This is a genomic window from Silvimonas sp. (assembly GCF_031291215.1).
GTDB classification, from domain to species: domain Bacteria; phylum Pseudomonadota; class Gammaproteobacteria; order Burkholderiales; family Chitinibacteraceae; genus Silvimonas; species Silvimonas soli.
In genome coordinates, this window is sequence record NZ_JARLJK010000009.1 from 56996 (window position 1) to 170310 (window position 113315).

Sequence of the window (113315 nt, forward strand, 5' to 3'; positions counted from 1 at the left end):
CGGGCGTAAAAATGGTGGCCGTCACCAGTCACCTCGGTCGCGGTGGCGTCCAGGCGGGTAACCAGCAGGGTTTGAACTTGTTCGGGAGTCATCAGAATCGTTGCTTTCTAGTCTAGTGCCTTAATTTATAACCGGATTTTATCAGTTGCCAGGCCAATGTGGCGAGTACCAGCAATGTAGCGCCGCCAACGGTCAAACTGAGCCATGGCGAAACATCGGCAACCCCGAAAAATCCGAAGCGAAAGCCATCGATCACATAGAACACAGGGTTCCAGTTGGAAACGCCTTGCCAGAACGGTGGCAGGCTGTGAATCGAGTAAAACACGCCAGACAGGAAAGTCAGCGGCATGATCAAAAAGTTCTGGAAAGCCGCCAACTGGTCAAATTTGTCGGCCCATATCCCCGCGATCAAACCCAGAATGGCCATGATCGAGGTACCCAGTAGCGCAAACACCAGAATCCACAAGGGGTGCTGGATTGGCGGAATGGCAAAAAACAGCGTTACCAGCAATACGCCCGCGCCTACAATCACGCCGCGCAAGACAGCTGCCAGCACGTAAGCGGCAAAGAATTCAAAGTGCGACAGCGGCGGCAGCAAAATAAAGATCAGATTTCCGGTGATCTTGGACTGAATGAGACTGGAACTGGTGTTGGAAAACGCGTTCTGCAGCATCGACATCATCGCCAGACCCGGAATCAGAAACGCGGTATAGCGCACGCCTGGATAAGGTTCTACATGTGAGTCGAGCACATGGGCAAAGATCAGCAAATACAACAGCGCTGTCAGAATCGGCGCGAGTACGGTCTGAAAACTGACCTTCCAGAAGCGCAGCAGTTCTTTGTAGAAAAGGGTGGAAAAACCTTGCATGTATGTGGGTTCCGTCGGGCGTCTGTGCGGGCTTAGCCTTGCGCAGTACGGCCTTGCATCATTTCGACAAAGATGTCTTCCAGATCGGGTTTGGCGATCTCGATATCGCGCACGATTGCGCCATGCTGGCGGAGTTCGCCCAGAATCTGTTCCAGTCCGGCCACGTCAGCAAGGCGCAAATCATACAGACCGTCTTTCTCGGCGATGACCTGATCGGCCAGGCTTAATGGCAAATTGCCTTCAGACAATTTGATGCGCAGCGTGCGGGCTTTGCCGCGATTGAGCAGCTTTTGTTTGTCTTCCAGCGCAATCAGCTTGCCTTGCTTGAGCATGGCGATGCGATTGCATAATTCTTCAGCCTCTTCCAGATAGTGCGTGGTCAGCACAATGGTGTGGCCCTGATTGTTCAAGCGGCGCACGAACTCCCACAGTGTCTGGCGCAGTTCCACATCCACCCCGGCCGTGGGCTCATCCAGCACAATGACCGGGGGCCGATGCACCAGCGCCTGAGCCACCATCACCCGGCGTTTCATACCGCCAGACAGGGAGCGCATATTGGCATTGGCTTTATTGGTCAGGCCAAGGTTTTCGAGGATCTCATCGATCCAGGCGTCGTTTTGTTTGAGGCCGAAATACCCCGACTGAAAACGCAGCGTTTCGCGCACGCTGAAGAACGGATCAAACACCAATTCTTGCGGCACGATGCCGACGGCGCGACGGGCATTACGGTAATCGGTGACCACGTCGCGGCCCATGATCGAAATCTGGCCGCTGGTGGCGCGGGCCAGACCGCCCAGGATGGATATCAGCGTGGTTTTACCTGCGCCATTTGGACCCAGCAGTGCAAAGAAATCGCCTTCTTCTACGCTAAAGCTGACATCGTTGAGCGCCTGGAAGTCGCCATAACGTTTGACGACCTGGTTGAACTGGATAGCGCTCACTGACTGGCCTTTGCTTCTGCCGACGCAGCAGTGGCTGCGGGCGCTTCGATTACTGCTGCGGCTGGCGTGGCCGAGGCAACTGCAGAAGCATCTACTGGGGCAACGGGCTTGTCAGCAGCGGCAGGCGCACTGGCGGCGCCAGGTGCCGGTGCTGCGTCATCAGCCGCGTCGTCATCGTCAGTTGGACCCAACTGCAAGGCGTGTGGCGGCTGACCATCGTAAACCTTGTACCAGCGGCGCTGCAGATAGGCGTCACGGATATAGGCGTACGGGTCAGGTTGGGATTCGATCAGTGCATCCAGCGGCAGAACCTGAGCCCGCATATTGATGCCATCAACAGACGCCCAGAGGATTTCTTCGCCGGTGGTGTTCAGATAACTGCCCGGGCCATAGAAAGTGCGCACAACCGGATCAACCGAATCACGCAAGGTGGTTGGTCCCAGCAGCGGCAGCATCAGATAAGGGCCGCTGCCGATTCCCCAATGTCCCAATGCCAGACCTAAATCCTGATCCGGCTTTGGCAATTTCATGTCTGTGGCCCAGTCAAAAATGCCAAACATGCCAATGGTAGTGTTGACGGCGACGCGGCTGATACTGGTGCCTGCTTCTTTGAAATGCCCTTCCAGCAATGAGCCAAAGCTGGAGAACAAGTCGTCGATATTGCCAAAGAAGTTGCTGGTGCCTTGCTTGACCGGGCCAGGGGCGTAATTGGCGTAGACCGTTGCCATCGGTTTGACCACGGCTTGATCGACCACGTTGTTCACAAAGAAAACGCCACGATTGACCGGTTCAAGCGGATCGTAATTGTTTTTGGGGCTGGCACAGGCCGTCAGCAACAGCGCGGCAATGGGGACAAGTCGTCGCATGGTCAGGATTGGCATTTTTTTGATTCGGGACAGACCCGTATTGTAAGCGGTTTCGGGCAAGCTATCAGCCTGAATTGAAAAGTGAATTTACAGCGGTCACAAAAGCAAAAACCCCGCGTGGGGCGGGGTTTACCGATCCGTTCAGGCCCCGGTGGGCAGCAGGTCTTCTACACCATACAGCCGCACCAGCTCACGTAGCGCCGGAGGCACGCCGGTAATCAGGAAGTTGGCTTGTTGGGTTTTTGCCTGGCGTTGCCAATGCAACAGCACTGAAACGGCCGACGAATCGACTTCCTGCACCTGGCTCAAGTCCAGCGTCAGTTCATTTGCCGCTACTGGCCACGAGAATGCCGCCAGCTGCGCGCCGGCGGTGTCCATCGTTAACTTGCCGGTAATGGCATGAACGCTCATTTGGCAGCGCTACCGGTTTTTGCAGTGGAGCCCGCATTGCTGGCCGCGAGCTGCTTGATCAGGCCATCAATACCGTCTTTGCGGATAACGGTGCCAAACTGGTTGCGGTGGCTGTTGATGAAGCTGATCCCTTCAACCGAGATATCAAACACCTTCCAGCCTGCGTCGGTTTTCTCGAAGTTGAAATCCAGGCCAATTGGCTTCTGGCCTGGCAGGTTGACTTCGGTCTGTACAGTTTGCTCGTCTGGTGTGTCGCCCGGGCGTGAACCCTTCACGTCAACCTGCGCGTTCTTGTAGATAGTCAACGCCGACAGATAGGTGCGAACCAGCATGGTGCGGAATTCTTTGGTCAGCGCTTGTTGCTGGTCAGGCGTGGCGCTTTTCCAGTAGCGGCCCACGGCCAGCGCGGTCATGCGGTTGAAGTCGGCCAGTGGCACCAGACGGGTTTCAACCTGACTGCGGATGGTACTGGTGTCTTTGTCGTTTTTCTTGAGGATGTCCAGCACGTCCTTGCTGACACTACGCACGATCTGTTCAGGTGAATCAGTGGCGGCAGGCGCTGCAAATGCAGCACCAGGAAGCAACGCTGCCACACAGATCGCAGCCAGCCAGTTTTTAAACACAGTCATTTATTGATTTCCCGCTGAAGATTTGTCGCTACCGTCTTCCGCCTTGGAAAACAGGAAACGACTGATAAGTTGTTCAAGCACGATGGCCGACGATGTCAGTTTGAAGGTGCTGCCCGCGGCGAGCATCTTGTCGTCAGCCCCCGGCGTAATGCCGATGTATTGTTCGCCCAGCAAACCGGAGGTCAGAATCTCGGCCGATGAATCCCGGCTGAAATGATAGTGGTTATCCAGCGCCATGGTGACTTTGGCGACGTAACGGGACGTATCCAGTTCGATATTGGTGACGCGGCCCACGACTACGCCGGCACTTTTCACCGGTGCCCGCACTTTCAACCCGCCAATATTGTCGAAGTTGGCCGTCACCGTATAAGTTGAGCGCGCCGGCAGGCCGCTCTGGCTGCTCACGCGCAGCGACAAGAACAAAATGGCAACTACACCAGCGGCGATAAACAGTCCGACCCAAAAGTCGATCATGCCTCGTTTCATCAGATTCCCCGGAACATGAATGCGGTCAGGATCACGTCCAGACCAAGAATAACCAGTGCAGAAGTTACGACAGTACGCGTTGTGGCCCCCGAGACGCCTTCGGCGGTAGGTGCTGCGTCGTAACCTTCGAATACCGCGATCAGCGAAACGGCAATCCCGAACACCACGCTTTTGATGATGCCGTTCATGACATCAAATCGCATATCTACCGAGCTTTGCATTTGCGACCAGAAGATGCCGGAATCAAGCCCCAACAAATGCACGCCAATGAGATAACCACCAATAATGCCCATGGCGCTGAACATGGCCGTGAGCAAAGGCATCGAAATCACACCGCCCCAGAATTTGGGCGCGACGACACGGGCGATCGGGTTGACCGCCATCATTTCCATGGCCGACAACTGTTCGGTGGCCTTCATCAAGCCAATTTCGGCGGTGATGGCAGAACCCGCACGGCTGGCGAAGAGTAGTGCACCGACCACTGGTCCCAGTTCGCGCACCAACGACAGCGCCACCATGATGCCCAAGGCGGATGAAGCACCAAAACGACTGAGCGTGTCATAGCCCTGCAGCGCCAGCACCATGCCGACAAACAAGCCAGACACCACAATAATCAGTACCGACAACACGCCAGCGAACCAGATCTCGCGGATGGTCAGGCGTAAGCGCAGTAACGATGTCGGCGAGTGCCGCAGTATCGCCACAAAAAAACGCGCGGCAAACCCGACCTTGATAAAGGTATTGGTAAATGGCCGACCAATACTCGAAAAAAAGCGTACGAGAACATTATCCACGGTTGTTCTCCAGTCCCAGATCCAGTGCATAAGGCGGGGCCGGCTTGTGGAATGGCACCGGGCCGTCACGTTCGCCGTTGATGAACTGCTTGATAAACGGCACTTCCGAGGCACGGATCTGGTCTGGTGTGCCGTGGCCCACAACGCTGCCGCCCGACAAGAAATAAACGTAGTCGACGATATCCAGCGATTCAGAAACATCGTGTGTCACGATGATCGACGCCGCACCCAAAGCATCGTTGAGTTCACGTACCAGTTGCCCGATTGTCGATAGAGAAATCGGATCAAGCCCGGTGAATGGCTCGTCGTACATCATGATCAGCGGGTCCAGCGCCGTGGCGCGGGCCAAGGCCACGCGGCGTGCCATGCCGCCGGAAAGCTCGAATGGCATCAGATCAATGGCGCCACGCAATCCGACCGCTTGCAGCTTCATCAAAACCAGATCGCGAATAACCGACTCGGGTAAAGAAGTGCGTTCGCGCAAGGGGAAGGCCACGTTGTCGTAGACCGACAAATCGGTAAACAGCGCGCCAAACTGGAACAGCATGCCGAGCTTGCGCCGCATGCCATACAGGGCGCTTTCACCCAATGAACCTACTTCGTCACCATCAACCTTGACTGAGCCGCCTTGCGCCTTGATCTGGCCGCCGATCAGTCGCAGGAGCGTGGTTTTACCTGAGCCCGAACCGCCCATAATGGCAACCACTTGGCCGCGCGCGACTGTAAGCGATACATCACTGAGGATGTCTCGCTCTGAATAGCCGAAGCGAACCCGATCGATCTGGACAAGCGGGGAGGTCATGCGAACCCGGTTAGACTGGTGAGTACAAAGGACGTCCATTTTAGGGATAAAGCGGCGTTGCCGCCAGCCCTATGAATATGTCATGAAAATACATGCAACCAAATGTTGTTCTGTCAGAAAGAATTGAGAAAGGCAATTATCGTAATAATTGCCAATGACTAACATCAAAATTTCAATTTTTGCCGAAGTGTAGTTTTTAGCGCTCATTCTTCGTCATGGGTCGCTGGCCTGATGCTGTGTCGGGCCGATACAAAATGGGCAAAACGGTAAGATTCACATTGTTCGGGATGTTGCTGATTTGTTGCGTACTGGTCGGCTGCGGCACGACCGGTCGTCCAAGCCCACTTCCAATGGGCCATTTGTCGGATACACCCCTGCCAGTTCATGCAGACGCAGCTGTCCCCACGTCTGTTCCTCCCGCCATCCCCACCCCGAACCGTCCCAAATTGTTTTCCGTCGTGGCCTATAAGCTGCCGGTGGCATCGTTGTTGTTTACCCTGGCGCGTGACGCCAAGGTAAACCTCGACGTGCATCCCGCAATTGGCGGCGAAGTCACCCTGAATGCATTGAATCAGACCTTGCCGCAGATTCTTGAGCGGGTGGCCAGGCAGGTACCGCTGCGCTGGACGTTGGAAAGTGGGGTGTTAACTGTCATGCCCGATGAACCTTATTGGGCGAACTACCATATCGACTATTTCAACCTGTCGCGCAAAGTGCGTTCCTCGGTCAGCCTGGCCAACTCGGTTTCAGGGACTGGGGGTAGCGTCAGCAATGAACGAACAGGCAGTGCAATCAATAGCTCCACCACCGAGATCGAATCCACCGCCGACAATATGTTCTGGGAGCGTCTGGAGGCCCATCTAAAAGCCATGCTGCAAGTGACTGAGCGGCCAGTGGCTGCAGCGGTCCAGGTCTCTTCGCCAACCGGGTTGCCGCTTCTGGCTGGCACTTCGACTGCAGGCAAAACGACCTCGGCGATCGACGTGGCCGAAAAACTGTCGCGTATCGAAAAAAATCTAGCCGAGGCAGGCCGGGCGCGGGCAGAGAGCAAAACTGGTGAGCACATCGCCGTACCGGCCACGACCGAATCGCACAAACCTGGCAGACTGGTGCTGGTGCACCCCGAAACCGGGGTTATCGGCGTTTATGCCACTGCGACAGAACAGTTGCAGGTCGCCAGCTTTATCAACTCTCTGGGTGCCAATGCCCAACGCCAGGTGCTGATAGAAGCCACGATTGTGGAAGTGGCTTTATCGGATCACTACCAGGCGGGTATCGACTGGGGCTGGCTCGCGGCTTCCGATAAAGGCTGGCAGGTTTCGCAGCAAACCACAGGCAACAACTTGGGTGACGTGCCGCTGGCCCTGATCAGCAAAGGCAATCCACTGTTGAGTGGTTTCAATCTCACCGTAAAACTACTCGAACAATTTGGCCGCACCCGGGTTTTATCCAGCCCCAAAATCGTTGCGATCAATAATCAGCCCGCCGTGATGAAGGTGGTGGATGAACAGGTTTATTTCACGCTGGATCTAACTGAAGACCAGAACAGCAATGGCGATATCACGCGCCGCCACTACGCCAGCAAACTGCACACAGTGCCGGTGGGGCTGGTACTGCAGGTACTCACACAGGTATCGGCCACGGGTGAAATCGCGCTGAATGTGCGGCCGACCATCACCAATATCCGCTCCTGGGTTGAAGACCCAGCCGTGGCGCTGATGTCGCGAGACATGCAAAAGCCGGTGGTTAGCCAGGTGCCGGTATTACAGGTGCGTGAGTTCGACTCCACGCTGCATGTGCCGTCAGGCCAGTTGGCCATGTTGGGCGGACTGATCCAGGATGCCAGTACCAATGCGCGCACCGGATTGCCCGGGTTGTCCCGTGTTGCTGGCCTGGGTGACTTGTTCAGCTATCGCGACGACCAGACCAGACGGATCGAACTGGTGATTTTCCTGCGCCCACGGGTGATTGATGGTTCGACTCCGAATTCCACCTTGGCACAAACCGGCATCCAGCCTCCTGGTGATACCTTCTTTTCTGCTGCGGCCGGTAACGACCTTTCAGCATTTGCCAACGGCAGCGTGCAAGCTCCGGAAGTAACGCCATGATGCCGCCACGTCTGGTCGTTGCCGCGATCTTTCTTCTGCTCGCCATAGTGTCCGGCCTGCGTTGGCCGACAGCACCAGCAGCCCCGCAAATATCGATATCTGCGACAGAAACCTCCGCCCAGCACCAAGCGAGATATACCGCTTGGTTACAGCGCCACAACGCGCTGCGGGCAAGTGCCTCCACCCTCGGCGCCAGGGCAGACAAGCAATGACCACACATCGCATGCAAGTGGGGCAATTCGGCCGTTATTTGCTGGAGCGCCAATGGGTGGCTGCGGATCAGATGCAAATCGCGCTGGCGGAACAGCGGCGCACCGGTTTGCTGATTGGACAGCAACTCTTGCTGCTCGGATTCTTGTCTGAACAGCAACTGGATACGGCGTTGGCTGAGCAACACGTTAACGCGATGCCAGCACCTGAACATTTTGTTGCGGACGATATTGCCATTGGTCTTGTGCCAGAAGCGGTGGCCCGGCAGTACGGTTTTTATCCAATCGCTTGGGAGCCCATTGAGGCGGCGTTATTGATTGGTCTGGTTGACCCAAACCAACCGATGCTGCTGGATCGGTTGCGCTGGCTGGTGCCACAGGCGCGCCGGGTCGAGGCAAGGCTGATTAGCGAATCTCGCCTGGCCTTGCGCCTGGATGCTTGTTATCCACGTGAGTTGGGCATTGAGGCTTTACTCGACCAAATTGACGCGCTTGCAGACCAGGCCCAAACCGGTCATGGGCGGGTGGGCTCGCTCGTACAGGCATTTATTGAGGATGCGGCCAGACAAAGCGCATCTGATATCCACTTTGAGCCAGAACTTGCGTTTGTGCGCGTCCGGTATCGGGTCGATGGCGTCATGCGCGCGGTGCGTGTGGTGCATGAGAGGTTCTGGGGCATGATGCTGGTCCGGCTCAAGGGGCTGGCCGGGATGGATATTGCGGAAAATAGGGCAGCGCAAGATGGGCGCTTCAGCGTGGATTGCGGCCATCGCCAACTGGATATTCGCGCCGCCTGCATGCCGACGGTAACGGGTGAGAACCTGGTGTTGCGCATACTCGAGCGCAATCGCGGCTTGCTGGCGTTAGACCAGTTGGGTTTGCCACCCAAAGCGTTGAAAGGACTGCTGCAACTGATCCAGCGCCCGGCTGGGCTGATCTTGATGACTGGCCCGACCGGCTCTGGCAAAACCACCACCTTGTATTCAATTCTGGCTCATCTCAAAAGCGAGCGCGTCAATATCATGGCGCTGGAGGACCCGGTCGAATACAAGCTCGACGGGGTCCGGCAGAGTTCAATGGGTGAAGGCTCGCGTCTGGATTTCGATGAGGGTGTCCGTGCGCTGCTGCGTCAGGACCCGGACATTATCCTGATCGGTGAAATCCGGGATGCTCAGACTGCCGCCGTGGCTTTACGGGCCGCCATGACAGGGCATCTGGTGTTTGCGACATTGCATGCCAATTCGGCGCTCGGGGCAGTTCCGCGCCTGCTGGATCTGGGGGTAAGCCCTGCGTTGCTGGCCGAAAATTTGCTGGGAGTCATAGCCCAGCGTCTGGTGCGCAAGTTATGCGTAGCCTGCCGCGAACCAGTAGCAGCAGACGCTATCTTGGCGAGAATTGTGGAAAGCGCGCCTGAGAGCCCGGTATATCGTGCGGTGGGATGCCCACGATGTGGCGACAGTGGGTATCGCGGCCGTCTTGCAGTCATGGAGCAATTGTTTGTGGTGCCGGAACTGGCCGCATTGCTGCTCCAGCCTGCGAAACGCATGCAGGCTTTGGATATGGCTCGCCAACTTGGCTTTCAGCCCTTGCAGGAGCAATTGATTAACCGGGTGTTGTCCGGCCAGACGGACACGGCTGAAGCCTGTCGGGTGGCCGACTTTTCAGCCCAGTTTTTGCGGTGATTGCCCATGCGCTACCGCTATCACGCCATCGACAAGCAAGGCCGGCCTAGCCGGGGTGAACGCAATGTTGCTTCACACGTCGAGCTGGAAAAAGAGTTGCAGGCCAGCGGTCTGACGCTGCTGCAGGCACAACGGCAGGGCAACGCTTTGGGCGTGTTCCGCCGCAAAACTGCGCGCTGGCGTGATCTGGCTGATTTCTGCTTTCATTTGAGCCAGATGCTGCAGGCCGGAATTCCATTACTCGATAGCCTGACTCAATTGCGCAATGCATTGGCTGCGGGTGTTCTGGCAGATGCAGTACCTCTTGTGCTGCAGCAAATTCACGAGGGCTCAACGTTTTCCCAAGCACTGGAGACGCACGCAACGTGTTTCGGGCCACTGCTGCTTAATGGGGTGAGGGCGGGCGAAGCCAGCGGACAACTGGTGGAAGTGCTGGCTGATTTGCATGGCTATTTCCTGTGGCGCGATGAAGTCGCCGAGCAAACTGGCAAGGCTTTCTACTACCCGGTTTTTGCCGCCACGGTGATGCTGGCGGCCACGTTATTTTTGCTAACCAGCGTGATGCCGCAAGTACAGGATTTTGTCGCGGACACTGGTGGGAAATTACCGTTGGCCACGCGGGCACTGCTGCTCGCAACAGGATTACTTAGTCACTACGGCTGGGCCATCTTGTCACTTGCGCTGACGAGCCTTGCGGGTCTGATCTGGGCAATCAAAACGAGCTCCCGAGTTGCGGCTGGCTGTGACCGGTTTTTACTCGATTTGCCACTTCTTGGCACGCTCAGACTCAAGAGCGCATTGGGGCAGTACGCCCAGAGCCTGGGACTGCTTTACGACGCCGGAGTGCCGCTACTGGATGCTTTGAGAATTGCCCAATCGGCAGTGACCAGCATCCAGTTACGCGCGCTCCTGCAGCAAGCCCGCTTGCGCATCGAAGAAGGAGCCAGCTTGGGGCAGGCATTTGCGAGTACCTCTTTGCTGCCTGACTTACTGATGGCAATGCTGCGAACCGGCGAGCAAACCGGCCATTTGGGCGCAGCACTGCGCCAGGTCGCCCACTACTACCAGCGCGACGTAAAGCTGATTGCCCAGCGTATCCATAGTCTGATCGAACCCTGCATAACCGTCGTTCTGGGTGGTTTGCTTGGCTGGATCATGCTCGCCGTGTTGGGCCCGGTGTTCGATAACCTGGGTCGATTACGATGAGAACAAAAACAGTGGTGATGGTTGGCGCTGCATTTGTTCGTACGGGTCACTGTGCCGGCGCCCGTTGGCAGTGGCATGCGCAAATACCGCTGCAGGCCGACATGCTGGCTCAAGTCCTGTCCTGCCTACCGCTAAAAGCTGAGCCGGTAACAATCGTGCTTGATTTGCCTGAGCAGGATTATCTGATCGAACCGTTGCCGGTGCTGAAAAAAAGGGACTACTCGTCTTATCTGCAGAGTCGGGCCCGACAGATATTCCCTGGTTGTCCAGGAGGTTCGGGCCGGAGTATGCCAAGCGTAACACCCACAATGGCAGTCTTCGGTGGCATGGCGCAGTCGACACTGATAGCAGACCTGCTGGATGGCTTGGTCGCCGCTGGGCACGTGATCGACTGCGTATGTTTTTACGCTGACCTCGTAGCCACTATCCGTTACAAAGCGGTGGGGCCACAGTTATGGGTGCTTCCTGGTCTCGGTGGTGGCGTGCGCCACGTACTCGCCCGAGATGGGCTGGCGTTGTTTACCCGGCTTTGCCAGGAGACGGACGAGCAATCACCACACGGCTTGGCGCAGGATATTGCCAATACCTGTGCTCATCTGGAGAGCCGGATGTTGCTGGGCACTGAGCAGCAGTTGGTGATCCGCCTCTCTCACAATATTGCGGAACAACTGACGGAAGTGCCCGCCGCATCGCTGCCCGTGTTTCCGGGGATGCCGCCCCACCAACTGGTGGTCGAGTCAGAACCAAAAAATAGCAGGTCCAGACTTTTGCAGCGAAGGGCCTTGGTTCGCAATGCTTTGCCACTCCCTGCACATTTGTTGGTGGTGCAACGGCGATACCAGTTAGCGCGACGGTTTGCCGTGGCCAGTTGGGGAATAGCGGTACTCAGCGGTATTTATTGCGGGCTCCTGCTTGCTTACTCAATACAGGTGCGCGCTGAAATGAAAGGCCTGCTGATGCCAACCCAGCCGCCCCGAGCGCTGATTGCAGAGTCTGACGCCCATATTGATCAGGCAGTTGTGCAACTGTTCCGCAAATATCCCGCCGATATTCCGGATATGCAGTCGGCTTTGCAGTCGCTCAGTACGGTGTTACTGGCATTCCCCCAATTGCAGCTTGACGCGGTGGATTGGGAGCCCGTTGACGAGGCTGATGTCGTTGCTGCGGGGATAAAGCGGCAATTGCGCCTCGTGCTGCTTGCCGATGACGGCTCCAGTGAGACCTCAACGTTTAACACTTTCAAAAAAAGCATGCTGGAACAAGGTGCGGCAGCAGTGTCCAGAACAGCTCCTGCAGTAGCAGATGCCAGGCCTGAGTCCAATCGGCACTGGCACTGGTTGATTGCCTTTGCGTCATTACATCCCGCAGGTGCACGGTAATGCAAAGGCATTTAGTGCGATCTTATCTGGCGAGTAGCGCACTAGTGCTGGCCTCCCTGATTCTGGCTGGAGTAGCCACATGGCGTTTGCTTGCGCTGCAACATGCGCAGGACGAATGGATTGAATATCGCCAGCAGAGCCAGCAGCAACCCAAACCGGTCTGGTTAAGTGCCGAGGACCGCGCGCGGCTCAAACAACTGGCTGAACGAGGCGCCTTGCAACCTGCAGATGCCAAAGTAATAGAGGACTGGGTGGCAGGGGCGGTTGATGGGCAATTCGAAATCATCCATTCACAATTTGCCAAACCCCTGCCTGCAGGGCCAGTTCAAGGGGCGTGGCGTTTGGTGGCAGTGGCGCTGGAGTTCGATGTCTGGCTCATGCATGAGCAAGCACTCTCCAGGTTCTGGTCTCGTCTCGAAACCCTCCCGGGCTGGCTGGATGTGCCGACGTGTCACCTTACTCGAAGCACTACCACAGACCATCCGTCCGGCATTGTTATGCATTGCTCCGGCGAAGTGATCGGTTTTGGCCCGAACGTGCCTGGCGGGGCGTTGCAGCCATGAAATCTGTCGTGATTCTGCTCTTGTGTATCGCATTGCCAGCCGTGGCTGCCGAGTGGGGCCGGTTGTTTTATTCGCAGCAAGAACGCGCGGCCATGACCATCGCATCTATGCCCGCCGTAAGCGTTATTCATGTTTTGAGTGCGCAAACAATTGCTGACGGACACATTCGGCATTGGGTCGATGCGGCATCACAACCTGTGATATCTGTCCCTGCGCATGTGCGGGTCGGTGATGAATGGCAGGAGGGGCCATGAACCGCTACCGGCGTTCAGCCCCACGGTCATTGCGATGCCAGCGCGGCGTTACTGCACTGCTGATGCTGACGTTGCTGTGCGGCGTGTTTCTCTGGCAGATCCAAAGTCTTCTGGCACAAGTAAGCCCGGTAGAACGGCGCGAGGAAGTAACCCGCCGGGCCTTGGCGGATGCGCGCAGCGCATTGCTGGCGTGGTCAGTGCAAAACGGTGGGCTGAGTGGTTCGGGTTCCACCAATCTGGCGCGTCCCGGCGCTTTTCCGTGCCCGGACAGCAAAGACCCCGCTAGTGACCGTGCGGGTTATCAGGGCGATGCGGCGGGAACATGCACGAAAGCCGCTTTGCGCTTGGGGCGTATTGCCCACCGGACAATGTTGCACGCCCCTTTTCTGGACGGCAGCGGCGAGCGCTTGTGGATGGCTGTCGTGGAAGGCTTTGAAGAAAGTAACTCAAGCATTCTTAATCCGGATTTCGTTCCCAAATCCGCCTGGTTTCAGGCGTGGGATGCCTCTGCGCACAGCGCGTTAACTGCCCAGACTGATCCTGCAGTCGTCGTCATTTTTGCACCGGGTGTGGCGCTGCCTAACCAAAAACGTGGCACTGCGGCAGACAAAGTCAACGCATCTAACTATCTCGAAAGTGCCAGTACAACAGACGGTAGTTTCAGCAATCTGGATATGAGCAAAGGCGCGTTTGTCGGCGGCGATATTCGCGACGCCAGGCAAAAATTGATCCTCAATGACCGGGTGGCGGTGATCCGGCGTAGCGAATTGATGCAGGCGGTTTCGCTGCGTGCATTGCGGGATTATCAACGCTTGCTGGAATGGTGGCGGCTGTACAAAGGAGCCGGAAAACTGCCACATCCAGCCAGGTTTGATGACCCGGCCTGCGTCGATATTGCTACAAAAACCAACGCCAATGATTGCGTGCCAGATCCGGCGGTTTGCCGTGGGCGCTTGCCCAAATCGATCTGGCTGATTAATGAGGTGAGCAAGCAGGTGGGCGCCAACGCGACCGAGCGCTTCAAATGGCTGTATCGCAATCGCTGGGAACAGCAGTTTTATTACAGCGTGAACGCCGATGCAATTGCGCCACCGGCAATGGGTTGCAGTGTGTCATCGACAATTGTTACCACCAGCGGGACAGTGCGCGCTGACGCGATCATGGTCAGCCCCGGCTGGCCGCTGTCTGGCCAGGCTCGGAGCACCTCCACGGATAAATCCAATCTCGCCAATTATCTGGAGGCTGTGACGGGGTTTGTCGATCCGCGAACCGGCGCATTGAATAGCGCGATCAATCAGCAAGGATGGCAAACGCAGACTGGCGAAACAGAAATGCTGGCGGTTCCCGCGCTGTCCAGCAATGACCGGATTTACCGCTGGCTAAAACCTGGATCAGACAATGGCTTCACCGCGCCACAATGGTTTCTCGCTCGTTGAAATGGCGGTGGTATTGGCCGTGCTGGGGCTACTGATGGCCGGTGCTCTGGGGGCGATCCGCTTGTCACAAGAGGTGCAACGCGTACGTTCCACGCAAGATCAACTCGCGGCAATCAAGCAAACCTTGCTCGGGTATGCGGTGCGCAATGGCCGCTTGCCCTGTGCCGCGCAAGTTGGCGCGGAGGCGACCGGGCTGGAAATGCGTGAAGCAACCACCGGTAGATGTGCCTATCTGCAGGGTTACTTGCCATGGGCGACGCTGGGATTGGGGCACGTGGACGCTTGGGGCAGGCCGTTTACCTATCGGGTTAGCGAGGCATTTGCCGGGCCGAATACCAACAAGTCTGAAGAAGTCCTGCTGGCGCCGGGAATGGTATTTCATCTGCTCACGCTGGGGGACCTGGAAATCTACCCCAGCGCCAATAGCCAGGACTACCTCGCAAGCGCGGTTGCCGTGGTGATTGTGTCGCACGGCGCCCATGGCCCCGGGCCGCTTGAAGGCAAAGGGAATCCAGATGAGTTGGTAAATGCCAGCGACAGCAAAATGTTTATCAGCAAGCCGCGCGTTGATGAGCCCGCCACCAACGCCTATGACGATTTGACTGAGTGGATCAACCCCAGTCAATTGATTGCCGAGGCAATTAGTGCGGGCAGATTGCCGTAACTCGGCTCGCCGCCAATCTAACCAATAACTACAAGCAACGTTTCCACAGAAATACGCCAGCACTCCTTGCATTTTCAGGTAGTTACAACCGCACAAATGAAAATGAGGAGTTAGATTTTATGAGGTACTCTACGTATCGAGGCCACTCGCGCCAGGCCGGTTTTACCTTGGTGGAGATGGCAACCGTACTGGTTATTGTCGGTTTGTTGTTGGGCATGGCGTTTAAGGGTAAAGACCTGATTGATGGTGCGCGGGTCAAAAGCATTTACGCCAGTTCCAGCAAAATTCAGACTGCCATGCAGGTCTTCTTTGAACGTTATCAGGCATACCCGGGAGATGGCTGCAGCAGCACGGCGAAGACTCCGGCCGAGTGCGTTGGCGACGCCAGCAATCCCAAAGATGGTTTGATACTTGGTGAAGCAGAAGCCTCGCAATTCTGGAGCATGCTGATCCAGAACAGCAGACTGTTAGCTGCTGCTGACCAGAAGATGCCTGGTGGTGTTTTGTGGGCGGTGGCTAAAGGCGAAGACGGCAAAGGTGGCACAGCAGCAGGTTCTAGCTGGCTGGTTGCGCAAGGGTTGGACGAAAAAGTGGTCGATATTCGTTACGCATGCGCACTCGATCAGCAGTTTGACGATGGTGATCCCACCACGGGCGAAATCCGTAGCAGCGCGACGGGAACCAAGGATAGTCCCACGGGCTATAGCGCTGATGCCGATTGCTGGAGTAAATCCGGTTCCGCCGCATTATCGATTCGGCTTCTGCCTTGAGCGGTAGGCGCTCGCCATTAAAAAGGCCGCATAAAGCGGCCTTTTTTTGTGTAAACCAGGTTCACTCTACAGGCTAACCATGCAGCGCATTGCCGTGCTGCCGTAACCACTGTCGCTGGGTTTTCCAGTCGGGCACGATTTTTTCGACTTCGGCCCAGAAGCGGGGAGAGTGGTTCATCTCTCGCAAGTGCGCCAGCTCATGCACGATGACGTAGTCCACTACGGCTGGCGGCGCTTGCATCAGGCGCCAATGGATACGCACATCGCCGGCTGCAGTACATGATCCCCAACGCGTCCCGGCGGAGGTCAACAAGACCCGCTTGGGGCTGACCCGCATCAATGGCGCAAAGAAGGCGGCGCGCTGGGCAAAATAGACGCGCGCTGCGGCTTGGCTGAAGCGTACAAATGCAGCCAGTACGGCTGCAGGCTCACCGGTTTTACTGGCCAGTGCCAGAGTTTGATCGGAGAGTCTGCTGCGTGGGGCAGGGGCGATGATCTGGCAGGGCTGGCCTAGCCACTGGACGGTGGCGCCAGCCTGCAAAGGGTTCGGCGTAACCTGCGGCAGGTTTTGCAATTTGCTCAGGTGCCCGCGTATCCACGCCAGCTTGGCGCGGATGGCCCGCTCGGCGTCGGCCAAGGTGGCGCGAGTGGGGATCACCAGCGTGAGCCCGGAGCGGTCTACTTTGAGGCCGATTGATCGACGACGGGCGCTGCGAGTCAGTTCGTACTCCAGCATCTCGCCGTTCTGCAACTCAAGCTTTTGCTTGCTCATTTCCGGGAAAGCATGGGCCGGCACCTTCGATGCGGCTTTGTTCGGTTTCGATCCAGGTTTCCGCTGCGGCCATGAGTTCGTCGGGCGTGCGTCCGGTCGTTTCAATAACCGGGCCAATGGCCATGGTGATTACGCCTGGATATTTGAGGAACGAGTTGCGCGGCCAGAATTCACCAGCGTTGACCGCCACGGGAACGATCGGGATATCCAGGCTACTAGCGAGTCGGGCGCCGCCTTGTTTGTACTTGCCTCGCTGGCCCGGCGCAATACGCGTGCCTTCCGGGAAAATGGCGATCCACAAACCAGCCGCAACCCGGTCACGGCCTTGTTCCATCAACAAACGTTGGGCTTCGGCGCGGGCAGAGCGGTCAATGGCAATCGGCGCGGCAGCGCGCAAGCCCCAGCCAAAAAACGGAATCTTGAACAGTTCGCGCTTCACCACAAACACCATCGGCGGGAACACCAATTGCAAGCCCAGGGTTTCCCAAGCGGATTGGTGTTTGCACATGATCATTGCCGGGCCTGGCGGGATATTCTCGCGGCCGGTTACCTGGTATTTCAGGCCGCAAATGCGCTCCAGCAACCACAGCAGAGTCACGCACCAAGTCGAGATGATCTTGACGCGGGTTCTGGGCGGCAGCGGCAAAATCAGAAAGCACAGCAGGGCGTACAGCGGGGTAACGATGCTGAAGAACAGCCAGTAAATGAGAGAGCGCAACAACACCATGACTTGGGTACTTCCTTGCTGATTCGCGTGCGCGAACGGATTAATCAGTTGCTCGTGAGCAGATGCCGCGCCACGGCGGCGAGATCGTTGAACACCAGTGTGCCTGCTGGCATTTTGCCTGCGGCTTCGGTTTTGGCGCCGTTGCCGGTGCGTACCAGAATGGCTTTGCCGCCTGCGTTGGCAATGCACTCCAGGTCGCGCAGACTGTCGCCCACCATGATGCATTCGGCAGGCTGGATGTTATAGCGCCGTACGATATCCAGGATCATGCCGGGCAGTGGCTTGCGACAGGTGCATTGATCTTCAGGTGCGTGCGGACAGAAAAATACTGCGTCGATATGCCCACCGGCCTCGTTCACTGCTTTGTACATGGCGGCGTGGATGCGGTTAAGCATCTCCACGTTGTAATAGCCACGAGCCACGCCGGATTGATTGGTGGCGACCACCAGCGACCAGCCCGCCCGTGTCAGCTCGCCAATGGCTTCCAGGCTGCCAGGGATGGGAATCCACTCAGCGGGTGATTTGATGTAGTTGGGGTCGTCTTCATTGATGACCCCGTCACGATCAAGAATCAGCAGTTTAAGTTGCATATGGGCCATGACCATTCAGGTTGGCCGCGCCAGCTGGATTGGCTGAGCGCGGTTCGCATTACACAGCTTATTCGGCCAGCAGCGACAGCTCTGCCACACGGTTCATCAACTCAGCCAGACCTGCCAGCAGTGCCAGACGGTTACCACGCACAGCGGCATCTTCTGCCATGACCATAACGCCATCAAAGAACGCATCGACCGGCGCTTTGAGCGCGGCCAATTGCTTGAGCGCGCCAGTAAAGTCTTGCGTCGCCAGTGCATTGTTGACCGGGCCGGTAATGGTTTGGGCGGCGGCATGCAAAGCGCTTTCTGCGGGCTCGGCAAACAAGGCCGGATTCAATGCCGGAATCTCGCCTTCCACTTTTTTCAGGATATTGCGGATACGCTTGTTGGCTGCTGCCAATGCTGCGGCTTCTGGCAGCGCTTTGAACTCGGCCACTGCCGCCAGGCGTTTCTGGATGTCGTCAAGGCGGGCCGGTTTGAACGCCAGCACGGCTTCGATATCGGCCGCCGGGTAATCGGCCGCCAGATAGTTCTTCAGGCGTTCCTGCATGAAATCAAACACGCCATCAGGCACATTGGCGCTAACCACGCCCGCCGGGAAGGTGGCCGCAGTACTGACCAGCAACGCTTTCAGATTCAAAGGCAAGGTGAGCAACATGCGCAGCACGCCTAAGGCGGCGCGGCGCAGGCCGAACGGGTCTTTGTCGCCGGTCGGGATCAAACCAATGCCATAGATTCCGACGATGGATTCGAGCTTGTCGGCCAGAGCGGCGGCCAGAGCAATCGGGCCTTCCGGCAGCGTGTCGCCGGCAAAACGAGGGTGGTAGTGGCCTTCGATAGCGCGCGCGACTTGTTCGTCTTCGCCGTCGATGCGGGCGTAGTACATGCCCATGATGCCTTGCAGTTCCGGGAACTCGCCGACCATATCGGATACCAGATCGGCCTTGGCCAGGTAGGCGGCCCGTTCGGCCAGTTTGCGGTCTGCACCCAAAGCGGCGGCGATTTCACCGGCCAGCTTGGTCAGGCGTTCCACGCGCTCAAACTGGCTACCAATCTTGTTGTGGTAAACCACTTGATGCAGCTTGCCCACGCGGCCTTCCAGCTTGATTTTCTGGTCTTGCTGGAAGAAGAACTGCGCATCAGACAGCCGTGCGCGCAACACGCGCTCGTTGCCGTGGATGATGTTGGATGGGTCGGCGGTTTCGAGGTTGGATACCACCAGAAATTTCGGCAGCAGCTTGCCGTTGGCGTCGAGAAGCGGGAAGTATTTCTGATGTTGCTGCATCGACAGAATCAGGCATTCCTGCGGTACTTTCAGGAAGTCCGCACTGAATTCGCCGGTGTAGACAACAGGCCATTCAACCAGCGCGGTGACTTCGTCGAGCAAACCGTCGGACGGGGCGATGGTGGCATCAATGGCGTGCGCGGCGCTGGTCAGACGATCTTCGATCAAATGGCGGCGTGCGGCAAAACTGGCGACCACTTTGCCGCTTTCGTACAGGGTTCTGGCGTAACCGTCGGCACTGCTCAGGCTGATTTCGCCTGTCGACAAGAAACGATGTCCACGCGTCACCCGGCCTGCATCCAGATGCAGAGCTTTAGCCGGGATCACGTCGTTGCCATGCAGAGCGATCAGGCCGTGAATCGGGCGGATAAACTGACCATCGCGATTGCCCCAACGCATCATTTTGGGCGCGGGCAGTTTTTTGAGTGCCAGTTCGACCAGAGCAGACAATACACCAGACAATGGCTCGCCCGGCTTGGTGGCGCGGAAAACAAAAATATCCTGCTTGCCGTCGTGGGTTTTTTCCAGTTGCTCGGGCGTTACGCCGCAAGAACGGGCAAAGCCGGCCAGCGCTGGCGTAGGCTGACCATCCTTGAAGCCCGCAGCAACGGCTGGGCCTTTCTTTTCGATTTGCTGTTCCGGTTGCACTGCCAGCACGTTGGGGATCGATACCGCCAGACGGCGCGGGCTGGCGAAAGGGTGGAACTCCACGTCTTTGTCCACGAAGCCCAGTTTGCTCAGTTCGTCAAACAGCGTTTGCGCGAACGAAGCGCCCAGGCGCGGGAGTGCCTTAGGCGGCAGTTCTTCGGTGAAAAGTTCGATCAGCAGGGTTTGCGACATCGTGATTTACTCGTTCGATTTTTCAGCTTGTTGGTCCTGGTGCTTCTCGATCAGGCAGACCTGACGCACGAAGTCCGAACCATAAGTATCGGGAGCGGGAGTTTCAAACTCCCACTGATAACCGGGGACGTCATACCGGGCGACGATTTCGTCGTCTTCGGTACGCAATTCAACGGCAATACCGGCCATGCGCCCGCTCGGGCAGTGTATGGCCTGGCGCATGTACTTTTTGCGGTACTCGCCTTTGGACGTGCCATCGACTTGGGTTTGTTTGAAGTGCTGGAGCATCCACACATAGGTGTATTGCGAATCGGCGTCGCGCTCGTTGTGCGAGATCGATTTGATATCGGCCAGCACTTCAAAGTCTTCCATTTCGCCGTAGGAGCGCCAGTCTCCGTGCGTGGGCACGGGTTGCGGACCAGTGGTGCCATCGTCAAATTTGCCACACGCCGCCAGCATGACCAGCAGAGGTATGGCAAAGACAAGACGGCGCACGACGCTCATCGGCGTCGGCCTCAGACCGGCGTTTTGCACATGGGGAAACCCAGTGCTTCACGCGAGTCGTAATAGGCTTGCGCCACCATGCGCGCCAGCGTGCGGATACGGCCGATGTAGGCTGCGCGTTCGGTCACCGAAATCGCGCCGCGTGCATCCAGCAGGTTGAAGGTGTGCGCGGCTTTCAGGATCATCTCGTAGCCTGGCAGCGGCAAACCGGCTTCCAGCAGGGTGCGGGCTTCACCTTCAAAACTGTTGAACAGACTCAACAACAATTCGACGTTGGAGTATTCAAAGTTGTAAGTGGATTGCTCCACTTCATTCTGGTGATAGATGTCGCCATAGGTGACTTCCTGACCATCGGGATAACGCGTCCAGATCAGGTCATAGACGTTTTCTACACCTTGCAGGTACATCGCAAGACGCTCGGTGCCATAGGTAATTTCGCCCAACACCGGCTTGCAATCCAGACCGCCCACTTGCTGGAAGTAGGTGAACTGGGTGACTTCCATGCCGTTCAGCCAGACTTCCCAGCCCATGCCCCAGGCGCCCAGTGTCGGGTTTTCCCAGTCGTCTTCTACAAAACGGATGTCATGTATGGTCGGGTCAACGCCCAGTTCGCGCAGCGAACCCAGGTACAAGTCCTGGATGTTGTCTGGCGAAGGCTTGAGCACCACCTGGAACTGATAGTAGTGCTGCAGGCGGTTGGGGTTCTCGCCATAGCGGCCGTCTTTGGGGCGACGCGAGGGTTGCACGTACGCGGCATTCCACGGCTCTGGGCCGATGGAGCGCAAGAACGTGGCGGTATGCGAAGTACCGGCACCCATTTCCATATCGTAAGGCTGCAATAGCGCGCAGCCCTGGCGGGCCCAATAGCTTTGCAGCGTAAGCAGTATTTCCTGAAAGGTCAGCATTGCGTAGTTCTCGGCCCGGTGGGCGTGGTGACTCTAAACCCGCTGATTCTACTTGTATTTGGCGGTTTTCGGCTATTTTGCCGCGCTCGCTGTACCAGGAGATTCCTCGGCAAGTAGCGCCATGCACCAGGCGTGAAAGCGCTGCATGCCTTGCGTGGGGATTTTATCGCGGGCGCGGATCAGATAAAAATGGCGGGTTAAATCCAGCTCTGGCGTGGCCAGCGCAATCAGCTCGCCGCGAGCCAATTCGCCTGAAACAGTCCGGTGTGACAAACAAGCCAGGCCCAATCCTGCGCGCACTGCGCCCTTGATGGCTTCACTGGTGCCTAATTCCAGCGCCACCTCCAGACTGCCCGCCAGCGGTAATAATGCCCCGCTTAATACCTCACGCGTGCCTGATCCCGGTTCGCGCAATAACCAGCGCGCCGTGGCCAGCTGGGTGGGCGACACGGATTGACCGGCCCAGGTATGGTCCGGTGGCGCCACTACGACCAGTTCATCGCGTAACCACGGTTCCACTGTGATACGCCCGTCATCGCTGATTCCCTCGATCAGCCCGAGGTCTGCACGATATTCCGCCACGGCCTGCACGGCATCGGCAGTGTTGCCAATGGCCAGCTCAATGCGGTTGTCCGGTGCCTGTTGCAAGAAACGGGCGACCAATTCTGGCAATACGCGGTTGCCGATGGTGGAACTGGCATATAGACGCAATCGTGCCGGCGCATCGGTGCGAAATCGTTCTTCAATCACGCGGGCCTGTGCGAGCAAGGCTTCGGCTTGGGGCAACAACCAGCGTCCGTGTTCGTTAAGCTCTACCCTGCGGCCGACCCGATCAAACAATTGCACGCCAAGGCGGCGTTCCAGTTCGCCCAAGGCGCTGCTGGCTGCGGACTGCGACAACCCTACCTGCTCCGCTGCAACGGTGACCCCGCCAGCGCGCGCGGTAGCCAGGAAAATTTCCAGTTCACGCAAGGTCAGTTTGATCATCGATTTTTCCGATCAGTCTCAATGAAACTATTGGTTATTAATATATAACCAAACTGAATAACATGGGTTTGTCTTTTCTGTAGCCAGGTGGCAAACCGTGGATTCCCTTAGCAAAACAGCTAATCCAGCACTTAACCAGCATGCGTTGGCCGATGCGAGTCTTTTTTACGCCAACTGGGGCATGGCGCTGTTACAGCATGCGCCCGGGTTGTTGCTGACGTTGCTATTCGCTGCGGTGGCCAGCTGGTTGGCTGGCCTGCCAGCAATGCAATCCACCGGCTTGTCCGCACTCACACTAGCCATCGTCGGTGGCATGGTGCTGGGCAATACGTTTTATCCCGCCATGGGTGAGCGTTGCGGGCCGGGGGTGAAATTTTCCAAGCAAAAACTGCTGCGGCTGGGGATCATTCTGTATGGCTTTCGTCTGACATTTCAGCAAATTGGCGCGGTCGGTATTTCCGCTGTGCTGATCGACGGCTTGGTGCTCTCCAGTACGCTGGTGCTGGCTTATCAGGCTGGTACGCGGATTTTTGGGCTGGATCGGCAAACCGCGCTGTTGATCGGCTCCGGTAGCGCGATCTGTGGTGCCGCCGCCGTGCTGGCGACTGAACCTGTGCTGCGGGCCAAACCTTCGACTGTCACCATCGCCGTTTCGACCGTGGTGGTGTTTGGTACTGCGGCCATGTTTCTGTATCCGGCGCTTTACCCGCTGGCCCAGCACCTGGGTTTGCTGGCTACGCCGCAGGCATTTGGTATCTATACCGGCTCGACCATCCATGAAGTGGCGCAAGTTGTGGCGGCAGCCAGCCAGGTCAGTCCGGCCACGGCGGACACGGCCGTGATTGCCAAAATGATCCGGGTCATGATGCTGGCTCCGTTCCTGGTCTTTGTTTCCTGGTGGGTGGCGCGGGCTCCGCAAGCGGGTGAAGAGAAAGCCAGCGGCGGCATTACCATTCCGTGGTTCGCACTGATCTTCATTGTCATGGCGGGCGTGCATTCGCTGGGCTGGGTGCCCAAGCCGATGGTCAACGCTTTGCTGCAACTGGATACCGTTTTGCTGGCCATGGCCATGGCCGCTCTGGGGCTGGATACCCGCATCACCGCCATCCGGGCGGCGGGGGTAAAACCACTGTTACTGGCGACGACGCTGTTTGTCTGGCTGATTGCTGGTGGTGCCGGGATCAACCTCGCGGTGCGTGCACTACTGCAGTAGCAATTTGCAGGACGGCACTTACAAGAATGGAATGGTGTGTCGTTCAGGATGGGGAACGTGTGATCGAGTGGTTTGTCTAGCCTGAACCTCGTACTTGCTGACACAAAAATGACCTGTGACACGGTGCGGGGCATGCCCTATGCTTCGGCAAAGCCAGTGCTGTATTCAAATCTGCACTTTCGCGCCATCCCATTCCGTTGAGTCGCCGGTTTCATGAAACTTCCCGTATTCCTTTGCCTGTTGGTTGCCAGCATCGGCGCCCATGCCCAGATTGATCTCTCCGCGCTGCGTGAAGCCGCCCGCAGTCGCGATATTCCGGCGCTCAGTCGCATGGCTGACAACGCGCAGAACGACCCGCTGGAGATGTACCCGCGTTATTACTTGCTCAGTACCCAACTGAATACCGTGGCACAAGAAGACGTGGACGCTTTTTTTGCCCGGTTTGACGGCACGCCGCTGGCCGAACGGCTGCGTCAGGATTGGCTAAAAGAATTGGGTCGGCGCCAGGACTGGGCGCATTACGTGGTCGAGTTTCCCAAGCTGGATTCACCGTCGCTTGATTTGCAGTGCCTGAATGCCCAAGCCCGTATCGCGGCTACCGGCAGCGCAGATTTGAGCAAATTGCGCGGCTTCTGGTTTGCCGATAAAGGTCAGCCGGAAAGTTGTGGCCCCATCTTCGAGAGTCTGTTTTCTGCCGGGCAGCTAACGCAAGAAGATGCCTGGCTACGCATCCGTATGGCTTTGTCGGCTGGGCGCAACGACTTTGCCACCCAGCTGGCTCCGCGAGTCGGGTTTCCGTCCGAATTGACCGGGCGCGTGTTGGGGCAGGCCAATTCGCAACCGCAAAAAGCCTTGGGCAAGCTGGATTACAGTCACCGTGCGGGTCGCGAAGTGGCGCTGTTTGCAGTTCAGCGCATTGCTCGTACCGACCCGGATGCCGCAGCACAAGCGCTGGATAGCCTGAAAGAAAAATTGCCGGAAGCAGATCGCCGGTATGGCTGGCAGCAAATTGCCGAAATCGCTGCCAAAAAACAGTATCCAGAAGCCAGCGGCTGGTTTAGCCGTGGCGGACTGGATGGCCTGGATGCCGATGGTCGGGCATGGTCCGTGCGCGCCGCTTTGCGCGTGGGTGACATGACCGCCGTGCTCGATCGCATTGCCGCCATGCCGGCAGATCAAGCCGCCGAAAACGCTTGGCGTTACTGGTATGCGCAGGCTCTCAAACGTGCCAATCGGGCGCAGGAGGCCGCACCTATCCTGCTGAAATTGTCTGACGGCGATGATTTCTATGCCTTGCTCGCCCGTGAAGAAGCCGGTCCGGCGCTGGAAGCCACGCCATCGCCCTATTTGCCGACGGACACTGAAATCAAAACCGTAGGCGCCAAGCCGGGCGTGGTGCGAGCCCTGGCGCTGTTCGGCCAGAACTGGCGGGTTGAGGGCAATCGCGAGTGGAACTGGGCCATGCGTGATCTGAGCCCGCAAGAACTGGTCGCCGCTTCTACCTTGGCCGCACGCAACAAAATTTATGATCGCTCGATCTATTCGGCTGAACGCGCCAAACCGCTATCGGGTCTGGTGATGCGTTTCCCGACGCCTTATCGCGAGCAGATCGAACGCGAAGCGCGGGCGCAGAATCTTGATCCGGCCTGGGTATACGGCTTGATTCGGCAGGAAAGCCGCTTTGTGGCGGACATCCGCTCGGGCGCAGGGGCCAGCGGTTTGATGCAATTGATGCCTTCCACTGCGCAGTGGGTGGGCAAGAAAAACGGCCAGAAAAAACTGGATATCAGCAGCCTGACCGATCCGGACACCAACGTGGCTTATGGCGCGTTTTATCTGCGCTATATTCTGGACCGCCTCGGTGGCCAGGCCATTCTGGCTACCGCAGGTTACAACGCCGGGCCAGGGCGGGCGAAAGCCTGGCAGGATGACACGCGGCAGCTGGACCCGATTGTCTATATTGAAACGATTCCGTTTGAAGAAACCCGCGACTACGTAAAGAAGGTGATGGCCAACGCCCAGTTGTACGGCGCATCGTTTGGCGAGTCCGAATCTTTCCACACGCGGCTGGCGCCGATTCCGGGCAAAAACGTAGATGCGGCGACCATCGACGCCCCCTGATTGCAGGGGTAAAGCGGGCAAGGAGTGCGCATGGTTCAGAGTCTGGTACTGCACCCGGTACTGTTGATTGGTGGCAGCGGCTTTATCGGCCGCGCTCTGGCCGCACGGTTGTGTCGTGTTGGTTATCCGGTAACCATTCCCACCCGGGATCGCGAACGCGCCCGGGAGCATCTGCTGACGCTGCCACGGGTTGAGCTGATCGAAGCCGACGTACACGACCCGCTTGTGCTCAAGCGCCTGGTTCGCGAAGCGCGAGTGGTGGTCAATCTGGTTGGCTTGTTACAAGGCAGCCAGCGACAGTTTGAGCTGGCTCATGTCGAACTGACGCGGCATATCATTGCGGCCTGCCAGGCCAATGGCGGCCGACGCTACCTGCACATGAGCGCGTTGGGCGCGGACCCGGCCGGGGCATCAATGTATCAACGCAGCAAGGGCGCGGCTGAGGCATTGGTGCGGCAAAGCGAACTGGACTGGACCATCTTTCGGCCATCGGTGGTATTTGGTGAAGAGGATCGCTTCCTCAATTTGTTTGCTGAACTGCAAAAGCTGGCACCGTTGCTGCCTTTAGCCGGTGCGCATGCCCGCTTTCAGCCGGTATGGGTGCAGGATGTGGTGCGGGTGTTTGAGACTGCCCTGCATCGGCGCGACTGGATCGGGCAAAGTTTCGATCTGGCTGGCCCCAAGGTCTACACGCTGGCCGAACTGGTGCGCTATGCCGGTCGCTTGAGTGGGAATGCGCGCCCGGTATTGCCATTGCCGGATTGGGCGGCGCGGTTGCAGGCGGCGGCGATGTCCTTGCTGCCTAATCCACCGCTGAGTCGTGACAATCTGGATTCGATGCGCGTCGATAATGTGACTGATCAGCCTTTCCCGGATATTCCAGGTTTCAAGCCTACCGCGCTGGAAGCGGTGGCACCAGGCTGGATGGCCCATGCCGCACGCGGCAGCAAGTATGCGCACTTTCGCAGCAAGGCCGGCCGCAAGCCTTAGCCAGCCCACGCGGGCGGGCTCCACCAATCAAAATGCATTTTCCGCGTTTCGCTAGCCCGACAATCCGCCTACACTGGTTTTCGACTATCAATTTTCTTCTATCAAGGAGTGTTTCCCATGGCTCAAATCATGCTCGGCAACCTGCCGCCAGACGTTACCGTGGATGAAGTGCGTACCATGTTGGCCGACCTGGGTGTGCCCGACATGGGTGAAATCACGCTGGCAGAAGGCTTGGGGGAACGCACCGCAGCATTGGTAACAATTGATCGATCGGATACCGATGTCGGTGCCATTGCACGCCAACTGGAAGGCCACCTCTGGCGTGAGCGCACCTTGCAGTGCGCCCATACTTCGCTGGGCTGGGGCAATTAGGTCGGGCGCTGCCCTGAGGATAAGTGGATGCGCATCGCTGTTTTTGATACCAAACGTTATGACCGGGCGGGGCTGGAAGCCGCCAACAAGAAATTTGGCTACGAGCTGGCCTTCTTTGAAGATCGGCTCAATGGCACCACAGTGCCGCTGGTGGCTGGGTTTGATGTGGTATGTCCGTTCGTTAACGACCGGCTGGATCGTGCCGTGTTGCAGGAAATGGCCCGTTTGAACGTACGGCATGTGGCATTGCGTTGCGCCGGTTTCAATGGCGTCGATCTTGCCGCCGCTGCCGAGTTTGGTGTCACGGTGACGCGTGTGCCCGCATATTCGCCTGAAGCGGTGGCCGAACACGTGTTCGCCTTGCTGCTGACGCTGGTACGCAAGACGCATCGCGCCTACCAACGTATTCGCGAAGGCAATTTTTCGCTGGATGGCCTGGTTGGCTTCAACCTGCATGGCCGCACTTTTGGCGTGATTGGCGCTGGCAAGATCGGCGTGGCAGCGATGAAGATCGCCAAGGGTTTTGGCTGCCGGGTGCTGGCGTATGACCGCTTTCCGTCAGCCGAGCGTGCTGCCGAGATCGGCTGCGAATTTGTGGATATGGATACCTTGCTCGGGCAGAGCGATATCGTGTCATTGCACGCGCCGCTGACCCCGGAAACCCAGCATCTGATCAACGCCACTACGCTGAAAAAGATGAAGCAGGGCTCGGTCATCATCAACACCAGTCGCGGCGGATTGATTGATACCAAAGCATTGATCAAGGCGTTGAAGACCGGCCAGTTGTTTGGCGTCGGGCTGGATGTGTACGAGTACGAAGAAGGCGTGTTCTTTGAGGACCTGTCGCATGAGGCGCTCAAAGACGACATGCTGGCGCGGCTGACCACCTTTCCCAATGTGATGATCACCTCGCACCAGGGTTTTCTGACGGATGAGGCGCTGGCCGCCATCGCGCATACCGTACTGGAAAACATCACTGCATATCAAAATGGACAGCCGTTGGTGAATGCAGTAAAACCCGGTGCATGAGTTCACCCCATCGCTTCGCGCGCTGGCTTCCACTGATTCCCGGGCTGCTGGCCGGCGTGTTTACGCTGGCTTTCGCAGCCTGGCTTTTGCAATCGCGTGACGAAGCAACCAGTCAGCGCTCTACCTTGCTGGAACAGGATCTGCTGTGGCAAAAACAAGCCATCGAACAGCAGATCACGTTCGATTTGCAATCGCTGGCCGGGCTGGCCGCCACGCTCAATATCACCGATCTAAGCGAGCCGATATTCCAGGCCCGCGTGCAGTCGCTGATTCAGTCCAGTCCGGAGATTGCCAGTTTCTCCGTGCAGAACGGGCATGGTTTGGTGCTATGGCATGCCGCGACCCAGAACAACTGGTCGGTACCCTATGAGGGCGCTGGAGGCTGGGGTGAGGTGTCGGTGTCGCATGGCGAACCCAAAGTCACTTACGCCATCGCCACGCCAGATCGGCGGCGCTTTATTGTTGCGGTGTTTGCGCTTGATACGCTGCTGCAGCAACAGGTGCCGTGGTGGATTGCCCAGCGCTACCAGATATCGCTGATCGACGCGAACGGTCATCCGCTCGCTGCCAAGTTCCAGCGGCAACTGGACACCACCGGCATTAGCCACACCATTCAGCTCACCGCGCCGCCGCTGGAGATGAAGCTCAAGGGCGATCTCTACGCCGGGTCGGTTTCCGCCACCGGTGACATCCTGCCTGCATTGATGCTGGTGTTGGCCATCGCCATGCTGGCTTCCACCGCCGCGCTCAATCGCATGATCAAGGTGCGTGCGCAGGCGGAAGAACAACTCAAGGCCGAGGTCGCATTTCGCCATGCGGTGGACACTTCGCTGGTGTCCGGCATGATCGCGTTCGATCGCCGTGGCCGCATCATTTACACCAATCGCGCTTTTGGCGAGATGGTGGGCTACAGCGCCGAAGAACTGCGCGAAACCCGGCCGCCGATGCCATATTGGCCGCCCGAAGAAATCGAGCGCTGCCAGGCCACTTACGATGCCATTGTTGCGGGACATGTCGAACCATCCGGTTTTATGGTGCGACTGATGCGCCGTAATGGCGAACGCTTTGACGTGCGTATCCACGCCTCACGCCTGGTCGATGGCGATGGTCACCACATCGGCTGGATGGGCTCGCTGCATGACGTAACTGAAATCCGCCGCGAGCGCGAAGCGCTGCAAGCCTCGCACGAACGTTTTGTGGCGGTGCTGAATGGCCTGGATGCGTCGGTGGCGGTCACCGATGCTGAAACCGGCGAATTGTTGATGTCCAATCTGCAGTTCGATCGCGCCTTTCAGTTGCCGGATCTGCGCGGACGCTGCTGTATTGTGCCGCTGGTAGTGCGCCGGGCCGAGCCTCCGGTGGATGCCGAGTGGTACGACACTTATCGCGATCACTGGTATCAGGTAAAAAGTCGCCAGAGCACTTGGGTGGATGGTTCTGCGGTATGGCTGGAGATTGCCACCGACATCACCGCACTCAAGAGCGCCAGCGAGCGCGAGCGCCAACAAAACGAAGCGCTGCAACAAACCGGCCGCCTGATCAGCATGGGTGAAATGGCTTCCAGCCTGGCGCACGAACTGAATCAACCGCTCGGTGCCATTGCCAGTTATGTCTCGGGTTGCCGCAATCTGCTATCCAGCACTGCGCCAAATTTGCCGCAGCTGGGCCAGGCGCTGGACAAAATGGGCGAACAAGCCAAACGCGCTGGCCACATCATTCGCGGCATTCGCGAGTTCGTACAACGTCGCGCGCCGCGGCGGCAGCGCTGTGACATCAACACCTTGCTGGAAACCGTGCTCGGTCTGCTGGGGCATGAGATCGTGCGGCGTGGTGTGGAAATTTCCATTGCCCAGAACGAAGGCATGCCGCCCATCTATGCCGATGCGGTGATGCTGGAACAAGTATTGTTCAATCTGATCAAGAACGCGCTGGAAGCCATGGATGCCACCCCGCGTGACCGGCGTACCCTGGCCATTGGCCTGTCGCGTGATGACGAGATGCTACGGGTGACGATTGCCGACCGTGGCGTGGGGATTGCGCCAGAACAACGCGAACAATTGTTCAAGCCATTTTTCTCGACCAAAGACACCGGTATGGGCATTGGCCTGAATATTTGCCGATCCATTATCGAACATCATCACGGCCGGATGTGGGTGGAAGAAAATCCTGGTGGTGGTACGCGTTTCATCTTTACGGTACCGTTCCCAACAACGGACGAAGGGTTGGTTGAGCAAGATTTGTAGTCGAAAAACGGAAACTACTTTTTTGGTCGTCACAAACGCGTTATAAAGGCGCACCTCACGGAACGTGCATTGATCATGACTCAAGGAGCAAACCCATGAAAGCCAACAACTTCGGCCGCATCGCGATCGTGGACGACGACGACGCCCTGCGTGACGCACTGGCCTGGCTTTTTTCTACCCGCGATCACGAGGTACAAGCTTTTGCCTCAGCGGAATCGTTCCTTGCTGACTACGCGCCCGAGCGCTTTAGCTGCCTGATTCTGGATGTGCGCATGCCCGGCATGAGCGGCACCGAATTGTTTGAACGCCTGAAAGAGTATGCCTATACCCCGCCAGTCGTGTTTCTGACTGGTCACGGTGACGTACCGATGGCGGTTGCCGCGCTGAAAGGTGGCGCGGCCGATTTCGTAGAAAAACCCTTCAGCGATAACGAAATTGTTGATCTGGTCGAAAGCTGTCTGCGCGCCGACACCACGCGCCGCAATCAGTGGCAAGCCAAACACGCCGTAGAAATTCGCTTGTCCACGCTGACGCCGCGTGAACGCGAAGTGATGAAGCTGATCCTGACTGGCCGCCTGAACAAACAAATTGCCGATGATCTTTCGATCAGCATGAAAACGGTGGAAGTACACCGAGCGCGTATTCTGGAAAAAATGCACGTCAAAACAGCAATGGAACTCGCCGCCTTGCTGCGCGATGCGCAAATCAATACCCAACAGCCGGAATAACCCCCGGTTTAGCAACAAGAGCAACAGTAATGAACCAACCGTTGACCGCGCCATTGGCGGCCACTCCTCGCAAAACCCGCCAGCGCGCGGGTTTTCTGATGGTGATCTCGCCCGCCAAAACGCTCGATTTCACCTCGCCGCTCGTAACCAGGCGGCATACTCAACCCGCTTTCCTGGATCGCTCCGCCGAACTGGTCGATATCCTCAAGCAAATGACGCCAGCGGATATGGGCAAACTGATGGATATCTCGGACGAGTTATCCGTACTGAACGCAGGTCGCTACCAAAGCTGGAAGCGCCCGTTCACCGCCCGCAATTCACGGGCTGCGGTGTTGGCGTTTATGGGTGACGTTTACGAAGGGCTGGGTGCTGCGCACTTGAGCGAGCCGGATTTCGATTATCTGGAATCTCACCTGCGCATCCTCTCCGGCCTTTATGGCTTGCTCAAGCCGTTTGACCTGATCCAGCCCTATCGTCTGGAAATGGGGAAGTCGCTGGCTAACCCGGCGGGTAAAAATCTGTATGCCTGGTGGGGCGATACGCTGACACAAACACTCAACGCGCAAAAGCCAAAAGTGCTGGTGAATCTGGCCTCGGACGAATACTTCAAATCGATCAAGCCCAAATTGCTGAACTGCCCGGTAATTACCCCGGTGTTTGAAGACTTCAAGAATGGCCAGTACAAGATCATCAGCTTCTACGCCAAACGCGCCCGCGGCCTGATGGTGCGCTACGCGGCATTGAATCAGCTGGACGATCCGCAGCAGCTTAAACATTTTGATCTGGAAGGCTATGCATTTGTGGCGGACGGCAGCGACGAGCAGCGATGGTTGTTTCGGCGACGACTGGCGGAATAAATTTGCGCGAATGCGATACGCAAAAAAGGCCGCCCGTAGTTGAACGGGCGGCCTTTTATTTTCTGCCAATACTGGTTTATTCACTTAGCTGGCGTAGATACCAATCGCCGCGCGCTTCCTGATCCTGCCCGGAGTTGGCCGGAGCACTCACACTGAGCAGTTCAAATTGCCAGCGCACCCCCTGCGCATCTTTCAGAATGACGGGCTGCGCCAGATGGATAAGGCGTATTGAACCGTCACCCGCGTTGAGCGAATAGCGGCCTGCAGGCTCTATCTTCAAGCGCCAGGGCGCGATGATTTCGCTGCCAGAGCGACCTCGGGAAACCAGCACCAGCCAAGGCGTTGGCACTCCCGCACGCGTAAATCGTGCAAAAGTTACTGGCCCAGCCGGATTGGGCAGGCTCATCAGCGAGATATTCTGCTGGCCGAGCTTGCGGGGCAGCGAAGCTGGCCAACCTGAAATCGTCACTGGCTGATCCAGCCGAAAGCGCAAAACCTGCTGTCGATCCACCGCGGGCAATGCGACCTTGGCCTCTTGGGGCTGAAAAGTGGCGCCCTGGATCTGCAATGGGGTTGCTGCGTTCGCATGAGTGAGCGCAAACGCCAGCAATCCGTGGCAAACCCAGAGCAGGTTTTTCATGGTTTTCATGCTCACCATTATGGATTGAGCGCGCGCAGGTGCTTGATCAACAAGGCGGGTGGCGCATCTTCTCGTGCTAGCGGGCGCCGGGTATTGAATACCGGATCATATGGCGTGCTCGGCAATGCAGAGGAAGCAGATTTGATGCTGGCGCCATTAAAATGCGCCACACCGTACTTATTGATTGCCAGTACGAGGTTGGCCCAGTCATTGTAATCGTGCATCTGGGTGAAGCTAGTATCCATGCCCTCGTCCACAATATGAAAACGATAGGTGCCAGTCGTATTGTGGCCATTCAGATCCCAATCGCCGTAGGCGTTCGCGCCTGCGCCGCGACCGATCACCAATGATTCATTCAGCAGGTTTTCGTCCAGCAATGCACCAGTGCCGTCAGAGTAATCCATCTTGAAAGTGGTCGTCGCGGGGCCGTCATGCATGACTGCCGGGTAATAGGCGGTGTTGTTAATGCCCGGCACAAACTGGGCAGGTGGATTCGATTGCAGGCTGAGGCTGTAAAGGTAATAACGCTCATTGACCTCAGACAAACCGTTGCTGTTGGTGGCTTGATCGGCGCCGGTTGGGTCTTTGGGTAAACCATACAGCTGATACATGTAGTTCATGACGCTGTAGTAGTTTGGCTTGTAGTTGGTGGATTCGTCTCCACCGTGTTGCAGGCCCAGCGTATGACCCAACTCATGCATGATGGTCGCGGCCTGATAGTTGACCAACATGTTGGTATTGGCGGCATTGTTGGTATTCAGATTCCAGCCACCCAAGGTGACCACCAGGTCCGGCCCCAGCAATTCGGCAACGCCCGAGGAACTGTATGAGCCGTCCAGGTTCTGGCTATTGGCCATCAGCAAATAACGGAACATGGCCTTGCGACGGTAATCGAACGCAGCCGATTTGATTGTGTTTACATCGGTGCATTGACTGGTGGAATACACAGTTGTACATGGCACCAAGGCTCGCTTGTTGCTGACCGCGCCACTGAGGTTGAAGTTAACCGGATCAAATGCGGCGGCGAACAAGTTACCAGCATCAAAGTGAACGGCGATGTTATGCGCCCTGAACGCTGCAACCACATTCTGCAAGGCTTGCTGCTGAGGCGTAATGCCCGGGTCAGTGCTGTTCATGTAATCAACCTGGATGAACAGATCGCGTTGGCCGGGGCGTGCACCCATGCTGTACAAGTCGATGCCGCTGTAAGTGCCACCGGAGACTTTGGCGCTGTCGGGAATACCATCGGCATCGCTGTCGACCACGCCGGGGCCAACGTCATTGGGGCCGCCAGGCGTCGAGAAATTCACCGCCGTCCAGTCGGTGCTGGTGTGCGTTTGCGTGAAATTGCTATCAAGGCGAACGATAGACGAGCTCAGAGTGTTGATACCGTTTACATCAGAAGTCTTGGCAAATGCAGGGACGTTCGCGCCGATCCACATACCGGAACTGATCGGTGCAGTCGACTCACTCCCAAACCGGACAAAGTCGGTTGTCTTGCCATTTGCCAGTAACTCGACGAAACCCGCAGCGGTGCTCCAGCTTGGAACGTAGCCGCTGGCATCGCTGATATAAGTCACATTGCTGTTGTTCACCAGCGTCGGGTCGACTTTGCTGGCGACCACCACGCGACCTTGATCGGGGATAGTCAGATGGGGCAGCGCAAACGTTTCAATTGCGGGTGCTGCTGGCGTACCGTTATCCGGATTGATTGCCCGAGTTCGCACGGAATAGCTGGCCAGATCAATTGCGTGCCCAGTCTTGTTGTAAATCTCGAACCAGGCCGCAGTGTTGTAGTACGCGTTGTTGCCGACCTCGCTGATGAACACGCCGGTCAGTGTCGCTGGGGTGGGTACCGGAGTTACGGCTGCGGCTTGGGAGGGCGAACTATCGCCGCCACCGCCGCCTCCACATGCTGTTAGCAACAGCGTGGTGAGTAAAGTGCCGGCAACAACAAGTTTCCGGCTTTGTTCAAGCAAAGATTCCAAGAGGGTGTCCCTGACTTTTTATGGGTGGTGGCATGACCGGGGCCATGCTGTTTCGACTATATTAGTGAAATCTGATGTTTTTGTGCAATCTTTGTAAGAAATAGAATGGATAAACGTAACAGTCTCATTTGATACTAAATCTGCAGGCGATCCGGCAAGCCCGTGAGGGGAAGGTGTTGAGGCTTGTTTAGACAGGTTTTTATGCCATTGCGATTTATCGGGCTGATGCAGCGGCATCCACAAATCGCACCTGACCTTGGGTCAGGTTTTGCAAGTTTTCTTCTACTATTGCTTGATCGCTTGCATTTGTTATAAAGCAAAGTCTTACAAGTTTGGCGTGAGAAAAAGCGGTCAGTAAGTGTCCGGATTGCATCAGCCAGTGGCGTACACGGGCTTCATCGGCATAGGGAATCTCGATCTCGATGGTGACCTTGGCCGTGAGTAGAACCACTTGGGCCTGTTTAATAGCGCTGGCAATTGCATCGGTATAAGCGCGGACCAAGCCGCCAGCGCCTAGCCGTATTCCGCCGTAATAGCGCACAACCAGACCGAGCACGCCATCCAGATGGTGATGCTGAAGTACGCTCAGCATCGGACGCCCGGCAGTGCCGGAAGGCTCACCATCATCCGACATGCCAGATTCACCTCCAGCCAGCAAAGCCCAGCAGACATGGGCTGCGGCGGAATGCTCGGAACGTGTGCGTGCGATGATTGCCAAAGCAGCAGCACGGTCTGCCACAGGCAGGACGCTACCGAGGAAGCGGCTCTTTTTGATTTCCAGTTCGGCATGCACTGGCGCGGCAAGCGTATAGGTGGGCATGGTGGTGGCGCGGGTAAAACGCCATTTTAGCGGCTGCGCATTCTCTGGGGTGGGATCAGACCAGCTGGAGTGCGGGTTGTTCACTGATCCGCAGGTACAAACTCTCTGCCTCGGTGTGATCCAATACGATATGCAGATGCTTCTCGATTGCGTCGCGTAACTGCTGCGATGATGTCAACAGTGTTTCTTCGCGCACGCCATTGCTCACCTGCGCCACACGCAGATTGTTGAAGGTGACACGAGCACGTGGGCCGGTCAGGCGCAGGGCCATCAGATTGTGCAGGAACGGCGAAGTTGGGTGCGTCGACGAGTAGTAGTTGGACATGACACAGTCCGCCGGGTAAACCTCGACCAGATCAAACCAGTAGAGGGTCTGCCATTCGCCCTTGATCTGGCTTTGCAGCAGATACCCATCGCCATAGGGCTGATAGCGCAAAGTGTCCATTTGTGTGAAAGGCTGTTCGGTCTGCAATACCGCCGCTTCAACCAGACCGCGCGCGCCAAAGCTCACATCTATCATCCAGCGTTGGCGCTCAATCAATACCGATATCACGTGGTGAGTGCGTGGACGTTCTTCCGGCCCGACTCCGCTACCGGCCAGCATCTTGCCCAGATGAAAATGCGTGTCGTAACCCAGCTCGCGTAACAAGCAACCGAACAGGCCATTGAGTTCGTAACAGTAACCGCCACGAGCACGTCGCAGCACCTTGTCGACGACCTTATCCGGGTCGAGTTCGGGCGGACGACCGAGCAGAACTTCGATGTTGTTGAAGGCAATGCATTGCTGGTGGGTATTGTGCAGCAGGTTCAAGCGCGCTACCGGGTCGGCGGGCAGGCTGTCTCGCGTCAGGCCAAGACGCTGCAGATAAAGGTTGATGAAGTCCATGCGGTTTTCCATGTGGGCACCAGACCATCATAAGACACCAAAGCCGTTAGTGCGGCGGCATGACACGCACGTTGGCAACAAAAAACCCGCGACAAGCACGGGTTTTTGATGAAGCAAGCCAGCGTTTCTGGCGGTCTGTTACTTATCCAGCAAAATACGCAACATACGGCGCAGTGGCTCGGCAGCGCCCCACAGCAATTGGTCGCCGATCACGAACGCGCTGATGTATTCCGGGCCCATGTTGAGCTTGCGCACGCGGCCAACACCGATATCCAGCTTGCCGGTGATGGCGGCTGGGGTCAGTTCTTGTTCGGTGATGCTGCGATCATTCGGCACCCACTTCACCCACTGGTTGGTGGATTTGATCAGTGCTTCGATTTCGCTCAAGGGCAGGTCTTTCTTCAGCTTGATGGTCAGCGCCAGGCTGTGGCAGCGCATTGCGCCAATTCGCACACACAGGCCATCAACCGGAATAGTCTTGTCGGTGCCGAGGATCTTGTTTACTTCGGCCTGGCCTTTCCATTCTTCCTTGGATTGGCCGTTTTCCAGTTGCTTGTCGATCCACGGGATCAAACCGCCAGCCAGTGGCGCCGGGAAGAACTCGGTCGGCACATCTTCGCGGATGGATTTGGCCACCTTGCGGTCGATTTCCAGAATGGCCGAAGCCGGATTGGCCAGCTCATCAGCCACGGCCGCGTGAATCACGCCCATGCCCTTGACCAGTTCGCGCATATTGTTGGCGCCCGCACCGGAGGCCGCCTGGTAAGTCATCGAGCTAACCCATTCCACCAGGTCTTCGCGGAACAAACCGCCCACGCCCATCAGCAGGATGGAGTTGGTACAGTTGCCGCCAGCAAAATTCTTGACGCCATTGGCTACGGCGTTGCGGATCAAACCATCGTTGACCGGGTCCAGAATGATGACTGCGTCGTCTTCCATGCGCAGGGTAGAAGCGGCGTCGATCCAGTAACCTTCCCAGCCCGAAGCCCGCAGGCGACGGAATACGTCGTTGGTGTAATCACCGCCCTGGCAGGAAATGATCACGTCCATGGCGCGCAACTCGTCCAGGTTGTGCGCGTCTTTAAGCGTGCCTGCGTCTTTGCCGAAGTTCGGCGCGGTGCTGCCTGCTTGCGAGGTGGTGAAGAATGTCGGGGTAATCAGGTCGAAATCTTTTTCTTCCTGCATACGTTGCATGAGCACCGAGCCCACCATGCCGCGCCAACCGACCAAGCCTACCTTCTTCATCATCTTTTCCTTCAGCAACAGGGTTACAAATATCCAAGGGGATTGATGATATTAGAGAAATCCGCGATTGAACGCCAGCCTTGGCACCAATTCGGCGCTGATCGGTACAGACGGGCACCAATAACCCGCTAACATGAGGGTTTTGGCGAAATTGCAAAAAGGGGCGGTCACAATGCGGGTTTTGCTGCAACGGGTGGAGCATGCACAGGTCGATGTGGCGGGTGAAACCGTCGGCCGCATTGGCGCTGGCTTGCTGCTGCTGGTGGGGATTGAACCCGCCGATACGGTCGAAGATCTGGCGTGGATGAGTGCCAAGGTCTGCAAACTGCGCGTGTTTGAAGACGACGCAGGAATAATGAACCGCTCGGTGCTGGAGACCAGTGGCGAAATCCTGGCGGTATCGCAGTTCACTTTGTTTGGCTCATACAAGAAAGGCAATCGGCCCTCGTGGATGCGCGCGGCCCAAGGTGAGCATGCGACTGGGTTGTTTGATGATTTCGTCGCCCGGGTGACTGCCTTGTTGGGCAAACCAGTGCCAACCGGAGTATTTGGCGCGGATATGAAGGTGAGCTTGCTGAATGATGGACCGGTAACCTTGCAACTGGATTCAAAAAATCCCGAGTGAGCGCGTTCAACAGGGTATGTCCTGAATTGTCCGCTACTGGTCGCCAGCGCCCCTTGGTTCATGGCATGCTGCATCGTAAATTAAGGCTGCAACCAACCCGAGGAGCCTTGCCATGAAATCTGCCCTGATTGTAATTGATGTCCAGAAATCTTTTATGCACCGCCCGTTCTGGACTGAAGATGATCTACCCGCATTTAAAGAGAAGCAGCTGGCGCTGATCGCCGGATACCAGGCGCGGGGTTGGCCAGTGGTGCAGATATTCCATCACTCGGCGGGCGCCTTCGACCCGGCTAACGGCTTGTGTGTGGCGCTGGACTGGATGCCCGATCCAAGTGGTCTGGTTTTTAACAAACACGTGCACAATGCCTTGACCGAAAGCGGCCTGCTGGAATGGCTCAAAACCAATGACATTGACCATGTCAGCATCAGCGGCATCCGCACCGAGCAATGCTGCGAAACCACAGCGCGCGTGGCGTCTGACCTGGGCTACGCGGTCGATTTTGTCTCCGAAGCCACACTGACCTGGCCGATGACGCATGCCGACGGTGTGACGGTGACTGCTGCACAGATCAAACATCGCACGGAGTTGGTCCTGGCTGGCCGGTTTGCGCGAGTTTCCACAGTGGCAGAATGTCTGGCCGCGCTGGACGAGCAATATGCCGCTTGATATCTGGCTGGTGGTGGCCGATGACTTACTTTTGCTTGACTTGGCCGGTCCGGCAGAAGCCCTGCGTATGGCGGGCGACGAGCACTTCCGGCTGCACTTTGTCGGGCCTGCCCGTGAAGCACGCACACTGGTCGGCGTCACCATTGCCAATCTTGAGCCACTGCCCGCCAGGCTGATTGCACCGGCCTTGCTCATCGTTCCCGGCCATGAGCCCGGCGCAGATACTGCGCAGGGCGAGGTCATCACCCGCTGGTTGCGCACCGCCATGCTCCAGCCAGGCATTGAACTGGCAACCGTTTGTGCCGGGGCGTTGTACGCCGCCAAAGCGGGCTTGCTGGATGGGCGTCGCTGCACCACGCATTACATGCATACCGCCGAGTTGCAACAGTTTGCGCCCGCCGCCAAAGTCGAGGCCGACCGGGTGTTTGTGCAAGATGGGCCGATCTGGACGTCCGCTGGCATTACTGCCGGGATAGATCTGGCCTTGCAGCTGATCGCTACCAAAATCTCACCGCAAAAAGCCGCCGAAATTGCTCGCCGGTTGGTGGTGTACTTTCGCCGTGGTGGCGATGATCCGCAGTTATCCGCCTGGTTTCAACATCGCAACCATCTACACCCGCTGGTGCATCGGGTGCAGGAAAAGCTGGCGCAAGATGTGGCGGCGGATTGGTCACTGGAAAACATGGCAGAGCTGGTGCATGTCTCCCCCCGCCACCTGACCCGCCTGTTCCGTGAACACGCGCAAACCGCGCCAACCGAATATCTACGATTGCTGCGAGTCGCGCAGGCGCAAGCCCTGCTGGCGGACAGTCGCTTGCCGATGGAGCGAGTGGCGGAGTTGTCGGGGTTTGGCTCGGCGCGAGACTTGCGCAGGGTGATGGGGCGAATGCGGAGTGGGGTTACGGTGTGAGCTTTCAATCTTGTTTGGTGTGATCGTTGGGCGGTTCGGCCCAGCCAGCCCGTCGTTTGCAGACCTAAACCACTTGAGCCACTACTTGACGCCTCCCGCCGCCAAGGCGTACAAATGAAACTATCGCGCCGATTTGATCAGCCAGCTTGCGGGCGCGTTATAAATACTGCTAAAGCGTGCCGCGACCTGCGTCTGGCACGCAGGTTTTTTTGTTTTCAGATTTTGCTGCATCTGTAATACCTGCCGCGCGCAAGCGTGGCCGCGCCGAGTTAAGCGACAACTTGCGGGGCGCGCCGAACCACTTGAGTGGATTCGGGAAATGCTGCTAAAGCGTCGGCCGCCTGTGCCCGAATCATTGTTGGTTTTGGCGCGGATCAGAAGACCGGTGGCCGTCGTTGATTTTTTCTCAACTTCAGGAGGCCACCATGTACGACTGTTTTGTTCCCGAGTTCGCTTTGTTCCAACAACGCCGCTGCAAACCGCAAGCTGTTTTGAGCTTGCGACTCGATTATCGCCGTTGGCTGCGCCTGAAATGCGCGGCCAGTGCTGGCCCTGCGCCTTTATCCAAAGCCGCAGCGGTGGCAGTGGCGCTGGGTTATCACACGCAACTGCTGGATGACGGTTCGCTGGCGGTACTGGATATCGAGCTGGAGGCCGCCTTGTTGCTGTGTCAGCACCTGCCAGAACTGATTGGCAGTTACGAAGTGCCAGCCAGGCCGCAGTGCACACCACTGGATTGACGCAGGTCACATACCAATCACTTGCAAGTTGCCGGTCTGACCGGCTGTGAGTGGCGCAATACCTCATATCAATCGCACATAATCAAAAAAGCTTAAGCGCTTTAGCAAGGACCGCATGACTCTGCCGCGTATCTGGCGTGAAATCCGCGCCACCTGGCATCTGGCCTGGCCGATCATGATTGGCCAGTTGGCCCAAGTGGGCACCGCGTTTGTGGATGCGGTGATGGCTGGTCACGTTTCGGCGGGCGATCTGGCTGCCGTATCCGTGGGTGCCTCCGTTTGGATCACCGTCATCGTGACCATGATCGGTCTGCTGCTGGCCAGCAGCCCGCTGATCGCGCATGCGGTGGGCGCCAACGATACCAAACGTATTCCTGGTCTGGTGCAACAGGCGTTTTATCAGGCGGCGATGTTCACCGTGGTTGGGCTGTGCCTGGTATGGCTGGCGATGCCCATCTTTAATCATCTCGGCTTGACGCCGGATGTGGCCGACAAAGCACGGCGGTTCCTCGGTGCAGTGGCGTGGGGCTTGCCAGCGTTCTCGTTTTTCCGGGTTTGCTACAGCTACAGTGCAAGTCTAAACAGTACCAAACCGCTGATGGTGATCGCCTTGCTGGGGCTGGCGCTGAACGTGCCGGTGAACTGGATTCTGATTTACGGCCATTTTGGCTTTCCGGCGCTGGGTGGCGTGGGTTGCGGTTATGCCACGGCATTTTGCCTGTGGGCCAGCGCCGTCATGATGCTGGCGTGGATGCGATTCTCGCCGGTGTATCGCGAGACTTATCCGTTGCGCCACTGGGTGCGCATCGACTGGCATCGCCAGCGTGAGTTGCTCAAGCTGGGTGTGCCCATGGGACTGATGTTCTTTGTGGAAGTCAGCGCCTTTGCCGGTATCTCGCTGCTGATCGCTCGCTTGGGTACAGTGCCGGTCGCCGCGCACCAGATCGCGCTGAATTTTGCTTCGCTGGTGTTCCAGATTCCAGCTGCCTTGGGCACCGCCCTGACGGTGCGGGTTGGTCAGGCATTGGGTGCCGGGCAGCCACAAGATGCACGCTTTATTGGCTGGGCTGGCTTCAAGATGGGTGTGGCAGCAGCCGCGGTATCTGGGCTGTTTACCGCATTTGGGCATGGCTGGGTCGCAAGTTGGTACACGGAGGATGCGCAAGTGCTGGCGCTGGCGTCGTTGTTGCTGGTTTATGCCGCATTCTTTCAGTTGTTTGATTCCACCCAAGTGGTCGCTGCCGGGATATTGCGCGGCTACAAGGTGACGCGCACACCAATGATCATCCATCTCACTGCGTTCTGGGTGATTGGCTTGCCGCTGGGCTATGCGCTGACTTTCGGCGTCGGCGATACCATTGTTGGTCGCGGCGCGGTGGGGTACTGGGAGGCACTGGTGGTGGCGTTGGGATTTACTGCAGTCATGCTGACGCTGCAATTTGCCCGCGTCAGCCAGCGGGCAGTGGCTCGCGAGAAAGCTGCTCTCCGTGTTACGGAACAGGCTCTCTAGTTTTTCAGTCAGGCCTTATCGCCCCAGCGCTGCATCAGTGTGTGGGGAATGGCCAGTTGGTCCAGAATGCGTGCCACCACAAAATCCACCAGATCATCAATCCTCTGCGGATGATGATAAAAACCTGGGTTGGGCGGCAGAATCACTACGCCCAGCCGCGCCAGCTTGAGCATGTTTTCCAGGTGCAGCGCGGAGAACGGCGCTTCGCGCGGCACCAGCACCAGCTTTTTTCCTTCCTTGATCATGACATCGGCAGCGCGTTCCAGCAGATTATCTGACACGCCTGCGGCAATAGCCGCCAACGCGCCCATAGTACAGGGGCACACCACCATGCCATCGCCTGGATTTGAGCCGGATGCCATGGGCGCAAACCATTCCTGTTGGCCCCAGACATCCAGTTTGGTATCAGCGGGCAGTTTGAAGTGTTCGCGCAACCAGTCATCAAAATCTGCCGCCCGGCCCGGCCAGGTGTAGCCCAGCTCCTGTTTGGCGACGATCTGTGCCGCTTGCGTGTACAGCACATGCACATGACAACCCGCCGCCAGCAGGCATTCGATCAAACGCATGCCATATGGCAAACCCGAGGCGCCGGTGAGCCCGACGGTAATGGTCTTCATGGTGTAGTTTCCTTGGGCGATGCGTTGAGCAAGCGGGCGCAAATCAGCCCGTTTGCCAGCCCGAAAATCAGTGTTGCGCCAAAAAACACCGGCGCCAGGCGGATCAGCCCATTATTGGGGATCAGCCACAGTCGGGCCAGCCCAAGTTGTCCGGCAATATGGGCGAAAGCGGCAATCAGTGAAAGACTGACCGGGCCGAACCAGCGGCGCGGCAAATACTGGGCTGCAGCCAATGCGGCCAGGCTAACAATGCCGCCACACACGCTCAGCGCAAAGCCTGGTGAGAGAAAGCCACCGAGCACCAACGCCCCGCCAAAGATCCGCAGCAATGAAACCCAGGCGGCATCACGCCAGCCGTAGCGCCACAGCACCACCAGCGTAATGATATTGGCAATGCCGGGTTTTACTCCGGGGATGGGCGAGGGGAAGCCCGCCTCGATCACGCCCAGCAAGATGGCGATTGCGGCATAACGGGCGATGCGCAGGTCGTCTGCGCCCGCGACGACTTTGAGCGGCGCGCTATCAGTAACTGAGGCTGTCATAGGCGCGTGCGCGGCTACCTGTCAGTTCAATGCTGGTGCGATTAGGCAGGCAAATGGCGATCTGACCGGTTTCGGTCAGCCAGCCTGCCCGCACGCAATACTGGCGCGGACTGGGGTCGGCGGCGATACGCGCGCGCCCGCTAGCGACCTGAACGGTGGTGTCACCTAACGGGCCGGGTACTTTCATCTGCCGATCAGCTGCCAGATCGAGCTCGGCAAACAATTTGCCGGACTGATAAATGCGCACATGCGTTGCGGTATCGCGCTGCCAGGCATAACTGGCTAAAGCGATGACCAGACTCAATGCCAGCAACATCACCAACCAGTCACCGGGCTGCAACAGACGCCATTCAGGCCGTACCATGTTGCTCACGATGGCGTATCAAAACTTGGCGTTGATTGGCGAAGTGGCGGCCCAGTTGTTCCGCCAGGAAAACGGAACGATGCTGGCCACCGGTACAACCAATCGCGACCGTAACGTAATTACGGTGGTCGCGATCAAACTCGGGAATCCAGTGCTCCAGAAAGCCGATCAAGTGAGTTAAATAGCGGCCCACGGCTTCCTGGCGTTTGAGGAAATCAATGACTGGCTGGTCTTTGCCGGTGAGTGGGCGCAAGACCGGATCGTAATGTGGATTGGGCAAACAACGCGCATCGAATACAAAGTCGGCATCTTGTGGCAAGCCGTGCTTGAAGCCAAACGACTCAAATATCAAAGTAAGCCGGGATTGATCCAGCCCGACAAAGTCGCGCACCATTGCCCGCAACTGGTTTGCCGATAGCACGCTGGTATCTATGCGATGAGCATTGGCGGAGAAATATTCCAGAATCTCACGTTCAAGCGCGATGGCCTCGGTAACGGTGAGATTGCCGCCAGAGAGCGGATGCGCGCGGCGGGTTTCCGAGAAACGTTTCACCAGCGTTTCATCGCTCGCCTCCAGGAACAACAAGCGGGCGTCGACTTTGAGTTCCAGCATCGCCGCCAGGTGATCGGGAAAAGCGGCCAGGTTGTGCGCGCTACGAGAGTCAACGGCAATGGCAACCTTGGGGTAGCCATCTTCATCCAGCAGCGCGACGGTTTGCGGCAAAATGGGCGAGGGCAGGTTGTCGATGCAGAAATAACCGAGGTCTTCCAGAATGCGCAACGCTACACTCTTGCCCGCGCCCGAGACCCCTGAAAGCAGGATGACCTGTTGCCGTTTTTGCGTCATCGTTATTCGCCCAGCTCCATAAAGCGCTGGTGCCGTTCAATAAACTCGCGGGTGGAGTCGATGCCGCGCAATTGCAGAATATAGTTACGTACCGCGGCCTCAACCAGTACCGCCAAGTTGCGACCCGCCGCCACCGGAATCACCAGTTTGCGGATTTGCACGCCGAGGATTTCCTGCGTGGCCGCCTGCATTTGCAGCCGATCAATTGGCGCCAGCGTTTCGCCGCCCGCTTTAGCCAGATGCACGATCAGCTTGAGCGTCTTTTTGGGGCGCACGGCAGTTTCGCCGAAAATGGTGCGGATATTGAGCACGCCGATCCCCCGTACTTCCAGAAAATCGCGCAGCATCGGCGGACAGCGACCTTCCAGTGTTTCCGGGTTGGTGCGATAAACCTCAACTACATCGTCGGCCACCAGACCGTGGCCGCGTGAGATCAGCTCCAGTGCCAGTTCGCTCTTACCCATCGACGACTCGCCAGTCAGCAATACGCCCACTTCCAGCACGTCCAGAAACACGCCATGCAAGTGGGTGGAAACGGCGAGTGCCTTGGCCAGGTAATAGCGCAGCACGTCCATCAAATATGGCGATTGTTCGGTGGAGGTCAGCAGCGGTACGTGGTGACGTTCGGCACCTTCACGCAAGGTGTCGGGCACGGGCTGGCCATTGGCAACCACCATCAGTGCCATTTCATTGGCAAACAGGCGTTCGACCGAATCTTTCTGGGCCTCGGGGCTAAGACCGGCAAAATAATTGACTTCGGCAATCCCCAAAACCTGCACGCGGTTGGGGTGAATGAAGTTCAGGTGACCAACCAGTGCCAGACGCGGCTTTTGTTCGGCGGCATCATTGGTGAGCAGATTGTTGGCACCGGATTGACCTGCTACCCAGGTGAGCCTGAGCTTTTCCGCATTATCGATGAACAGCTGTCTAACGGTAATCTGCGGCATACGGTTCCCAGGTGGAAATCAGTTTCCAGGCCGCGTCCACGTCGCTGGCCGTTGCAAGTTGTTCGCGCACGGTTTTATCAGAAAAGAGCTGGGCCAGCTCGGACAATATCTGCAAATGCAGGTCGGTGGCGGCAGCGGGAACCAGCAACACAAAGACTAGGCTCACGGGTTTCCCGTCCGGCGCATCAAAAGGCACCGGGCTTTTTAGCCGGATAAACGCGCCGCTGGCTTCTTTCAGCCCTTTGATCCGGCCGTGTGGAATTGCCACACCTTGGCCCAGGCCGGTTGAGCCGAGTTTTTCACGGGCAAACAGGCTATCGAAAATAACGCTGCGCGCAATGGCGTGACTATTCTCGAACAGTATCCCCACCTGTTCGAAAACACGTTTCTTGCTGCCCACGTCCAAATCTAGAAACACATTATTGGCGGGCAGAATTCTGGATATCAGACTCATCGTGTTGCCGACTCACTGACCAAAGCGGCGGGCGTATCCTGCGCGCCCCACCTGTGACGAATTCCGATGGCTGCTTTTGCTCTATTCACCGGTCTGGATAGTGCTCACTGGAACTGCGAACCACACCGCATTTACGGTGCAATTTGATAAGTATTGCGCAATTTATTAGCCAGGACAGCGCAATCTTGCCCCATTAACGTGCCATTGCACTGCACAACCAATACTATTGTACCGCCCAGAATGCATAAACAAAAACGGGAACCAGTATTATTGGCTCCCGTTTGTTGTATCAAAGGACTGGTTAATGCCGGAAAGTCATTCCTCTTCGACGGTTTGCTGATGTTTGATCGCTTCGCCGCGATGATCCATCAAGCATTCTTTGTGTTTCACAATCTGCCGATCAAGTTTGTCGACCAGTAAATCAATGGCCGCATACATATCCTTGTCTGATGCCTCAACGTGGATGTCTTTTCCGCGAACCCGCACTGTGACATCGGCTTTCTGCTGCAATTTTTCTACAGACAGAATCGTGCTGACGTCTACAACCTGGTCGAAGTGTCGCGTTATCCGGTCGAGCTTGCTGGTAACGTATTCCCGTAAGGCCGGGGTCACTTCAACGTGATGTCCGCTGATGTTGAGGTTCATGGCATTCTCCTTCTGGTAAGCCATTAAGACACTGCACCGATAAGGGCTACAGGTTTTTGCGCAGATTGACGGGTGGAACGTTCATGCCCTCCCTGTACTTGGCAACGGTTCGCCGCGCAACCACGATCCCTTGCCCGGATAAAGCTTCGGCAATGGCGCTATCTGAGAGCGGCCGGGTTTTGTCTTCGTTCTGGATCATCTGTTTGATGAGCGCTTTGATGGCAGTGGCCGAACATTCGCCACCAGCTTCGGTGTCAACGTGACTGCCGAAGAAGTATTTGAACTCCAGCAGCCCACGCGGGCTGGTCATGTATTTCTGGGTGGTAACGCGGGACACGGTGGATTCATGCAGATCCAGTTCCATGGCGATATCGCGCAGGACGAGCGGGCGCATGGCGACTTCACCATGTTCGAAAAACGCACGCTGGCGTTCAACGATGGCCTGAGCGACCCGCAGAATGGTTTCAAAGCGTTGTTGCACGCTTTTCACCAGCCATTTGGCTTCTTGCAACTCGCGCGCCAGCACACCGCCTTCGCTACGTTGCAGGATATCTGCATAGACTTGATTGATGCGCAACCGCGGCATCGCGGCTGGATTGAGTCTCACCTGCCATTGCCCCTTGATCTTTTGCACCAGTACGTCAGGTACAACGTAACGTGGTGTCAATGCCGCCCATTGTGCTGCCGGGCGCGGATTCAGACTGGTGATCACACTTTGCGCGGCTTTCAGTGCCGCGTCGTCACATTTCAGTAACCTTTTGAGCTTAGTGTAGTCACGCCCGGCCAATAAATCGAGATGTTGTCCGACGATCTGTCGTGCCAGCTCGCAAGCGGGAGAAGGTGCAACCAGGCGCAACTGCAGGCCCAAAGCCTCCGCAGTATTGCGGGCACCCACCCCAACGGGATCAAACTGCTTGAGTCTGGCCAGTGCTACGGCCAGGTCATCAATTTCAAGCTCCAGATGTGTGACGATCTCCAGCGGGATTTGTTCCAGTAATTCTTCGAGGGACATTGGTAAAAATCCCTCATCGTCCACTGCGTCGATCATGAAAGCCAGGGCAGCATGGTCGCGCTCGGGCAAACGCAGCACCCCGGCTTGATCCAGCAGATGCTCGCGCAGCGTCAGCTCTTTGGCGACCTGGGTGGCCGGATCGAAGTCGTCATCATCGTCACCGTTGCGCGCATTGCCGGTGCCGCTACCCCAGTTCATGTCGTCGCCGCTGCCATCGTAGGCCGGTTCTTGCGGGGTGCTGTCGCTCTCGCCGGAAACAGGTTCGGGACTGTCGGAAGGGTTGCTGCCCCCACCATCTTGTTCCAGCAGCGGATTTTCCAGCAGGTAACGCTCGATTTCCGTCTGAAAATCGAGTGTGGACAACTGCAACAGCTTGATCGACTGCTGCAGCTGCGGGGTGAGGTTCAGTTGCTGCGAAAGACGCAGTTGAAGGGATTGCTTCATGCTGCGTTTATATCCAGACAAAGAGGGTGGCGGTTGATCGGCGCTTTGTGCATGGCGCGGTTACATGCGGAAATGTTCGCCCAGGTAAACCTTGCGCACTTGTTCGTTGGCAATGATTTCGGCCGGATGCCCGGATGCCATCACGGAGCCTTCAGAGATAATGTACGCCCGATCACAAATCCCCAGCGTTTCGCGCACGTTATGGTCGGTAATCAGCACGCCGATACCGCGGTCGCGCAGATAAGCAATGATGCGCTGGATATCCATCACCGCAATCGGATCGACCCCGGCAAAGGGTTCATCCAGCAAAATAAAGCGCGGATCAGCAGCCAGCGCGCGAGCGATTTCAGCGCGTCGCCGCTCGCCGCCAGACAAACTCATGGCACCGCTGTCACGCAGATGGGCAATGTGCAATTCATGCAGCAGTTCGTCCAGTCGTTCCGCACGGCGTGTGGCGTTTTTCTCGCGCAGTTCCAGCACAGCCAGAATGTTCTGGGCGACCGTCATCTTGCGAAAAATCGAAGCTTCCTGCGGCAGATAACCCAAGCCCAGTTCTGAGCGCTGGTGCATCGGCAGGCGACTGATGTCCTGGCCATTCAGGGTGATTTCGCCACCATCGGCAGCGACCATCCCGACAATCATATAAAAGCTGGTGGTTTTGCCCGCGCCGTTAGGGCCAAGCAAACCGACGACCTCTCCCGCATCCACTCGAATGGCTACGTCACGTACCACGGTGCGTTTGCCGTAGCGTTTCATCAAACCGGAAGCGTTCAGGGATGCAGTCATGGGTTGAGTGGCCGGGCCGTTGTTATCGAGTGATCGGGAGGGCTTCATTGGGCCCCGCTTGCGGTGACTGCACTGGCCTTGGTTGCCGCCGGTTTGGTGGTGGCAGCGGCACTGGCGTCTTTTTTCTTCGGAACGATCGTCACATTGACGCGACCGGCGCCGGACTTGGTGCTGTTGGCGGTGTACTGGTCGTTGTTCAGGTTGTAAGTGATGATGTCCCCAAACACTTCGTTCTGGTTCTTGCGCACCCAGGCACTGTTGGTCAGCACCAGCATGCCGGTTTTCTGGTTGTAATCGTAATGCAGTGATTCAGCATCAACCCATTCACCATCATCTGCCTGCTGGCGAAATTTCACTGGTTTGCCATCGCCTTGCGAATATTGCATGCCATCCGCGTCTTGATGGATCACCAGCTTGTCCGAGCGCAGCGTCATGGTGCCTTGCGTGACAACCACGTTGCCGGTGTACACACCGGTATTGGCTTTCTGGTCGTAAGTGGCCGAATCAGCTTCAATTTTCATCGGCTTTTCACGATCAGCCGTTGAGGCCAGGGCGGCAGTTGCCCCCAGCGCCAGGCTGATTGTCAGGACGCTATTTACTGCTGCGTTGCGCAGGGACATAAGTGGTGCTCACTCTGGATTTAACTAAAAGGGTCTGGCCAGCAAGGTCGGCTTGAAAGCCAACACCCTTGGCGTGGTAGGCACCCATGTCGGCATCGACCGGGGCTTCCGACCATGCGTCACCGGGTTTGGGTTGATACCAGATTTCCCGACCGTGAATGACCATTTGCGCGTGCTGTGCATCTGGCTGGCGCGTCATCGTGGTGGGTTCGGGCATCCACAATTTTTCGCCTTTGTTGATCGATTGCGCGCGCGTGGTAACGAGGTCGACCCGCGGTTTGCCCGGTGCAGTAGACACAAGGTGCGGATTGTCGAACCAGGCGCTGTCGTTTTCTTCGTAATGGCTGACTTTGTCGGCGTCCAGTCGCTCGAACGGCCGACCCAGTTCGTCAAAGCGCACGGTATGGGTGTTGTTGGCTATCAAATTCGGCTCATCCACCAGCCGTTGGTTGTCCAGTGCCGGCAAGGTTGCGGCAGAGTTCAGTCCCCACACCAGCAGCGCCAGGAACACAATCAACACCAACGGCAAGAGTCGCGAAGACAAAGAATTCACTGGCCGTCCTTAGCGCAAATAGTACGCGAGGATACCATCCAGCGTTTCTTGTGCACGCATGATGGATTCACAGGCTTCACGCACTGCGCCGTGACCGCCGTGTTTGCTGGTGATGTAGTGAGCGTTGTCGCGCACGATTTCCGGCGCGTCTGGCACGGCAATGGCAAACGCCACTCGGCGCATCACCGGCAAGTCAATGACGTCATCGCCCATATAGCCGCATTGTTCGGCGGTCAGGCCGGTGGCTGCCAGCAGTTCGCCAAACGTTTCCAGCTTGTCATTCGCACCCTGGTACAGCAGTTCAATATTCAGATTGCGCGCGCGATGGGCCACCAGTTGCGATTTGCGCCCGGTAATGATTGCCACCTTGACGCCGCTGTCTTGCAGCATGCGAATGCCGTGGCCATCGAGCGAGTTGAATGCTTTGAGTTCTTCACCGGCGTCGTTGTAAAACAGACTGCCATCGGTCATGACACCATCGACGTCAAAGATCATCAGGCGTACGGCTTTTGCTGCTTGGTGGTTCATGGTGTTCCCTGTTCGGTGCCAGTCAGACTACGCGTGCGCGCAGCAGATCGTGCATATTCAAAGCGCCAGCGAGCTTGCCGCTATCGGTGACCAGCAAAGCGCCAATGCGGCGCTCTTCCATGATCAATACCGCCTGTGCGGCCAATTTACCCGCTTCTATGGTGATGGGGTTGGGCGTCATCACTTCAAGTACTCGCGTGTGATGTACGTCCACGCCACGGTCCAGCGCGCGACGCAGATCACCGTCGGTGAAAATCCCTACCAACTGGTTCTGCGGATTCATGACTGCGGTCATGCCCAGGCCTTTGCGGCTGATTTCCATCAGTGCATCGCGTAATGGCGTGTCTTCCTGCACGATGGGCAAGTCGTCGCCGTGGCGCATGACGTCGCTCACGCGAATCAGCAAGCGTCGCCCAAGGCTGCCACCCGGATGGGAGTGGGCGAAGTCTTCTGCACCAAAATCGCGCTCTTCCAGCATGGCAACAGCCAAAGCATCGCCCAGCGCCAAAGCCACTGTAGTGCTGGCGGTGGGGGCGAGATTTAGCGGGCAGGCTTCTTGTTCCACGGCCGAATCCAGCCAGATATGCGCTTCGCGGGCGAGGGTGGATTTGCCGTTACCGGTCATGGCAATCAGCGGCACGCCCAAGCGCTTCAGACTGGGCAAAATGGTCAGCAACTCGTCTGATTCGCCGGAGTACGACAGTGCCAGCACCACGTCCTGGGGCGTAATCATGCCCAGATCGCCATGCGCGGCTTCTGCCGGATGCAAGAACAGCGCGGGTGTGCCGGTACTGGACATGGTAGCGACAATCTTGCGCGCAATATGGCCGGATTTGCCCATGCCGGTGACGACGACGCGACCTTTGCAGGCCAGCATCAGTTCACAGGTCTGGCTGAAACGTTCGTCCAGCCGTTGCGAGATATGCTCGATGGCGGCGGCTTCAATCGCCAGCACATGGCGGGCGCGGGCGAGAAAACGGGAGGTGTCTTTGGGGCTCATGGCGATCAAGTATAAAAGACCGGGCATGGAATCTGCTAGCGACGTTGTTACATGGCAGGCTCGCCGGTATGCTGTTTCACTATACTAAAGCCCACAATTATCGACATCGAGAATCGCCATTCACCTCACTTCCCTGCTTCTTTTGCTCGCCGCAGCCGTGCTGACCGTGGTGGCCTGCCGCAGCCTGAAACTCCCGGCCATGCTGGGTTATCTGGTTGTGGGCATGCTTATTGGCCCGCATGCCTTGGGCTTTATTGACAGCTCCACCGGCGCCGAACACCTGGCCGAATTCGGTGTGGTATTCCTGATGTTTACCCTTGGTCTGGAATTCAATCTGGCCCGTCTGATGGCGATGCGGCGGGTGGTATTCGGGCTGGGTGCCAGTCAGGTAGTGGCTACGGCGCTGCTGGTTTGCGCGGTGACGTTGATAGGCGGCGGCGACTGGAAGACCGGCTTGGCACTGGGTGGCGCATTGGCGATGTCGTCCACTGCGATGGTCTCCAAGCTGCTGGCTGAGCGCAATGAACTGAACGCTCCACATGGCCAGAACGCCATTGGCGTGCTGTTGTTTCAGGATCTGGCGGTTGTGCCTCTGCTGATCATGATCCCGGCCCTGAGTCGCCCGGCAGGAGAGATGTTCTACGCGCTGGGTTTCGCCGCGCTGAAGATTGTGGTGGTGTTGTTTTTGTTGTTGTACCTGGGACAGAAGTTGATGCGCCCTTGGTTCAACCTGGTGGCGCGGCAGCATTCCAGTGAACTGTTCATGATCAACCTGTTGTTCATCACGCTGGGTATTGCCTGGCTGACCGATCTGGCCGGTTTGTCGATGGCGCTGGGCGCTTTTCTGGCCGGGATGTTGATTGCCGAAACGCAATATCGCTATCAGGTGGAAGACGATATCCGGCCGTTCCGTGATTTGCTGTTGGGGCTGTTTTTTGTCACGGTCGGCATGAATCTGGATTTCGGCACCTTGCTGCGGCAGTGGTGGCTGGTGTTAGTGGTGCTGGCGTTGATGGGGCCGGGCAAGATGCTGTTGATTGCCGGGTTGGCGCGCTTGTTTGGCTCGTCGCCAGGGCCAAGTTGGCGGACCGGTTTTACCTTGGGGCAGGGGGGCGAATTTGCCTTCGTGTTGCTGGCGTTGGCGGCCAGTTCGGGGCTGATCTCCAGCGAACTGCATCAAGCAACCATTGCTGGCGTGGTGTTATCGATGCTGGCTACGCCGTTTATTGTTCAGCACAGCGACAAGCTCGTGCTGCGCCTGGCCAGTTCCGAGTGGATGAATATGGCGGCCAACCTGCATCAGATTGCGGTGCGGTCGATGGGCGCGCAGGGGCATGTGGTGTTGTGCGGCTATGGGCGCAGCGGGCAATCACTGGCGCGGTTGTTGTCGCAAGAAAACATCCCGTTCTTTGCGCTTGATCTGGACCCGGAAGTGGTGCGTGAAGCTGGCGCAGCGGGTGAATCGGTGGTGTATGGTGATGCCGCCAAGCGCGAGGTCTTGCTGGCCGCCGGGCTGATGCGCGCGCGCGCCTTGGTGGTGACCTATGCCGATACCCATTCCGCGTTACAGATTCTGGAACTGGCCAAGCAATTGCGGCCGGATTTGCCGGTGATCGTGCGCACCTACGACGATTCGGATATCGACAAACTCAAAGCCGCCGGTGCCGCCGAGGTGGTGGCAGAAATCCTGGAAGGCAGCCTGATGCTGGCATCGCACACGCTGATGCTGCTAGGCACGCCGCTCAATCGGGTGCTCAAGCGCATTCGGGAAGTCCGGGAAGCGCGCTACCAGATGTTCCGTGGCTTCTTTCGCAGCGCGACCGATGACGTGGAGGGCAGTGATCGCTCCCAACCGCGTCTGCATAGCGTGCATCTGATTAAAGGTTCAGCCGCAATCGGGCGCCACTTGGGCGAACTGGGGCTGGAAGCAATGCATATCGACGTTAAAGCTTTACGCCGAACCAATATGCCGCCGGTGTTGCCTGAGGCCGATTTCGAATTGCTGGAGGGCGATGTGCTGGTGCTGCTGGGCGAGCCGGAAAATCTCTCGGCAGCGGAAATGCTGTTGTTGAGCGGCGGTTAGCTTGAGCGAGCGTTACTGCGAGTGTTGCCTCCCCGTTCTAGTCGGCTTTGCCGCGATATAAAAAAACCGCCCTAAGCGACTGGGCGGTTTTTTATTGGGTGAGTCTCGCTGGCTCACGATGGCGATGCTTTAGCGTTGGGCAATTTTCGGACGACGTCCGATTTTCACATTCAAGGTGATGTCCTGGCCGTTGCGGAACAAATGCATGGCGGCGATTTCATCAGGCTTGAGTGCCGCCACCTGATTGAGCATGGCCGATGAGTCGTCGATATTCTTGCCCGCGACCGACAACAGGATGTCGCCCGGCTTGATGCCGGATTTATCCGCCGGGCTACCGCGCACCACACCGGCAATCAGCGCGCCGTGGGCTTGTTTCAGCTTGAACGACGCCGCCAGTTCCGGCGTGACATCCTGCGCTTCTACGCCCAGCCAGCCGCGAGTCACCTTGCCATCTTTAATAATGGCTTCCATGACCTGCTTGACGGTGGAAGCCGGGATGGCAAAGCCGATGCCGAGCGAACCGCCAGACTGTGAATAGATAGCGGCATTGATGCCAACCAGATTGCCTTCAGTATCCACCAGCGCGCCGCCGGAATTACCCGGGTTGATCGGGGCGTCGGTCTGGATGAAGTTCTCGAAGGTATTGATGCCCAGTTGTGAGCGGCCCAGCGCGGAAACAATCCCCATGGTGACGGTCTGGCCTACTCCAAACGGATTGCCGATTGCCAGCACCACGTCGCCCACTTGCAACTTGTCGCCATCGGCAAAGGCAATTGGCGGCAAGGTGCCTTCATCGACCTTGATTACGGCCAGATCGGTATCGGGGTCAGAACCCACCACTTTAGCTTCGGCCGTGCGCCCGTCGGCTAGCGCGACTTCAATCTCGTCGGCCGATTCCACCACGTGATTGTTGGTGATGATGTAGCCCTTGTCGGACACGATCACCCCGGAGCCCAGACTGGAAGTGCGCTGCGCATCGTCGTTGCCGAAGAAGCGGCGGAATGCCGGATCGTTGAGCATCGGATGGCGCGGTGAGCGTACTTCTTTGGACGTATAGATATTCACCACCGCTGGCATTGCCCGGTGCGCACCGGCGCTATAGCTAAGCGGTGCACGGTTGACGGGCGCGGAAGCAACCGCGCTGGCCGGGCCGGAAGCATGCGTGCTCTCGCGCAGCGTGACCACTTCGCGGATCGCCTTGTTCGGTACCCACTCCGGATAGAGCAAGGTTGCAAGGAACCAGATCGCAAGCCCGGCGGTGGTGGTTTGTGCGAAAATCAACCAAAGTTTTTTCATAGGGACCCGGATCAATGCCGGTAAACAGACAGGTACTGGAAAAGTATATCGGACAATATTTGTCCGTATCGCGCTTTCGCGACTATTGCCCAAACGGCCTGCAGGTTGAGGGCCGTGAAAGTATCGCCCGGGTGGCGACAGCGGTCACCGCCAGCCTGGCTGCAATCGAAATGGCGATAGAAACGGGGGCCGATGCTTTGCTGGTGCATCATGGTTTTTTCTGGAAAGGCGAAGCCCAGCCAGTGGTGCGGACCAAGAAAGCCAGAATTGCCGCATTGCTTGGGGCAGATCTTAACCTCTTTGCTTACCACCTGCCGCTAGACGCCCACCCGGAAGTCGGCAATAACGCGACGCTGGGTAAATTAATGGGTGCGACGGCTGACCAATTTTTTGGCGATCAGGAACTTGGTTGCGTTGGCACACTCAGTAGCCCAGCTACGGTGGCACAACTGACCGCCCGGTTAATGTCCGCAACCGGACGCGAACCTTTGGTGCTGGGCCCGGCCGATCGCACAGTCAGCCGCATCGGCTGGTGTACCGGTGGCGCCCAAGGGTTTTTTCATGAAGCGGCCACACTGGATATCGATTGTTTTGTTTCCGGCGAAAGCTCTGAATTCGTGACACATCTGGCGGCCGAATCCGGTGTGACCTATCTGGCGGCTGGTCATCATGCTACCGAGAGAGGCGGTGTACGGGCGCTGGGCGATCATCTTGCGGCTCACTTCGGCCTTGACGTTATCCACCTGGAAGTTCCCAACCCGGTATGAATCGCGTGAATATGAAATCACTTTCCCCACTGCGCCTGCTGGCGCTGGTTGCCAGCGTGTTGCTGGCGGCATGTGCTACCCCGCCAGAATCGTCTTCGGGCGGTCGTCCCGGTGTTGGTAATGCCAGTTCGCCGACTGAGGCGCAATTGCCACAGACCAAATTGCCGGCTCCCGGTCAGGTGCCTAGCGTGCGTATTACAGGCCGCACCGCTCAAGCCGTGCTCGATGACATCGTTAAATTTCGCACCGGCAAAGGCATGAATGTGCGTAATCGCAGCGCCATGCGAGTGGAGTTTGCCGAGGTTGTGACCACTGCCAAACAGCCTACCGAGGCGCGGATGGTCTATATGTTGAGCCCGGCCAGTGGCGGGCTGAATCTTTCGGCAAGAGTGTTTCAGGTCAGCTATCCTGGAACAGCCAAAGAACGCGTAGCGGAAATCACCGGTGTAGTGTCTGACAAACTCAGTAAAGAGCTTGCCGGTTACGCTGGCAGTGGTGGCTGGTAGTCCCTTGTACGCGTGCGGCTTTTAGTTCGGCCGCACGTCGGGTAGAATTCACGCGTTTTACGAGCAACATCACCCATGAACCACGCGCTAGCGTGGTTTGGTCGTTGTTTCTTGTTCCATAATTTGTCAGGGATCGGGTTATGAGTGACCAGCACGTTGATAACAGCAAACGTCGGTTTCTGCTTCTCGCCACCAGTGGCGCAGGTGCGGTAGCTGTAGCGGGAATCGCGACGCCGTTTATCGCAAGCTTCCTGCCGTCAGAGCGCGCGAAAGCCGCTGGCGCGCCGGTAGAAGTGGACATCAGCAAGCTTGAGATGGGCCAGAAGATTAACGTCGAATATCGCGGCAAGCCGGTGTGGGTGGTTAAACGCACCAAGGAAATGCTCGACAATCTGCCCAAGCTTGATGGCAAACTCAACGATCCCAAGTCTGACGCCAGCGATCAGCCGGATTTCGCGCACAACGAATGGCGTTCGCTCAAGCCGGAAATCTGGGTTGCCACCGGTGTCTGTACGCACTTGGGCTGTTCGCCAACCTTCCGCCCGGAGCTGGCTCCGGCGGATCTGGGTCCGGACTGGCTCGGCGGCTACTACTGCCCCTGTCATGGCTCGAAATACGACCTCGCAGGTCGCGTGTACTCCGGTGTTCCGGCGCCACTGAACCTGCCTATTCCGCCCTACAAGTTCCTGACCGATACCACGCTGCGTATCGGCGACGACAAGTAACCGGCTCCCAAAGAGGCTGAGACATGAGCAAAGCACAAGAAATCCTCAACTGGGTTGATGACCGGTTTCCGCTGACTTCCACATGGAAGTCGCAGATGTCCGAGTATTACGCGCCCAAGAACTTCAACTTCTGGTACTTCTTTGGTTCATTGGCACTGTTGGTGCTGGTAATCCAGATTGTTACCGGTATCTTTTTGACCATGAACTACAAGCCGGATGGCTCGCTCATTCCGGGCACCAACATCTCGGTGGCGTTCAATTCGGTCGAATACATCATGCGTGACGTGGCGGGGGGATGGATCATCCGCTACATGCACTCCACCGGCGCCTCGATGTTCTTTGTCGTGGTTTATCTGCACATGTTCCGTGGCTTGATCTACGGTTCGTTCCAGAAGCCACGTGAACTGGTTTGGGTGTTCGGTTCGCTGGTGTTCCTGGTGCTGATGGCCGAAGCGTTCCTGGGCTACCTGCTGCCATGGGGTCAGATGTCGTTCTGGGGTGCGCAGGTTATTGTTAACTTGTTCTCTTCGATTCCGCTGATCGGACCAGACCTGTCGACCTTTATCCGTGGTGACTTCGTGGTGTCCGACGTGACACTGAACCGCTTCTTTGCGCTGCATGTGATTGCTGTGCCGCTGGTGCTGCTGGCGCTAGTGGTGGCTCACTTGATCGCGCTGCACGAAGTCGGTTCGAACAACCCGGATGGCGTGGATATCAAGAAGAATAAAGACCCGAAGACTGGCATTCCGCTGGACAGCGTGCCGATGCATCCTCACTACACCATCAAGGATATCCTGGGTGTGGTGGTCTTCCTGATCGTGTTCTCGACCATCGTGTTCTTCAAGCCGAACATGTTTGGTTACTTCCTTGAAGACAACAACTTCATCCCGGCTGACCCGCTGAAGACACCTCCGCACATTGCGCCGGTTTGGTACTTCACTCCGTTCTACGCCATTTTGCGTGCGGTGCCGTCGTTCCTTGGTTCGCAAGTCTGGGGCGTGCTGGCGATGGGCGCTGCGGTTGTCGTGATTGCGCTGTTGCCATGGCTGGATCGTGCACCGGTCAAGTCTGTGCGTTATCGCGGCCCGGTATTCAAGACTGCGCTGGTGCTGTTCCTGGTGGCGTTTATCGGTCTGGGCATTCTGGGTACGTTGCCGCCAACAGACGTGCGTACGCTGGTCTCGCGGATTCTGTCGGTGATCTACTTTGGCTTCTTTGCCGGTATGCCGTTCTATACCAAGCTCGATAGCTACAAGCCGGTACCAAGCCGCACGACCGATGCGACGTTTGAGCGCAAGGTTCGCTTCTTTGTCTATGTCGCGATTACCTTGGTGCTCACGGCTCTCTTTGCCAAAGTGATTTAACAGGACAACCGCAGCCATGAAACTGAATTTACGTGTTTGGCTTGCCGCTGCAGTGCTGTGCCTGCCGCTGGCTTCGTTTGCTGAAGAAGGTGGTCCGGCGCTGGATAAGGCACCGATCAACCTGCAAGATACCGAGTCGCTGCAACGCGGCGCGCAAACCTTTACCAACTATTGCTTGTCCTGTCACGGTGCAGCGCTGGTGCGCTACAACCGCCTGACTGACCTTGGCTTGACTGAAGATCAGATCAAAAAGAATCTGATGTTCACCACCGACAAGGTTGGTAACCCGATGCGTGTGGCGATGACCAACGCCGATGCCAAGAACTGGCTGGGTGCTGCTCCGCCAGATCTGTCGGTAGAAGCTCGTGCTCGCGGTGCTGACTGGCTGTATACCTACCTGCGTTCGTTCTACCGTGATGATTCCCGCCCGACCGGCTGGAACAACGCAGTGTTCGACAAGGTTGGCATGCCGCACGTGCTGTGGGAGCTGCAAGGCACCCAGGAGCCGGTGTACAAGACCGAGAAGGTTAACGGCAAAGACGCCCAAGTGCTGGAAGGCGTGAAGCTGGTCAAAACCGGTCTGCTGACTCGTTTTGATGGCGACAAGGTTGATTCCACCGAGTACGACAAGCGCGTGGGCGATCTGGTCAACTTCATGGTTTACATCAGTGAGCCAGCCCAGATTCATCGCGAGCAAATCGGCTATGCCGTATTGCTGTTCCTGATCTTTATCCTCTTCCCGCTGACTTATGCGCTGAAGAAGGATTACTGGAAAGACGTGCAACACTAAGCAGCTTGGGTGATGCAGCAAAAAAACGGGGCCATTGGCCCCGTTTTTCATTGGTAATCCTGAGCCGCTCATATCTTCAAGTGTGGCGCTCGGCAGACAGGCATTTTTTCCTTATTAATCATTTGGTTATCGCTCATTTTCTGGCCTTGTTGGGCGAAAGTCTTTACAATTCAGCGTTTTACGTCATCCCCATTCGGAGACCCCGCCTTATGATGAAGCTGTATTCCGGCACTTCTTGCCCGTTCAGCCACCGCTGTCGCATCGTTTTGTTTGAAAAAGGCATGGACTTCGAAATCATCGATGTCGACGTGCATAGCAAGCCAGAAGACCTCGCCGTCATGAACCCGTACAACGAAGTGCCGGTTCTGGTTGAGCGTGATCTCACCTTGTACGAATCCAACATCATCAATGAATACATTGATGAGCGCTTCCCGCACCCGCAACTGATGCCGGTTGATCCGGTCATGCGCGCCCGTGCCCGTCTGATGTTGTTCAACTTCGAGCGCGAACTGTTCATCCATGTGAAGACACTGGAAGACGGCGCCGCCACCAAGAAGGCGCAAGATGCTGCTCGCGTGACCATTCGCGACAATCTGACCCAGATTGCTCCGCTGTTTGCCAAGCAGAAGTTCATGCTGGGTGAAGAGTTCTCGATGCTGGACGTGGCCATTGCGCCGCTGCTGTGGCGTTTTGAGCACTATGGCATTGAAGTGACCAAGCCACTGGCCTCGATTCTGAAGTATGGTGAGCGTCTGTTCAGCCGCCAGGCCTTTATCGATTCGTTGACCGCCAACGAAAAAGCCATGCGCAAGTAATATGGTATGAGCGCGATGTGCCAACGTGGCTTGGCGCATCGCATTTCATGCTATTGGGGTATAACCATGTCATCAGTCTCGACCAAACCCTATCTGATTCGTGCCATTCACGAATGGTGTTCCGACCACGGCTTTACGCCTTATCTGGTTGTTGCGGTCCGCAACGAGATGCAGGTGCCGATGGAATACGTCAAGAACGGGGAAATTGTTCTTAACATCGGTTACAACGCCACTCGTGGTTTGAATCTGGGCAATGACTACGTATCGTTCTCGGCCAGGTTCAATGGCGTGTCGCGCGACATCATGATCCCGGTAGGCACTGTGGTCTCGATCTTCTCGCGTGAGAACGGTGAGGGGATGGGCTTTGAATATGAAGCGCCGCCGGAAGAAGTAGCAGGCTCTTCTGCCGAGTCGGGCCCGGTGCTGGCCAGCAAAGATCTCCACGATGCTGTGCAGCAGGACAACAACGACGATGATGATCATCCCGAGCCGCCGCGTCCATCGGCAGGGCGTTCGCATTTGCGGGTTGTGAAATAACCGGCAGTCGCTGGCTTGTATTGCCAAAAAAAGACCTCGCTTCGGCGAGGTTTTTTTATTGATGGGTCTGACGGCCAACCATTTGTCTGCAGTGTAGGGTTCGAGTGGCGAAAAGGGTGCGTAGTTCTGGTGCATAAACGCTAGAAATGATGTTTTTCTGCACCAAAAACGTTAATTAAATGTCATTTATACTACAAAAATATCCATTTTGAATTTTATGTTTTTGTCCTAATTATTTAAAAAACATATAAAAAACAGTATGTTGGATTGTATTTTTGATTTTATTTTCGATGTTTTCGTATGATTTTTTGTAGTATTTAGTGATAAACGGTTGAAATTTAGTTACGTAATTTAACTACGTTTGATGTATGATGAAGTCATTGAATAAGTCGCCCGAAAGGAGATTCACCATGAGCATCAGCATCCCGTTTTTTGGTAAGGTTGGTTCCGATGTAACCAAGTTTGAACCGAATATGCGCGTGAACCGTGCCGGTGGCTTGGGTGAACCCGAACAAGTTGACGGCCTTGTGCTGTATCAAGTTGGCAAGCGCGCCAAGGTTTGTTGGGGTCCGGGTAATTCCAGTATGGAATCGGTTAACGACCTGACTTTGATCGTCGAATAAAGAGTTCACCGTTCCGACTCGGGCCCATGACCGAGCCGGAATGTAAAAAGCCCCGGCTAATCACCGGGGCTTTTTTTCTTTTAGCAGTCCCGGCCTGGCCGAGAACAAGTCACTCAGGGCGCGCTAGCCACAACTTCTGCGACCGCAACGGCTTCGCCGCTTTCTTCGTCAGCATCGTTAGCAGCGGCGGACTCTTCCAGTTCTTCTGTGGCTTCGCTTTCCAGAACTTGAGCCTGCAGCGGTTTGCGTTGCAATACGGCGGCGTAAAAGCCATCAGTGCCGTGCTGTTGCGGATTCAGTACCAGGTCCGGGCCTGCCAGTTCAAGCTCGACGCGTTCTTTGCTCAGCAGCGTACGAACGTCCATGCGCTCAAATTCGGGATGAGTGGCAAGGAAGGTATCGACAATGACGCTGTTTTCCGACTCCAGGATACTGCAGGTGGCATAGACCAGACGCCCGCCGACCTTTACCAGTCGTGCCGCCGAAGCCAGAATCGATGCCTGCTTGTTGTTCAGTTCACCCACGCCTACCAGTGTCTGACGGTATTTCAGATCCGGATTACGGCGCAGCGTACCCAAGCCAGAGCATGGCGCATCGACCAGAACGACATCCATCTTGCCTGCGAGACGTTTGATCTTTTGATCGTGTTCGGATGAAATCAGTTGCGCTTGCACGTTGGACAAACCAGAACGGGCCACTCGCGGCTTCAGATTGGCCAGACGTTTTTCCGACACGTCAAACGCATACAAACGCCCGGTCGATTGCATCAGCGCGCCCAGTGCCAAGGTTTTGCCACCGGCGCCAGCGCAAAAGTCGGTCACCATCTGGCCGCGGCGTACGCCAGAGATCAAGGCCAGCAACTGGCTGCCTTCGTCTTGCACCTCATACAGACCGCCAAGGAAACCTGGATGGCGCGACAAGGCGGGTTTGGCACCCAAGCGGATACCCCAAGGCGAGTAAGGCGTAGGCTCAGCGACAAAATGTTCCGCGCGCAATTGTTCCAGCAGCGTGTCGCGCTTGGTTTTTAGCAAGTTGGCGCGGATATCCAGTGGCGCGCTTTGGCCCAGACCGTGACCAATGGCGAGGATTTCGTCATTGCTGCGACCTTCTGCGTGCAAGGCGTCGACAATCCATTGCGTAAACCCGGCGCGCACGGCGAGCGGCGCTTCCGCCAGATTCACGGCTTTCCACTTCTTCGCCAGTTCCAGTTGGTCTTCGCGATAGAAGGTGGCCAGTTCTTTCATGGTGCGTTTTTCTACGGCGGCATGAAATGCCAGCAGCCACAGGCGCGCACCGGCTTCTTCGCCAGCAATCCACTTGAGTTTGGGCAGCGCTCGCAATACGCCAAAGACGTTTTCTGCCACCGCGCTACGGTCACGCGCGCCCAGCTTTTTATGTTCGCGGAACAGGCGCGACATACAAACGTCTGCCGGGGCGGTGAAGGGCAGAATCTGCTCAAGGGCGTCGAGCACTGCGTTGAACTGGATCGTTGTGAGAAGCATGGTGTTTTTTCTTGGTAATGTTAATTCGTGAACAATAAAGAACGCTGCGGTCCGTAATGCACCAAGAGCCATCCGATCGATGCCAGTGGTGCGAACTGCAGGTTCTCAGTTGCCCGGTTTGCGGCAAATTGTGCTGCCAGCGTGCCGGACATAAAAAATACAAAAGTGCTTAATTGCCCGATGATTTGGGTCGAGAGCCCGGATCAGCGGTGGGTGGTTGCAGTACCGCCGTGCCATCAATGTCGATTTGCGTGGCCCAAAGATCCAGCGGCGCGTCTTTGCCCATATTGAGCACCATCCTTACTGGCAGGTTAGACCATTGCGGGGCCAGCCAGAAATCAAATACCCGATCTTCGAAGGTGCCGCGTAGCAAAACTACATCAACGGGTTGGCCAGACAAGCGCCATGTTTTTTCTTCTATGACTGCAAATGCCACATTTTTGTAGACCTTGCGACCGCTGATCATGGAGAAAGTGAAATTTCTGCTATGCACGCCCTGCAAGGCAAACTGGAAGGCGGCGGAGAACAAATCCTGATCGCCCGCATGCAATTCATTGACCGAGGTTTTGTCGCCATCATGCAGCGTTAACTGATGGCTGGACCAATCAAATACCGCTTCGTTTTCTAGCTTGCCGTCGCGGGTGTCGGTAAAGTGCTCTGGCTCCAGACCATTTTTGCCAATGCGTCCTTCGCTGCTGAAGGCCCGCGTGCGCCCGAACAACGCGGCGCCAATCGTCAACGAATAACGGCCATTGCCCGATTCCCACTTCAGACGCGCCGGAATGGGTAAACCACGATAGACATAAGTGATGCCTACGTTCTGCGGAAAAGCCTTGATTGCCTTTGCTGTAGCCGCATCCAGCTGCGCCGGATTAACAGCAGCTTGCTGGCTGACCGCAACGATACTCGATGCCTCGGCTGGTGCCGAAGCGCCGGGCGTGGCTGCGCCGACCATCATGGCAGGAAAAGCACACAAGCAGGCAATTAACAACGAGCGAAAGTTCATAGGCTTCATGGTGTTGGCGAACAGATAAGGGTTAGCCGTGCGGGCCACGTGGGCGATCAAGGCCAGGAATCGGCGCTTCCAGTACGGTATTGCCATCGATCTCGATCTCCGTGGCCCAGATATCCAGCGGCGAGTCCTTGCCCATATTCAAGACCATGCGCACCGGCAGGTTGGACCACTGCGGCGCCAACCAGAAATCAAAAACCCGGTCTTCAAAAACACCGCGTAACAAAATGGCATCGACCGGCTTGCCGGAAAGCTTCAGGGTTTTTTCACCCAGAATCTCAAATGCGACGTTCGGGTACACCTTGCGTCCGCTGGCCAGCGAAAAGGTGAAGTTCTTCATGCGTGAACCCTGCAGCGCAAACTGGAACGCGGCGGAGAACAAATCCTGATCGCCAGCGTGCAAGTCCGCTTGAATAGTCTTGTTGCCGTCGTGCAAGGTCAACTGATGACTGGACCAGTCAAACAGCGCTTCATTTTGCAGCTTGCCGTCGCGTGTGTCGCTAAAGCGATCTGGCGCCAAGCCATCTTTGCTGATGCTGCCGACACTGCTGAAGGCGCGGCTTTTGCCAAACATGGAGGCAGCAATATTCAGTGAGTATCTGTCGCCTTGCGCTTCCCATTTCAGCCGCGCCGGAATCGGCAGGCCCTGATATTTATAGGTAATCGCCACTGTCTGTGGAAAGCCCTTGGCGGCGGCGACTATTTGCGGGGCAGAAGCGCTCGCCGGGCTTGCTGCACTGGCGATCTGCGGACTGCTGGCGGTTATGCCGTGATTCGCCTTGCCATTGCCAGCTGGGGCTGGCGCACTGGCTGCGGCAATCGTCTCGCTGGCAGGTGCACTGGCAACGGCGCTGGCACTGCTGAACCAGGAGGAGGTCGGTACAGACGCGGCTGCGACTTCTGTCGCGCTGGCGGCACTGGCACTGTTGCGGCTAGCCAGTTGTACTGCTGGCTTGGGTTTGCGCCGTACAACTGGCGAAGCTTTGCGCGGCTCGGGCTTGGGGGCGACAGCGACCACCACTGGCGCCTTGACTACGGGTTGCTTCGGTGTGAGCCAGACCGTGACTACATCCGGGCGTTTGATGCCCTTGAGTGCTTCTGGCCGTTTGTCATCGTCATCCCATTCTTGCGCGGACAACTTGTGCGTGGCTTTGCGTAATTTCTCATGGGTATCCGGGCTGGTACCGTTCATCACGTAGTCGTAGATCATGTCGCCGGAGATCGACAAAAAGTGCGCGATCAACGACACGACAAAGGCCAGGATCAGCAGAAGGCGGGGTGCTCGCCAGCGATTGGCGACGCGGGGTTGGCTCATGCGGCGGCGTGACCAATGCGCACGCGATGGCCCTCAATATGGAGGCGACCTTGCACAAACCATTGCACGGCAAGTGGGTAAAGCTGATGTTCTTCAATCAGGATGCGCTCAGCCAGTGCGATAGCGGTGTCGTCTTCCAGTACAGGCACCGCTGCTTGCGCGATGATCGGGCCGTGATCAAGTTCGGCAGTGACAAAATGAATGGTGCAACCGGCCAGTTTCACGCCTTCATCAATGGCGCGCTGGTGGGTGTGCAAGCCGGTAAAAGCAGGTAGTAGGGACGGATGTACATTGATCAGGCGTCCGGCGTAGTGGTTTACAAAACCGTCGGTGAGGATGCGCATGAAACCGGCCAGTACCACGAGGTCTGGTTCGTACCCGTCAATCAGTTGCGCCAGGGCGCTATCAAACGTCGCGCGATCAGCAAATTGGGTGTGATCCAGCGCCGCCGTGGCGATGCCACGCGCAGCCGCCCACGCCAGGCCGCCAGCATCAGGCCGGTTGGAGATCACTGCCGCAATGCGGGCTTGAGGGATATTGGCTTCTACGATTGCCTGCATATTGCTGCCGCGACCGGAAACCAGAATGACGATGTTCTTCATGAAAGACGCATGCAGTAAGCGTTGAAAACGCGAGAGCCGGGCATTTGACCGGCTCTCAGCGTGGCAGTTCTCACACAGTTCAAGCGACTTGGGTCTGGTGTTCGTCACCGTTACGGGTACGTACAGTGCCGATGCGATAAACCGTCTCGCCTTCGCCAGTCAGCAGTTGCTCGGCAGCGTCAGCCTGATCGGCACCGACAATCACGACCATGCCGATACCGCAATTGAAGGTGCGATACATTTCTGCCGCCGCCACGCCGCCTTTCTCTTGCAGCCACTGGAACAGCTTGGGCATGGTCCAGCTCTTGGCGTCGATTTGTGCGACTACGTTGTCAGGCAGTACGCGCGGCACGTTCTCAGAAATGCCACCACCGGTGATGTGCGCCATGCCTTTGACCGGCAGGGTTTGCATCAGCTTGAGCAACGGCTTCACATAAATGCGGGTCGGGGCCATCACAACATCCGCCAGCGATTTGCCGTTTTCAAACTCGGCGGCGTAATCGGCTTCGGAGAGATGCAGAATCTTGCGCACCAGCGAGTAACCGTTGGAGTGCGCGCCGTTGGAGGCCAGGCCCAATACTACGTCGCCAGGCCCGATGGTTTTGCCGGTGATGATGTTGGCTTTTTCCACCACACCAACCGCAAAGCCGGCCAGATCGTACTCACCAACCGGGTACATGCCCGGCATCTCGGCGGTTTCACCGCCAATCAGCGCACAACCGGCTTGTTCACAGCCGTGGGCAATACCGCGGATGACTTCAGTGGCGGCGTCGACATTGAGCTTGCCGCAGGCAAAGTAGTCGAGGAAGAACAGCGGCTCGGCGCCTTGCACCAGAATATCGTTTACGCTCATGGCGACCAGATCGATACCGACGGTGTCATGGCGATTGAGTTCGAAAGCCAGCTTGAGCTTGGTGCCCACGCCATCAGTGCCGGAAACCAGCACGGGTTCCTTGAATTTCTTCGAGATCTCCACCATCGCGCCAAAGCCGCCCAGACCGCCCAGCACTTCCGGGCGCATGGTACGCTTGGCATACGGTTTGATGTTTTCGACAAGTTGATCGCCCGCGTCGATATCAACGCCTGCGTCGCGGTAGCTCAAGCCGGTGGGGGTGGTGGTCATGCGTGGTGGCCTCGTGGTCCTGATCTGATCAAATGGCGTATGCAAATGGCTGCAATGTTTTCAACTTATAGCTACAAAACGTGACCGTCGGAACTCAGGTTCATGGCGGTAATGCCGCGTTGCAGCTAGAATTGGCAGCCTTTTTGCCAAAAAGCTCAGTATTTTAACGCATCCTGCGATGATACGCCCGACTCCCCGTCTGCCCAAAGAATTGCACCCGGCCTGGCTTGCTGCCCTGCTGGTGCCCGCCTGCGCGCTGCTTTGGCTGTTGATGCCGGTTTTGATGCCGTTTGCGACCGCTGCGATCCTGGCGTACATCCTGCATCCGGCCCAATCCTGGCTGACCCGTCATCGCGTCAACGGCAATCTGGCCGCCTTGCTGGTCATTATCGGTCTGGTGTTGCTGCTGCTGGCTTTGCTGCTGATTATTGCGCCGCTGGTCATCCAGCAAGTACAGCAGCTTTATCACCTGGCGCCGCATTTTGCCGACTGGGTGGATAACACGCTGGCACCGGCGCTGGCACAGCGTTTTGGTATTCATGTGGCGCTGGATCACGATTCATTTGTCACCTGGATAGCTGGCCACGAAGAAGCGATCAAGGCTGCTTTGCCAAGCATCTTCAAGAGTCTTGGCAACGGCGGCAGAGCGTTTATTGGCCTCATGGCCAATGTTTTCCTTACCCCGGTGGTGTTGTTTTACTTTTTACGGGACGGCGACAAATTCTCGCCGCGCGTGCTGGAACTGGTGCCACGCCGCTGGGACCGACGCTTTCGCGGCTTCCTGGTCGAAATTGACGATGTGTTGTCCGAGTTCTTGCGCGGCCAGCTCACCGTAATGCTGGTCATGTGCGTGATTTACAGCGGCGGCCTGTATCTGGCCGGGCTGAATGCCGCACTACCAGTGGGTATTGTTTCGGGCTTGCTGACGTTTATTCCGTATCTCGGCTCGGGCACCGGCATGGTGCTGGCCACGCTGGCGGCCGCCGGGCAGTTTGGTTCGGTGGTCGGCATCGGCTTGTGCCTGGTGGTGTTTCTGGTCGGCATGGCGCTGGAAGGCAATCTGATAACGCCCTATCTGGTCGGTGACCGCATCGGGCTGCATCCGGTCGCGGTGATCTTCGCCCTGATGGCATTCGGCCAGTTGTTTGGTTTTGTCGGAGTCTTGCTGGCGTTGCCGATGGCCGCCATTTTGCAAGTCGGCCTGCGCCACCTGCGAAGGCATTATCTTGACAGCGATGTTTATCGCAAGCATCCGCACGCTGGCATCTCACGCCGCAATCTGCAGCAAGGAAAGGGCGATGAGTGAGCAACTGATTCTTGATTTGTACCTGCCGCAGCCGCCCAGCTTTGAAGGCTTTGTGCCGGGCGAAAACGCCGAGCTGTTGTTTATGCTGGGCGAATGGGCCGCGGGCGCGAGTGACATCCGCTTTCTGTATCTGTGGGGCGGCAATGGCGTGGGCAAGTCATATTTGCTGGCGGCCGCCGCGCAACGCTGGCCGGGTGTGATCAGCATTGATGCGGCCAGTCAGTCCTTACCCGACTTCTTGGCTGCTGACGCCGCGTTGATTGTCGATAACGTCGATCAACTGGACCCGGAACAGCAAATCCGCCTGTTCGATCACTACAACACGTTGCGCGAAGGCAGCGGCCGCTTGCTGGCAACTGGCCCGGTGCCGCCCATGCAACTGGACTTGCGTGATGATCTGACGACTCGCCTGGGCTGGGGGTTGGTGTATCAACTCAAGGCGTTGTCGGATTCCGACAAGATTGCCGCATTGCGCACGCAGGCCCGCGAATCGGGCTTTGAGTTGTCGACGGAAGCGGCGGATTACCTGCTGCGCCATAGCCGACGTGATCTGGCGAGCCTGCGCTCAGTGCTGGAACAAGCCAATCGCTATGCGTTATCGCTCAAACGGCCAGTTACCGTGCCGTTGATCCGCGAAGTACTCAGTGGCGAGCGCCGTCAGGGCGGGATATTTCCGGCGCCCTGACGCATCATGCTCAGAGCGTGTTACCAGGTCGGCTCGTCCAGAAAATGCACGCTGCTGATCAGCCCGTCGTGAACTTCATAAATGGCCACGGCCATCACCGGTTGTTTTTCCAGCCCGTACACTTCCTCGTGATCAATCACCACATTGCCGTAAACAATGCGCTGACGAATCTGCACGCTTAGATCGGGCAAGTTGAAACGGTAATCCCGGTAGTAATCCGCCAGCGCATCCCGGCCTTCCAGCCGCGCGGCCCCGGATGGCCAGCCGGAAATGACGACATGCGGCGAGTAACAAGCCACAAAGCGGTATAGATCGTGCGCGTTGTAGGCATCGACTTGCGCGGCAACGACTGCTTCGGGGGACAAAATGGTGGCGACATTCATGGGCTATCGTCCTGTGCTGGGGGCGGGTATTTCACAGGGATAGCATATGCCAGCGCGGCTAGCGAGGACGATTATATTTGCAAGATCCGCCGCTACTGCGGCGGCCGCATCAGCCTTTGATTTGTAACGGCACTTCGGGATTGATGAACGCTTCGCCAGCGATCAGTTTTTCCATCATTTGCGGGTCATGCCATTCGGCTTTTACCTGCTCCGAAAACACCAGGTCTTGCAGGCGAATGATGCCCATGCGCTCATTCACGGCGTCTTCACGGAATGCCTGCGCGTAACCGGTTTCGGTTTCGTGGGCGATCACCGAATGCAGGCGCACATCGCTCTCGCCGTTTTTCATGATCGTGTTCTGCAGGATCGCGTCGATTACCACAAAGAACATGCGGGCAAATTGCTCGGCCGAAGGCGATACCGGCACGGCAATCCAGCGTGCGCTGAATTCTTTGGATAAACGAATGTATTCGGGGTCGTCTTTGTCCCAGAAACAGATGGCGTGATCAAACGCATCGATCACGTCTTTGATGGTGCTTTTCATCAGACCAAAGTCGTACACCATCTGGCCGTTGTCCAGGGCGTGCGCTTCCAGCAGCACTTCAACCTTGTAGCTGTGGCCGTGGATGGAACGGCGGCAGCGGTCTGAAGAACAGTTGCGCACGATATGTGCACTTTCAAATTTGAACAGCTTGCGGATCAGCATGAATAAAACCTGAGTAATGAACTCGGGTTTTATCAGAAACCGGCTATCGACTGCAAGCGGCAGGGCGATCCAACCGCTTTATCGGCAAAATTGGCCGTGTTGCGTTGCAGCCTGGGACAAGGTTTGTCGTAAGTATTGTAAGTAGTTTGCCGTATGCGACTGACGTCAAAGGCGCGTTGACGCGTCTGGTTGACATCCGGCTGTCACAGACCAGTGGTAGCGCTTTCTGAAGTGGTATTTCCCGGTCTTCAACAGTAATCCCTGATTTTTGTGCTGCGGCAAAACGGTTTGCGGAAAAAACTGGCATTGCATCGGCGCAATCCGTCCTCCGATCCTGTTTATGTTGCAGCGCAATATGTCGCGTTCAACGCACTGGTCTGGTTGTGCCACGGGCAGGCGTTTGGCGGCAGCGGCGCTTGCCTTGACACACTTGGGGTGCTTCAAGCTAATCGAAGGTTCAAGGGCAGAATGCGGCCCCATAAGCATTCGCCCGCGAGCGCGTAATCCGGCTTTTCTTACAAGCCTGCGCTTGAAAGGCCCGTCGAAATCATGAACGGGTCACTTCGATATAAACAAAACTGGATTGGAGACTTAACCATGAAAAGCAAGCGGCTGGCCCTGGCGGCCTTGCCCATTGCCCTGGCTGCGGTATACGCGTTCGCCGCGTACCCGACCTGGCAAGATGGCGGTACCTATACCGCTGGCACGATCGTTTATTACAACGGTCACGATTATCAAGCGCTGGTAACCCAGACCGATTATGTCGGTGCCAACTGGAACCCGGCGGCAACCCCGAGCCTGTGGAAAGATCTTGGCGCGGATGCCGGCGGCACACCAACGCCGACCCCAACGCCAGCACCGACTCCTACCCCAACACCAGCTCCGACACCGACTCCTACCCCAACACCTGCGCCGACTCCGACGCCAACCCCGGCACCTACTCCAACACCAACGCCCACTCCGGCACCGACTCCCTCCGGTAACTGTAATGCAGCGTGGAATGCCACCACTGCCTATAGCACTGGCGCGCTGGTCAGCCTGAATGGCGTGAACTACCAGGCCAACTGGTGGACCCAGGGCCAGAGCCCGGCTACCAATTCCGGTGTTACCGGCAGCGGCCAGCCGTGGTTGATCGTCGGTAACTGTGGCAATACAACACCGACGCCGACGCCGACGCCGACACCGACGCCGACACCGACACCGACACCGACACCGACACCGACACCGACACCGACACCGACACCGACACCAACACCAACACCAACACCAACACCAACACCAACACCAACACCAACACCAACACCAACACCAACACCGACACCAGCGCCAGGCCCGACACCAACGCCTGCACCAACCCCGTCAGCCAATGCTTGCCGTCCGGATGGTCTGATCCCCGGTGCGACCGGCGTGCCGTATTGCAAGGTGTATGACGCCAATGGCCGTGAAGTGCTGGCCAACGGGCTGAATCGCCGGATCGTGGGTTACTTCGCCAGCTGGCGCACCGGTGTGGATGGCACTCCGTCTTACCTGGTGAACAACGTGCCATGGAACAAGATCTCGCACCTGAACTACGCGTTTGCGACGGTTGACCAGAACACCTACAAGATCGCCATTGATACCAGCGCCACCAGCGCCGATATCAACCTGACCTGGCCGGGTGTGGCTGGCGCGCAGATGGACACCTCGTTGCCATACAAGGGGCACTTCAACCTGCTGGCGCAATACAAGAAAGCCAACCCGAACGTCAAAGTGATGATGTCGATTGGCGGCTGGGCGGGCGGTACTGGTTTCTACACCATGACCACCAATGCCGATGGCTCCACCAACACGGCCGGGATCAATACCTTTGCCGATTCGGTCGTGGCGTTCCTGCGTCAGTACACGTTCTTTGATGGCGTGGACATCGACTACGAGCACCCAACCACCAACTCGCAAGCCGGTAACCCGGACGACTTCTCCATCTCGGGGCCACGTCAGAAAGGTTTGATGACCAGCTACAACTTGTTGCTCAAAACCCTGCGCCAGAAACTGGATGCAGCAGCGGCCAACGACAACAAGTACTACATGCTGAGCATTGCCGGTTCGGCTTCGGGCTGGATTCTGCGTGGCGAAGAAAACATGTCCGGTCTGCAGTATCTGGACTACGCCAGCTTGATGTCCTACGACCTGCATGGCGCATGGAACCAGTATGTCGGTCCGAACGCCGCGCTGTTTGACGATGGCAACGATGCTGAACTGAAGGCGGGCGGCGTGTACGGCGCTTCGCAATACGGCGGCATTGGTTATCTGAACACCGACTGGGCCTTCCACTACTATCGTGGCGCAATGCAAGCAGGCCGGATCAACCTGGGTGTGCCGTACTACACCCGTGGCTGGAAGGGCGTGACGGGCGGCACCAACGGCTTGTGGGGTACTTCGCCGACAGTGAGCAGCACCATTACTTGCAAGGGCATTGCGACTTGCGGTCAGGGTGCGACCGGTATCGATAACGTGTGGTATGACCTGGACACCCAAGGCAATCCGGTGCCGGGCGGGGGCAACCCGTTGTGGCATACCCTGAACTTGCAGAATGGCATCGTTCCGGACTATCTGGACGCCTACAAGGTGACCGAGAAGACCATCACCGGCACGTATGTTCCTAACTACAGCGCAACGCTGGTCGCGCCGTGGTTGTGGAATGCCACCAAGCAAGTGTTCCTGTCGACCGAAACCGAGCAGTCCATCCAGGCCAAGGCCCAATATATCGTCAACAACGGTATCGGCGGTGCCATGATCTGGGAACTGGCCGGTGACTATGCCTGGAACGCCAGCATGAACGGCGGCAAGGGCGAGTACTACATGGGCACCACGCTGACCACCGACATCTACAACGCCTTCACCGCTGCCGCGCCGTATGGCAACAAGAAGGCCGAAACCACACTGCCGACGACATCGGTAGCGCTGGGGATAACGCTGGATCAGTGGCCGCTGGGCGATAACAACTACCCGATCACCCCGAAGATGGAGTTGACCAACAACACCACGCAAACCATCCCGGGCGGCACCACGATCGAGTTTGATTACCCGGTTTCGACTCCGGCCACCATGGCGGATCAGTCTGGCTTCGGTTTGACCAATACTTCGGCGGGTTACAGTGGTCCGAACAATATTGGTGGCTTCAAGGCCAACTACAACCATGCCAAGTTCAGCGTTCCGACCTGGCAAACCATCGCCCCGGGGCAGACTGTGACCGTGGCGTTGAACTACTACCTGCCGATCTCTGGTCCGTCGAACTATGTCGTGACCATTGGCGGTACCAAGTACATCCTGCAGCAAGAGAATCCCGATGCAACCGTGGGCTTGAAATAAGTCGCGCTGACGCTGACGATATCTCTTTGAACGAGGCGGGCCGGTCGCAAGACTGGCCCGTTTTTTATTGCCTGGCGGATATAGGATTCGGCGCTTCCCGCGCCGCGCATGCGTGCGCCAGTGACGCCTTCATTGCGGTTAAATCGTCACGAATTTGTCACTTTCTGACGTCGGCGTCGCTATATGGCGACAGTCATACCGCATTCAAATCAAGCAAATAGCCATATGGCATAGAGTAAATGTCGCTATATGGCGACGTCATGAGTTCTTAACCGGGCTGAAACAAGTCAGCAATGAACTGGCATGTTGGCTAAGTCTCTGAAAACAAGGCGTCTTGCCACAGCTGGCCCGGTTCTTGCTGTTAAGCAGGCCACTCAGATTATTCCAGCCGTCGATATGAAACGAATTGCAGTTGCAGGTTGTTTTGCCGCCGTCCTGTTCGCCTTGGCCAGCCCGGCCCAAGCCATGTATACCGCCTGGCCATTCAATGGCCGCGTTATCAATCAAAGCACCGCCAGTATTGCCGCGTGGGATGGCGAGCACGACTTCTATGCCATTGCGGGAGGCGTGACCTCATCCAACCTGTACGACGTGGACCACATCCGCGCGGCAGCCAATAGCAACTGGTGCAAGATCGGCGCCAATACGGTGACCGTGTCGCCCCTCGGCCACATCAGTGGTTGTGAGTGCTGGGTGGCCAATGCTGCGGACGAATGTGCGCCAGGCCAGCAGCGTTCTGTGGTGGCGCAGGTGGCCTCGCTGGTGTTCGGGCGTGAGCGTACGCAACTGATGGTGGCCTATCTGGAACGGGCGCAAGCATTGATGACGGGTTGAGTGCCTTGAGCGAGACCAATAAAAAAACCGGCCATGAAAGCCGGTTTTTTTTATTGCCAGTGAGACTGGACCAATTACTTGGTCAGTTCCAGCAGCTTTTCAAACGCTTCATCAAACAGCTTCAGACCTTCAACCTGCAGTTGTTCACCGATCAGGTTGTAGTTGATGCCTACCTTGCGCAGTTGGACCAGGGTCTCAACCGCTGCTTCGGTATTGGTTTCCAGCTTGTCAGCAGCAACGCCGTGATCGCGGAATGCGTTCAGGGTAGCGTCTGGCACGGTGTTAACGGTTTCTGGCCCGATCAGCTCTTCCACGTACATGGTGTCGCGGAAAGCAGCGTTCTTGGTGCCGGTGGATGCCCACAGCAGACGTTGTGGATGTGCGCCCTTGGCTTTCAGATCCGCAAAGCGGCTGCCGTGGAACAGCTTCTTGTAGTGCTGGTAAGCCACCTTGACGAAAGCGATAGCTACTTTGCCCGACAGAGCCTTGGCCTCTGGTGTGCCCAGCGCTTCCAGCTTTTTGTCGATCAGGGTATCAACGCGGGACAGGAACACCGATGCCACTGCGCGGATGTGATCAATCGGCAGGCCAGCAGCAACACGTGCTTCCAGACCGCGCACGTAGGCGTTGGTCACATCATCAACATGCTTCAGGTTGAACATCAGGGTGATGTTCACGTTGATGCCCGAGGTGATCAGTTCTTCAAACGCGATCACGCCAGCTGGAGTAGCTGGAACCTTGATCATGGCGTTTGGACGATTGATGGCCGCCCACAGACGCTTGGCGTTGTCGATGGTGCCTTGTGCGTCGTTAGCCAGCGTCGGCGAGACTTCCAGGCTCACGTAGCCATCCAGACCCTTGGTGTCGCGGTACATCGGCGCGGTCAGGTCGCAAGTGGCTTGAATGTCCGGCACAACCAGTGCTTCGTAGCGTTGTTCAGCGGTCAGGTCTTGCTTTTTCAGCTCAGCCAGGTCGCCTGCGTACAGTTCATCAGAGCTGATGGACTTGTAGAAAATCGCCGGGTTGGATGTGACGCCAGCGATGTCGTCTTCCTGGATCAGGCGAGCCAGTTCGCCGGATTTCAGCAGGCCGCGGGACAGGTTATCCAGCCAGATACGTTGCCCGAAGGGCTTGATGGCAGCGATTCTACTCATTGCATTCACCTCAAATTCATACGTTGTCATAAAAAGGCGTAACCGCCCAATTCATCCGTCATTATCCGCTAATGACACTGTGTTGGACATGCGATCACTTGGAAGATTTCACACTACCGGCTCGCGTAGCGCCCGGCGGTACGCAAGTATATGGGGCCAGGGCGCATAAATAAAACACAAGAATCGGGGTTTTCCCGACGTACGCCCTCGCATTGGGCTGCTTTTTGCGAATTTCTGGCCGTTACAGATCACGCCAGCTCAGTCACTTAGCGAGCGATGCGGTGGGAAGCGCACCGAAAATTCGCTGCCTTCACCCAGCCGCGATTTCACCGCCAGTTGCGCCTGATGTCGCTGCAGAATATGTTTAACAATCGCCAGCCCCAGCCCGGTACCACCGGTCGAACGCGAACGACCGCGATCCACCCGGTAAAAGCGCTCGGTCAGTCGCGGCAAATGTTCGGGCGCCACGCCGATGCCGGTATCCTGGACACTGAACACAGGTTGCTCGCCATCGGCTTGCCAGTTGATGGTGATCTGCCCGCCGGTCGGCGTGTAGCGAATGGCATTGGACACCAGGTTGCCAAACGCCGAATGCAGTTCGTCGTGATTACCAATCAAGCGGATCGGCGCCAGAGTGCCGATGCGGATTTCATGGCGACCTTGCGACAAACCGGCCGCTTCGGCCTGCATCAGTTTCATCAATTGCGGCATGTCGACTTCTTCTTCCTTCATCTGCTGGCCGTTTTCCAGGCGCGACAAAGTCAGCAAGTCATCCACCAGCCGTTGCATGCGCTGGGTCTGGTCGTACATCAATTGCAGTTGCTGGCCGCGCGTGGTCTCGTCCAGTTGTGGCATATCGATCATGGTCTCGATAAACCCGCCGACCACCGTTAGCGGCGTGCGCAGTTCGTGCGATACATTGGCAATGAAGTCACGGTGCACGGTCTGCACCCGGTCCAGCTGCGTGATATCGCGCGACAGCAGCAATTTGCGGGTTGAATCAAACGGCACCAGTTGCACTGACAACACCTGTTCGTGAGGACGAGTCGTGCGCAGCATCAGCGGGTGCGCAAAATCCTGCATGCGCAGATATTCGCGCAGGCTCGGCTGACGCACGATGTTGGTGACGATTTGCCAGATGTCGGTAACACGATCAATGCCCAGATGCTGGCTGGCGGCCTGATTGCACCATTCAATCCGGTCGTGTTCATCCAGCATGATCACGCCATCAGGCAACGCTTCGCCAGCGCTGGTAAAGCGCTCCAGCATATGTGCCAGCCGTTCCTGGGTTTTCTTTTGCGAACGAACCTGGTCATACAGCCGGTCGAACAAGTCTTGCCACAGCAGAAAACTGCCAGGCACGTTATCAACGCGCGGGTTACGCATCCAGCGCAGCAAACGGGCCAGATTGAACAAATGGAATGCGGTGGCCATTCCAAGAATGATCACCGCCAGAGACAAACCCCAGAGCGGCCCGGCGATGGCAGACACCAGCAAGGCCACGAGGGCGATAGAAATATAGTAAATGGTCGAGCGCAGCCAAATCATCGAAAAGTCCGAAAGCGGAACGGGTTTTTATGCGGTCGAGACTGGCATGAGTTTATTACGATTTTTCCACCGGCTTACGGTTTTATAAAGCCGGTGGATTTTTCAACTGGTTTTTTTATTGTGCGGACAGGCGGTAACCGGTGCCGCGCACAGTCTGGATTAACCGGTCATAGCCGGAGATTTCCAGTGCCGAGCGCAGACGACGGATATGTACGTCCACGGTGCGCTCTTCCACAAACACATGATCACCCCAGACCTGATCAAGCAATTGGGCGCGCGAGTGTACACGCTCCGGGTGAGTCATGAAAAAATGCAGCAGACGAAATTCCGTCGGGCCCAGATCAATCGGGTCGCCGTTGCCGGTGACACGGTGAGTGGTTGGGTCCAGCCGCAAACCTTGTACTTCGACCAAGTCATCCGTCACTTGCGGCGAGCGGCGACGTAGCACCGACTTGATGCGCGCTTGCAGTTCACGCGGGCTGAATGGCTTGGTGATGTAATCATCGGCACCGGTATCCAGCCCAATAATCTTGTCTTGTTCATCCGAACGCGCGGTGAGCATGATCAACGGAATTTGGCGGGTACGTTCTTCGCCGCGCAGCTTGCGGGCAAATTCAATGCCGGTCATGCCGGGCAGCATCCAGTCCAGCAAAATCAGATCGGGCAAAGCGTTACGCACGATATGCGCTGCAGATTCGGCTGAATCGGCCCGCATGACGTGATGGCCGGCCTGAGTCAGGTTGAAGGAAATCAGTTCCTGGATGGCTGGTTCGTCTTCAACGAGCAAGATATTGGCTGGCATCGGGTTAAAACCTCGCAGTGGTTGCGGTTAGGGCGCTTCAAGCTGCCATCCCGAGGGTGGCTCATCTCCGAGTGAAACCAGCTCAAATGGCCAGTTTTCAATTGTTGTATGCGACGTGGGCGCCCGAAAATTGTTGCGAGATTAAGGCTCTAATGTGAACAGAATATTACAAGTTTTTAATAAGGGCCTTCTGACGACGCCGACGGTTGCCTGAGTTGACGGTAAATCACCAGGTTTCAGCAGGCCCAGCCAAGGCCATAATGGGGTATTACTTTGTGCAGCCCTGAGACTTCGCCATGCAAATTCCCGAACTCACCGCTTATCTGAATGGCCGTTTTGCCCCGCTGGAGCAACTCCAGGTGCCGGTGCTGGATCGCGGATTTCTGTTTGGTGACGGTGTGTACGAAGTCATTCCGGTGTACAGCCGCTTGCCGTTCCGGCTGGATGAACACCTGACCCGGCTGGAAAACAGCCTGGCTGCCGTGCAGATCGACAACCCGCATTCGCGGGAAACCTGGCGAACGCTGATTCTGGAGATCATCCGCTTGCAGGGTTTTGCCGATCAGTCGGTCTATTTGCAGGTCACCCGCGGGCCAGCGTACCCGCGTAATCATGTGATTCCGACGAAAGTTGAACCCACGGTGTTGATCTATGCCGACCCGCTGACCCAGCCGTCGCCGGATCTGGTAGAGCAGGGCGTCGCGGTGGTTTCTGCGGCGGATATCCGCTGGCTGCGTTGCAATATCAAGGCCACGACACTGCTCGCCAACGTGTTGCTTCGTCAGTTGGCGGTGGCTGAAGGGGCGGCGGAAACGGTACTATTTCGGGATGGCCTCTTGATAGAAGGCTCATCGAGCAACATCTTTGTGGTCATTCAAGGCGAAATACTGGCCCCACCACCCTCGCATCTGATGCTCACCGGCATCACTTACGACCTCATCCTGGAACTGGCCCGACAGCATGGTATGGCGCATCGGGTTTGTGAGATCACCGAGCAGCAAGTGCGTGATGCCGACGAAGTCTGGCTGACTTCATCGTCCAAAGAGGTGTTGGCAGTGGTGATTATGGATGGCCGCCCGGTTGGTAGCGGGCAGCCCGGGCCGTTGTTCCGGGCCATGTATCGCCATTATCAGCAATTCAAGCGCGACGTAATGCGCCACAAGGAGCCACAAGCATGAGCGAAGTTAACCTGACTGATCTGGGCCAGCCCAAGCTGGAAGACCTGGTTGAGTTTCCGGTGTTGATCCCGGTAAAAGCGGTGAGCCGCAAGCAGGTCGCCCAGGACGAATTTCACGCTGCGCTGATGGAAGTGACCGTACAGCATATCCCCGGCTTTTTGGCTGAGCTGGTCACCATTCGCGAAAGCCGTGAAGGCAATTACTACGCCGCCACGCTCTCCATTACGTTTGAGAGCGTTGAACAAGTGCACGCCATTGATGCCGCGTTGCGGGCGCATCCGCTGGTACGCATGGTGTTGTAATGGTGTGTCCCGCTCAACCGGGGCTAAAAGGAGCAAGGCGTGAGGCGTGAGGAGAACAATGGTTTGCTGGTCGCCGCAGAGGGCTGGCACGATCAGCAACCGGCTGAGGTCGGCGGCGTGCTGGTCCGCCCGCTCGGCCTGCAAGCCTATGAGCCGACATGGCACGCCATGCAGGACTTCACCGATGCCCGAACGCCGGATAGCCAGGACGAAATCTGGTTGCTCGAGCACCCGCCGGTCTACACCCTGGGCCAGGCGGGCAAGCCGGAACACATCTTGCGCCAGACCGATATTCCCATCGTCAAGATTGATCGGGGCGGGCAGGTCACCTATCACGGTCCTGGCCAGCTGATCGCCTACACCATGCTGGACCTGCGTCGCAGCAAGCTCGGTGTGCGTGAACTGGTGCGCAAGCTGGAACAAAGCGTTATCAACTTGCTGGCAGACTTTGATATCGAAGCCTGGGGCAAGGTCGATGCGCCGGGCGTATATGTGCGTGATGAACTGGGCGAGGCCAAGATTGCCGCGCTGGGTTTGCGCATTCGTAATGGCTGTTCATTTCATGGTTTGTCGTTCAATGTCGGCATGGATTTGCAGCCGTTTGGCTGGATCAATCCGTGCGGCTACGAAGGCCTGCGGATTGCTCAATTGAGTGATTACGGCTTTGCCGAGACACCTGCCACGCTTGCGCGTAGAATGGCCGACAAAATTCTGCAACAAATCAACTGATTAACGCTTGCCACAAGCAAGGGTTGCGCTGACACGATGACTGAAGAACTCAAGACTGCCTCCGAGATTGCCTCCCCTGTTGCTTCCAACTCCGCCGGTGTAAAACACAAAGGCGAAGCCAAGACAGCGCGTATCCCGATCAAGATTGTTCCGCTGGAACAAAAGCTTAAGAAGCCGGACTGGATTCGCGTTACGGCGCCCAGCACCAATAGCCGCTTCTACGAAATCAAAGACATTCTGCGCAACCAGAAGCTGCACACGGTATGCGAAGAGGCGTCCTGTCCCAACATCGGGGAGTGCTTCGGCAAGGGCACAGCCACCTTCATGATCATGGGCGACATTTGTACCCGTCGCTGCCCGTTCTGCGATGTCGGCCACGGCCGTCCCAATCCGCTGGATGAGAACGAACCCCAACATCTGGCTGAAACCATCGCTGCGCTCAAGCTGCGTTACGTGGTGGTGACGTCGGTCGACCGTGACGATCTGCGTGACGGCGGTGCCCAGCATTTTGTGGAATGCATCCAGAAGACCCGCGCGGCCAGCCCGGCCACACAGATCGAAGTGCTGGTGCCGGATTTCCGCGGCCGCCTTGATATCGCTGTCGATATCTTTGCCGCTGGTTTGCCGGACGTGATGAACCACAATCTGGAAACCGTGCCGCGCTTGTACAAGCAAGCCCGCCCCGGCGCGGATTATCTGCATTCGCTCAAGCTGCTGAAAGACTTCAAGGCCAAATACCCGCACGTGAATACCAAGTCCGGGATCATGGTCGGTCTGGGCGAAACTGATGAAGAAATCCTGCAAGTGATGCGTGACATGCGCGATCACGACATCGACATGCTGACCATCGGCCAGTATCTGCAACCTTCCAATGGCCATCTGCCGGTGCTGCGTTATGTGCACCCGGATGTGTTCAAGATGTTTGAGGAAGAAGCGTACAAGATGGGCTTCAAGCACGCCGCCGTGGGTGCGATGGTGCGTTCGAGCTATCATGCCGACGCGCAGGCGCATCACGCTGGCGTGGTTTAAGTCAGACGCTGCAAATAATCCAGATGACGCCGGGCTTGCCCGGCGTTACTTTTGGTATATCCACATCGTATCTGCCGCGTTCACTTATCCAGGAACATTTCATGAGCGACACTCCCCGCCACCAGCTTTCCATGACCGTGTTGATGATGCCGGAAATGGCCAATTTTTCTGGCAACGTGCATGGTGGGCAATTGCTGAAACTGCTGGATGAAGTGGCCTATGCCTGTGCCAGCCGCTATGCAGGAACCTATGTGGTGACGCTGTCGGTGGATCAGGTCACCTTCAAGCAGCCGATTCACGTCGGCGAACTGGTGACTTTTCTGGCCAGCGTGAACTACACCGGGCGCACCTCAATGGAAATCGGCATCAAGGTGATCGCCGAGAACATCCGCGAGCGTACGGTACGGCACACCAATAGTTGCTACTTCACCATGGTGGCGATAGGGGACGATGGTAAAACCACGCCAGTGCCACTGTTTGAGCCAGAAAAACAGATCGAGAAAAAGCGCTGGCAGGATGCCGAAGCACGGCGTATAGCGCGACTGCACAAGCCCTGAGTCGCATTTGCGCACTCACCAGTCGGGCTCGTTCTCGCTGCGGTAGGTCGCGGCAAAGCCCAGCAGGAACAACATGGTGCCGTAGGGCCACAGATCGCTGATCAGCGCCGCCAGTCCGCGGAAGTGCATCAGATGGCCGTAGTTCCAGCGGAACAACGGCAAAATGGCCGACAGTTGGGGTGTGAGTGGCCACATCCAGCTCACCAATACGGTCGCCAGCAAGCACACGGCCCCGGCCAGCGCCCGCCATGGGCGTTTCAGCCGCAACAGCACTGCCAGCAAGGGCAGTGCTGCCAAGCCACCCAAAGCCACGTTGTGGTTGATCCAGGCAAAAAAATCCACCCACTTGAGCATGGCCCCGGCAAAGACGATTTTGCTGGCTAGCACCACCGTGACCAGCAACGCAATCGCGCGGGGTATCTCGCGGCTGTGGCGCACCAGCACTGACACAAACAAGCATACGCCCAGTGTGTTGAGCATCATGCCGCAGCCTTCCAGCAGGTTCAAAAACAAAGCTGGATCGCCCATGGGCGCAAGAATGGGTTGCGGGATGCCGCGTGGTTCATCGACCACGCCAAAGAACGGCACGGATGGATCGAACTGGGTAATCAGCCATAGGCCCAGCCACACCATGCCCCATTCCGCTGCACCACCGGGAAACAGGTGCGAATGCCGGAACACCAGCCAGCGCCGTTGTGAGCGGCGCATCGCCACAATCACCGACACAAACGCGCCAATGACGCTGCCGCAGCCATTGGAGAGGATGTCCATATTGGACGCCACCCGGGTCGGAATGAACTGCTGCACAAATTCGACCCCGCACGACGTGAGGATGCCGATCAGCGCTGCCAGTAAGGGCCCGAGCCAGCGCCAGCGCCGCATGGCCAGCGCGGCGGATAATCCCAGCGGGAAATAAGCAACCACGTTGATCAGATTGTCGAAAAACGTGAAGTAATACGGCAGCGGGTAGGTATAGAAGGCAAAGATCGGTTCACCGGTAAAACGCCAGCCGGAGAACGGGTAAAACGAGACCAGCAGCACAACCAGCAGGTAGCACCAGAAGAAGTAGCGCGCCACGCGAGTGGGGGCAGTACGGTGGGCCAGGAAGCTGATGGGAGGGAGTGCGCGCATGAGGCCGGAGGGCAATGAAAAAAGGGTAGCCAGACTGGCTACCCCTTGAAGCTTACCGGGCGGTCTTCACTTCCGTCCAGAGCCGGTTCAGATCACGCAGCGGTTTGCCTTCCAGCGCGTTGAGTTGATACAGCTTTTTCATATCAGCTGGAGCCGGGAATACGGCGGTGTTTTTCTTGATGTCCGCTTGCACAAACTGGCCCGCGGCGGCATTCGGATTGCCCGAGCCGATCATGTTGGTCAGATCGGATGCATTTTTGCCATCAGTCATGAAGTTGATGAACTTGAACGCCAGATCCGGACGCGGTGCGGACTTCATCACCATCACGTTATCCACCGACAAGGTGTTGCCTTCTTTTTGCAGCACATACGCCACGCCAAACGGACGCTTGGCGGTGTGGGCATCAGCGTTGGCCTGGAAAAAGTCGCTGGAATAACCATGCGCCAGCCAGATATTGCCGACAGTGAGTTCCTTGATGTAACTCTGGTTATTGAACGCAGCCCAGTAAGGCTTGGCCTTGATGATGGTGTCCTTGGCCTTTTGCCACTGTTTCATGTCCGTGCTGTTCGGATTGAAACCGTTGTACATCATGGCGGCAGCAAACAGTTCTTTCGGGTCGTCCAGTACGGTGACTTTGCCCTTGATCTTGCTCAGCACTGCCGGATCAAAAATGGCAGACCAACTGGTCGGATCAATGCCCAGTTCCTTGATCTTTTTGTCGTTGTAACCAATCAACGTGGTGGTGAAAGCGTAAGGGATCGAGTACTTGTTGCCCGGATCAAACTGGCTGTTCATGAACGCCGGGTTCATGTTCTTGATGTTCGGGATTTTGGTTTTATCCAGCGGCTGCACCAGGCCTTGCTTGATCAGCGGCGGCAGGGCAAAGCCGGTAGGGACGATCACGTCGTAACCCTTGGCGCCAGCGGCCAGCTTGGCCAGCATTTCTTCCATGGCACCGTAGTAATCCTGCACCACTTTACATTTGCAGTCGGCTTCAAAGCGCTTTACGGTTTCCGGCGCGATGTAGTTGTTCCAGTTGTAGATATGCAAAACATCTTCAGCGTGGGCGGCGCCTGCGGCCAACATCAAGGCCATCAAAAGCTTTTTCATCGGGTTGACACTCCAGTTGCGGAACCACAAAAAAGGGCGCGGAATACGCTGTCCCACGCCGGAAAACGGCGATTATGCCAGATCAGATATTCTGGAAAACCTCGCCGCAACGACTGTCGTTTATTTGCTGACCTTGATCTCGGTCCAGGCCTGATTCCACGCACGGCGGGTTTTGGCGTCCAGATCGGTCAATTGCTCCAGTTTGCTGGCTTGAGCGGAGCTCGGGGCGATAGCGGGCACGGCTTTCAAGTCTGCGCGCACAAAAGGCAAAGCAGCGGTATTGGGTGTGCCGGAACCTACCTGATTGGTGGTTTCAGCCGCGTTTTTGCCATCGAGCATGAAGTTGATGAACTGATGCGCCAGATCGGCCCGTGGCGCGGCTTTGGCGACCACAAAGCTATCCGCCGTCATGCCGTTGCCTTCTTTTTGCAAGGCGTAACCAATCTTGAACGGGCGATTGGCTTTGGCGGCATCGCTGCGGGCCTGGTACATATCGTTCGAGTATCCCAGCGCCACCCAGATATTGCCGACCGTGAGTTCCTTGATGTAACTCTGGCTGTTGAATGCCGCCCAATACGGCTTGGCGGCCTCGATCGTCGCCACGGCTTTTTTCAGTTCGGCCGGATTGGTGGAATTGGCCGAAAAACCGTTGTACTTGAGCGCTTCGCCGATCACTTCACGCGGATCATCCAGTACGGTGATCTTGCCTTTGATCTTGGCCAGCACCTTGGGGTCGAAGGCAATGGCCCACGTGGTCGGGTCCAGGCTCAGCTCTTTGACCTTGGTTTCGTTGTATCCGACGAGTGTGACCGTGAAGTCATACGGCGCGGAATACTTGTTGCCCGGATCAAGCCTGGTATTGGCAAAAGCCGGGGCGATATTCTTGAGGTTGGATAACTTGCTGTGATCCAGCGGCTGCAGCAGGTTCAGTTTCACCAACGGCGTAATGCCGTAGTTGGCCGGTCCGATCACGTCAAAGCCGGTGGCACCTGCCGAGAGCTTGGCCAGCATCTCTTCTACCGAACCGTAATAAGTGGCTTCAACGCGGCATTTGCACTGGCTCTCAAACGCCTTGATGGTGCTGTCCGGCACCGCGTTGTTCCAATTGAACAAATGCAGCACATTATCGGCATGGGCGGCGCTGGCCAGTGCGACCAGTGAAAGCGACAACAACAGTTTTTTCATAACGTCCTTCCTCAATGAAACTGCCCGCCCCAATGATTGGGGCAGGCAGTTTACCGGCGAAAGAAGGTTCAGCACCGGGCCGAACCTGTAACTGGGGTTTTTAGTGACTGGCGCGCAAGGCACCCGGGGCGACTTTGGCGGCGATGACAATCAGTGCCAGCGTCAGCAGCATCAACAGCGAGGAAATCGCGTTCACTTCGGGCGTAACGGCAATCTTGAGCATGGAATAAATCTGCAGCGGCAGGGTAGACGCTCCAGCGCCGGCTACAAAGTAAGTAATCACAAAGTCATCAATCGAAAGTGTGAAAGCCATTAATGCGCCAGCGATGATGCCCGGCAGAATCAGCGGAAAGGTGACTTGCCAGAACGCTTGCAATGGCGATGCGCCCAGGTCGCGCGCGGCTTCCACCAGCGATTCATCCATCCCTTGCAAACGCGAGCGCACCACAATCGCCACGAAGCCAATCGAGAACGCAATGTGTGCCAAGCCAATCGACAGATAGCCCATGCTGAAGTTGAGCACGACAAAGAACATCAGCAGTGACAACGCCATCAGTATTTCCGGAATGGCAATCGGCGTCAGCACCAGCACTGGCAGCAAGCGCAGTTTGTACTTGTACATGGCCAGACCCGCCAGCGTGCCCAGAATGGTGGCGAAGAAGCTGGAGGTGACGCCAATCAGCAGCGAGTTGCGCGCCGCTGTGAGCATCTGGTCGTCGTTGAACAACACGCCGTACCACTGAGTGGTAAAGCCGACCCATTCCGCGTTCAGTTTGGAGTCGTTGAACGAGTACACCACCACAATCAGCAGCGGCATGTACAAAAATGCGTAAACCAGCAGGGACGCGCCCCACAGCCATTTGCTTTGTTTAGAGTGCATTGCGCTTACCTCCGCGACCAAGCATGGTCATGAAACCGGCCATCAGCAGCACGGACAGGGTGAGCATGATCGACAGCACCGAACCAAATGGCCAGTCGCGCGAATCCAGAAATTGTTGCTTGATCAGATTGCCGATCATGATGCCGTCGGTGCCGCCCACCAGATCAGGCACCGCAAAGATGCCCAGCGCCGGAATAAACACCAGCGCAGCTCCTGCGTAGACGCCCGGCAAGCTCAATGGCCAGGTGACTTTCCAGAAGCGTTGCCAGCGTGACGCGCCCAGATCTTGCGCGGCATCCAGCAAAGCCATGTCGTGCTTTTCCAGATTGGCGTACAGCGGCAGCACCATAAACGGCAGATGCACATAAACCAGCACGATGATCACGGCAAACGGCGTAAACAGAAACTGCTGCGGCGCGATGCCGATCCAGCCCAGCGCCATGTTCACCACTTTGGCAAAGTAGCCCTGCGGCCCCAGGATAATCATCCAGGCATACACGCGAATCAGGAAGTTGCTCCAGAACGGCAAGATCACCAGCAGCACCAGCAAGTCACGCCATTTCTTCGGGCTGCGGGCAATCAGCCACGCCAGCGGGTAAGACATGCCCAGGCACAGTAGCGTGGTCAGCGCGGCATAACCGAATGACTTGATGAACAACTCGACGTACACCGCCTCCTGAAAGAAGCGCGCGAAGTTATCCAGCGTCAGGTAGTCGTGCCAGTTCTGGCTGTTCACCAGCAACACGGTTTTGCCGGTGGCCGGATCGGCGCCAATCAGCGGCAACAAGCCGCCGTAGTCGCCGGGAAAGCGGAATGCCGCAAACGCCATCAATGCCGTAGGGATGGCAAAGAAGAAGATCAGATACAGCAGCGGCGGGCCGGAAATCAGCCACTTTGCCAGGTTTTTTGAGCGCGCCATCACCAGCCTCTCATCACGCCAGCAAGAAATGGCCAGCGTCGAAACGCCATGCCAGTTCTACCTGATCATTGTCATCAAAGAAGCGCGCGCGGCCCGATGCGGCGTTGGGCAGCATGGTCTCAATTTTCGTACCGTTTTCCAGTTCGACGATATACACAGTCACGTCGCCCAGATACAGGCAGTCATGCACTGTGCCTTTGAAGTGGACTTCGTCGGCCACGGCGGTGGGCAGGGTTGCGGCCAGTTTGATTTTCTCGGGACGCAGGGTGAGCGTGCCTTGCTGGCCGACGGTGGCTCCCGCAACGGGCAGCGCTTCGGCCATGCCGACGCCGGCAATCTCTACCTTCATGCGCTCTGGGCCAATTTCGCGAATGGTGGCATCCAGCAAATTGCACTGGCCGATAAAGTCAGCCACAAAGCGGCTCTTGGGATAGCTGTAGATGTTCTCGGGGGCGTCCAGTTGCTCCACCTGGCCCTGGCTCATGACTGCAATACGATGCGACAGCGCCAGTGCTTCGCCTTGATCGTGCGTCACGTAAATAAACGTGATGCCGACTTCCTTTTGCAGGTTGATCAGTTCCAGCTGCATTTGCTCGCGCAGCTTGGCGTCCAGCGCCGACAGCGGTTCATCCAGTAGCAGCACGCGTGGGCGGTTCACCAGGGCGCGGGCAATGGCTACGCGCTGGCGCTGGCCACCGGACAATTCATGTGGAAAACGCTGCGCAAACTGGCCCAGGCGCACGTCATCCAGCACTTCGGTTACACGGGCTTTGACCTGATCGGCCGGGATATTGGCCATCTTCAACGGGAAAGCCACGTTCTGCGCCACTGTCATATGCGGGAACAGGGCATAGCTCTGGAACACCGTATGTACCGGGCGTTTTTCTGGCGGAACGCCATTGAGTGGTTTGCCATCCAGCAGCAACTGACCTTCATCCGGCTCTTCAAAACCGGCCAGCATGCGCAGCAATGTGGTCTTGCCACAGCCCGATGGTCCGAGCAGGGTAAAGAACTCGCCTGCTTCAACACTCAGGCTCACGTGGTTGACGGCGGTGAAGTCGCCGAAGCGTTTGACCACGTCCCGAATTTCCAGCAGTGCCATTGATCTACCCCAGCAAAAAAACGGCGGCCATTTTAACTAAATTCCTGCTCCCCTGGGCGGCCGTTTTACCCGTAAAGACAAGCAATTGCGTGGGGGCGGTGTGGTTGACAGGGCATTGTCCCGGCGTCGGCCTCGGCACCGCAAGCCTGATGCAAGCATGTGTGGATCAAAATAGACAACGCTACGTCGCCAGGATGACGACTGATGAAGTGCCGCGCCAGGCTGGCCACGCGGTATGATGCCTTGCCGTTAGCGCTTGCCAGCGGCCCGTTTTTTGTTGCGTCAGTATAGTCACCGGATCGCCAAAATCATGATGGACTGGAATAGCTTGCTTAGTGCCGAACGTCTGGGCGCGCCGCGTAACGAAGCGCACGATGTCGAATCGTCGCGCAGCGACTTTCACAAAGATCACGACCGCATTGTGTTTTCGTCACCATTCCGGCGGCTTGGGCGCAAAACGCAGGTGCATCCGCTGACCGAAAACGATCACGTGCATACGCGGCTGACGCATTCGATTGAGGTTGGCTGCGTAGGCCGTAGCTTGGGTATTCTGGTGGGCGAAAAGTTGCAGGGCCGTTTGCCAGCACACATCACGCCCTATGATCTGGGTGCGATTATCCAGGCCGCTTGCCTGGCGCACGACATTGGCAATCCGCCGTTTGGCCATGCCGGTGAATACGCGATTCGCGACTGGTTTCGCCGCGATGAACATGCCTACCTGCTGCAAAACCTGACTGCTGACGAACGCCGTGACCTGCAAACCTTTGAAGGTAACGCGCAAGGCTTTCGGGTGGTTACGCAACTGGAGAATCATCGCTTTGAAGGCGGCATGCGCCTGACCTTTGCCACGCTGGGCGCTACGCTCAAATATCCGTGGACCAGCGAATACGCCGGTGAAAAGGGCAAGTTCAGCTGTTATCAATCTGAACATCTACTGCTGGAACAAGTGGCTTGCGAATTGGGATTGCCGCAACTGTCGCCAGGCAAATGGGGGCGGCACCCATTGTCGTATCTGATGGAAGCGGCTGACGATATTTGCTACGCCATTCTCGATCTGGAAGACGGTATCGAGATTGGCATGCTGCCGTACGAGATCGTTGAACCGATCTTGCTGAAAATCTGCGGCGGCGATCATGAATTGCTGCGGCTTGAAGTCGCAGCGGCGCCATCAACCCGTCGCAAGATTTCGTTGTTGCGCGGCAAGGCAGTTGGGCGCTGCGTGGCCGAGGTTGCGGAGGCGTTCTTGCGCCAGTATCCACGCTTGATGGAAGGCAGTTATCAGGGCGATTTGCTCAACGATTGCCCGGCCAGCGTGCGCCAGGGCATTGCCGAATCCAAACAACTGGCGCGAGACCGTATTTTCAACGCCCGGCGCAAGGTGGAAATTGAGGTTGGGTCGTTCACTTGCCTGGATATCCTGCTTGATGCATTCTGCAACGCCGCTTACCAGCTCAAAGTTTCGCCGGAATTGCCTTTCAGGATGAAGCGCATTCTGGACCTGATGGAATACAATGCGCCGCGCAAAGAGTGGCCGATTTACCAGACCTATCGGCGGGTGCTCGATTTTATCGGTGGAATGACCGACAACTACGCCACCTATCTGGCGCAACAAGTAGGCGGGATGGGCCGCTAATTTAACCGGTTTGCAATAACGGATTTGCAACAACAAATGGGCGCAGCCGGACACCGGTTTGCGCCCGCAGAAAAGAATATTCAGGAAGATGAAGCAAAAAATGAAGTGGTCGTTGGGATTGATGGCTTTGCCACTGCTGGCAGCGCTGAATGGTTGTGCCGTGGTATCAGTAGGAGCCGCTGCGGTGAACGTGGCCACTACGGCAACCGGTATTGCCTGGGATGTGGGCAAGGCGGGTGTCGAAGGCACCGCCGCAGTCGGCGGCTGGGCTTACGACAAGGCCACAGCGCCTTCAGCCACACCTGCTCCTGTGCAACACGCCGGGCTAACCGCCGCCCCGACAACGGCTACCGCGCAGGTCCAGACACAGCCACTGCAATAAAGAATGCGCGTGATGGATTCGTCCCGCAGCCGGAACGAATCCACGCTACGCCGCCTCGGTCAGCCCTGACATCAACGGCAACCGGATAGAGATCATCAGCCCGCCCTGGGCACGGTTGGTGGCCTTGATGGTGCCGCCGTGAGCTTGTACCGCACGCTGGGCAATCGCCAGCCCCAAACCATAGCCAGGTTGGCGGTTTTCACCATCCAGTTGCACAAACGGCTGGAACATCAATTCCAGTTGTTCTTCCGGCGCACCGGGGCCCTGATCGGTCACACTGATTTCCAGCGTTTTGCCGCCATCTGCCAGTTGTACATCCAGGTCTACGCGTTGCCCTGGCCGCGAATATTTGAGCGCATTGCGCACCACGTTTTCCACCGCCCGATACATCGGCTCGGCTCGGCCACTCAAAATGGCCTCCTGGTTAGCTAGCGCCGGGTCGATACCCAGACCGATCTGGATTCCGGCGTTTTCGGCTTCAAAGCGGGCATCGTCGACAATTGCATCCAGCAGTTCAATCATGTCGAAGTAGTGATCCGGGTCAGCCTGCCCAGCGGCTTCCAGCCGCGAGAGCGTAAGTAGCTCTCCCACCAACTCATCCAGGCGTTTCGATTCACGCTCGATCCGATCCAGGCTGGTCATCATGTTGTCGGGTTGTTTGCGGGCCAGACCTACCGCTACTTGCAGGCGCGCCAGCGGTGAGCGTAGCTCGTGCGACACGTCATGCAATAGCTGGCGCTGGGAGTGGACCAACTGTTTGAGGCGCTCGGCCATGCGGTCAAAGTCGTGGCCCAAGTCGGCAATTTCGTCACGCCGTCGGCCCATGCGCGGAGCGATACGCTCATCCAGATCGCCATTGGCAACTCGATCAAACGCGCGTTGCAACAGCCGGATAGGGCGGGTGAGGTACCACGCCAGCAGGGCGCTGAAAATCAGGCTACCAAATGCACCCAGCCACAGCATTTGCGGCGGCAACCATTGTCGTTGTGGCGTGCGCCGGACCATGTTTTCGTCAAACACGGCAAACACCAGCAGATGTTGCTGCTGCGGCGTCACCACCTGGATTACGCTGGGCGTGCTTTGATCGGGTTCGCCAGCGCTGGCGGGTCTGTTGTTGTGGACATACTGGCGCGCCATGCTGAGCGCATTGGCGGGAACCGGGCGGCCCAGCGCGTCTTTGTCGTCGTCGCCCACTGCCAGGATATTGGTCTTGGCAAAGCGCGGCCAGTAAGCGGAGACCTCGGTTAACGCATTGACGCCGCCATAGCGCAGCACGCTGGCGGCCGAAGTGGTCAGGACCGACAACCGCGGATTGGTGGCCAGTGCGTCCTGCACCACGGCGCGTTGTTCATCGTAAATGGCAAAAACGGCGGCCACACCAAAGAACACGCAAATCAGCGTGAGCCAGAAGCCGATCAGAATCTTCCAGAATAAACGTCCTTTAGGCATCGCTTACTCCGTCAGCCATTGATAACCAATGCCGCGCACGGTCTGGATGGGCGTGCGGCCATCGGCGTAATTGCCCAGCTTCTGGCGCAGGTTACTCATGTGGACGTCCACGCTGCGGTCATAGCGGGTAAATGGGCGGCCTAGCGCTTGCTCGCACAATTCGTTCTTGTTGAGCACTTTGCCTTGTGCCCGCAACAGCATCTCTAACAGGTTGAATTCGGAGCTGGTCAGATCAAGCGGCTCGCCGTTCCATTCGGCCCGCCGATATGCCGGATTCAGTTGTAACGGGCCGGAAACCAGTGGCACGACCGGATCGTCTTCTGTGGTTTCGGTATTGCCGGTGCGGCGCAAGATGGCGCGCAGGCGAGCCACCAGTTCACGCGGCTGGCAGGGTTTGGGCACGTAATCATCGGCACCCAGTTCCAGCCCGATAATGCGGTCAATGTCATCGCCCTTGGCGGTCAGCATGATCACCGGAATGCGGCTTTTCTCGCGGATTTGCCGCAGCGTTTCAATTCCGCCCATGCGCGGCATCATGACATCCAGCACCATGATCCCGTACTTGCCCGACAATGCGGCGGCAACGCCCGCTTCGCCATCGTGCACGGCATCGGCCTCATAGCCTTCGGTGCCGAGGTATTCAGCCAGCATGGCGCAGAGTTCGGTGTCGTCATCCACCAGCAGAATTCGCATGATGCTTCCTTTGCTTATATTCATTTTCGCGTGATCCGGTTCACATCTTCGCTGATTTAGCGGGGATTAACCAAGTAAAGGGCGGTTGCTTTACGCAATCTTTGCACTTCGATAACCCACCTTTACCAAAGGGCCGAGCATAGTGGAATCACGCCAAACGACCAAGGCAACGCAGTACAGCGCCAGGTTGTTTGTCCTGTAAAACCACTTTTCTGGAGATCACCATGTTGAAGATCAAATACCTGATTGGCATCGCCGCCGCCGCAATCGGTCTGAGCGCCGGTTCCGCCATGGCCAGCCCGCACGTATCGGTCAGTATCGGACTGGGGCTGCCTGTAGCCGTAGCGCCGGTGGTGGTAGCCCCCGCCCCGGTTTACTACGCACCTCGCCCGGTGGTAGCCCCGGTCTATTACGTTCCGCCACGTCCGGTTTATCGCCCGTATGTTGTGCAACCGCGCCCGGTTTATTACCGTCCGGCTCCTCCGGCACATTGGGGTGGTCGCCCGGATCACGGTGACTGGCACGACGGTCGTGGTGACCACGGCAATCGTCCGCAATGGCGTGATTGATACCGCTGGCAATGCCCTGATACGAAACTTTACTTTGTCTTTTCAATCGATTAACACCGCTTAACACAGGGTCACCGGATAATGTAACCATCGCCGGTTGACCCCGCCGGAACCCGATAACCACAAGTCATATGCAAAGGAGTGAACCATGTTCAAGACTCGAAACCTGATTGCCGCCGTTGTCGCTACCGTTGCGATGGGCACGCTGGTCACCAGCGCATTTGCTGACGATGCACCGACTCAGCCGCCAGCAGAGCACATGCACAAGGGCCCGCACGGCCCGCATGATGGCTGGATGATGTTCAAAGACCTGAATCTGACCGACGCCCAGAAAGCGCAGATCAAGCAACTGATGCAAGCCAACCGCTCGGCCATGCAGCAACAAATGCAAGGTATGAAGGCCAGCCATGATCAGGAGCAGGCGCTGCTGTTCTCCAGCGATTACAGCGATGCCAAGGCAGATCAACTGGCCCAGGCCGATGCGCAGCAAATGGTGGCCGGTCGCGCGGCACGGCTGAAGTTCCAGCATCAGTTGTATGCCGTGCTGACGCCAGCCCAGCAGCAGCAACTGCAAGCCAAGATGAAAGAGCGTGAAGCCAAGTGGGCGCAGCATCGCGCTGACCACGCCAAACCGGGCGACGCTCAGCAGTAATGTATTGGTGTGATTGTGTTGGGTAAATAAAAAGCCACGACTGAAGTCGTGGCTTTTTCTATGTGGCCGATGCTGCGGCGTATCAGTGCTGCAGAATCTTCGACAAAAACGCCTGCGCCCGTTCCGAACGCGGGCTGCCAAAGAACTCTTCTTTTTTGGCATCTTCAATGATCTGGCCACGATCCATAAAGATGACGCGATTTGCCACTTTCTTGGCAAAGCCCATTTCGTGGGTCACGCACATCATGGTCATGCCTTCTTTGGCCAGTTCGACCATCACATCCAGCACTTCGTTGATCATTTCCGGATCAAGCGCGGAGGTTGGCTCGTCAAACAGCATGGCGATCGGGTCCATGGCCAGCGCGCGCGCAATGGCCACACGCTGTTGCTGACCGCCAGACAACTGGCCCGGGTGCTTGGCGGCTTGCGCTTTCAGGCCGACGCGATCCAGCAGTTTCATGCCTTTTTCCAGTGCTTCGTCTTTGCCGCGGCCGAGTACCTTCATCTGCGCAATGGTCAGGTTGTCGGCAATGGTCAGATGCGGAAACAGTTCAAAGTTCTGGAACACCATGCCGATACGGCTGCGCAGCTTGGGCAGATTGGTTTTGGCATCGCCTACCGAGGTGCCTTCCACCGTGATGGTGCCTTGCTGGAATGGCTCCAGCCCGTTAACGCACTTGATCAGCGTGGATTTACCCGAGCCCGAGGGCCCGCACACCACCACCACTTCGCCTTTCTCAACCTGCGTGGTGCAATCGGTCAGCACCTGGAATTCGCCATACCACTTGCTGATGTTGTTGATGGAAATCATACGGTCATCCTTTTTTGCAGATGCTTCACCAGGCGGGAGGCACCGAAGCTGATCACGAAATACACCACACCGGCCAGCAGGATGTACTGCTGCAATTCACCCGTGATGTTGCCTTTGGAGTAGGCGACGTTAAAGAAGTCGAGCACACCGACCGCGTAGACCAGCGATGTATCCTGAAACAGGATGATCGACTGTTGCAGCAGCAGCGGCGTCATTTTGCGAAACGCTTGCGGCAGCACCACCAGACGCATGGCCTGGCCGTAGGGCATGCCCAGCGCATAGGCAGCGTTGATCTGGCCGCGCGAAACCGCCTGAATGCCGGCCCGCACGATCTCGGCGTAATACGCGGCCTCGAACATGGTGAACGCCACGAGGCAAGACACAAAAGCGCCGATAGGGTGGTTGGCGCCAGTGACCCAGCCAATGATCAGCGGCACGGCAAAGTAGAACCACGAGATCACCATCAGCAATGGGATCGAACGGAAGTAAGTAACGTAGAACCCGCCCAGCGAACTGAGAAACTTGTTGCTCGACAGTCGCGCCAGCGCCAGCAGTGTACCCAGCACCATGCCGCCGACAACTGCCATCAGCAACATCTGCAGTGTGATTTTCATGCCGTCCCACAAGCCGGGCAGCGATCCGGAAAGATCAGAAAAATGCAGCATGTTATTTGCCTCCCAGCGCAATCAGGCCCGGTACACGCAGGCGTTTTTCCACCCAGCGCATGAACAGCATCAGTCCGATGTTCACCACAAAGTAGATCAAGGTGCCGACGGTATAGGCTTCAAACTGGTTGGCGGTAAAGTCCACCGTCTGCTTGGTTTGCGCCAGCAGTTCCGGCAAAGCCACCAATGACGCCACTGACGAGTTCTTGATGATGTTCAGAAACTCGGAGGTCAATGGCGGAATGATGATGCGAAACGCCTGTGGCACCACCACATTGCGATACACCTGCGGCAGGCTCAGCCCAAGCGCCAGTGCTGCATTGGTCTGGCCCTTGGGCAGTGCTTGAATGCCGGTACGCACTTGCTCGCAGACCCGCGCCGCCGTGAACAGGCCCAGACACACGGTGACCGTGATAAAGGCGTTCATGATGGGCGAGATATCTTGCTTGAGCCAGTTGCCCATGCTCTCGGGCAGCCAATCCGGTATGACGTAGTACCAGATAAACAATTGCACCAGCAATGGCACGTTGCGGAACAAGTCGACGTAAGCGCCGGCAATGCGCGGCAATATTTTGCCCGGCAAAGTGCGCATTACGCCCAGGACGGTGCCCAGCACCAGCGCGATAATCCAGGCTGCCAGCGCCAGACCCAGGGTCATCTCCAAACCGGCAATAAACCAGTTCAGATAGATTTCCGAGCCTACCCCGGTGGGCTTGAAAAACACGCCCCAATCCCAGTGGTAATTCATGTTATTCCCCCTGACAGCAGCAATGGCAAAGCACAAGCCAGCATGGCGCCCAAGATCAACTCCGGCGGGCGTGGCATAGCTCTTGTGGTACCCGGGGTGAGCGGGTACTTGCTGTGTGTGTTGGTTTCTTTATGACAAAAAAGGGGGCGCTTTGCCCCCTTTTGTTCGGGACGACCGCGGTTTACATCTGTTCCGCAGATTTATCCGTCGGATTGGCGATCAGTTGCTTGAGCTCGTCGCTCATCGGGAAATTCAGGTTCAGATTCTTTGGTGGAATCGGTTGCTGGAACCACTTGGTGTACATCTTGTTAACTTCACCGGATTTGAAGGTGGCTTTGATTGCATCGTCCACAACCTTCTTGAACTGCGGATCTTCCTTGCGCATCGAGCAACCGTAGATTTCGTACGATTGCGATTTGCCGGTAATGGTCCAGTCGCCCGGGCTCTTGGCCTTGGCCATTTCACCGGCCAGCAAAGCGTCATCCATCATGAAGGCAACAGCGCGACCCGATTCAAGCATCAGGAAAGACTCGCCGTGATCCTTGGCGCTGATGATGTTCATGTTCATTTTCTTGTCGGCGTTCATGGCCTTGATCAGGCGCTCGGACGTTGTGCCGGCAGTGGTCACCACGTTCTTGCCTGCCAGGTCAGAGAAGTCCTTGATGCCGGATTTCTTGTTGGTCAGCAAACGGGTGCCGATTTCAAAAATGCCCACCGAGAAAGCCACTTGCTTCTGGCGCTCGACGTTGTTGGTGGTGGAGCCACATTCAAAGTCGACGGTGCCATTAGTGACCAGCGGAATACGAGTCTGCGAGGTCACCAGGTTGTAGCGCACATTCAGGTTGGGCATGTTCAGCGTCTTTTTGACGTTGTCCACAATCTTGCCTGCCAGATCCATCGAGTAGCCGATCGGCTTTTGCTGGTTGTCGTAATAAGCAAACGGAATGGACGAATCACGCACGCCCACTACGATTTCACCACTTTCCTTCACCTTTTTAAGGGTGCCGGTCAGTTCTTCGGCGTGGGCGGCGGTCATGCTACAGAGGGCGGCAAGAGCCAGTGCGGCGGGCACAAGTTTGAACATTTTATTCTCCACGAGCTGTGATGGGCATGACGGCAGTATAGGGATGCAGCGTTTCAAACGCCCTTAGTGATATCCCTGAATTGCCGGGGTTGTTCAAAGCAGTTTCAGATTCAGTTTCATGCTGTCTGAATAATGACGCAAGTTGCGGATTTTACTAATAAAAAACAAAGGGGCCGACATTTTTGCCGGCCCCGTCGGGGTGCGTTTGATGCACCTTAACCGTGCATTGGCGCCAGAATCTGCCGCAAAAACTGCCGGGTCCGCTCATGCTGCGGATGATGGAAGAACTCTTCTGGTGCAGCTTCTTCCAGCATTTCGCCGTGATCCAGAAAAATAACGCGGTCGGCTACTTCACGGGCAAAGCCCATTTCATGGGTTACCACCATCATGGTCATGCCCGTACCGGCCAGACCCTGCATTACTTTTAGCACTTCGCCGATCATTTCCGGGTCTAGCGCCGAAGTTGGCTCATCGAACAACATGACTTTGGGTTGCATGGCCAGGCCGCGCGCAATGGCGACGCGTTGTTGCTGGCCACCCGACAACTGGGCCGGATAAGCATCGCGTTTGTGCGCCAGACCAACGCGCTCCAGCAGTTCCATGGCGCGTGCGTTGGCATCAATCAGGCTCATCTTGCGTACGCGAATCGGCGCGAGCGTGATGTTTTCCAGCACCGATAAATGCGGGTAAAGATTGAAGTGCTGAAAGACAAAACCAACCTCTTCGCGCAGGCGATTGATATTGGTTTTCGGGTTGTTGGCCTGGATGCCATCGACCCAGATTTCGCCATCGTTAATGGCTTCGAGCTGGTTGATAGTGCGAATCAACGTGGATTTGCCCGAACCGGACGGCCCGCACACCACCACAACCTCGCCGGTTTTGACTTCAAGGCTGATGTTTTTGAGCACATGGTGCTCACGGCCATACCATTTATTGACCTGATTGAAGCGGATCATGGCGGCGGTTTCTGCGTTCATTGCGTATGCCCGATGGGGTTGGTTTGGCCCCTGCCAGTGGGGCCAGAGCGATGAGTTCTGGCACAGCGAATGGCGGGGACGCTTACAGGATGTGCTGCACCGAATTTACGGTAATTCGCAAAATTTGACCACGGCAAGTTGTGCTTATCCGCCAATGGCCCGCTTCTGCGCAAACATCCAGTTGGCCAGCCGCACGTACTGTTCGACCGTGATCTGTTCCGGACGCATGCCCGCATCAATATCCACGCCTGCCAGTTCGGCATCGTCCACCACGCCCCGCAAGTTGTTGCGCAGGGTTTTGCGGCGGGCAGCGAAAGACTTGAGCACCAGTTTTTCCAGTGTCGGCATATCGTCCACCGGCCACGGCGGCGTTGGCCACGGGATCAGCCGGATGACAGCCGAATCAACCTTGGGCGGCGGATAGAATGCGCCCGGCGGCACATCCAGCATGTGTTCGGTAGCAAAACGCACCTGCAACATGATCGACAACCGTCCGTAATCGGCCGTACCCGGTTCAGCGGCGATGCGGTCAACCACTTCTTTTTGCAACATGAAATGCATGTCGGCAATAGACGAGCCGAACTCCGCCAGATGGAACAACAGCGGGGTCGAGATGTTGTACGGCAGATTGCCCGCCAGCCGGATGCGGCTGCCCGGCGCAATGTGTGCGGCCAGCGCGCCGAAATCAAACTTGAGGGCATCTTCGTTATGAATGGTCAGTTGTTCCGGTTTGAAGCGCTGCACCAGGTGGGTGACGATATCGCGGTCGATCTCCACTACGTGCAGATGCCCAACCCGCGTCATTAGCGGCTCGGTCAGCGCAGCCAGACCTGGCCCGATTTCGACCAGCGGCTCGCCCGGTTGCGGGTTGATGCAGGCAACGATGTCGTAAATCACGCCCTGGTCTTGCAGGAAGTTCTGCCCAAAACGTTTGCGGGGAATGTGGCCCATGCGATGTGCTTTCTGGATAACCAGTTCTAAAAATGGAAAATCGCCATGTCAGTGTTCAAGCACTGGCTGGCGATACTGTATAGGGTGCCGGGGCGGTTGATAATCGGGATTAACCGTGAGCGGCATTGGCCAGATTAATGGCCAGTTCTGTGGCAGCAATCAGGCTGCCCGCGTCGGCGCGCCCGGTGCCAGCCAGATCCAGCGCCGTACCATGATCGACCGACGTGCGAATGATCGGCAAGCCGAGCGTGACATTGATGCCCGCGCCAAAGCTGGCAAATTTGAGCACCGGCAAGCCTTGATCGTGGTACATCGCCAGAACCGCGTCACCGCGTTCCAGCTGCGCCGGATTAAACAGCGTGTCGGCGGGCAGCGGCCCGATCAGCGTCATGCCCTGTGCGCGCAGTTTATCCAGCGTCGGGATAATGACGTCAATTTCTTCCCGCCCGAGATGTCCGGATTCACCCGCGTGGGGGTTCAAACCCGCGACCAGAATGCGAGGATTGGCCAGACCAAACTTGTGTTTGAGATCCGAGTGCAGAATCTCTAGCGTTTCAGTCAGGCTGCCTTCGGTGATGGCGGCGGCCACATCTTTAAGTGGCAGGTGGGTGGTTGCCAACGCTACGCGCAAATTGGCGCCGGTCAGCATCATCACCACGCGCTGCGTGTGGGTGCGCTCGGCCAGGTATTCGGTGTGCCCGTAAAAGAACTTGCCGGGCTGGCTGGCCACGCCATCGTTGATCACGCTTTTGTGCAAAGGCGCGGTGACGACCGCCGCAAACTCGCCGGTCATGCAACCATCGGTGGCGATGTCGAGCATATCCAGTACGTACTGGGCGTTGGCGGTGTTCAACTGGCCTGCCACAGCGGGCTGAGCCAGCGGCACATGCAGTAGCGAGACAGCAGCCGTGGTATCTCGTTGGTAATCGGGCCACTCGGCTTTGCTGCCGCTGCACGCAGCGCGCTCACGCAGCAAAGCACGGTCGCCCAGCAGAACCAGTTGCGCTGGCAGAGCGGCATCCGCCAGCGCAGCCAGTAGCTCCGGGCCGATACCGGCCGGTTCGCCACTGGTGACTGCAATGCGGGGCAGAGCGCTCATGACTGGTCCTTGATGCGTTGCAACGCCGACTGGCTTATTCGTCTTTCAGGCGCAGATCAACGTACGCGGTATCACGCAACTGACGTGCCCAGCTTTCGTACTGGTCGTCGGCCTTGCGCTGGCGCAGTTCATTACGCACGCCAAAGCGCTCGCGATCTTGCGTCACGTCCTGCTGGCGGCGATCCAGCACCTGGATCAAGTGAAAACCAAACTGCGTTTGCACCGGCTGGCTGACGTCACCAATCTTCAGTGCGTCCATGGCATGTTCAAACTCAGGCACGGTTTCGCCCGGATTCATCCAGCCCAGATCGCCACCCTTGGCTGCGCTGCCGTCTTCCGAAAAGGCGCGAGCCATTTCTTCAAACTTGGTGCCATGCTCGATACGGTCACGAATCTGGATCAACTTGGCTTTGGCTTCAGCTTCGGAAACCAGTTCGCTCGGACGGATCAGAATGTGGCGCACGTGAGTTTGCTGAACCATTTGCTGGCTGTCTTGCTTGCGCACTTCCATCAGCTTGACCAGTTCAAAACCGGCCGGGCTGCGGATGATGTCGGTCAGCTGACCCGGCTGCATTTGCTGCAGCAGATCAACCATTTGCTGCGGCAAGCTGCCAGCAGCGTACCAACCCAGTTGACCACCTTCGGTTGCGTCTTTGGCGGTGGAGTACTGTGCCGCCACGGTACCGAAATCCTTGCCATCACTAATGGCCTGGCGAGCTGCCACAATCTTGGCGCGACGGGCTTGTACTTCATCCGGCGTGGCGTTTTCCGGCACTGCAACTTGCACGTGCGCCAGACGGTAATCCATCTGCTGCTTGTTGGCATTGAGCTTCAGGTATTCATCGACTTCGGCATCGGTCACGACCACGCGGTTGTCGACTTCACGCTGGCGCAAGCGCTGCAGGGTCATTTCAGTGCGGATCTGTTTGCGGAACTCAGGCCAGGTAATGCCCTGGCCGGTGAGCGCATCGCGAAATTGCGGCACGGTCATTTTGTTTTGCTTGGCCAGCGCAGTGGTGGCTTGATCCAGCTGCGCATCGTCCACTTTCAAGCCGGTAGATGCAGCGAACTGCAGTTGCACGTCTTCGTTGATCATGCGTTCGAGCACCTGACGTTGCAGCACGTCCATCGGTGGTTCGGCGATTTTCTGGGACTTGAGGTTCTGGCGGACCTGGGCGACGCGGGCCGCCAGTTCATTCGCGGTAATGACTTCGCGATTGACCACGGCCACGATGCGGTCGACAGTCTGGACGTCGGCGCCCTGAGACACTGGCGCCGCAATGGTGGTAACCAGGGCAGCGAGCGCAAAAATGGAACGGAGCTTCATAAAGTCGATCACTTGTTAGGGCTAAAGATATCGGTGTAGCCAGGAATGGCTGTGCGCAAGGCGCTAAGAGGATTTGTCCCCAAACCACCGAGTGCACCAAGTTGCAGCAGGAAGTAGAACGTGTTGCTGGTGCCACCGTCACTGGTTACGTAACGTTGGGCGGCAAGACGCAATGCCCAGCAGCCCGCATTGTATTCAACGCCGGCCAGTGTATCCAGAAAACGGTTGGTATCGGACGGGATCAGCGAATAATTCACATGGCCCACACCATACCAGCCGGCGCCCAGCGGCCATTGACCGGAGAAGTCCACTTGCTTGGTCAGCGGCGAGGTGTAGGTGCTATAGATGTAGCGCATGTTGAAGACCTTGGCGTCGTCCGGTCGCCAGGTCAGGTTGAATGCATTGTAAGAGGTGGTGCGATCCTGCAGGTTGTACTGGATTTCGTATGAAGCATTGAGCTTGCGCAGGACTTCGCCGCCCAGCGAAACCAGCAAATCGGACTTGCTGGTGTTCGGAATCGTGCTGCTATCCAGCGAAACTTGCGGGCTCTTGAAATAGAAACGCTGGCCGATGGTTGCATTCAGCCGTTCGATACCAGTGTCAGACTCAAACAGGCGCGAAGTTAGCGCGACGGTGATCTGGTTGGCATCGTTGATGCGGTCGTTACCGGTGTAGCGGTTTTCCGAGAACATCTGCGAATACGAGAAATCGGTCTGGGCCGAGTCAAAGTTAGGCAGGCCGGACTGATTGCGATACGGGATATACAAGTAATAAGCGCGCGGTTCCAGCGTTTGCGTATAGCTGTCGCCCTTGTAGTCCAGGTCGCGTTCAAACACCAGACCCGAATCCAGACTCATGATCGGCAACACGCGGCTTTCGCTGCCCTCGCTGTTGCCATTGGCCGCGGTCAGATTGTATTCAGTGGCATGCACGCCGATCTTTGGCGTGATAAAGCTGTACGACGTCAGGAACGGCACTGACACGCTGGGGTAAACCCAGGTGCGGTAGCCATTGGTTTCAGTCGGATGCGTGAAATTGGTGAATTCCGCCTGCACGTTTGTTTGTATGCGACCGTCCAGATAGGTCGGCGCAGTGTTAAACGTGATTTGCGGAGATAGCGCGTACGGAATCGCAATCGGATTGGTGACGCTTTGCAGTGTCTGGTAATGCAGCCAGTTCATCGAACTGGACCAGCCGTCGCCGGTGTAAGTCAGTACACCCTGGCGGGGCAGGCTGGTTTGCGAAGCGACAGCGGCGCGATCGCCAAAATCGTTGAAGTAGTTGTCGTCCGAGACCTTCTGGATATCCAGGGTCAAGTGCAAGCGGTCGGTCAGCGTCTGCGAATGCTTGAAAAAGATATCGTAGCGGGTCATGTCCGCTTCTTTGTCTTGCAGCACATCCCCACGGATCGAGCCAAAGTATGACGGCTCCAGATACCGGAATTCACCACCCATCATCAGCCCGCGATCGCTGAGGTAGCGCGGGTAAATGGTGGCGTCCATGTTCGGCGCGATGTTCCAGTAGAACGGAAGCGTCAGGTCCAGGCCGTTGCGGTTGTTCACCGCCAACGCTGGCACCAGGAAACCGGTCTGCCGGTTGTTATTGAGCGGGAAGTTCATCCACGGCATGTACAGAATGGGCACACCGTAGAAGTCGATCCAGGCGTTGGTGGCTTCGCCTTTTTCCACGTTGTAATCAAGCCACATATTCTTGGCGTTGAGATACCAGCTGTTATTGTCGACCGGGCAGGTCGTAAAGCGGCCTTGCTGGAAGTGATATTGCTTGTCACCTTCAAACAGCAAGGTCACCGCATTGCCGCGGCCAAGGCCTTGGGCGATCTGGTAATCCGGGTCAGTCAGCGTACCTGTTTTGCGATCCAGGAAATAATCCAGCTCGTGACCGGTCATCACGTCGCCTTCTTTTTCCAGCCGCACATTGTCACCAGCCAGCAAATGCTGGTTCGACTGGTCGTAGGTCGCCCAGTCGGCGTAGTAGTCTTCGACGCCTTTGGTCATGTGCACATTGCCAGTGGCTTTGGCGGTGTCGGGCTGCTGGCCTTCGATGTGATCGGCCTCAATCGAGACCGGCACATCTTCGGTTTGCGCCTCCTCGGCCGCGTGCGAAAGCGCGCTTATCAGCGCGAACATCAAAACTGTGCAACGAAAGGGAGGAGTGGCGAGCATGCGGGCCGGGGCGACGTGCTGATAGAATTGGCGGATTCTACCGCAATGCAGTGAGTCTCATGCAGCAAACCGTTCACATTCCCGCCCCAGGCAGCCCCGAGCGCGGCGATCAGATCAGGCAATGGCTGACTTCGGTCACCATTGCGCCACCCCAAACCCTGCAACCAGGCGGCTCCGACGCTAGTGTTCGCGTCTATTGGCGTGCGCAATGGCCCGATCGCAGCCTGATGGTGATGGACGCCGACCCACAGCAATTCAATGCGCAGCCATTTTTGGCAATCCAGCAACAGCTGTCCGCCGCCGGTGTACGTGTGCCACAGGTCATTGCGCACGATGCGCAACTTGGGCTGACGCTGCTGGAAGACCTGGGCGACGTGATGCTCTCGGAGTTACTGACCGATGAACGCACCGCCAAAGCCTGGTATCTGAAGGCGATTGATACCCTGGTCCACATCCAGAAAAACACCTCGGCCGAGCAGTTGCCAGCGTTTGATGGCGCATTTTTGCGTCGCGAAATGGAAATTGGCCGCGAGTGGTATCTGGGCAAACATCTGGGCGTCGAACTCAAAGACAAAGACCTGGCGACTTGGGAGCGTTCGATTGCCCTGATCGTGGCGCAATGCCTGGCGCAACCGACTGGCTTCATGTTGCGTGACTATCACTCGCGCAATCTGATGGTCAAAGACGACGAGTTGTACGTGATTGACTTCCAGGACGCTGTGAATGGTCCGCTGTGCTACGACGTAGTCAGCCTGTTCCGCGATGCCTACGTCGAGTGGGATGAAGCCTTTGCACTCGATCTGGTCATCCGCTACTGGGAAAAAGCGCGCTCCGCAGGTATTCCAGTCAACGACGATTTTGGCGACTTCTACCGTGCCTTCGAATGGCAAGGCTTGCAGCGTCATATCAAGGTACTGGGATTGTTTGCGCGCTTGCATCATCGCGATGGCAAAGACCGTTATCTGGCCGATATCCCACGTGTGCTGGGCTATATGCGCAAGGTTTGCCAGCGTTATTCGGAACTCACCGGCCTGTATCGCATTTTGCTGAATGCGCAGGGTGAGCAGGTCGAAAGCGGTTTTACCTTCTGACGAACTGAACGGCCGGGTGCGAAGGTGCAGCGTGCGTGTTTATGCGCGCCATTCGCGCCGGGCGCCGTCCGTTTTTTTGCTTCCTTTTAAAAAACGACGGTATTGAACGCGTTCGCACGTTAAAACGTGCAAACCCTACCTATTCCATTCTTCAGCGAGCAATCCATGCGAGCAATGATTCTGGCCGCCGGCCGTGGCGAACGCATGCGTCCGCTGACTGATACCTGCCCCAAGCCATTACTGGAAGTCGGCAGCAAGCCGCTGATCGTGTGGCATCTGGAAAAACTGGCCGCTGCGGGCATCCGTGAGGTGGTCATCAACCACGCATGGTTGGGACAACTGATTGAACAACGGCTGGGCGATGGCAGCGCTTGGGGTATGCGGATCAGTTATTCGCCAGAAACCACGGCGCTGGAAACCGCCGGTGGTATTGCCCATGCCTTGCCCTTGCTGGGTGATGCGCCGTTTCTGGTGATTAATGGCGATATCTTTACCGACTATGACTTCGCCCAGCTGGTTGCCGTGGCCCAGCGCATGCAGCAAGCGCCACAACAATTGGGACATCTGGTGCTGATGCCCAAAGCCAGCTACCCCACTGGTCGTGATCTGGCGATGGACGCCGATGGCTATGCCAAAGCCAGCGAGGCCGGCGACGAGCCGATGACCTACGCCGGGCTGGCGGTCTACACGCCGGCCTTTTTGCGCGATGTTCCAGCCAATAAACCATCGCCGTTGTTGCCGCATTTTCTGCGGGGGATGGCACAACGTCAGCTCACCGCAGAGCGCTTTACCGGGCAATGGCTGGATGTCGGGACTACTGAACGCCTGGCTGCAGCCAATCAGCTGGTGGCGTAACAAGCCAACTAATCGCATGCCTGCCGGGCGGCGTTGAGTTTTGGTGCGCTGCAACGTAAGCTGGTCTGATCGGTTATCTGCCGGAGCCACTTCATGACCAACCGTTCCTTGCTACAAGAACAGACAGCCCGCCTGAGCGAACTGCAGCGCAATCTGCGCCAGGCATTTGACCCGTTCGGTTTACTGGCGACTACCTTCAAGGCGCAGCAGGCCTGGTTGACGCATCCTGCCGAGCTATCCAGTGCCTTGGCGTTCTGGGCGGACGATGCCCGGCAATGGGGCGACTACACCTGGCAGCGGTTCCTGGGACAGCCGGTTAGCGATATTTTTGCGCCAAACCCGGAAGACACCCGTTTTACCGCCGCGGAATGGGTTGAGTCGCCGTTTTGGGACGGCTTGAAAGAGTGGTATCTGTTCAACACCCGCTGGCTGCAAGACTCCCTGTTTGCCACGCCGGGCTTGAGCCAGGACGAGCGTAATCGCTCCGCGTTCTGGCTGCGGCAGTGGCTCAATGCCGTTGCCCCCAATAACTATTTCTTTCTGAACCCGGTTGCCATGGCCCGGGCCCTGGAAACGCATGGTGAGTCCCTGCAAAAAGGGCTGGAGAATCTGGCGCGCGATGCGCAGCGCGGCGAGATTTCCATGACCGATCCGGACGCTTTCAAAGTGGGTGAGAACCTGGCGCTGACGCCCGGCGCTGTGGTGCATCGCGGGCCGTTGCTGGAAGTCATCCACTACGATGCGGTGACGCCAGATGTGTACAAAGTGCCGCTGGTCATCATTCCGCCGTGGATCAACAAGTATTACGTGCTGGATCTGGATGCCAAAAAAAGCATGGTCAAATATCTGACCGAGCAAGGTTTTTCGGTGTTCATTGCCAGTTGGGTCAATCCGGGCGCGGATGCGGCCGAGGTCGGTTTTGATGAATACCTGAGCGAAGGGATTGATCAGATTGTTGAAGTGGCCAGGTCGATTTCTGGCAGCGAAACAGTTAACCTCACCGGTTACTGCATTGGCGGCACGCTGGTGGCGACTTATCTGGCATGGCTGGCCAAACGCGGCGAGGCGGGCAAGATTGCCAGTTCCACCTTGCTGACCTCGCTCACGGATTTCTCCAAACCCGGCGATATCGATATCTTTCTGGATGAACAAGGCTTGGCGTTTGTCGAGCGCACCATCGCGCAGAAGGGCTACCTGGATGGGCGCGAGATGGCGTCGAGCTTCAGAATGCTGCGCCCGAACAGCCTGGTGTGGAACTACTGGGTCAGCAACTATCTGCTGGGCGAAACACCCATGGCGTTCGACGTGTTGTACTGGAATATGGACACCACGCGCATGCCGCAGAAAATGCATTGCTACTATCTGCGTGAGTTCTACTTTCATAACAAATTGATCCAGCCCGATGCGCTGACCATCGCCGGTGAGCCGATTGATTTGTCCCGCATCGAAACGCCGTTGTTTATGGTCTCCACCGAGGAAGACCACATTGCCCCCTGGCAGCAAACCTGGAGCCTGACGCGCGTCGCCAAAGGTCCGCTGACGTTTACGTTATCCAGTTCCGGGCACATTCTGGGCATCGTTAACCCGCCGGTACCGACCTCGAAACGCAGTTTTCGCCAGGGTTCGGTGACTCGTGGTGAGGAAACCGACGACTGGCATGGTCGCCAGGAAAAGGTGGCCGGATCGTGGTGGCCGTCGTGGGCGCAATGGTTGCAACCCTTTAGCGGCAACCGGGTCAAACCGAAGCTTTCCAACCGGCAATACCCGAAAATCATGGCAGCGCCGGGGCAATACGTGCTCGATTGAGTGCTGGCGCGTTTTAGCAAACGGCAGTGCCTGGCACTGCCGGTTTTATTTGTGTTCGGCAGACGGATAGGCCGGATTTGGCCGTTCCGTTTAAAACGTAACGAGATTTGCTCTCGCTACGGGTTGTCCCCAGGGCTATGACTCGGGGATAATGTCGGCCAGTGCGAAGGCGCGGCCCTGAAGTCGCCAACAAAACCGCTTTGACCAGACCGTCTGGATAGAGCGATTTTGTGGACGACTTTGCGCCGTACCATCTCTGTTTCCCACACTTCGAACCACGTTTCGAATAATTTCGAGAGGATTTCTCATATGGCAACGCGTGCCGATCTCGCCAATGCCATCCGCGCCCTGGCGATGGATGCAGTTCAAAAAGCCAACTCCGGTCACCCCGGCATGCCTATGGGCATGGCAGAAATCGCGCTGGCTTTGTGGGGCGAAGGTAACTACCACCACAACCCGCAAAACCCGCATTGGGCTAACCGCGATCGCTTCATCCTCTCCAACGGCCACGGCTCCATGCTGCAGTACGCGCTGCTGCATCTGACCGGTTACAACCTGCCGATCGAACAACTCAAGCAATTCCGTCAGCTGCATAGCCAGACTCCGGGCCATCCGGAATACGGCTACACCGAAGGGATTGAAACCACCACTGGCCCGCTGGGTCAGGGTATCGCCAATGCAGTGGGTTTTGCGCTGGCTGAAAAACTGCTGGGTCAAGAATTCAACCGCCCGGGTTTTGACATCGTTGACCACCGTACCTGGGTATTCCTGGGCGACGGTTGCATGATGGAAGGCGTGAGCCACGAAGCATGTGCTCTGGCCGCAACATGGGGCCTGAACAAGCTCGTCGCCTTCTGGGACGATAACGGCATTTCCATCGACGGGCACACCGACAAGTGGTTCACCGAAGATATCCCTGGCCGTTTTGAAGCCTACGGCTGGCACGTGATTCGCCCAATCGACGGCCACAATGTGGACGCCGTGCTGGCCGCAATCGAAGAAGCCAAGGCGGAAACCCAACGCCCAACCCTGATCTGCTGCAAGACCGTGATCGGCAAGGGCTCGCCTAACAAAGCTGATAGCCACGACAGCCACGGCTCGCCGCTGGGTGATGCAGAAATCGCCGCGACTCGCGCTGCGATTGGCTGGAACCACGGTCCATTCGAAATCCCTGCTGATGTCTACGCTGGTTGGGACAAGAAAGCCGCTGGCGAGAAGTGGGAATCGGCATGGAACAGCCTGTACCGCGAATACAGCAAGACTCACCCGGAACTGGCTGCAGAGTTCGAGCGCCGCAACGCGCATCGTCTGCCAGCTGACTGGGCACAAGTAGTCAAGACTGCTGTGGCCGAAGCCAACAGCAAGGCTGAAACCATTGCGACTCGTAAAGCTTCGCAAAACGCACTGAACGCCTACACCCCGTCTCTGCCAGAATTCCTGGCTGGCTCGGCTGACTTGACTGGTTCCAACCTGACCAACGTCAAGACCAGCGTGACGCTGACTCGTGAAGCCGACAATTCGTTGTCCGGTAACTACATCAGCTATGGTGTGCGCGAATTCGGTATGAGCGCGATCATGAACGGTATCTTGCTGCACGGCGGCTATCGTCCATACGGCGCAACCTTCCTGATGTTCAGCGAGTACGCACGCAATGCACTGCGTATGGCTGCCCTGATGAAGATCCCGCAACTGTTCGTGTTTACGCATGACTCGATCGGTGTGGGCGAAGATGGTCCGACGCACCAACCGGTCGAACAAACATCGACCCTGCGTTACATCCCGAACATGAACGTATGGCGTCCGGCCGATACCGTGGAAAGCATGGTGGCGTGGGCTCACGCAATCGAAGAAACCAAGACACCTTCGACGCTGATCTTCACCCGTCAGAACCTGCAATTCCAGGCTCGTAACGACGAACAGATCGCCAATATCAACAAGGGCGGTTACGTCCTGCGCGATGCGGCTAACCCGAAGGTTGTGATCATTGCTACCGGTTCGGAACTCGATCTGGCGGTGAAGGCTCACGAAGCGCTGGCTGCTGAAGGCATCGCATCGCGCGTTGTTTCCATGCCATCGACCAACGTGTTCGACAAGCAAGACAAGGCTTACCAGGCTAGCGTGCTGCCAGCTGGCGTGCCGCGTCTGGCCATCGAAGTGGGTGTGTCCGACTTCTGGCGCAAGTACGTTGGCCTGGAAGGCGACGTGCTGGGTATGGATCGCTTTGGCGAATCCGCACCAGCTCCGCTGCTGTTCAAGGAATTTGGCTTCACCGTCGAGAACGCAGTGGCCAAGGCCAAGGCAATCATCAAGTAAGTGGCGGTCTGCCGGGTTTTACCCCGGTAGCGTCATCAGCAACGGGCACCTGCGGGTGCCCGTTTTGTTTGCTCCAGACGTTTATACTGACGCCCGTGAAGCCTTCCCGCCCCTCATCCCGTTATTTGCTGCTGGCGCTGATCATCGCGCTGGGCGCACACGGCTGCCTGTTGCTGTGGCGCGGAGTGATGGCGCGGCACGTTGCAGTACCGGAACAATTAACGGTGAGTTTGCGGCAGTCTTCGGTGACAACGGGTCAGAGTTCTGCGATAGCGCCAGCGCCGAGCCCGTCTGTAATGAAATCGGCCCCCAGCCTGAACCGCCCAGGTCAACAGACCGCGCCGCACAGCCGTCCTCTATCTCGTAGCCCGGATGAAGCGAAGCGAGAATCCGGGGTTGCCACCTCGAACCAAGCCTCCTTGCAGGCGATGGCAACAGCCTCGGCATCCCCCAATACGATATCGACAGCGAACTCTCCTCAAAGCCGTACCGCCGCTGCTTCCGCAAATACCGCTCCCTCCAGTGCTGGTTCAGCCCACTGCGACAGTGGCCAGGAGGCGAATTGCGCCCATACCGTGCCAGATTTGGCAGGCGCTACCAATGGCACAACCAGCGCCACCCAATCCATCCGCATTCTGCAAGCGCCCAAACCCATTACTCCTGAGTCCGCCCGCCAACGAGGCGAGGAGGGCGTTGTGATGCTGCGTATTCATGTCACTGCCCAAGGCGTGGCAGATGATGTCCGCGTGCAGCAATCCAGTGGTTCCAGACGGCTGGATGAAGCGGCCAGGACCACCGTGCAACAACAGTGGCGCTTCGCCCCGGCCGAACGCCATGGCATTAAAATCGCCGCCGAAACAATCCAGCAGATCGAGTTCCGTCTGAGCGATTGAATGCTGGTTACATGCGAGTAACCGGATAGCCCCGATTGTTTGATTTAATCAAATAACCGGTCGCCTAAACCGGCTGGCCTGATTTGCCGTGGTAAAATGCGCACTTTTCCGCTCTGCAACTTACAAGCCCATGCTCAAGCTTTCCATTAACGGCCAGCCTCGCGAATTTCCCGCGCCACTCACGGTAGCTGATCTGGTGCAGCATCTGGATTTGCTCGGCAAACGGGTAGCGATTGAGCGTAATGGCGAGATCGTGCCGCGCAGCACTTTTCCCGCGACCGCGTTGTCTGATGGCGACCAGCTGGAGATTGTGGTTGCGGTGGGTGGTGGTTGAGCAATGTCTATTTCACGTATGGCGGGTTGATATCCACCGGTGTGATCGTCTTTCCAGATTTCCTGTTTTCATTTCCCAAGAGGTTTCATCATGTCCGATGTATTTCAGATTGCCGGAAAAACCTATTCGTCACGCTTGTTGGTAGGCACCGGCAAATACAAGGACTTTGAAGAAACCCGGCTGGCGATTGAAGCCAGTGGCGCCGAGATTGTCACAGTAGCCATTCGCCGCGTGAACATTGGCCAGGACGCCAGCCAGCCGTCTTTACTGGATGCCGTACCGCCCTCGAATTACACCTATCTACCCAATACCGCCGGGTGTTACAGCGCGGACGATGCAGTGCGCACACTGCGCCTGGGTCGTGAACTGCTTGATGGTCACAACCTGGTCAAGCTGGAAGTGCTGGGCGATTCCACCACGCTGTACCCGAATGTGCGCGAAACCCTCAAGGCGGCAGAAGTGCTGGTCAAGGACGGGTTCGACGTCATGGTCTACACCTCGGACGACCCGATCATTGCCAAAGAACTGGAGCAGATTGGCTGCGTGGCGGTAATGCCGCTGGCGTCGTTGATCGGCTCGGGCATGGGGATTCTTAATCCGTGGAATCTGCGTCTCATCATTGAGAACGCCAAAGTGCCGGTGCTGGTCGATGCCGGTGTCGGCACTGCCAGCGATGCCGCGATTGCCATGGAACTGGGCTGCGACGGCATTCTGATGAACACAGCCATTGCTGGCGCGCGCGATCCGATCCGTATGGCACGGGCGATGAATCTGGCGGTGCAGGCCGGCCGCGATTCGTTCCTCGCTGGCCGCATGCCGCGCAAGCTGTACAGTGCTGATCCGTCCAGCCCGATCTCCGGCTTGATTGGCGCCAAGTAAATGGCGGGCACAGTGGTGAGTGTGCGTTATGCCTCGCTGGATGATCTCGACGCAGTGGCGCCGTTGTTCGATGCCTATCGGGTGTTTTACGAACTTCCATCCGATCTGACGCTCGCCCGCAATTATCTGGCGGAGCGCTTGGCCAAACTGCAAAGCGTGCTGCTGCTGGCCGAGATTGATGCCCAAGCTGCCGGTTTCATCCAGCTTTATCCCGGTTTTTGCTCGCTGGCTGCAGCGCCGTTCTGGACGTTGTACGACCTGTTCGTGGCAGAAACGGCGCGAGGGCACGGTATTGCCCGGCTGTTGATGGAAAAGGCCCGCCAGCACGGCGAGGCCACCGGCGCGGTGCGCATCGACCTCTCCACCGCCCACAGCAACACCACGGCGCAGGCTTTGTACGAGTCGCTGGGCTATGAAATGGACCAGACTTACCGTTACTACAGCCTGCCGCTGACCCGGTGATTCTGGCTAAAAGCCGCTGCAGGCTTTAACATGGCCGCCATTCATCGCTAGCAGCGCCGCACCAGTGTGCGGCGTTTTGTTTGCATCACCCGCATTACATCGAATTCAGGTTTTTGCTATGGACAACCCACATTACATGCGCCGTATCCGCAGCTTCGTGCTGCGCCAGGGGCATCTGTCTGCCGGTCAGGAACGTGCGCTGAACGACTTTGGCCCGCAATTCATGATCCCGTATGCTGCCGAGCCGCTCGATCTGGCCGCTGCTTTTGGTCGTGCCGCGCCGAAGATTCTGGAAATCGGCTTTGGCATGGGCCAGGCCACGGCGGAAATCGCCGCTGGTGCGCCAGAGAAAGATTTCCTCGGTTGCGAAGTGCATACGCCCGGCGTGGGCAGCTTGCTCAAACTGGTGGGCGAACAAAGCCTGACCAATCTGCGCATCGTGCAGCACGATGTGGTGGATGTGCTGGAACAGATGATCGCCCCCGCCGCGCTGGATGGCGTGCACGTGTTCTTCCCTGATCCGTGGCATAAGAAACGCCATAACAAGCGCCGCCTGATCCAGCCAGACTTCGTAAAGCTGCTGGTCAGCCGCATCAAGCAGGGCGGGTATATCCACCTGGCAACCGACTGGGAAGATTACGCGATCCAGATGCTGGAAGTGCTGAGCGCTGAACCGGCACTGGAAAGCACTGCCGACGGCTACGCGCCACGCCCGGATTATCGCCCGCTGACCAAGTTTGAGCAGCGCGGTATCCGCCTTGGGCATGGCGTGTGGGACTTGGTGTTTCGCGTGCGCTAAGCACGCACTGACGCCGCGCTTTCTCAAGTAACCGGGCGGGCCAGCCGAGTGTGTGATATCCATATATCATGTCTCGGTTAAATTGCTTTTTGCGGATATCACGCATGCCCTCCCGGTTTACTTTGCTTGGCCATTCTATCGCCGCTGTGGTTGTGGCGATGGTGCCGCACCTTACGTTGGCTGATACCACCCAACCTGCGGGATGGGTTAATCCGGGTATCCCCAAAAACAGCGCCAGCGTTGCTGCGACGAGTGCAGATGGCACCGTGGTGCCGGTAGTGACAGGGGACGAGATCGCCCCGCCGCGTTGCGCCGCCAACCCCTACAAACGCAAACTGCTGGTCACCCCATTCTGGGTGCGCCAACCATCGCAATCGCAGGATCTGCGCCAGCTGCAGTCCGGTTTGCAGCAGATTTTTCAGCAAAAATTCACCCGCGTGGGCGGCTGGTTAACCAGCGCCAGCAAAGGGGAAGTGCCATTTGATCTTGATCCGCGTTTCGATGCGCCGATCTTCTTGCCGGATCAAGTGCGGTTGCTGGGCCGGGAGTTTGGTACGCAACTGGTACTGGGTGGAATCGTTCAGGATATTTCCACCGAAGGCGAAACCTATCGCGCCACGCATGGCTCGGATGTGCGGCCCGGTGAGCGCAAGCTGGCACTGGACGGACCGATACTGGATTTCTTTGGTGCCGGCCTGAAAGCCACGCCATCGGCACGCCATGCCGATATCGAAATCTTTGTATTCGATACCGTATCTGGCGCAGTGGTGGCGCAACGGCGGGTGCAGACTGTGGTCTCTGGCGATATCCTGGCACGGGCATCGCAGCCGGTGGGCAGCGCCGGGTTCATGAGTAGCGACTTTGGCAAGGCGCTTGGCAGCGTAGCTGAGCAACTAGTTGCCGGGGCGCAGTCGGACGTGGCTTGTGTACCGTTTTCAGCACGCGTGACCAAGGTGGAAAACGGTTTGGCCTACGTGGATGCAGGCGCCATGAGCGGTTTGGTTGCCGGCGACCACTTGCAGTTTTATCGCGAAAAATATGGCATGCAGCCGATTTCCACGCCGGGTAGCAATCCCGGTATGGGCTT

The 113315-nt window shown here is 57.2% G+C and carries 116 protein-coding genes and 1 riboswitch (2 of these 117 running past the window's edge); of the genes, 54 read left to right on the top strand and 62 right to left on the bottom strand.

All coding sequences use genetic code 11. The features are described from left to right. The 9 genes from P4L78_RS00445 to P4L78_RS00485 all read right to left on the bottom strand — a co-directional run. On the bottom strand, window positions 1-92 hold the start of the coding sequence (locus tag P4L78_RS00445; protein WP_283150917.1) for a BolA family protein. 148 nt of this gene lie to the left of the window's left edge; only the first 92 of its 240 coding nucleotides appear in the window; its start codon is at window positions 90-92; its stop codon lies beyond the left edge, outside the window. A gap of 20 nt (window positions 93-112) precedes the next feature. Continuing rightward, on the bottom strand, window positions 113-868 hold the full coding sequence (locus tag P4L78_RS00450; protein ID WP_309326240.1) for an ABC transporter permease: 756 nt from the start codon (window positions 866-868) through the stop codon (window positions 113-115). Window positions 869-900: 32 nt separating this feature from the next. Then, window positions 901-1809, bottom strand: coding sequence for an ABC transporter ATP-binding protein (locus tag P4L78_RS00455; RefSeq protein ID WP_283150915.1), 909 nt, complete (start codon window positions 1807-1809; stop codon window positions 901-903). Continuing rightward, window positions 1806-2690 carry a VacJ family lipoprotein gene (locus P4L78_RS00460; protein WP_309326241.1) on the bottom strand — a complete coding sequence of 295 codons (885 nt, stop codon included), beginning with the start codon at window positions 2688-2690 and terminating at the stop codon, window positions 1806-1808. Before P4L78_RS00460 ends, P4L78_RS00455 begins: the two co-directional genes overlap by 4 nt. A gap of 126 nt (window positions 2691-2816) precedes the next feature. Next, window positions 2817-3086 (bottom strand): lipid asymmetry maintenance protein MlaB, encoded by a 270-nt coding sequence (locus P4L78_RS00465; RefSeq protein WP_283150913.1) that lies wholly within the window; start codon window positions 3084-3086, stop codon window positions 2817-2819. After that, a complete protein-coding gene (locus tag P4L78_RS00470; RefSeq protein ID WP_283150912.1) occupies window positions 3083-3715 on the bottom strand; it encodes a phospholipid-binding protein MlaC in 633 nt (210 codons plus the stop codon). The genes P4L78_RS00465 and P4L78_RS00470 overlap by 4 nt, the downstream gene beginning before the upstream one ends. Then, a complete protein-coding gene (mlaD, locus tag P4L78_RS00475) occupies window positions 3716-4189 on the bottom strand; it encodes an outer membrane lipid asymmetry maintenance protein MlaD (RefSeq protein WP_390901571.1) in 474 nt (157 codons plus the stop codon). Between the two features lie 11 nt (window positions 4190-4200). Further along, window positions 4201-4962: a lipid asymmetry maintenance ABC transporter permease subunit MlaE gene (gene mlaE, locus P4L78_RS00480; RefSeq protein WP_283151417.1), complete on the bottom strand. Its 762-nt coding sequence runs from the start codon at window positions 4960-4962 to the stop codon at window positions 4201-4203. A 25-nt stretch (window positions 4963-4987) separates the two neighbouring features. Then, window positions 4988-5797 carry an ABC transporter ATP-binding protein gene (locus P4L78_RS00485; RefSeq protein ID WP_283150910.1) on the bottom strand — a complete coding sequence of 270 codons (810 nt, stop codon included), beginning with the start codon at window positions 5795-5797 and terminating at the stop codon, window positions 4988-4990. Between the two features lie 458 nt (window positions 5798-6255). Here P4L78_RS00485 and P4L78_RS00490 point away from each other — a divergent pair, with 458 nt between their 5' ends. The 9 genes from P4L78_RS00490 (at window position 6256) to P4L78_RS00530 (ending at window position 16068) form a co-directional block, all read left to right on the top strand. Continuing rightward, on the top strand, window positions 6256-7905 hold the full coding sequence (locus tag P4L78_RS00490) for a secretin N-terminal domain-containing protein (RefSeq protein WP_309326242.1): 1650 nt from the start codon (window positions 6256-6258) through the stop codon (window positions 7903-7905). A 208-nt stretch (window positions 7906-8113) separates the two neighbouring features. After that, window positions 8114-9796: a GspE/PulE family protein gene (locus P4L78_RS00495; protein ID WP_309326244.1), complete on the top strand. Its 1683-nt coding sequence runs from the start codon at window positions 8114-8116 to the stop codon at window positions 9794-9796. A gap of 6 nt (window positions 9797-9802) precedes the next feature. After that, a complete protein-coding gene (locus P4L78_RS00500; RefSeq protein ID WP_283150907.1) occupies window positions 9803-11002 on the top strand; it encodes a type II secretion system F family protein in 1200 nt (399 codons plus the stop codon). A gap of 101 nt (window positions 11003-11103) precedes the next feature. Next, entirely contained in the window at window positions 11104-12381 is a 1278-nt protein-coding gene (locus tag P4L78_RS00505) for a hypothetical protein (RefSeq protein ID WP_309326245.1), read from the top strand. Beyond that, entirely contained in the window at window positions 12381-12944 is a 564-nt protein-coding gene (locus P4L78_RS00510; RefSeq protein WP_309326247.1) for a hypothetical protein, read from the top strand. Before P4L78_RS00505 ends, P4L78_RS00510 begins: the two co-directional genes overlap by 1 nt. Continuing rightward, the gene (locus P4L78_RS00515) at window positions 12941-13198 is read left to right on the top strand and encodes a hypothetical protein (protein WP_283150904.1); all 258 of its coding nucleotides are present in this window, start codon (window positions 12941-12943) and stop codon (window positions 13196-13198) included. The genes P4L78_RS00510 and P4L78_RS00515 overlap by 4 nt, the downstream gene beginning before the upstream one ends. Beyond that, the gene (locus P4L78_RS00520; RefSeq protein WP_309326248.1) at window positions 13195-14634 is read left to right on the top strand and encodes a hypothetical protein; all 1440 of its coding nucleotides are present in this window, start codon (window positions 13195-13197) and stop codon (window positions 14632-14634) included. Before P4L78_RS00515 ends, P4L78_RS00520 begins: the two co-directional genes overlap by 4 nt. Next, entirely contained in the window at window positions 14597-15298 is a 702-nt protein-coding gene (locus tag P4L78_RS00525; protein ID WP_309326249.1) for a prepilin-type N-terminal cleavage/methylation domain-containing protein, read from the top strand. Before P4L78_RS00520 ends, P4L78_RS00525 begins: the two co-directional genes overlap by 38 nt. Window positions 15299-15417: 119 nt before the next feature. Further along, window positions 15418-16068, top strand: coding sequence for a prepilin-type N-terminal cleavage/methylation domain-containing protein (locus P4L78_RS00530; RefSeq protein WP_309326250.1), 651 nt, complete (start codon window positions 15418-15420; stop codon window positions 16066-16068). A gap of 73 nt (window positions 16069-16141) precedes the next feature. Here P4L78_RS00530 and P4L78_RS00535 read toward each other — a convergent pair whose 3' ends face one another. The 7 genes from P4L78_RS00535 to P4L78_RS00565 all read right to left on the bottom strand — a co-directional run bounded on the left by P4L78_RS00535 (window position 16142) and on the right by P4L78_RS00565 (window position 22681). After that, on the bottom strand, window positions 16142-16840 hold the full coding sequence (locus P4L78_RS00535; protein WP_283150900.1) for a M48 family metallopeptidase: 699 nt from the start codon (window positions 16838-16840) through the stop codon (window positions 16142-16144). Then, window positions 16821-17567 carry a 1-acyl-sn-glycerol-3-phosphate acyltransferase gene (locus tag P4L78_RS00540; protein WP_283150899.1) on the bottom strand — a complete coding sequence of 249 codons (747 nt, stop codon included), beginning with the start codon at window positions 17565-17567 and terminating at the stop codon, window positions 16821-16823. The genes P4L78_RS00535 and P4L78_RS00540 overlap by 20 nt, the downstream gene beginning before the upstream one ends. Window positions 17568-17611: 44 nt before the next feature. Then, complete coding sequence (gene gmhB / locus P4L78_RS00545) at window positions 17612-18166, bottom strand: D-glycero-beta-D-manno-heptose 1,7-bisphosphate 7-phosphatase (RefSeq protein WP_309326251.1); 555 nt, start codon at window positions 18164-18166, stop codon at window positions 17612-17614. Between the two features lie 58 nt (window positions 18167-18224). Continuing rightward, the gene (gene glyS, locus P4L78_RS00550; protein ID WP_309326252.1) at window positions 18225-20285 is read right to left on the bottom strand and encodes a glycine--tRNA ligase subunit beta; all 2061 of its coding nucleotides are present in this window, start codon (window positions 20283-20285) and stop codon (window positions 18225-18227) included. A 6-nt stretch (window positions 20286-20291) separates the two neighbouring features. Further along, window positions 20292-20789 carry a surface-adhesin E family protein gene (locus P4L78_RS00555; RefSeq protein ID WP_309326253.1) on the bottom strand — a complete coding sequence of 166 codons (498 nt, stop codon included), beginning with the start codon at window positions 20787-20789 and terminating at the stop codon, window positions 20292-20294. Window positions 20790-20800: 11 nt separating this feature from the next. Beyond that, a complete protein-coding gene (glyQ, locus tag P4L78_RS00560) occupies window positions 20801-21694 on the bottom strand; it encodes a glycine--tRNA ligase subunit alpha (RefSeq protein WP_283150895.1) in 894 nt (297 codons plus the stop codon). 72 nt (window positions 21695-21766) lie between these two features. Then, window positions 21767-22681 carry a LysR family transcriptional regulator gene (locus P4L78_RS00565; RefSeq protein WP_283150894.1) on the bottom strand — a complete coding sequence of 305 codons (915 nt, stop codon included), beginning with the start codon at window positions 22679-22681 and terminating at the stop codon, window positions 21767-21769. Window positions 22682-22778: 97 nt separating this feature from the next. On the opposite strand from P4L78_RS00565, the gene P4L78_RS00570 reads away from it, so the two are divergent. The 8 genes from P4L78_RS00570 to yaaA all read left to right on the top strand — a co-directional run bounded on the left by P4L78_RS00570 (window position 22779) and on the right by yaaA (window position 32234). Continuing rightward, the gene (locus tag P4L78_RS00570; protein ID WP_283150893.1) at window positions 22779-23894 is read left to right on the top strand and encodes a YeiH family protein; all 1116 of its coding nucleotides are present in this window, start codon (window positions 22779-22781) and stop codon (window positions 23892-23894) included. A 213-nt stretch (window positions 23895-24107) separates the two neighbouring features. Beyond that, window positions 24108-26015, top strand: a complete 1908-nt coding sequence (locus tag P4L78_RS00575) for a transglycosylase SLT domain-containing protein (protein ID WP_309326254.1) — start codon at window positions 24108-24110, stop codon at window positions 26013-26015. Between the two features lie 30 nt (window positions 26016-26045). Beyond that, on the top strand, window positions 26046-27005 hold the full coding sequence (locus P4L78_RS00580; RefSeq protein WP_309326255.1) for a complex I NDUFA9 subunit family protein: 960 nt from the start codon (window positions 26046-26048) through the stop codon (window positions 27003-27005). A 117-nt stretch (window positions 27006-27122) separates the two neighbouring features. After that, on the top strand, window positions 27123-27377 hold the full coding sequence (locus tag P4L78_RS00585; RefSeq protein ID WP_283150890.1) for a hypothetical protein: 255 nt from the start codon (window positions 27123-27125) through the stop codon (window positions 27375-27377). A 27-nt stretch (window positions 27378-27404) separates the two neighbouring features. After that, window positions 27405-28406 carry a 2-hydroxyacid dehydrogenase gene (locus tag P4L78_RS00590; RefSeq protein WP_283150889.1) on the top strand — a complete coding sequence of 334 codons (1002 nt, stop codon included), beginning with the start codon at window positions 27405-27407 and terminating at the stop codon, window positions 28404-28406. Further along, a complete protein-coding gene (locus P4L78_RS00595) occupies window positions 28403-30649 on the top strand; it encodes an ATP-binding protein (protein WP_283150888.1) in 2247 nt (748 codons plus the stop codon). Before P4L78_RS00590 ends, P4L78_RS00595 begins: the two co-directional genes overlap by 4 nt. Window positions 30650-30744: 95 nt before the next feature. Beyond that, a complete protein-coding gene (locus tag P4L78_RS00600) occupies window positions 30745-31377 on the top strand; it encodes a response regulator transcription factor (RefSeq protein ID WP_283150887.1) in 633 nt (210 codons plus the stop codon). 98 nt (window positions 31378-31475) lie between these two features. Beyond that, on the top strand, window positions 31476-32234 hold the full coding sequence (yaaA, locus tag P4L78_RS00605) for a peroxide stress protein YaaA (protein WP_309326368.1): 759 nt from the start codon (window positions 31476-31478) through the stop codon (window positions 32232-32234). A gap of 76 nt (window positions 32235-32310) precedes the next feature. On the opposite strand, the gene P4L78_RS00610 is transcribed toward yaaA, so the two are convergent. The 5 genes from P4L78_RS00610 to asd form a co-directional block, all read right to left on the bottom strand. Continuing rightward, a complete protein-coding gene (locus P4L78_RS00610; protein WP_309326256.1) occupies window positions 32311-32874 on the bottom strand; it encodes a hypothetical protein in 564 nt (187 codons plus the stop codon). Between the two features lie 17 nt (window positions 32875-32891). Further along, on the bottom strand, window positions 32892-34862 hold the full coding sequence (locus tag P4L78_RS00615) for a hypothetical protein (protein WP_309326258.1): 1971 nt from the start codon (window positions 34860-34862) through the stop codon (window positions 32892-32894). A 214-nt stretch (window positions 34863-35076) separates the two neighbouring features. Beyond that, on the bottom strand, window positions 35077-35766 hold the full coding sequence (locus P4L78_RS00620) for a YigZ family protein (protein ID WP_309326260.1): 690 nt from the start codon (window positions 35764-35766) through the stop codon (window positions 35077-35079). Further along, entirely contained in the window at window positions 35738-36568 is an 831-nt protein-coding gene (locus P4L78_RS00625; RefSeq protein WP_309326262.1) for an arylamine N-acetyltransferase, read from the bottom strand. The genes P4L78_RS00620 and P4L78_RS00625 overlap by 29 nt, the downstream gene beginning before the upstream one ends. Before the next feature lie 138 nt (window positions 36569-36706). Further along, on the bottom strand, window positions 36707-37813 hold the full coding sequence (asd, locus tag P4L78_RS00630) for an aspartate-semialdehyde dehydrogenase (protein WP_309326370.1): 1107 nt from the start codon (window positions 37811-37813) through the stop codon (window positions 36707-36709). 172 nt (window positions 37814-37985) lie between these two features. Here asd and dtd point away from each other — a divergent pair, with 172 nt between their 5' ends. The 5 genes from dtd to P4L78_RS00655 all read left to right on the top strand — a co-directional run bounded on the left by dtd (window position 37986) and on the right by P4L78_RS00655 (window position 42265). Further along, window positions 37986-38438: a D-aminoacyl-tRNA deacylase gene (gene dtd, locus P4L78_RS00635; protein ID WP_309326264.1), complete on the top strand. Its 453-nt coding sequence runs from the start codon at window positions 37986-37988 to the stop codon at window positions 38436-38438. 112 nt (window positions 38439-38550) lie between these two features. Next, the gene (locus P4L78_RS00640; protein WP_309326266.1) at window positions 38551-39105 is read left to right on the top strand and encodes an isochorismatase family protein; all 555 of its coding nucleotides are present in this window, start codon (window positions 38551-38553) and stop codon (window positions 39103-39105) included. After that, entirely contained in the window at window positions 39095-40015 is a 921-nt protein-coding gene (locus tag P4L78_RS00645; RefSeq protein ID WP_309326268.1) for a DJ-1/PfpI family protein, read from the top strand. The genes P4L78_RS00640 and P4L78_RS00645 overlap by 11 nt, the downstream gene beginning before the upstream one ends. 115 nt (window positions 40016-40130) lie before the next feature. Then, window positions 40131-40210: riboswitch (SAM riboswitch) on the top strand. A 230-nt stretch (window positions 40211-40440) separates the two neighbouring features. Next, complete coding sequence (locus tag P4L78_RS00650; protein ID WP_309326270.1) at window positions 40441-40755, top strand: hypothetical protein; 315 nt, start codon at window positions 40441-40443, stop codon at window positions 40753-40755. Window positions 40756-40870: 115 nt separating this feature from the next. After that, the gene (locus tag P4L78_RS00655) at window positions 40871-42265 is read left to right on the top strand and encodes an MATE family efflux transporter (protein ID WP_283150878.1); all 1395 of its coding nucleotides are present in this window, start codon (window positions 40871-40873) and stop codon (window positions 42263-42265) included. Between the two features lie 8 nt (window positions 42266-42273). On the opposite strand, the gene P4L78_RS00660 is transcribed toward P4L78_RS00655, so the two are convergent. The 13 genes from P4L78_RS00660 to P4L78_RS00720 all read right to left on the bottom strand — a co-directional run bounded on the left by P4L78_RS00660 (window position 42274) and on the right by P4L78_RS00720 (window position 51651). Further along, window positions 42274-42882, bottom strand: a complete 609-nt coding sequence (locus tag P4L78_RS00660; protein ID WP_309326273.1) for a flavin prenyltransferase UbiX — start codon at window positions 42880-42882, stop codon at window positions 42274-42276. Next, window positions 42879-43424 carry a Gx transporter family protein gene (locus P4L78_RS00665; RefSeq protein ID WP_309326275.1) on the bottom strand — a complete coding sequence of 182 codons (546 nt, stop codon included), beginning with the start codon at window positions 43422-43424 and terminating at the stop codon, window positions 42879-42881. The genes P4L78_RS00660 and P4L78_RS00665 overlap by 4 nt, the downstream gene beginning before the upstream one ends. After that, on the bottom strand, window positions 43405-43788 hold the full coding sequence (locus P4L78_RS00670; RefSeq protein WP_283151414.1) for a NusG domain II-containing protein: 384 nt from the start codon (window positions 43786-43788) through the stop codon (window positions 43405-43407). Before P4L78_RS00670 ends, P4L78_RS00665 begins: the two co-directional genes overlap by 20 nt. Further along, window positions 43775-44635 carry an RNase adapter RapZ gene (gene rapZ / locus P4L78_RS00675; protein ID WP_283150875.1) on the bottom strand — a complete coding sequence of 287 codons (861 nt, stop codon included), beginning with the start codon at window positions 44633-44635 and terminating at the stop codon, window positions 43775-43777. The genes P4L78_RS00670 and rapZ overlap by 14 nt, the downstream gene beginning before the upstream one ends. 2 nt (window positions 44636-44637) lie before the next feature. Beyond that, window positions 44638-45582 (bottom strand): HPr(Ser) kinase/phosphatase, encoded by a 945-nt coding sequence (gene hprK / locus P4L78_RS00680; protein ID WP_283150874.1) that lies wholly within the window; start codon window positions 45580-45582, stop codon window positions 44638-44640. Then, window positions 45563-46036, bottom strand: a complete 474-nt coding sequence (gene ptsN / locus P4L78_RS00685; RefSeq protein ID WP_283150873.1) for a PTS IIA-like nitrogen regulatory protein PtsN — start codon at window positions 46034-46036, stop codon at window positions 45563-45565. Before ptsN ends, hprK begins: the two co-directional genes overlap by 20 nt. A 315-nt stretch (window positions 46037-46351) precedes the next feature. Then, window positions 46352-46681: a ribosome hibernation-promoting factor, HPF/YfiA family gene (gene hpf / locus P4L78_RS00690; RefSeq protein ID WP_283150872.1), complete on the bottom strand. Its 330-nt coding sequence runs from the start codon at window positions 46679-46681 to the stop codon at window positions 46352-46354. A 46-nt stretch (window positions 46682-46727) separates the two neighbouring features. After that, complete coding sequence (locus P4L78_RS00695) at window positions 46728-48137, bottom strand: RNA polymerase factor sigma-54 (protein ID WP_309326279.1); 1410 nt, start codon at window positions 48135-48137, stop codon at window positions 46728-46730. Between the two features lie 60 nt (window positions 48138-48197). After that, complete coding sequence (lptB, locus tag P4L78_RS00700) at window positions 48198-48923, bottom strand: LPS export ABC transporter ATP-binding protein (protein ID WP_283151413.1); 726 nt, start codon at window positions 48921-48923, stop codon at window positions 48198-48200. A gap of 44 nt (window positions 48924-48967) precedes the next feature. Then, window positions 48968-49543, bottom strand: coding sequence for a lipopolysaccharide transport periplasmic protein LptA (lptA, locus tag P4L78_RS00705; RefSeq protein WP_283150870.1), 576 nt, complete (start codon window positions 49541-49543; stop codon window positions 48968-48970). Then, window positions 49515-50096: an LPS export ABC transporter periplasmic protein LptC gene (lptC, locus tag P4L78_RS00710; protein WP_283150869.1), complete on the bottom strand. Its 582-nt coding sequence runs from the start codon at window positions 50094-50096 to the stop codon at window positions 49515-49517. The genes lptA and lptC overlap by 29 nt, the downstream gene beginning before the upstream one ends. Before the next feature lie 9 nt (window positions 50097-50105). Next, complete coding sequence (locus P4L78_RS00715) at window positions 50106-50624, bottom strand: HAD family hydrolase (protein WP_283150868.1); 519 nt, start codon at window positions 50622-50624, stop codon at window positions 50106-50108. A 22-nt stretch (window positions 50625-50646) separates the two neighbouring features. Continuing rightward, the gene (locus P4L78_RS00720) at window positions 50647-51651 is read right to left on the bottom strand and encodes a KpsF/GutQ family sugar-phosphate isomerase (protein ID WP_283150867.1); all 1005 of its coding nucleotides are present in this window, start codon (window positions 51649-51651) and stop codon (window positions 50647-50649) included. Between the two features lie 115 nt (window positions 51652-51766). On the opposite strand from P4L78_RS00720, the gene P4L78_RS00725 reads away from it, so the two are divergent. Beyond that, window positions 51767-53707, top strand: coding sequence for a monovalent cation:proton antiporter-2 (CPA2) family protein (locus P4L78_RS00725; protein WP_283150866.1), 1941 nt, complete (start codon window positions 51767-51769; stop codon window positions 53705-53707). Window positions 53708-53836: 129 nt separating this feature from the next. Here P4L78_RS00725 and P4L78_RS00730 read toward each other — a convergent pair whose 3' ends face one another. Continuing rightward, a complete protein-coding gene (locus P4L78_RS00730) occupies window positions 53837-55003 on the bottom strand; it encodes a Do family serine endopeptidase (RefSeq protein WP_283150865.1) in 1167 nt (388 codons plus the stop codon). Window positions 55004-55017: 14 nt separating this feature from the next. Here P4L78_RS00730 and P4L78_RS00735 point away from each other — a divergent pair, with 14 nt between their 5' ends. The 8 genes from P4L78_RS00735 to P4L78_RS00770 all read left to right on the top strand — a co-directional run bounded on the left by P4L78_RS00735 (window position 55018) and on the right by P4L78_RS00770 (window position 61130). After that, window positions 55018-55770 carry a Nif3-like dinuclear metal center hexameric protein gene (locus tag P4L78_RS00735; protein ID WP_309326284.1) on the top strand — a complete coding sequence of 251 codons (753 nt, stop codon included), beginning with the start codon at window positions 55018-55020 and terminating at the stop codon, window positions 55768-55770. Window positions 55771-55781: 11 nt separating this feature from the next. Continuing rightward, window positions 55782-56276 carry a hypothetical protein gene (locus P4L78_RS00740; protein WP_283150863.1) on the top strand — a complete coding sequence of 165 codons (495 nt, stop codon included), beginning with the start codon at window positions 55782-55784 and terminating at the stop codon, window positions 56274-56276. A gap of 140 nt (window positions 56277-56416) precedes the next feature. After that, window positions 56417-57001, top strand: a complete 585-nt coding sequence (petA, locus tag P4L78_RS00745) for a ubiquinol-cytochrome c reductase iron-sulfur subunit (RefSeq protein ID WP_283150862.1) — start codon at window positions 56417-56419, stop codon at window positions 56999-57001. 23 nt (window positions 57002-57024) lie between these two features. Continuing rightward, window positions 57025-58365, top strand: coding sequence for a cytochrome bc complex cytochrome b subunit (locus tag P4L78_RS00750; protein WP_283150861.1), 1341 nt, complete (start codon window positions 57025-57027; stop codon window positions 58363-58365). 16 nt (window positions 58366-58381) lie between these two features. Further along, the gene (locus P4L78_RS00755; protein WP_283150860.1) at window positions 58382-59155 is read left to right on the top strand and encodes a cytochrome c1; all 774 of its coding nucleotides are present in this window, start codon (window positions 58382-58384) and stop codon (window positions 59153-59155) included. A 209-nt stretch (window positions 59156-59364) separates the two neighbouring features. After that, window positions 59365-59970 (top strand): glutathione S-transferase N-terminal domain-containing protein, encoded by a 606-nt coding sequence (locus P4L78_RS00760; RefSeq protein ID WP_283150859.1) that lies wholly within the window; start codon window positions 59365-59367, stop codon window positions 59968-59970. 66 nt (window positions 59971-60036) lie between these two features. Beyond that, complete coding sequence (locus P4L78_RS00765) at window positions 60037-60507, top strand: ClpXP protease specificity-enhancing factor (protein WP_283150858.1); 471 nt, start codon at window positions 60037-60039, stop codon at window positions 60505-60507. A gap of 410 nt (window positions 60508-60917) precedes the next feature. After that, on the top strand, window positions 60918-61130 hold the full coding sequence (locus P4L78_RS00770) for a hypothetical protein (RefSeq protein ID WP_283150857.1): 213 nt from the start codon (window positions 60918-60920) through the stop codon (window positions 61128-61130). Window positions 61131-61243: 113 nt separating this feature from the next. Here P4L78_RS00770 and P4L78_RS00775 read toward each other — a convergent pair whose 3' ends face one another. From P4L78_RS00775 to purM, 5 genes are all read right to left on the bottom strand, one after another. Continuing rightward, window positions 61244-62632, bottom strand: a complete 1389-nt coding sequence (locus tag P4L78_RS00775; protein WP_309326289.1) for an RsmB/NOP family class I SAM-dependent RNA methyltransferase — start codon at window positions 62630-62632, stop codon at window positions 61244-61246. 169 nt (window positions 62633-62801) lie between these two features. Continuing rightward, window positions 62802-63734 carry a DUF3108 domain-containing protein gene (locus P4L78_RS00780; RefSeq protein ID WP_283150855.1) on the bottom strand — a complete coding sequence of 311 codons (933 nt, stop codon included), beginning with the start codon at window positions 63732-63734 and terminating at the stop codon, window positions 62802-62804. Further along, a complete protein-coding gene (locus tag P4L78_RS00785; RefSeq protein ID WP_309326292.1) occupies window positions 63670-64959 on the bottom strand; it encodes a DUF3108 domain-containing protein in 1290 nt (429 codons plus the stop codon). The genes P4L78_RS00780 and P4L78_RS00785 overlap by 65 nt, the downstream gene beginning before the upstream one ends. Continuing rightward, the gene (purN, locus tag P4L78_RS00790; RefSeq protein WP_283150853.1) at window positions 64956-65561 is read right to left on the bottom strand and encodes a phosphoribosylglycinamide formyltransferase; all 606 of its coding nucleotides are present in this window, start codon (window positions 65559-65561) and stop codon (window positions 64956-64958) included. The genes P4L78_RS00785 and purN overlap by 4 nt, the downstream gene beginning before the upstream one ends. Window positions 65562-65640: 79 nt before the next feature. Beyond that, the gene (gene purM / locus P4L78_RS00795) at window positions 65641-66684 is read right to left on the bottom strand and encodes a phosphoribosylformylglycinamidine cyclo-ligase (RefSeq protein WP_283150852.1); all 1044 of its coding nucleotides are present in this window, start codon (window positions 66682-66684) and stop codon (window positions 65641-65643) included. A gap of 178 nt (window positions 66685-66862) precedes the next feature. Between purM and P4L78_RS00800 the strand changes: the two genes are divergently transcribed. Both P4L78_RS00800 and hda read left to right on the top strand, forming a co-directional pair. Further along, the gene (locus tag P4L78_RS00800; RefSeq protein WP_283150851.1) at window positions 66863-67990 is read left to right on the top strand and encodes an AI-2E family transporter; all 1128 of its coding nucleotides are present in this window, start codon (window positions 66863-66865) and stop codon (window positions 67988-67990) included. Next, complete coding sequence (gene hda, locus P4L78_RS00805; RefSeq protein ID WP_283150850.1) at window positions 67983-68675, top strand: DnaA regulatory inactivator Hda; 693 nt, start codon at window positions 67983-67985, stop codon at window positions 68673-68675. The genes P4L78_RS00800 and hda overlap by 8 nt, the downstream gene beginning before the upstream one ends. A gap of 20 nt (window positions 68676-68695) precedes the next feature. On the opposite strand, the gene P4L78_RS00810 is transcribed toward hda, so the two are convergent. Together P4L78_RS00810 and P4L78_RS00815 are read right to left on the bottom strand one after the other, a co-directional pair. After that, complete coding sequence (locus P4L78_RS00810) at window positions 68696-69058, bottom strand: nuclear transport factor 2 family protein (RefSeq protein WP_283150849.1); 363 nt, start codon at window positions 69056-69058, stop codon at window positions 68696-68698. Between the two features lie 109 nt (window positions 69059-69167). Continuing rightward, window positions 69168-69764 carry a 6-carboxytetrahydropterin synthase gene (locus tag P4L78_RS00815; protein ID WP_283150848.1) on the bottom strand — a complete coding sequence of 199 codons (597 nt, stop codon included), beginning with the start codon at window positions 69762-69764 and terminating at the stop codon, window positions 69168-69170. 597 nt (window positions 69765-70361) lie between these two features. Here P4L78_RS00815 and P4L78_RS00820 point away from each other — a divergent pair. Together P4L78_RS00820 and P4L78_RS00825 are read left to right on the top strand one after the other, a co-directional pair. Then, window positions 70362-73112 (top strand): chitinase C-terminal domain-containing protein, encoded by a 2751-nt coding sequence (locus P4L78_RS00820; RefSeq protein WP_309326298.1) that lies wholly within the window; start codon window positions 70362-70364, stop codon window positions 73110-73112. A gap of 396 nt (window positions 73113-73508) precedes the next feature. Then, a complete protein-coding gene (locus P4L78_RS00825) occupies window positions 73509-73946 on the top strand; it encodes a hypothetical protein (protein ID WP_309326300.1) in 438 nt (145 codons plus the stop codon). Between the two features lie 74 nt (window positions 73947-74020). Here the strand turns inward: P4L78_RS00825 and tal are convergent, their stop codons facing one another. From tal to phoB, 3 genes are all read right to left on the bottom strand, one after another. Beyond that, entirely contained in the window at window positions 74021-75100 is a 1080-nt protein-coding gene (gene tal / locus P4L78_RS00830) for a transaldolase (RefSeq protein ID WP_283150845.1), read from the bottom strand. Between the two features lie 258 nt (window positions 75101-75358). Further along, on the bottom strand, window positions 75359-76648 hold the full coding sequence (gene phoR / locus P4L78_RS00835; protein WP_309326302.1) for a phosphate regulon sensor histidine kinase PhoR: 1290 nt from the start codon (window positions 76646-76648) through the stop codon (window positions 75359-75361). A gap of 115 nt (window positions 76649-76763) precedes the next feature. Then, complete coding sequence (gene phoB / locus P4L78_RS00840; protein WP_283150843.1) at window positions 76764-77450, bottom strand: phosphate regulon transcriptional regulator PhoB; 687 nt, start codon at window positions 77448-77450, stop codon at window positions 76764-76766. A gap of 296 nt (window positions 77451-77746) precedes the next feature. Between phoB and P4L78_RS00845 the strand changes: the two genes are divergently transcribed. The 5 genes from P4L78_RS00845 to P4L78_RS00865 all read left to right on the top strand — a co-directional run bounded on the left by P4L78_RS00845 (window position 77747) and on the right by P4L78_RS00865 (window position 81245). Continuing rightward, window positions 77747-78628, top strand: coding sequence for a D-amino acid aminotransferase (locus P4L78_RS00845; RefSeq protein ID WP_283150842.1), 882 nt, complete (start codon window positions 77747-77749; stop codon window positions 78626-78628). After that, the gene (locus tag P4L78_RS00850) at window positions 78625-78930 is read left to right on the top strand and encodes a YbeD family protein (RefSeq protein WP_283150841.1); all 306 of its coding nucleotides are present in this window, start codon (window positions 78625-78627) and stop codon (window positions 78928-78930) included. The genes P4L78_RS00845 and P4L78_RS00850 overlap by 4 nt, the downstream gene beginning before the upstream one ends. Before the next feature lie 117 nt (window positions 78931-79047). Then, window positions 79048-79659: a lipoyl(octanoyl) transferase LipB gene (lipB, locus tag P4L78_RS00855; RefSeq protein ID WP_390901579.1), complete on the top strand. Its 612-nt coding sequence runs from the start codon at window positions 79048-79050 to the stop codon at window positions 79657-79659. 36 nt (window positions 79660-79695) lie between these two features. Continuing rightward, the gene (gene lipA / locus P4L78_RS00860; RefSeq protein ID WP_283150840.1) at window positions 79696-80688 is read left to right on the top strand and encodes a lipoyl synthase; all 993 of its coding nucleotides are present in this window, start codon (window positions 79696-79698) and stop codon (window positions 80686-80688) included. Window positions 80689-80789: 101 nt separating this feature from the next. Continuing rightward, window positions 80790-81245, top strand: a complete 456-nt coding sequence (locus tag P4L78_RS00865; protein WP_283150839.1) for an acyl-CoA thioesterase — start codon at window positions 80790-80792, stop codon at window positions 81243-81245. Between the two features lie 15 nt (window positions 81246-81260). Here the strand turns inward: P4L78_RS00865 and P4L78_RS00870 are convergent, their stop codons facing one another. From P4L78_RS00870 to P4L78_RS00895, 6 genes are all read right to left on the bottom strand, one after another. Continuing rightward, entirely contained in the window at window positions 81261-82376 is a 1116-nt protein-coding gene (locus tag P4L78_RS00870) for a VanZ family protein (protein ID WP_283150838.1), read from the bottom strand. Window positions 82377-82428: 52 nt separating this feature from the next. Next, window positions 82429-83487: a PotD/PotF family extracellular solute-binding protein gene (locus tag P4L78_RS00875; RefSeq protein ID WP_283150837.1), complete on the bottom strand. Its 1059-nt coding sequence runs from the start codon at window positions 83485-83487 to the stop codon at window positions 82429-82431. A 120-nt stretch (window positions 83488-83607) separates the two neighbouring features. Further along, on the bottom strand, window positions 83608-84672 hold the full coding sequence (locus P4L78_RS00880) for a spermidine/putrescine ABC transporter substrate-binding protein (protein WP_309326306.1): 1065 nt from the start codon (window positions 84670-84672) through the stop codon (window positions 83608-83610). 100 nt (window positions 84673-84772) lie between these two features. Continuing rightward, window positions 84773-85552: an ABC transporter permease gene (locus P4L78_RS00885; RefSeq protein WP_283150835.1), complete on the bottom strand. Its 780-nt coding sequence runs from the start codon at window positions 85550-85552 to the stop codon at window positions 84773-84775. Further along, on the bottom strand, window positions 85542-86471 hold the full coding sequence (locus P4L78_RS00890; RefSeq protein WP_283150834.1) for an ABC transporter permease: 930 nt from the start codon (window positions 86469-86471) through the stop codon (window positions 85542-85544). Before P4L78_RS00890 ends, P4L78_RS00885 begins: the two co-directional genes overlap by 11 nt. A gap of 13 nt (window positions 86472-86484) precedes the next feature. Beyond that, window positions 86485-87573, bottom strand: coding sequence for an ABC transporter ATP-binding protein (locus P4L78_RS00895; protein ID WP_309326310.1), 1089 nt, complete (start codon window positions 87571-87573; stop codon window positions 86485-86487). 310 nt (window positions 87574-87883) lie between these two features. Here P4L78_RS00895 and P4L78_RS00900 point away from each other — a divergent pair, with 310 nt between their 5' ends. Further along, window positions 87884-89206, top strand: a complete 1323-nt coding sequence (locus tag P4L78_RS00900) for a deoxyguanosinetriphosphate triphosphohydrolase (RefSeq protein WP_309326312.1) — start codon at window positions 87884-87886, stop codon at window positions 89204-89206. Between the two features lie 100 nt (window positions 89207-89306). Then, window positions 89307-89588 (top strand): hypothetical protein, encoded by a 282-nt coding sequence (locus tag P4L78_RS00905; RefSeq protein ID WP_283150831.1) that lies wholly within the window; start codon window positions 89307-89309, stop codon window positions 89586-89588. A 45-nt stretch (window positions 89589-89633) separates the two neighbouring features. Here P4L78_RS00905 and P4L78_RS00910 read toward each other — a convergent pair whose 3' ends face one another. Then, window positions 89634-91037: an ATP-binding protein gene (locus P4L78_RS00910; protein ID WP_283150830.1), complete on the bottom strand. Its 1404-nt coding sequence runs from the start codon at window positions 91035-91037 to the stop codon at window positions 89634-89636. A 3-nt stretch (window positions 91038-91040) separates the two neighbouring features. Beyond that, complete coding sequence (locus tag P4L78_RS00915; protein WP_283151411.1) at window positions 91041-91733, bottom strand: response regulator transcription factor; 693 nt, start codon at window positions 91731-91733, stop codon at window positions 91041-91043. Window positions 91734-91954: 221 nt separating this feature from the next. Between P4L78_RS00915 and P4L78_RS00920 the strand changes: the two genes are divergently transcribed. Both P4L78_RS00920 and P4L78_RS00925 read left to right on the top strand, forming a co-directional pair. After that, a complete protein-coding gene (locus P4L78_RS00920) occupies window positions 91955-92299 on the top strand; it encodes a hypothetical protein (protein WP_309326315.1) in 345 nt (114 codons plus the stop codon). A gap of 148 nt (window positions 92300-92447) precedes the next feature. After that, a complete protein-coding gene (locus tag P4L78_RS00925; RefSeq protein ID WP_309326317.1) occupies window positions 92448-92951 on the top strand; it encodes a Spy/CpxP family protein refolding chaperone in 504 nt (167 codons plus the stop codon). A gap of 82 nt (window positions 92952-93033) precedes the next feature. Here P4L78_RS00925 and P4L78_RS00930 read toward each other — a convergent pair whose 3' ends face one another. The 9 genes from P4L78_RS00930 to P4L78_RS00970 form a co-directional block, all read right to left on the bottom strand. Further along, a complete protein-coding gene (locus P4L78_RS00930; RefSeq protein ID WP_309326319.1) occupies window positions 93034-93762 on the bottom strand; it encodes an amino acid ABC transporter ATP-binding protein in 729 nt (242 codons plus the stop codon). Next, window positions 93759-94427, bottom strand: coding sequence for an amino acid ABC transporter permease (locus P4L78_RS00935; RefSeq protein WP_283150826.1), 669 nt, complete (start codon window positions 94425-94427; stop codon window positions 93759-93761). The genes P4L78_RS00930 and P4L78_RS00935 overlap by 4 nt, the downstream gene beginning before the upstream one ends. Window position 94428: 1 nt before the next feature. Beyond that, window positions 94429-95175 (bottom strand): amino acid ABC transporter permease, encoded by a 747-nt coding sequence (locus tag P4L78_RS00940; RefSeq protein ID WP_309326322.1) that lies wholly within the window; start codon window positions 95173-95175, stop codon window positions 94429-94431. Window positions 95176-95356: 181 nt separating this feature from the next. Then, the gene (locus P4L78_RS00945) at window positions 95357-96259 is read right to left on the bottom strand and encodes a glutamate/aspartate ABC transporter substrate-binding protein (protein WP_309326324.1); all 903 of its coding nucleotides are present in this window, start codon (window positions 96257-96259) and stop codon (window positions 95357-95359) included. A 215-nt stretch (window positions 96260-96474) separates the two neighbouring features. Then, window positions 96475-97215, bottom strand: a complete 741-nt coding sequence (locus P4L78_RS00950) for an amino acid ABC transporter ATP-binding protein (protein ID WP_309326375.1) — start codon at window positions 97213-97215, stop codon at window positions 96475-96477. 165 nt (window positions 97216-97380) lie between these two features. Then, on the bottom strand, window positions 97381-98187 hold the full coding sequence (gene rsmA, locus P4L78_RS00955) for a 16S rRNA (adenine(1518)-N(6)/adenine(1519)-N(6))-dimethyltransferase RsmA (RefSeq protein WP_309326326.1): 807 nt from the start codon (window positions 98185-98187) through the stop codon (window positions 97381-97383). Window positions 98188-98296: 109 nt separating this feature from the next. Next, on the bottom strand, window positions 98297-99286 hold the full coding sequence (pdxA, locus tag P4L78_RS00960; protein ID WP_309326328.1) for a 4-hydroxythreonine-4-phosphate dehydrogenase PdxA: 990 nt from the start codon (window positions 99284-99286) through the stop codon (window positions 98297-98299). A gap of 34 nt (window positions 99287-99320) precedes the next feature. Next, window positions 99321-100613, bottom strand: coding sequence for a peptidylprolyl isomerase (locus tag P4L78_RS00965; protein WP_309326331.1), 1293 nt, complete (start codon window positions 100611-100613; stop codon window positions 99321-99323). Between the two features lie 8 nt (window positions 100614-100621). Beyond that, the gene (locus P4L78_RS00970) at window positions 100622-102760 is read right to left on the bottom strand and encodes an LPS-assembly protein LptD (protein ID WP_283150820.1); all 2139 of its coding nucleotides are present in this window, start codon (window positions 102758-102760) and stop codon (window positions 100622-100624) included. A 95-nt stretch (window positions 102761-102855) separates the two neighbouring features. Here P4L78_RS00970 and P4L78_RS00975 point away from each other — a divergent pair, with 95 nt between their 5' ends. The 10 genes from P4L78_RS00975 to P4L78_RS01020 all read left to right on the top strand — a co-directional run. Continuing rightward, the gene (locus P4L78_RS00975) at window positions 102856-103887 is read left to right on the top strand and encodes an aminoglycoside phosphotransferase family protein (RefSeq protein ID WP_283150819.1); all 1032 of its coding nucleotides are present in this window, start codon (window positions 102856-102858) and stop codon (window positions 103885-103887) included. A 165-nt stretch (window positions 103888-104052) separates the two neighbouring features. Beyond that, window positions 104053-104742, top strand: a complete 690-nt coding sequence (gene murU / locus P4L78_RS00980) for an N-acetylmuramate alpha-1-phosphate uridylyltransferase MurU (RefSeq protein ID WP_309326334.1) — start codon at window positions 104053-104055, stop codon at window positions 104740-104742. A gap of 93 nt (window positions 104743-104835) precedes the next feature. Beyond that, the gene (locus P4L78_RS00985) at window positions 104836-106548 is read left to right on the top strand and encodes an alpha/beta fold hydrolase (RefSeq protein WP_309326336.1); all 1713 of its coding nucleotides are present in this window, start codon (window positions 104836-104838) and stop codon (window positions 106546-106548) included. A 309-nt stretch (window positions 106549-106857) separates the two neighbouring features. Then, complete coding sequence (gene tkt / locus P4L78_RS00990) at window positions 106858-108861, top strand: transketolase (protein WP_283150816.1); 2004 nt, start codon at window positions 106858-106860, stop codon at window positions 108859-108861. A gap of 575 nt (window positions 108862-109436) precedes the next feature. Next, complete coding sequence (locus tag P4L78_RS00995) at window positions 109437-109754, top strand: energy transducer TonB (protein ID WP_309326339.1); 318 nt, start codon at window positions 109437-109439, stop codon at window positions 109752-109754. 130 nt (window positions 109755-109884) lie between these two features. Beyond that, entirely contained in the window at window positions 109885-110088 is a 204-nt protein-coding gene (gene thiS, locus P4L78_RS01000) for a sulfur carrier protein ThiS (RefSeq protein WP_283150814.1), read from the top strand. Between the two features lie 90 nt (window positions 110089-110178). Next, window positions 110179-110967: a thiazole synthase gene (locus tag P4L78_RS01005; RefSeq protein ID WP_309326341.1), complete on the top strand. Its 789-nt coding sequence runs from the start codon at window positions 110179-110181 to the stop codon at window positions 110965-110967. Next, window positions 110968-111429, top strand: coding sequence for a GNAT family N-acetyltransferase (locus tag P4L78_RS01010; RefSeq protein WP_309326343.1), 462 nt, complete (start codon window positions 110968-110970; stop codon window positions 111427-111429). Window positions 111430-111547: 118 nt separating this feature from the next. Beyond that, complete coding sequence (gene trmB, locus P4L78_RS01015; RefSeq protein WP_309326345.1) at window positions 111548-112228, top strand: tRNA (guanosine(46)-N7)-methyltransferase TrmB; 681 nt, start codon at window positions 111548-111550, stop codon at window positions 112226-112228. A gap of 104 nt (window positions 112229-112332) precedes the next feature. Further along, window positions 112333-113315, top strand: the 5' portion of a protein-coding gene (locus P4L78_RS01020; protein WP_283150810.1) for a flagella assembly protein FlgT middle domain-containing protein. Its footprint extends 226 nt past the window's final position; the window shows 983 of its 1209 coding nt (coding positions 1-983); it begins with the start codon at window positions 112333-112335; its stop codon lies beyond the right edge, outside the window.

Coding starts and splice junctions, on each gene's coding strand:
- P4L78_RS00895 (WP_309326310.1), bottom strand. CDS start 87,573: ATGGCACTGCTGGAAATTCGGGACGTGGTCAAACGCTTCGGCGACTTC.
- P4L78_RS00865 (WP_283150839.1), top strand. CDS start 80,790: ATGAGCGACACTCCCCGCCACCAGCTTTCCATGACCGTGTTGATGATG.
- purM (WP_283150852.1), bottom strand. CDS start 66,684: ATGACCACCACCCCCACCGGCTTGAGCTACCGCGACGCAGGCGTTGAT.
- P4L78_RS00925 (WP_309326317.1), top strand. CDS start 92,448: ATGTTCAAGACTCGAAACCTGATTGCCGCCGTTGTCGCTACCGTTGCG.
- rsmA (WP_309326326.1), bottom strand. CDS start 98,187: ATGGGCCACATTCCCCGCAAACGTTTTGGGCAGAACTTCCTGCAAGAC.
- P4L78_RS00495 (WP_309326244.1), top strand. CDS start 8,114: ATGACCACACATCGCATGCAAGTGGGGCAATTCGGCCGTTATTTGCTG.
- P4L78_RS00580 (WP_309326255.1), top strand. CDS start 26,046: ATGGTTCAGAGTCTGGTACTGCACCCGGTACTGTTGATTGGTGGCAGC.
- P4L78_RS00655 (WP_283150878.1), top strand. CDS start 40,871: ATGACTCTGCCGCGTATCTGGCGTGAAATCCGCGCCACCTGGCATCTG.
- P4L78_RS00780 (WP_283150855.1), bottom strand. CDS start 63,734: ATGGCAATACCGTACTGGAAGCGCCGATTCCTGGCCTTGATCGCCCAC.
- hda (WP_283150850.1), top strand. CDS start 67,983: ATGAGTGAGCAACTGATTCTTGATTTGTACCTGCCGCAGCCGCCCAGC.
- phoR (WP_309326302.1), bottom strand. CDS start 76,648: ATGATTTGGCTGCGCTCGACCATTTACTATATTTCTATCGCCCTCGTG.
- P4L78_RS00970 (WP_283150820.1), bottom strand. CDS start 102,760: ATGTTCGCGCTGATAAGCGCGCTTTCGCACGCGGCCGAGGAGGCGCAA.
- P4L78_RS00735 (WP_309326284.1), top strand. CDS start 55,018: ATGCCGGTAAACAGACAGGTACTGGAAAAGTATATCGGACAATATTTG.
- P4L78_RS00740 (WP_283150863.1), top strand. CDS start 55,782: ATGAAATCACTTTCCCCACTGCGCCTGCTGGCGCTGGTTGCCAGCGTG.
- glyS (WP_309326252.1), bottom strand. CDS start 20,285: ATGTCGCAAACCCTGCTGATCGAACTTTTCACCGAAGAACTGCCGCCT.
- P4L78_RS00470 (WP_283150912.1), bottom strand. CDS start 3,715: ATGACTGTGTTTAAAAACTGGCTGGCTGCGATCTGTGTGGCAGCGTTG.
- P4L78_RS00465 (WP_283150913.1), bottom strand. CDS start 3,086: ATGAGCGTTCATGCCATTACCGGCAAGTTAACGATGGACACCGCCGGC.
- P4L78_RS00730 (WP_283150865.1), bottom strand. CDS start 55,003: ATGAAAAAACTTTGGTTGATTTTCGCACAAACCACCACCGCCGGGCTT.
- P4L78_RS00575 (WP_309326254.1), top strand. CDS start 24,108: ATGAAACTTCCCGTATTCCTTTGCCTGTTGGTTGCCAGCATCGGCGCC.
- petA (WP_283150862.1), top strand. CDS start 56,417: ATGAGTGACCAGCACGTTGATAACAGCAAACGTCGGTTTCTGCTTCTC.
- asd (WP_309326370.1), bottom strand. CDS start 37,813: ATGAAGAAGGTAGGCTTGGTCGGTTGGCGCGGCATGGTGGGCTCGGTG.
- P4L78_RS00585 (WP_283150890.1), top strand. CDS start 27,123: ATGGCTCAAATCATGCTCGGCAACCTGCCGCCAGACGTTACCGTGGAT.
- P4L78_RS00535 (WP_283150900.1), bottom strand. CDS start 16,840: ATGAGCAAGCAAAAGCTTGAGTTGCAGAACGGCGAGATGCTGGAGTAC.
- P4L78_RS00885 (WP_283150835.1), bottom strand. CDS start 85,552: ATGCACTCTAAACAAAGCAAATGGCTGTGGGGCGCGTCCCTGCTGGTT.
- P4L78_RS00540 (WP_283150899.1), bottom strand. CDS start 17,567: ATGGTGTTGTTGCGCTCTCTCATTTACTGGCTGTTCTTCAGCATCGTT.
- P4L78_RS00870 (WP_283150838.1), bottom strand. CDS start 82,376: ATGCGCGCACTCCCTCCCATCAGCTTCCTGGCCCACCGTACTGCCCCC.
- P4L78_RS01010 (WP_309326343.1), top strand. CDS start 110,968: ATGGCGGGCACAGTGGTGAGTGTGCGTTATGCCTCGCTGGATGATCTC.
- P4L78_RS00965 (WP_309326331.1), bottom strand. CDS start 100,613: ATGAAGCTCCGTTCCATTTTTGCGCTCGCTGCCCTGGTTACCACCATT.
- P4L78_RS00890 (WP_283150834.1), bottom strand. CDS start 86,471: ATGGCGCGCTCAAAAAACCTGGCAAAGTGGCTGATTTCCGGCCCGCCG.
- P4L78_RS00565 (WP_283150894.1), bottom strand. CDS start 22,681: ATGATCAAACTGACCTTGCGTGAACTGGAAATTTTCCTGGCTACCGCG.
- murU (WP_309326334.1), top strand. CDS start 104,053: ATGCGAGCAATGATTCTGGCCGCCGGCCGTGGCGAACGCATGCGTCCG.
- P4L78_RS00880 (WP_309326306.1), bottom strand. CDS start 84,672: ATGAAAAAACTGTTGTTGTCGCTTTCACTGGTCGCACTGGCCAGCGCC.
- P4L78_RS00670 (WP_283151414.1), bottom strand. CDS start 43,788: ATGGTACGGCCTGAATGGCGTCTGTTGCAGCCCGGTGACTGGTTGGTG.
- P4L78_RS00825 (WP_309326300.1), top strand. CDS start 73,509: ATGAAACGAATTGCAGTTGCAGGTTGTTTTGCCGCCGTCCTGTTCGCC.
- P4L78_RS00985 (WP_309326336.1), top strand. CDS start 104,836: ATGACCAACCGTTCCTTGCTACAAGAACAGACAGCCCGCCTGAGCGAA.
- P4L78_RS00755 (WP_283150860.1), top strand. CDS start 58,382: ATGAAACTGAATTTACGTGTTTGGCTTGCCGCTGCAGTGCTGTGCCTG.
- P4L78_RS00650 (WP_309326270.1), top strand. CDS start 40,441: ATGTACGACTGTTTTGTTCCCGAGTTCGCTTTGTTCCAACAACGCCGC.
- purN (WP_283150853.1), bottom strand. CDS start 65,561: ATGAAGAACATCGTCATTCTGGTTTCCGGTCGCGGCAGCAATATGCAG.
- hprK (WP_283150874.1), bottom strand. CDS start 45,582: ATGCCGCAGATTACCGTTAGACAGCTGTTCATCGATAATGCGGAAAAG.
- P4L78_RS00515 (WP_283150904.1), top strand. CDS start 12,941: ATGAAATCTGTCGTGATTCTGCTCTTGTGTATCGCATTGCCAGCCGTG.
- P4L78_RS00595 (WP_283150888.1), top strand. CDS start 28,403: ATGAGTTCACCCCATCGCTTCGCGCGCTGGCTTCCACTGATTCCCGGG.
- P4L78_RS00625 (WP_309326262.1), bottom strand. CDS start 36,568: ATGGACTTCATCAACCTTTATCTGCAGCGTCTTGGCCTGACGCGAGAC.
- P4L78_RS00555 (WP_309326253.1), bottom strand. CDS start 20,789: ATGAGCGTCGTGCGCCGTCTTGTCTTTGCCATACCTCTGCTGGTCATG.
- P4L78_RS01005 (WP_309326341.1), top strand. CDS start 110,179: ATGTCCGATGTATTTCAGATTGCCGGAAAAACCTATTCGTCACGCTTG.
- P4L78_RS00815 (WP_283150848.1), bottom strand. CDS start 69,764: ATGCTGATCCGCAAGCTGTTCAAATTTGAAAGTGCACATATCGTGCGC.
- mlaD (WP_390901571.1), bottom strand. CDS start 4,189: ATGATCGACTTTTGGGTCGGACTGTTTATCGCCGCTGGTGTAGTTGCC.
- P4L78_RS00750 (WP_283150861.1), top strand. CDS start 57,025: ATGAGCAAAGCACAAGAAATCCTCAACTGGGTTGATGACCGGTTTCCG.
- P4L78_RS00450 (WP_309326240.1), bottom strand. CDS start 868: ATGCAAGGTTTTTCCACCCTTTTCTACAAAGAACTGCTGCGCTTCTGG.
- P4L78_RS00910 (WP_283150830.1), bottom strand. CDS start 91,037: ATGCCTAAAGGACGTTTATTCTGGAAGATTCTGATCGGCTTCTGGCTC.
- tal (WP_283150845.1), bottom strand. CDS start 75,100: ATGAGTAGAATCGCTGCCATCAAGCCCTTCGGGCAACGTATCTGGCTG.
- yaaA (WP_309326368.1), top strand. CDS start 31,476: ATGGTGATCTCGCCCGCCAAAACGCTCGATTTCACCTCGCCGCTCGTA.
- P4L78_RS00900 (WP_309326312.1), top strand. CDS start 87,884: ATGATGGACTGGAATAGCTTGCTTAGTGCCGAACGTCTGGGCGCGCCG.
- P4L78_RS00610 (WP_309326256.1), bottom strand. CDS start 32,874: ATGAAAAACCTGCTCTGGGTTTGCCACGGATTGCTGGCGTTTGCGCTC.
- P4L78_RS00720 (WP_283150867.1), bottom strand. CDS start 51,651: ATGCCCGGTCTTTTATACTTGATCGCCATGAGCCCCAAAGACACCTCC.
- P4L78_RS00460 (WP_309326241.1), bottom strand. CDS start 2,690: ATGCCAATCCTGACCATGCGACGACTTGTCCCCATTGCCGCGCTGTTG.
- P4L78_RS00600 (WP_283150887.1), top strand. CDS start 30,745: ATGAAAGCCAACAACTTCGGCCGCATCGCGATCGTGGACGACGACGAC.
- P4L78_RS00820 (WP_309326298.1), top strand. CDS start 70,362: ATGAAAAGCAAGCGGCTGGCCCTGGCGGCCTTGCCCATTGCCCTGGCT.
- dtd (WP_309326264.1), top strand. CDS start 37,986: ATGCGGGTTTTGCTGCAACGGGTGGAGCATGCACAGGTCGATGTGGCG.
- P4L78_RS00640 (WP_309326266.1), top strand. CDS start 38,551: ATGAAATCTGCCCTGATTGTAATTGATGTCCAGAAATCTTTTATGCAC.
- P4L78_RS00935 (WP_283150826.1), bottom strand. CDS start 94,427: ATGCTGCATTTTTCTGATCTTTCCGGATCGCTGCCCGGCTTGTGGGAC.
- P4L78_RS00850 (WP_283150841.1), top strand. CDS start 78,625: ATGAGCGAAGTTAACCTGACTGATCTGGGCCAGCCCAAGCTGGAAGAC.
- P4L78_RS00590 (WP_283150889.1), top strand. CDS start 27,405: ATGCGCATCGCTGTTTTTGATACCAAACGTTATGACCGGGCGGGGCTG.
- hpf (WP_283150872.1), bottom strand. CDS start 46,681: ATGAACCTCAACATCAGCGGACATCACGTTGAAGTGACCCCGGCCTTA.
- trmB (WP_309326345.1), top strand. CDS start 111,548: ATGGACAACCCACATTACATGCGCCGTATCCGCAGCTTCGTGCTGCGC.
- tkt (WP_283150816.1), top strand. CDS start 106,858: ATGGCAACGCGTGCCGATCTCGCCAATGCCATCCGCGCCCTGGCGATG.
- pdxA (WP_309326328.1), bottom strand. CDS start 99,286: ATGAGCGCTCTGCCCCGCATTGCAGTCACCAGTGGCGAACCGGCCGGT.
- P4L78_RS00950 (WP_309326375.1), bottom strand. CDS start 97,215: ATGATCCGCTTCAATCAGGTCAATAAATGGTATGGCCGTGAGCACCAT.
- P4L78_RS00505 (WP_309326245.1), top strand. CDS start 11,104: ATGCTGGCTCAAGTCCTGTCCTGCCTACCGCTAAAAGCTGAGCCGGTA.
- P4L78_RS00920 (WP_309326315.1), top strand. CDS start 91,955: ATGTTGAAGATCAAATACCTGATTGGCATCGCCGCCGCCGCAATCGGT.
- P4L78_RS00975 (WP_283150819.1), top strand. CDS start 102,856: ATGCAGCAAACCGTTCACATTCCCGCCCCAGGCAGCCCCGAGCGCGGC.
- lptB (WP_283151413.1), bottom strand. CDS start 48,923: ATGACTGCATCCCTGAACGCTTCCGGTTTGATGAAACGCTACGGCAAA.
- P4L78_RS00930 (WP_309326319.1), bottom strand. CDS start 93,762: ATGATTTCCATCAACAACATCAGCAAGTGGTATGGCGAATTCCAGGTG.
- P4L78_RS00500 (WP_283150907.1), top strand. CDS start 9,803: ATGCGCTACCGCTATCACGCCATCGACAAGCAAGGCCGGCCTAGCCGG.
- P4L78_RS00520 (WP_309326248.1), top strand. CDS start 13,195: ATGAACCGCTACCGGCGTTCAGCCCCACGGTCATTGCGATGCCAGCGC.
- lipA (WP_283150840.1), top strand. CDS start 79,696: ATGACTGAAGAACTCAAGACTGCCTCCGAGATTGCCTCCCCTGTTGCT.
- P4L78_RS00765 (WP_283150858.1), top strand. CDS start 60,037: ATGTCATCAGTCTCGACCAAACCCTATCTGATTCGTGCCATTCACGAA.
- phoB (WP_283150843.1), bottom strand. CDS start 77,450: ATGCCAGCCAATATCTTGCTCGTTGAAGACGAACCAGCCATCCAGGAA.
- P4L78_RS00945 (WP_309326324.1), bottom strand. CDS start 96,259: ATGTTCAAACTTGTGCCCGCCGCACTGGCTCTTGCCGCCCTCTGTAGC.
- rapZ (WP_283150875.1), bottom strand. CDS start 44,635: ATGACGCAAAAACGGCAACAGGTCATCCTGCTTTCAGGGGTCTCGGGC.
- glyQ (WP_283150895.1), bottom strand. CDS start 21,694: ATGCTGACCTTTCAGGAAATACTGCTTACGCTGCAAAGCTATTGGGCC.
- P4L78_RS00785 (WP_309326292.1), bottom strand. CDS start 64,959: ATGAGCCAACCCCGCGTCGCCAATCGCTGGCGAGCACCCCGCCTTCTG.
- P4L78_RS00940 (WP_309326322.1), bottom strand. CDS start 95,175: ATGAATTACCACTGGGATTGGGGCGTGTTTTTCAAGCCCACCGGGGTA.
- P4L78_RS00695 (WP_309326279.1), bottom strand. CDS start 48,137: ATGAAGCAATCCCTTCAACTGCGTCTTTCGCAGCAACTGAACCTCACC.
- P4L78_RS00770 (WP_283150857.1), top strand. CDS start 60,918: ATGAGCATCAGCATCCCGTTTTTTGGTAAGGTTGGTTCCGATGTAACC.
- P4L78_RS00665 (WP_309326275.1), bottom strand. CDS start 43,424: ATGACAGCCTCAGTTACTGATAGCGCGCCGCTCAAAGTCGTCGCGGGC.
- P4L78_RS00660 (WP_309326273.1), bottom strand. CDS start 42,882: ATGAAGACCATTACCGTCGGGCTCACCGGCGCCTCGGGTTTGCCATAT.
- P4L78_RS00775 (WP_309326289.1), bottom strand. CDS start 62,632: ATGCTTCTCACAACGATCCAGTTCAACGCAGTGCTCGACGCCCTTGAG.
- P4L78_RS00845 (WP_283150842.1), top strand. CDS start 77,747: ATGCAAATTCCCGAACTCACCGCTTATCTGAATGGCCGTTTTGCCCCG.
- thiS (WP_283150814.1), top strand. CDS start 109,885: ATGCTCAAGCTTTCCATTAACGGCCAGCCTCGCGAATTTCCCGCGCCA.
- P4L78_RS00875 (WP_283150837.1), bottom strand. CDS start 83,487: ATGAAAAAGCTTTTGATGGCCTTGATGTTGGCCGCAGGCGCCGCCCAC.
- P4L78_RS00485 (WP_283150910.1), bottom strand. CDS start 5,797: ATGACCTCCCCGCTTGTCCAGATCGATCGGGTTCGCTTCGGCTATTCA.
- P4L78_RS00530 (WP_309326250.1), top strand. CDS start 15,418: ATGAGGTACTCTACGTATCGAGGCCACTCGCGCCAGGCCGGTTTTACC.
- P4L78_RS00510 (WP_309326247.1), top strand. CDS start 12,381: ATGCAAAGGCATTTAGTGCGATCTTATCTGGCGAGTAGCGCACTAGTG.
- P4L78_RS00715 (WP_283150868.1), bottom strand. CDS start 50,624: ATGAACCACCAAGCAGCAAAAGCCGTACGCCTGATGATCTTTGACGTC.
- P4L78_RS00800 (WP_283150851.1), top strand. CDS start 66,863: ATGATACGCCCGACTCCCCGTCTGCCCAAAGAATTGCACCCGGCCTGG.
- P4L78_RS00810 (WP_283150849.1), bottom strand. CDS start 69,058: ATGAATGTCGCCACCATTTTGTCCCCCGAAGCAGTCGTTGCCGCGCAA.
- P4L78_RS00760 (WP_283150859.1), top strand. CDS start 59,365: ATGATGAAGCTGTATTCCGGCACTTCTTGCCCGTTCAGCCACCGCTGT.
- lptA (WP_283150870.1), bottom strand. CDS start 49,543: ATGTCCCTGCGCAACGCAGCAGTAAATAGCGTCCTGACAATCAGCCTG.
- P4L78_RS00645 (WP_309326268.1), top strand. CDS start 39,095: ATGCCGCTTGATATCTGGCTGGTGGTGGCCGATGACTTACTTTTGCTT.
- P4L78_RS00905 (WP_283150831.1), top strand. CDS start 89,307: ATGAAGTGGTCGTTGGGATTGATGGCTTTGCCACTGCTGGCAGCGCTG.
- ptsN (WP_283150873.1), bottom strand. CDS start 46,036: ATGAGTCTGATATCCAGAATTCTGCCCGCCAATAATGTGTTTCTAGAT.
- gmhB (WP_309326251.1), bottom strand. CDS start 18,166: ATGGCCCATATGCAACTTAAACTGCTGATTCTTGATCGTGACGGGGTC.
- P4L78_RS00525 (WP_309326249.1), top strand. CDS start 14,597: ATGGCTTCACCGCGCCACAATGGTTTCTCGCTCGTTGAAATGGCGGTG.